This window comes from Alloalcanivorax sp. C16-2, from assembly GCF_046507615.1.
Lineage (GTDB): Bacteria > Pseudomonadota > Gammaproteobacteria > Pseudomonadales > Alcanivoracaceae > Alloalcanivorax > Alloalcanivorax marinus_A.
Genome location: NZ_JBKFTL010000001.1, coordinates 2,025,336 through 2,138,562 on the forward strand (window position 1 = coordinate 2,025,336; position 113,227 = coordinate 2,138,562).

Annotated in this window: 102 protein-coding genes and 3 tRNA genes (2 of these 105 only partly in view); 68 read left to right on the forward strand and 37 right to left on the reverse strand. The window is 65.7% G+C overall.

From position 1 onward, the window contains the following. The 8 genes from ACLD02_RS09330 to ACLD02_RS09365 form a co-directional block, all read right to left on the reverse strand. A protein-coding gene (locus tag ACLD02_RS09330; protein ID WP_410298541.1) for a TRAP transporter permease crosses the window boundary here: on the reverse strand, positions 1–1,832 show its 5' portion. It extends 136 nt beyond the left edge of the window; 1,832 of the gene's 1,968 nt are visible here — the first part of the coding sequence; its start codon is at positions 1,830–1,832; the stop codon falls past the left edge of the window. After that, positions 1,829–3,049, reverse strand: a complete 1,221-nt coding sequence (locus tag ACLD02_RS09335; RefSeq protein ID WP_203101069.1) for a benzoate/H(+) symporter BenE family transporter — start codon at positions 3,047–3,049, stop codon at positions 1,829–1,831. The genes ACLD02_RS09330 and ACLD02_RS09335 overlap by 4 nt, the downstream gene beginning before the upstream one ends. 72 nt (positions 3,050–3,121) lie before the next feature. Further along, on the reverse strand, positions 3,122–3,925 hold the full coding sequence (locus ACLD02_RS09340; RefSeq protein WP_203101070.1) for an enoyl-CoA hydratase/isomerase family protein: 804 nt from the start codon (positions 3,923–3,925) through the stop codon (positions 3,122–3,124). Positions 3,926–3,966: 41 nt separating this feature from the next. Then, positions 3,967–5,502, reverse strand: a complete 1,536-nt coding sequence (locus ACLD02_RS09345) for an AMP-binding protein (protein WP_203101071.1) — start codon at positions 5,500–5,502, stop codon at positions 3,967–3,969. Beyond that, the gene (locus tag ACLD02_RS09350; protein WP_410298542.1) at positions 5,495–6,025 is read right to left on the reverse strand and encodes a (2Fe-2S)-binding protein; all 531 of its coding nucleotides are present in this window, start codon (positions 6,023–6,025) and stop codon (positions 5,495–5,497) included. Before ACLD02_RS09350 ends, ACLD02_RS09345 begins: the two co-directional genes overlap by 8 nt. Continuing rightward, on the reverse strand, positions 6,009–6,836 hold the full coding sequence (locus tag ACLD02_RS09355) for an FAD binding domain-containing protein (RefSeq protein ID WP_203101073.1): 828 nt from the start codon (positions 6,834–6,836) through the stop codon (positions 6,009–6,011). The genes ACLD02_RS09350 and ACLD02_RS09355 overlap by 17 nt, the downstream gene beginning before the upstream one ends. Beyond that, on the reverse strand, positions 6,833–9,820 hold the full coding sequence (locus ACLD02_RS09360) for a xanthine dehydrogenase family protein molybdopterin-binding subunit (protein ID WP_203101074.1): 2,988 nt from the start codon (positions 9,818–9,820) through the stop codon (positions 6,833–6,835). Before ACLD02_RS09360 ends, ACLD02_RS09355 begins: the two co-directional genes overlap by 4 nt. 156 nt (positions 9,821–9,976) lie before the next feature. After that, on the reverse strand, positions 9,977–10,462 hold the full coding sequence (locus ACLD02_RS09365) for a MarR family winged helix-turn-helix transcriptional regulator (protein WP_410298543.1): 486 nt from the start codon (positions 10,460–10,462) through the stop codon (positions 9,977–9,979). A 72-nt stretch (positions 10,463–10,534) separates the two neighbouring features. Between ACLD02_RS09365 and ACLD02_RS09370 the strand changes: the two genes are divergently transcribed. The 4 genes from ACLD02_RS09370 to ACLD02_RS09385 all read left to right on the forward strand — a co-directional run bounded on the left by ACLD02_RS09370 (position 10,535) and on the right by ACLD02_RS09385 (position 12,462). Beyond that, positions 10,535–11,011: a carboxymuconolactone decarboxylase family protein gene (locus ACLD02_RS09370; protein ID WP_410298544.1), complete on the forward strand. Its 477-nt coding sequence runs from the start codon at positions 10,535–10,537 to the stop codon at positions 11,009–11,011. Then, on the forward strand, positions 11,008–11,445 hold the full coding sequence (locus ACLD02_RS09375) for a GNAT family N-acetyltransferase (protein ID WP_410298545.1): 438 nt from the start codon (positions 11,008–11,010) through the stop codon (positions 11,443–11,445). The genes ACLD02_RS09370 and ACLD02_RS09375 overlap by 4 nt, the downstream gene beginning before the upstream one ends. 20 nt (positions 11,446–11,465) lie before the next feature. Next, a complete protein-coding gene (locus ACLD02_RS09380; protein WP_410298546.1) occupies positions 11,466–12,083 on the forward strand; it encodes an FMN-dependent NADH-azoreductase in 618 nt (205 codons plus the stop codon). Positions 12,084–12,162: 79 nt separating this feature from the next. Then, on the forward strand, positions 12,163–12,462 hold the full coding sequence (locus ACLD02_RS09385) for a hypothetical protein (protein ID WP_410298547.1): 300 nt from the start codon (positions 12,163–12,165) through the stop codon (positions 12,460–12,462). Here the strand turns inward: ACLD02_RS09385 and ACLD02_RS09390 are convergent. After that, a complete protein-coding gene (locus ACLD02_RS09390) occupies positions 12,443–12,745 on the reverse strand; it encodes an addiction module antidote protein (protein ID WP_203101077.1) in 303 nt (100 codons plus the stop codon). The two genes, ACLD02_RS09385 and ACLD02_RS09390, sit on opposite strands and share 20 nt — an antisense overlap. 198 nt (positions 12,746–12,943) lie before the next feature. Between ACLD02_RS09390 and ACLD02_RS09395 the strand changes: the two genes are divergently transcribed. From ACLD02_RS09395 to dksA, 3 genes are read left to right on the forward strand one after another with little or no spacing between them, the layout of a single operon-like run. After that, positions 12,944–13,504, forward strand: coding sequence for a carbonate dehydratase (locus tag ACLD02_RS09395; RefSeq protein ID WP_203101079.1), 561 nt, complete (start codon positions 12,944–12,946; stop codon positions 13,502–13,504). A 6-nt stretch (positions 13,505–13,510) separates the two neighbouring features. Then, positions 13,511–14,890, forward strand: coding sequence for a dihydroorotase (locus ACLD02_RS09400; RefSeq protein ID WP_410298548.1), 1,380 nt, complete (start codon positions 13,511–13,513; stop codon positions 14,888–14,890). A gap of 7 nt (positions 14,891–14,897) precedes the next feature. Further along, on the forward strand, positions 14,898–15,311 hold the full coding sequence (gene dksA, locus ACLD02_RS09405) for an RNA polymerase-binding protein DksA (RefSeq protein WP_203101083.1): 414 nt from the start codon (positions 14,898–14,900) through the stop codon (positions 15,309–15,311). Between the two features lie 86 nt (positions 15,312–15,397). On the opposite strand, the gene ACLD02_RS09410 is transcribed toward dksA, so the two are convergent. From ACLD02_RS09410 to ACLD02_RS09420, 3 genes are all read right to left on the reverse strand, one after another. Beyond that, positions 15,398–15,473 (reverse strand) — tRNA-Thr (locus ACLD02_RS09410). A 71-nt stretch (positions 15,474–15,544) separates the two neighbouring features. Next, positions 15,545–16,123, reverse strand: coding sequence for a TetR/AcrR family transcriptional regulator (locus ACLD02_RS09415; RefSeq protein WP_203101085.1), 579 nt, complete (start codon positions 16,121–16,123; stop codon positions 15,545–15,547). A 78-nt stretch (positions 16,124–16,201) separates the two neighbouring features. Then, positions 16,202–16,600, reverse strand: a complete 399-nt coding sequence (locus tag ACLD02_RS09420; protein WP_203101087.1) for a RidA family protein — start codon at positions 16,598–16,600, stop codon at positions 16,202–16,204. A gap of 351 nt (positions 16,601–16,951) precedes the next feature. On the opposite strand from ACLD02_RS09420, the gene ACLD02_RS09425 reads away from it, so the two are divergent. The 11 genes from ACLD02_RS09425 to ACLD02_RS09475 are packed head-to-tail and all read left to right on the forward strand — an operon-like array spanning position 16,952 to position 27,945. Beyond that, the gene (locus tag ACLD02_RS09425; protein WP_203101089.1) at positions 16,952–18,124 is read left to right on the forward strand and encodes an ABC transporter substrate-binding protein; all 1,173 of its coding nucleotides are present in this window, start codon (positions 16,952–16,954) and stop codon (positions 18,122–18,124) included. A 24-nt stretch (positions 18,125–18,148) separates the two neighbouring features. Further along, positions 18,149–19,024 carry a branched-chain amino acid ABC transporter permease gene (locus tag ACLD02_RS09430; RefSeq protein ID WP_203101091.1) on the forward strand — a complete coding sequence of 292 codons (876 nt, stop codon included), beginning with the start codon at positions 18,149–18,151 and terminating at the stop codon, positions 19,022–19,024. Beyond that, a complete protein-coding gene (locus ACLD02_RS09435; protein ID WP_410298549.1) occupies positions 19,017–20,882 on the forward strand; it encodes an ATP-binding cassette domain-containing protein in 1,866 nt (621 codons plus the stop codon). Before ACLD02_RS09430 ends, ACLD02_RS09435 begins: the two co-directional genes overlap by 8 nt. Next, positions 20,875–21,570, forward strand: a complete 696-nt coding sequence (locus ACLD02_RS09440; protein ID WP_203101096.1) for an ABC transporter ATP-binding protein — start codon at positions 20,875–20,877, stop codon at positions 21,568–21,570. Before ACLD02_RS09435 ends, ACLD02_RS09440 begins: the two co-directional genes overlap by 8 nt. 17 nt (positions 21,571–21,587) lie before the next feature. Continuing rightward, positions 21,588–22,946 carry a metal-dependent hydrolase family protein gene (locus ACLD02_RS09445; protein WP_203101098.1) on the forward strand — a complete coding sequence of 453 codons (1,359 nt, stop codon included), beginning with the start codon at positions 21,588–21,590 and terminating at the stop codon, positions 22,944–22,946. A gap of 16 nt (positions 22,947–22,962) precedes the next feature. Continuing rightward, entirely contained in the window at positions 22,963–23,772 is an 810-nt protein-coding gene (locus ACLD02_RS09450) for an alpha/beta fold hydrolase (protein WP_410298550.1), read from the forward strand. Positions 23,773–23,782: 10 nt separating this feature from the next. Then, complete coding sequence (locus tag ACLD02_RS09455; protein ID WP_203101107.1) at positions 23,783–25,096, forward strand: SRPBCC family protein; 1,314 nt, start codon at positions 23,783–23,785, stop codon at positions 25,094–25,096. After that, the gene (locus tag ACLD02_RS09460) at positions 25,089–25,571 is read left to right on the forward strand and encodes an aromatic-ring-hydroxylating dioxygenase subunit beta (RefSeq protein ID WP_203101109.1); all 483 of its coding nucleotides are present in this window, start codon (positions 25,089–25,091) and stop codon (positions 25,569–25,571) included. Before ACLD02_RS09455 ends, ACLD02_RS09460 begins: the two co-directional genes overlap by 8 nt. A 10-nt stretch (positions 25,572–25,581) precedes the next feature. Then, positions 25,582–25,893, forward strand: coding sequence for a non-heme iron oxygenase ferredoxin subunit (locus tag ACLD02_RS09465; protein WP_203101111.1), 312 nt, complete (start codon positions 25,582–25,584; stop codon positions 25,891–25,893). Beyond that, positions 25,890–27,131 (forward strand): NAD(P)/FAD-dependent oxidoreductase, encoded by a 1,242-nt coding sequence (locus ACLD02_RS09470; RefSeq protein WP_410298551.1) that lies wholly within the window; start codon positions 25,890–25,892, stop codon positions 27,129–27,131. Before ACLD02_RS09465 ends, ACLD02_RS09470 begins: the two co-directional genes overlap by 4 nt. Further along, complete coding sequence (locus ACLD02_RS09475; protein WP_410298552.1) at positions 27,121–27,945, forward strand: alpha/beta fold hydrolase; 825 nt, start codon at positions 27,121–27,123, stop codon at positions 27,943–27,945. The genes ACLD02_RS09470 and ACLD02_RS09475 overlap by 11 nt, the downstream gene beginning before the upstream one ends. 11 nt (positions 27,946–27,956) lie before the next feature. On the opposite strand, the gene msrB is transcribed toward ACLD02_RS09475, so the two are convergent. From msrB to ACLD02_RS09495, 4 genes are all read right to left on the reverse strand, one after another. Further along, entirely contained in the window at positions 27,957–28,379 is a 423-nt protein-coding gene (gene msrB, locus ACLD02_RS09480; RefSeq protein WP_203101119.1) for a peptide-methionine (R)-S-oxide reductase MsrB, read from the reverse strand. A gap of 11 nt (positions 28,380–28,390) precedes the next feature. Beyond that, positions 28,391–29,011: a peptide-methionine (S)-S-oxide reductase MsrA gene (msrA, locus tag ACLD02_RS09485; RefSeq protein WP_203101120.1), complete on the reverse strand. Its 621-nt coding sequence runs from the start codon at positions 29,009–29,011 to the stop codon at positions 28,391–28,393. A gap of 122 nt (positions 29,012–29,133) precedes the next feature. Then, positions 29,134–29,718, reverse strand: a complete 585-nt coding sequence (locus ACLD02_RS09490; RefSeq protein ID WP_203101121.1) for a hypothetical protein — start codon at positions 29,716–29,718, stop codon at positions 29,134–29,136. A gap of 65 nt (positions 29,719–29,783) precedes the next feature. Next, positions 29,784–31,802, reverse strand: coding sequence for a neutral/alkaline non-lysosomal ceramidase N-terminal domain-containing protein (locus ACLD02_RS09495; protein ID WP_203101124.1), 2,019 nt, complete (start codon positions 31,800–31,802; stop codon positions 29,784–29,786). A gap of 249 nt (positions 31,803–32,051) precedes the next feature. Here ACLD02_RS09495 and ACLD02_RS09500 point away from each other — a divergent pair, with 249 nt between their 5' ends. From ACLD02_RS09500 to ACLD02_RS09510, 3 genes are all read left to right on the forward strand, one after another. Then, positions 32,052–33,143 carry an OmpA family protein gene (locus ACLD02_RS09500; protein ID WP_238400821.1) on the forward strand — a complete coding sequence of 364 codons (1,092 nt, stop codon included), beginning with the start codon at positions 32,052–32,054 and terminating at the stop codon, positions 33,141–33,143. Positions 33,144–33,157: 14 nt separating this feature from the next. After that, positions 33,158–34,579 (forward strand): thrombospondin type 3 repeat-containing protein, encoded by a 1,422-nt coding sequence (locus tag ACLD02_RS09505; RefSeq protein WP_410298553.1) that lies wholly within the window; start codon positions 33,158–33,160, stop codon positions 34,577–34,579. 147 nt (positions 34,580–34,726) lie between these two features. Beyond that, the gene (locus ACLD02_RS09510) at positions 34,727–36,805 is read left to right on the forward strand and encodes a transporter substrate-binding domain-containing protein (RefSeq protein WP_410298554.1); all 2,079 of its coding nucleotides are present in this window, start codon (positions 34,727–34,729) and stop codon (positions 36,803–36,805) included. 85 nt (positions 36,806–36,890) lie between these two features. On the opposite strand, the gene ACLD02_RS09515 is transcribed toward ACLD02_RS09510, so the two are convergent. Continuing rightward, on the reverse strand, positions 36,891–37,805 hold the full coding sequence (locus tag ACLD02_RS09515) for an alpha/beta fold hydrolase (protein WP_203101130.1): 915 nt from the start codon (positions 37,803–37,805) through the stop codon (positions 36,891–36,893). Between the two features lie 74 nt (positions 37,806–37,879). On the opposite strand from ACLD02_RS09515, the gene ACLD02_RS09520 reads away from it, so the two are divergent. From ACLD02_RS09520 to ACLD02_RS09550, 7 genes are all read left to right on the forward strand, one after another. After that, entirely contained in the window at positions 37,880–39,703 is a 1,824-nt protein-coding gene (locus tag ACLD02_RS09520) for a M61 family metallopeptidase (protein WP_410298555.1), read from the forward strand. 5 nt (positions 39,704–39,708) lie between these two features. Next, positions 39,709–43,581, forward strand: coding sequence for an ATP-dependent RNA helicase HrpA (hrpA, locus tag ACLD02_RS09525; protein WP_410298556.1), 3,873 nt, complete (start codon positions 39,709–39,711; stop codon positions 43,579–43,581). Positions 43,582–43,775: 194 nt separating this feature from the next. After that, a complete protein-coding gene (locus ACLD02_RS09530; RefSeq protein WP_410298557.1) occupies positions 43,776–44,906 on the forward strand; it encodes a beta-ketoacyl-ACP synthase III in 1,131 nt (376 codons plus the stop codon). A gap of 137 nt (positions 44,907–45,043) precedes the next feature. Next, on the forward strand, positions 45,044–45,292 hold the full coding sequence (locus ACLD02_RS09535) for a hypothetical protein (protein ID WP_203101138.1): 249 nt from the start codon (positions 45,044–45,046) through the stop codon (positions 45,290–45,292). 12 nt (positions 45,293–45,304) lie between these two features. Then, positions 45,305–46,168: a DUF692 domain-containing protein gene (locus ACLD02_RS09540; protein ID WP_410298558.1), complete on the forward strand. Its 864-nt coding sequence runs from the start codon at positions 45,305–45,307 to the stop codon at positions 46,166–46,168. Further along, positions 46,168–46,938, forward strand: a complete 771-nt coding sequence (locus ACLD02_RS09545) for a DUF2063 domain-containing protein (RefSeq protein WP_410298559.1) — start codon at positions 46,168–46,170, stop codon at positions 46,936–46,938. The genes ACLD02_RS09540 and ACLD02_RS09545 overlap by 1 nt, the downstream gene beginning before the upstream one ends. Positions 46,939–47,017: 79 nt before the next feature. Next, positions 47,018–47,875, forward strand: a complete 858-nt coding sequence (locus tag ACLD02_RS09550) for a VacJ family lipoprotein (protein WP_338015165.1) — start codon at positions 47,018–47,020, stop codon at positions 47,873–47,875. A gap of 302 nt (positions 47,876–48,177) precedes the next feature. Here the strand turns inward: ACLD02_RS09550 and ACLD02_RS09555 are convergent, their stop codons facing one another. The 3 genes from ACLD02_RS09555 to dusA are packed head-to-tail and all read right to left on the reverse strand — an operon-like array spanning position 48,178 to position 50,641. Continuing rightward, complete coding sequence (locus tag ACLD02_RS09555) at positions 48,178–48,618, reverse strand: TerB family tellurite resistance protein (RefSeq protein ID WP_203101142.1); 441 nt, start codon at positions 48,616–48,618, stop codon at positions 48,178–48,180. Beyond that, entirely contained in the window at positions 48,615–49,571 is a 957-nt protein-coding gene (locus tag ACLD02_RS09560) for a transaldolase (RefSeq protein WP_203101144.1), read from the reverse strand. Before ACLD02_RS09560 ends, ACLD02_RS09555 begins: the two co-directional genes overlap by 4 nt. A 44-nt stretch (positions 49,572–49,615) precedes the next feature. Continuing rightward, positions 49,616–50,641: a tRNA dihydrouridine(20/20a) synthase DusA gene (dusA, locus tag ACLD02_RS09565; RefSeq protein ID WP_203101146.1), complete on the reverse strand. Its 1,026-nt coding sequence runs from the start codon at positions 50,639–50,641 to the stop codon at positions 49,616–49,618. A 147-nt stretch (positions 50,642–50,788) separates the two neighbouring features. Here dusA and ACLD02_RS09570 point away from each other — a divergent pair, with 147 nt between their 5' ends. From ACLD02_RS09570 to ACLD02_RS09585, 4 genes are all read left to right on the forward strand, one after another. Next, a complete protein-coding gene (locus ACLD02_RS09570) occupies positions 50,789–50,944 on the forward strand; it encodes a DUF1328 domain-containing protein (RefSeq protein ID WP_203101148.1) in 156 nt (51 codons plus the stop codon). A gap of 130 nt (positions 50,945–51,074) precedes the next feature. Next, on the forward strand, positions 51,075–52,565 hold the full coding sequence (gene gltX / locus ACLD02_RS09575) for a glutamate--tRNA ligase (protein WP_203101154.1): 1,491 nt from the start codon (positions 51,075–51,077) through the stop codon (positions 52,563–52,565). Between the two features lie 115 nt (positions 52,566–52,680). Further along, positions 52,681–52,756 (forward strand) — tRNA-Ala (locus tag ACLD02_RS09580). A 5-nt stretch (positions 52,757–52,761) separates the two neighbouring features. Further along, a tRNA-Glu gene (locus tag ACLD02_RS09585) sits at positions 52,762–52,837 on the forward strand. Positions 52,838–53,315: 478 nt separating this feature from the next. On the opposite strand, the gene ACLD02_RS09590 is transcribed toward ACLD02_RS09585, so the two are convergent. From ACLD02_RS09590 to ACLD02_RS09600, 3 genes are read right to left on the reverse strand one after another with little or no spacing between them, the layout of a single operon-like run. Beyond that, complete coding sequence (locus ACLD02_RS09590; protein ID WP_410298560.1) at positions 53,316–54,083, reverse strand: TIGR01458 family HAD-type hydrolase; 768 nt, start codon at positions 54,081–54,083, stop codon at positions 53,316–53,318. Positions 54,084–54,123: 40 nt separating this feature from the next. After that, positions 54,124–54,840 (reverse strand): RES family NAD+ phosphorylase, encoded by a 717-nt coding sequence (locus ACLD02_RS09595; RefSeq protein WP_410298561.1) that lies wholly within the window; start codon positions 54,838–54,840, stop codon positions 54,124–54,126. After that, complete coding sequence (locus ACLD02_RS09600) at positions 54,837–55,241, reverse strand: MbcA/ParS/Xre antitoxin family protein (RefSeq protein ID WP_203101157.1); 405 nt, start codon at positions 55,239–55,241, stop codon at positions 54,837–54,839. The genes ACLD02_RS09595 and ACLD02_RS09600 overlap by 4 nt, the downstream gene beginning before the upstream one ends. A gap of 179 nt (positions 55,242–55,420) precedes the next feature. On the opposite strand from ACLD02_RS09600, the gene ACLD02_RS09605 reads away from it, so the two are divergent. Beyond that, positions 55,421–56,440 carry an amidohydrolase family protein gene (locus tag ACLD02_RS09605; protein WP_410298562.1) on the forward strand — a complete coding sequence of 340 codons (1,020 nt, stop codon included), beginning with the start codon at positions 55,421–55,423 and terminating at the stop codon, positions 56,438–56,440. On the opposite strand, the gene ACLD02_RS09610 is transcribed toward ACLD02_RS09605, so the two are convergent. From ACLD02_RS09610 to gltA, 3 genes are all read right to left on the reverse strand, one after another. Next, positions 56,437–57,312 (reverse strand): NAD(P)-dependent oxidoreductase, encoded by an 876-nt coding sequence (locus ACLD02_RS09610; RefSeq protein ID WP_203101160.1) that lies wholly within the window; start codon positions 57,310–57,312, stop codon positions 56,437–56,439. The genes ACLD02_RS09605 and ACLD02_RS09610 overlap by 4 nt on opposite strands. Positions 57,313–57,316: 4 nt before the next feature. Further along, positions 57,317–58,393 carry an SMP-30/gluconolactonase/LRE family protein gene (locus ACLD02_RS09615; protein WP_410298563.1) on the reverse strand — a complete coding sequence of 359 codons (1,077 nt, stop codon included), beginning with the start codon at positions 58,391–58,393 and terminating at the stop codon, positions 57,317–57,319. 109 nt (positions 58,394–58,502) lie between these two features. After that, positions 58,503–59,789: a citrate synthase gene (gene gltA, locus ACLD02_RS09620; protein WP_203101162.1), complete on the reverse strand. Its 1,287-nt coding sequence runs from the start codon at positions 59,787–59,789 to the stop codon at positions 58,503–58,505. Between the two features lie 567 nt (positions 59,790–60,356). Between gltA and sdhC the strand changes: the two genes are divergently transcribed. The 9 genes from sdhC to sucD all read left to right on the forward strand — a co-directional run bounded on the left by sdhC (position 60,357) and on the right by sucD (position 71,817). After that, positions 60,357–60,731, forward strand: coding sequence for a succinate dehydrogenase, cytochrome b556 subunit (gene sdhC, locus ACLD02_RS09625; RefSeq protein WP_203101163.1), 375 nt, complete (start codon positions 60,357–60,359; stop codon positions 60,729–60,731). After that, on the forward strand, positions 60,725–61,096 hold the full coding sequence (sdhD, locus tag ACLD02_RS09630) for a succinate dehydrogenase, hydrophobic membrane anchor protein (protein ID WP_410298564.1): 372 nt from the start codon (positions 60,725–60,727) through the stop codon (positions 61,094–61,096). The genes sdhC and sdhD overlap by 7 nt, the downstream gene beginning before the upstream one ends. Positions 61,097–61,099: 3 nt before the next feature. Next, entirely contained in the window at positions 61,100–62,875 is a 1,776-nt protein-coding gene (gene sdhA / locus ACLD02_RS09635; RefSeq protein WP_410298565.1) for a succinate dehydrogenase flavoprotein subunit, read from the forward strand. Between the two features lie 15 nt (positions 62,876–62,890). Then, on the forward strand, positions 62,891–63,607 hold the full coding sequence (locus tag ACLD02_RS09640) for a succinate dehydrogenase iron-sulfur subunit (protein ID WP_410298566.1): 717 nt from the start codon (positions 62,891–62,893) through the stop codon (positions 63,605–63,607). 404 nt (positions 63,608–64,011) lie between these two features. Beyond that, a complete protein-coding gene (locus ACLD02_RS09645; protein ID WP_203101167.1) occupies positions 64,012–66,846 on the forward strand; it encodes a 2-oxoglutarate dehydrogenase E1 component in 2,835 nt (944 codons plus the stop codon). Between the two features lie 36 nt (positions 66,847–66,882). After that, complete coding sequence (gene odhB, locus ACLD02_RS09650; RefSeq protein ID WP_203101169.1) at positions 66,883–68,145, forward strand: 2-oxoglutarate dehydrogenase complex dihydrolipoyllysine-residue succinyltransferase; 1,263 nt, start codon at positions 66,883–66,885, stop codon at positions 68,143–68,145. 88 nt (positions 68,146–68,233) lie between these two features. Continuing rightward, entirely contained in the window at positions 68,234–69,676 is a 1,443-nt protein-coding gene (gene lpdA, locus ACLD02_RS09655) for a dihydrolipoyl dehydrogenase (protein ID WP_203101171.1), read from the forward strand. Positions 69,677–69,775: 99 nt separating this feature from the next. After that, a complete protein-coding gene (gene sucC, locus ACLD02_RS09660) occupies positions 69,776–70,945 on the forward strand; it encodes an ADP-forming succinate--CoA ligase subunit beta (RefSeq protein WP_203101173.1) in 1,170 nt (389 codons plus the stop codon). Continuing rightward, the gene (sucD, locus tag ACLD02_RS09665; RefSeq protein ID WP_203101175.1) at positions 70,942–71,817 is read left to right on the forward strand and encodes a succinate--CoA ligase subunit alpha; all 876 of its coding nucleotides are present in this window, start codon (positions 70,942–70,944) and stop codon (positions 71,815–71,817) included. Before sucC ends, sucD begins: the two co-directional genes overlap by 4 nt. A gap of 99 nt (positions 71,818–71,916) precedes the next feature. Here sucD and ACLD02_RS09670 read toward each other — a convergent pair whose 3' ends face one another. Next, positions 71,917–72,153: a PA3496 family putative envelope integrity protein gene (locus ACLD02_RS09670; protein ID WP_203101181.1), complete on the reverse strand. Its 237-nt coding sequence runs from the start codon at positions 72,151–72,153 to the stop codon at positions 71,917–71,919. Positions 72,154–72,512: 359 nt separating this feature from the next. On the opposite strand from ACLD02_RS09670, the gene ACLD02_RS09675 reads away from it, so the two are divergent. The 5 genes from ACLD02_RS09675 to sixA all read left to right on the forward strand — a co-directional run bounded on the left by ACLD02_RS09675 (position 72,513) and on the right by sixA (position 78,548). Next, positions 72,513–74,072 carry a hypothetical protein gene (locus tag ACLD02_RS09675; RefSeq protein ID WP_410298567.1) on the forward strand — a complete coding sequence of 520 codons (1,560 nt, stop codon included), beginning with the start codon at positions 72,513–72,515 and terminating at the stop codon, positions 74,070–74,072. Then, complete coding sequence (locus ACLD02_RS09680) at positions 74,069–74,968, forward strand: TIGR01777 family oxidoreductase (protein ID WP_410298568.1); 900 nt, start codon at positions 74,069–74,071, stop codon at positions 74,966–74,968. The genes ACLD02_RS09675 and ACLD02_RS09680 overlap by 4 nt, the downstream gene beginning before the upstream one ends. Positions 74,969–75,063: 95 nt before the next feature. Further along, a complete protein-coding gene (gene htpG, locus ACLD02_RS09685; protein WP_410298569.1) occupies positions 75,064–76,935 on the forward strand; it encodes a molecular chaperone HtpG in 1,872 nt (623 codons plus the stop codon). A gap of 123 nt (positions 76,936–77,058) precedes the next feature. Further along, positions 77,059–78,090 (forward strand): NAD(P)H-dependent glycerol-3-phosphate dehydrogenase, encoded by a 1,032-nt coding sequence (locus tag ACLD02_RS09690; RefSeq protein ID WP_410298570.1) that lies wholly within the window; start codon positions 77,059–77,061, stop codon positions 78,088–78,090. Next, complete coding sequence (gene sixA / locus ACLD02_RS09695; protein ID WP_410298571.1) at positions 78,087–78,548, forward strand: phosphohistidine phosphatase SixA; 462 nt, start codon at positions 78,087–78,089, stop codon at positions 78,546–78,548. The genes ACLD02_RS09690 and sixA overlap by 4 nt, the downstream gene beginning before the upstream one ends. Positions 78,549–78,553: 5 nt before the next feature. Here the strand turns inward: sixA and ACLD02_RS09700 are convergent, their stop codons facing one another. Further along, entirely contained in the window at positions 78,554–79,564 is a 1,011-nt protein-coding gene (locus ACLD02_RS09700; RefSeq protein WP_203101196.1) for an ion transporter, read from the reverse strand. Beyond that, entirely contained in the window at positions 79,561–80,385 is an 825-nt protein-coding gene (gene xthA / locus ACLD02_RS09705; RefSeq protein ID WP_410298572.1) for an exodeoxyribonuclease III, read from the reverse strand. Before xthA ends, ACLD02_RS09700 begins: the two co-directional genes overlap by 4 nt. A 146-nt stretch (positions 80,386–80,531) precedes the next feature. On the opposite strand from xthA, the gene ACLD02_RS09710 reads away from it, so the two are divergent. Both ACLD02_RS09710 and ACLD02_RS09715 read left to right on the forward strand, forming a co-directional pair. Next, positions 80,532–81,371 (forward strand): alpha/beta fold hydrolase, encoded by an 840-nt coding sequence (locus ACLD02_RS09710; RefSeq protein ID WP_410298573.1) that lies wholly within the window; start codon positions 80,532–80,534, stop codon positions 81,369–81,371. Continuing rightward, positions 81,361–82,215: an alpha/beta fold hydrolase gene (locus tag ACLD02_RS09715; protein WP_203101204.1), complete on the forward strand. Its 855-nt coding sequence runs from the start codon at positions 81,361–81,363 to the stop codon at positions 82,213–82,215. Before ACLD02_RS09710 ends, ACLD02_RS09715 begins: the two co-directional genes overlap by 11 nt. 9 nt (positions 82,216–82,224) lie before the next feature. On the opposite strand, the gene ACLD02_RS09720 is transcribed toward ACLD02_RS09715, so the two are convergent. Further along, a complete protein-coding gene (locus tag ACLD02_RS09720; protein WP_410298574.1) occupies positions 82,225–83,406 on the reverse strand; it encodes a saccharopine dehydrogenase family protein in 1,182 nt (393 codons plus the stop codon). A 109-nt stretch (positions 83,407–83,515) separates the two neighbouring features. Between ACLD02_RS09720 and ACLD02_RS09725 the strand changes: the two genes are divergently transcribed. Next, complete coding sequence (locus ACLD02_RS09725) at positions 83,516–84,025, forward strand: DUF2505 domain-containing protein (protein ID WP_410298575.1); 510 nt, start codon at positions 83,516–83,518, stop codon at positions 84,023–84,025. A 69-nt stretch (positions 84,026–84,094) separates the two neighbouring features. Here ACLD02_RS09725 and ACLD02_RS09730 read toward each other — a convergent pair whose 3' ends face one another. From ACLD02_RS09730 to ACLD02_RS09750, 5 genes are all read right to left on the reverse strand, one after another. Further along, entirely contained in the window at positions 84,095–84,901 is an 807-nt protein-coding gene (locus tag ACLD02_RS09730; protein ID WP_203101218.1) for an SDR family NAD(P)-dependent oxidoreductase, read from the reverse strand. 2 nt (positions 84,902–84,903) lie between these two features. Further along, positions 84,904–86,193 carry a dicarboxylate/amino acid:cation symporter gene (locus tag ACLD02_RS09735; protein WP_410298576.1) on the reverse strand — a complete coding sequence of 430 codons (1,290 nt, stop codon included), beginning with the start codon at positions 86,191–86,193 and terminating at the stop codon, positions 84,904–84,906. A gap of 71 nt (positions 86,194–86,264) precedes the next feature. Then, a complete protein-coding gene (locus ACLD02_RS09740) occupies positions 86,265–86,882 on the reverse strand; it encodes a hypothetical protein (RefSeq protein ID WP_203101220.1) in 618 nt (205 codons plus the stop codon). After that, on the reverse strand, positions 86,879–88,177 hold the full coding sequence (locus ACLD02_RS09745; protein ID WP_203101221.1) for an ammonium transporter: 1,299 nt from the start codon (positions 88,175–88,177) through the stop codon (positions 86,879–86,881). Before ACLD02_RS09745 ends, ACLD02_RS09740 begins: the two co-directional genes overlap by 4 nt. A gap of 181 nt (positions 88,178–88,358) precedes the next feature. After that, a complete protein-coding gene (locus tag ACLD02_RS09750; protein ID WP_410298577.1) occupies positions 88,359–88,859 on the reverse strand; it encodes an EVE domain-containing protein in 501 nt (166 codons plus the stop codon). Positions 88,860–89,016: 157 nt separating this feature from the next. Here ACLD02_RS09750 and prmB point away from each other — a divergent pair, with 157 nt between their 5' ends. From prmB to ACLD02_RS09790, 8 genes are all read left to right on the forward strand, one after another. Continuing rightward, on the forward strand, positions 89,017–89,943 hold the full coding sequence (gene prmB / locus ACLD02_RS09755) for a 50S ribosomal protein L3 N(5)-glutamine methyltransferase (protein ID WP_203101223.1): 927 nt from the start codon (positions 89,017–89,019) through the stop codon (positions 89,941–89,943). 21 nt (positions 89,944–89,964) lie between these two features. Next, complete coding sequence (gene aroC / locus ACLD02_RS09760; RefSeq protein ID WP_203101227.1) at positions 89,965–91,062, forward strand: chorismate synthase; 1,098 nt, start codon at positions 89,965–89,967, stop codon at positions 91,060–91,062. 9 nt (positions 91,063–91,071) lie between these two features. Next, positions 91,072–92,211, forward strand: coding sequence for an MFS transporter (locus ACLD02_RS09765; protein ID WP_410298578.1), 1,140 nt, complete (start codon positions 91,072–91,074; stop codon positions 92,209–92,211). 104 nt (positions 92,212–92,315) lie between these two features. Beyond that, positions 92,316–93,353, forward strand: a complete 1,038-nt coding sequence (gene gtdA / locus ACLD02_RS09770; RefSeq protein ID WP_238400825.1) for a gentisate 1,2-dioxygenase — start codon at positions 92,316–92,318, stop codon at positions 93,351–93,353. A gap of 17 nt (positions 93,354–93,370) precedes the next feature. Further along, entirely contained in the window at positions 93,371–94,228 is an 858-nt protein-coding gene (locus ACLD02_RS09775) for a fumarylacetoacetate hydrolase family protein (protein ID WP_410298579.1), read from the forward strand. Positions 94,229–94,254: 26 nt separating this feature from the next. Further along, positions 94,255–95,442, forward strand: a complete 1,188-nt coding sequence (locus ACLD02_RS09780; protein WP_410298580.1) for an FAD-dependent monooxygenase — start codon at positions 94,255–94,257, stop codon at positions 95,440–95,442. A 117-nt stretch (positions 95,443–95,559) separates the two neighbouring features. Further along, complete coding sequence (locus ACLD02_RS09785; protein ID WP_410298581.1) at positions 95,560–96,525, forward strand: TAXI family TRAP transporter solute-binding subunit; 966 nt, start codon at positions 95,560–95,562, stop codon at positions 96,523–96,525. An 18-nt stretch (positions 96,526–96,543) separates the two neighbouring features. Then, entirely contained in the window at positions 96,544–98,514 is a 1,971-nt protein-coding gene (locus ACLD02_RS09790) for a TRAP transporter permease (RefSeq protein ID WP_410298582.1), read from the forward strand. A gap of 149 nt (positions 98,515–98,663) precedes the next feature. Here ACLD02_RS09790 and ACLD02_RS09795 read toward each other — a convergent pair whose 3' ends face one another. Then, positions 98,664–99,875: a DcaP family trimeric outer membrane transporter gene (locus ACLD02_RS09795; protein ID WP_410298583.1), complete on the reverse strand. Its 1,212-nt coding sequence runs from the start codon at positions 99,873–99,875 to the stop codon at positions 98,664–98,666. Positions 99,876–100,111: 236 nt separating this feature from the next. On the opposite strand from ACLD02_RS09795, the gene pcaQ reads away from it, so the two are divergent. Beyond that, on the forward strand, positions 100,112–101,041 hold the full coding sequence (gene pcaQ / locus ACLD02_RS09800) for a pca operon transcription factor PcaQ (RefSeq protein ID WP_203101236.1): 930 nt from the start codon (positions 100,112–100,114) through the stop codon (positions 101,039–101,041). 73 nt (positions 101,042–101,114) lie between these two features. On the opposite strand, the gene ACLD02_RS09805 is transcribed toward pcaQ, so the two are convergent. Beyond that, positions 101,115–102,002 carry a LysR family transcriptional regulator gene (locus ACLD02_RS09805; protein ID WP_410298584.1) on the reverse strand — a complete coding sequence of 296 codons (888 nt, stop codon included), beginning with the start codon at positions 102,000–102,002 and terminating at the stop codon, positions 101,115–101,117. Between the two features lie 137 nt (positions 102,003–102,139). On the opposite strand from ACLD02_RS09805, the gene leuC reads away from it, so the two are divergent. From leuC to trpB, 9 genes are all read left to right on the forward strand, one after another. Then, positions 102,140–103,555: a 3-isopropylmalate dehydratase large subunit gene (gene leuC / locus ACLD02_RS09810; protein WP_203101239.1), complete on the forward strand. Its 1,416-nt coding sequence runs from the start codon at positions 102,140–102,142 to the stop codon at positions 103,553–103,555. Between the two features lie 12 nt (positions 103,556–103,567). Further along, complete coding sequence (leuD, locus tag ACLD02_RS09815) at positions 103,568–104,206, forward strand: 3-isopropylmalate dehydratase small subunit (protein ID WP_203101241.1); 639 nt, start codon at positions 103,568–103,570, stop codon at positions 104,204–104,206. Between the two features lie 22 nt (positions 104,207–104,228). Then, positions 104,229–105,305 (forward strand): 3-isopropylmalate dehydrogenase, encoded by a 1,077-nt coding sequence (gene leuB / locus ACLD02_RS09820; protein ID WP_410298585.1) that lies wholly within the window; start codon positions 104,229–104,231, stop codon positions 105,303–105,305. A 72-nt stretch (positions 105,306–105,377) separates the two neighbouring features. Continuing rightward, the gene (asd, locus tag ACLD02_RS09825; RefSeq protein WP_203101245.1) at positions 105,378–106,490 is read left to right on the forward strand and encodes an aspartate-semialdehyde dehydrogenase; all 1,113 of its coding nucleotides are present in this window, start codon (positions 105,378–105,380) and stop codon (positions 106,488–106,490) included. Further along, the gene (locus ACLD02_RS09830) at positions 106,490–107,506 is read left to right on the forward strand and encodes an aspartate-semialdehyde dehydrogenase (RefSeq protein WP_203101255.1); all 1,017 of its coding nucleotides are present in this window, start codon (positions 106,490–106,492) and stop codon (positions 107,504–107,506) included. Before asd ends, ACLD02_RS09830 begins: the two co-directional genes overlap by 1 nt. Before the next feature lie 156 nt (positions 107,507–107,662). Beyond that, a complete protein-coding gene (locus ACLD02_RS09835; RefSeq protein WP_410298586.1) occupies positions 107,663–110,677 on the forward strand; it encodes a FimV/HubP family polar landmark protein in 3,015 nt (1,004 codons plus the stop codon). Positions 110,678–110,777: 100 nt separating this feature from the next. Next, positions 110,778–111,587 carry a tRNA pseudouridine(38-40) synthase TruA gene (gene truA, locus ACLD02_RS09840; RefSeq protein ID WP_203101259.1) on the forward strand — a complete coding sequence of 270 codons (810 nt, stop codon included), beginning with the start codon at positions 110,778–110,780 and terminating at the stop codon, positions 111,585–111,587. A 37-nt stretch (positions 111,588–111,624) separates the two neighbouring features. Then, the gene (locus ACLD02_RS09845; RefSeq protein WP_410298587.1) at positions 111,625–112,302 is read left to right on the forward strand and encodes a phosphoribosylanthranilate isomerase; all 678 of its coding nucleotides are present in this window, start codon (positions 111,625–111,627) and stop codon (positions 112,300–112,302) included. After that, positions 112,286–113,227 carry the 5' portion of a tryptophan synthase subunit beta gene (gene trpB / locus ACLD02_RS09850; RefSeq protein WP_203101263.1) on the forward strand. It continues 270 nt past the right edge of the window, so only the first 942 of its 1,212 coding nucleotides appear in the window; the start codon lies at positions 112,286–112,288; its stop codon lies beyond the right edge, outside the window. Before ACLD02_RS09845 ends, trpB begins: the two co-directional genes overlap by 17 nt.

A 113,227-nucleotide genomic window follows, 5' to 3' on the forward strand; every position in this document is an offset into this window, starting at 1 on the left:
GCGGCCAGCAGCAGCACCGATTCAAGCCTGGCATTGCGGGTGCGCAGGAAGCCCGCCACGCAACCGGCCAGGGCGTAGCAGCCGATGGCGGCGGTGATCGTGGCGGTGGCGATCTTGGTCCATTCGCCTTGCAGCAGCAGCGCCGGGCTGAAGGCGAACGCGAACGCCACCAGGAAGCCGGCCAGGCTGTAGCGGAACGCGGCCCAGCCGGTTTTCCAGACGTCCGCCTTGGCGATGCCGCCGGCCACGAAGGCGGCCAGCGCCACCGGCGGCGTCACCATGGACAGGGCGGCGAAGTACAGCACGAAAAAGTGTGAGGACAGCTGCGGCACGCCCAGTTTATCCAGCGCCGGAATGGCGAGAATGGCGCCCATGATGTACGCGGCGGTGGTGGGCATGCCCATGCCCATGACGATTACCATGATCATCACCAGCAGCAGGGCCGGGATCATCATGCCGCCGGACAGGGTGGTCACGAAGGTGCCGAAGGTCAGGCCCAGATTGGTACTGGAGGCGATGCCCACCACGATGCCGGCGCCGGCGCAAGGAATGGCCACGGCGATGGCGCTGCGCGCGCCGGAGTCCAGCGCCTGTACAGAGTCGCTGACCACCGAGCGGACGGCGCCGACCAGACCGGCGGGGCCGTGCTCGCGCACGCCGTCCCAGCAGCGGGTGAACAGTCCCAGGAACACGGTCAGCCAGACCGCTTCCAGGGTGGCGGAACTGAGCGCGCGGCCGGCCATGATCTGGTAAACCAGCACGCACACCGGAATCAGCAGATAGAGCCGCTTGAGCACGCTGCCCCAGTCCGTTTCCAGCTCCGCCTTGGTCAGGCCGCTCAGATTGTTGCGGCGGGCCAGCAGATCGACCACGAAGTACAGCGCCAGATAGAACAGCAGCGCCGGAATGATCGCCGCCAGCGCCACCTCGGCATAGGGAATGCCCATGAACTGGGCGATCAGGAAGGCGGCGGCGCCCATCACCGGCGGCATCAGTTGCCCACCGGTGGAGGAGGTGGCCTCCACCGCGGCGGCCTGCTCGGCGCTCATCCCGGAGCGCTTCATGGCGGGAATGGTGAACATGCCCATCACCGCCGCGTTGGCGGTGGCGCTGCCGCTGACCGCGCCGAACAGGGTGGAGGAGACGATGGACACCTTGGCCATGCCGCCGCGCAGGCGGCCCACCAGCAGCATGGACAGATCCATGAACAGCTGGCCGCCGCCGAACAGCTGCAGGAAAGCGCCGAACAGCAGGAAATAGAACACCTGGCCGTAGGAGACGATGCTGGGAATCCCGAACACACCCTCGTTCTGCATGGTCTGCAGATCGATGAAGGTCTCGAAGAACGTCCGGCTGAGCTGGCCGTCGTGGCCGATGATGCGCAACAGCGGCACCTCGCGCAGCAGCGGGCCGCAGAATTGATAGACCAGGAACACCAGGATCACGGTGGTCAGGCCCATGCCCAGGGAGCGGCGCACCGCCTCCACCACCAGGGCGATGGTGACCACGCCCACCAGCAGATCGGTGGTGGTGGGCAGATCCACCATGGCGATGCGGGTGATCAGGGTTTCGCCGTTCAGGTAGTAATGCACGGCGATGGCGGCGGCCACCGCCACCAGCAGGTAATCACTGGCGCGGCTCACGCCAAACCGCCGCGGCCCGGTTTCCGGCGGCGCGATCAGCGGATGGGTGATGAAGGTGAGCATGACGCCGAACATCACGTGGATCGGCACCGCCACGATCAACTCCAGCGGCGAACCGTAGACCATCCAGATCTGGAACAGGGCCCACAGCAGCGCCACCACGCTGGCCGGGTTGGCGTACTTCTTCATGCCTGGGCCTCCGCGCGCCGGGCGGCGCCGATCTCACCGAGCAGAGCGGATACCGCCACGCCCAGCAGCAGCGCCCAGAACGGCGAGCTGATGCCGAGCAGGGAGAACTTGCTCATCGCCACGGTCAGCGCCACGAAAGCGCCCACCTGGCAGGGGCCGTTCTTGCGGAAGGCTTGCTGGAAGGCACCGAGCAGCACGCCGATCATGGCGAGCCCGGCGATCACCATGATCAACGCCTTGGGCAGGGCCAGGATAAACGGCACCGCCAGGCCGGCGAACAGGCCGAACAGCATGAACAGGATGCCGTTGACCAGGGAGGCGCCGTAGCGCAGGCGCGGGTCCTCGCCGGCCTGCTCGGAGGAGCAGATGGCGGTCATCGGCCCGGCGATGTTGGCGTTGTGGCCGCCCAGCAGGCCGGCGAGAATGCCGCCCACGCCGCTGGCGATGGTCATGCGGTTGACCGGCGGTTCATAGCCTTCGGCCATCAGCACGCCAATGGCCTGGGCGTTCTCGGCGCCAATCACCAGGGCGGTGAGCGGTACCGCGATGGCGAAGAACGCTTGCCAGGAAAACGCCGGCGCGGTGAAGCCGGGCATCACGAACTCCAGGCTCACCTCGGCGGGTTTCAACTGGCCCAGCCACAGGGCCATCACCAGGCCGACTACGCCGGCCACCAGCACCGGCGGCACCGAGCGCAGCAGCCGGCCGGTGAGGAAGAACGCCAGGGCGGCGATACCGGCCACCCAGGGTGCCGCCACCACCGAGTCCACGGCGCCGGTGGCGAACCGGAACAGGGCGCCGGCGATCATCGCCATGACGATGGGCACCGGCAGCCAGTGGGCGAGACGGCCGATCAGGCCGCTGGCGCCCAGAAGCAGCACCATCACGCCGCTGGCGATAAAGGCACCCACCGCCTCGTTGAAGGGAATCATCTGCAAGGAGGCGGCCAGAATGGCGGCGCCGGGAATGGTGTAGGCGCCGCTGATCGGCAGCCGGTAGCGCAACGAGAAGATCACGCTGATCAGACCGCCCAGGACATAGATGGCGAACAACCAGGCCACGGTCTGGGCATTGCTGAGGCTGCCGGCCTCGGCGGCGTTCATGACGATCACCGCCGGGCCGGTACAACCGAACAGGGCGGCCACCACACCGGTACTGATGGTGCGGGTATTGAGGGCGGCGCGCAGCGGGGCCGCCTCGGACATTTCCTTGGGCATGGTGCTGCCTCCGTTTTTGTTATAGGTCGGGCAGGCCGGGGCAGGGCCCCGGCGGTCGGTGTCGCGACGCGGTTATTCGCCTTTGAATACCGCCGGACGTTTGGCGTGGAATGCCTCCACGCCTTCCTTGAAGTCCGCTGAGCTGCGCAGGCGGCTGTAGCAATGGCCTTCCATCTCGATGGCCACCTTGAGCGGCGAATCCTCGTTGTCGTTGATCAGCTTCTTGGCGGTGCGCTGGGCCAGCGGCGAGAAGCGGCGCAGTTCCTCCACCAGCGCATCGGTGGCTTTTTCCAGCTCGGCGTCGGGCACGCATTCGGTGACGAAGCCCCAGGCCAGGGCCTGCTCACCGGATACCCGCTTGGCGCGCATCACCATGTGCTTGGTGCGGGTGATGCCGATCATCTTCTGCAGCCGCGCGGAGCCGCCGGAACCGGGGATCTGACCCAGGTTCTGTTCCGGCAGGGCGTAGCGGGCGGTGTCCGAGGCGATGCGGAAATCGCAGGCCAGCGACAGCTCGAAGCCGACGCCGAAGGTGTAACCCCGGTTGGCGGCGATCACCGGCTTGCTGCAGCGCTCGGCGGCGGCCACGTTCCAGGCCAGTTTGGAAACGTGCTCCGGGGAGGCTTCCAGGAAGCCGCGGATGTCGCCGCCGCTGGAGAAGTGCTGGCCCTCGGCGCGCAGTACGATGACGCGCACGCCCGGGTGGGCATCCAGGGCTTCGAACACCTGACGCAGGTATTCGCGCTGGCTCATGGCGATCACGTTATAGGGCGGGCGGCCGAGGATAATGTCGCCGCGCTCCTGGTCGGTGCGCAACTCCACCTTGAAACCGTCGAAGTCGGTGCTGAGAAATTGTTCAATGTCGGACACGTTCATTGTGTGTTTTCCTTTTTTGGATCAATCGGGTTCTGGATCAATCAGGGCTGTTCGGCGGGTTGCGGGTCGCTGTAATCCGCCACCAGAACGCGGCGCAGGATCTTGCCCACCGGGGATTTGGGAATCTGGTCGATGAATTCGTAACGGCGCGGGCGCTTGAAGCGTGCCAGGCCGGATGCCACGCAATGGGCGTCCAGGTCTTCCTCGCTGACCGGGTGGCGGGTCTTGATGAAGGCGGCCACCAGCTTGCCCCACTGCTCGTCGGGCAGACCCACCACCGCCACTTCCTCCACCGCCGGGTGCAGGGACAGGGCGTTCTCGATCTCCGCCGGGCTCACGTTCTCGCCGCCGGTGATGATCAGGTCGTCCACGCGGCCGGTGACGAACAGGTCCCCCTCCTCGTCGAAGAAGCCGGTGTCGCCGGTGAAGTACCAGCCGTCACGGATCGATTTGGCGTCCGCGTCCGGGCGCCGCCAGTAGCCTTCGAAGGCTTCGTCGCTGGCCAGGTCGGCGATGATCTGGCCTTCCTCGCCGGCGGCCACCTGGTCCGCCGGAGTGTCGGCGTTCAGGCGCACCACGCGGATGCGCTGGTTGAGCGCGCCGCGACCGGAGGAGCCCGGCTTGCGGCTGGCCGCCTGATCAATGGTGAAGGTGTAGATCTCGGAGCTGCCGTAGTGGTTGACGAACAGTTCCGGCTGGAAGGCTTTTTCCACCCGTTGCATCAGGCCGTCGCTCATCGGCGCGCCGGCGAAACCGATCTTGCGCACGCTGGCCACCCGTTCGGGGCTGAACGCCGGGTGCTCGATGAGCATGTGATAGAGGGTCGGCACCAGGTAGAGGTTGCTGATGCGTTCCCGTTCGATGGCGTCCAGGGTGGCTTCCACGTCGAAGCGCGGGATGCACACGAAGTGGCCGTCCAGCAGTGTCATGGCCAGCAGCGAGCGCACGCCCATGGTGTGATACAGCGGCATCACCCCCAGGGTGCATTCACCGTGGCCGTACAGGTTCTGGGCCACATGGGCGAGGGCGGCGGCGCGCTCGGCGCGGTGGCGGCGCGGCACGCCCTTGGGCCGGCTGGTGGTGCCGGAGGTGTACAGCATCAGGGAGCCGTCGTCCGGGCCGGCGCGCAGAATGGTGTCCGCCGGGGCTCGCGCGCACAGGTCGTCGAAGTCCAGGGCGCCGTCGAAGGGCTTGTCGCCGACGCTGATACAGGGGATCGCCGGCTTGCCCATGGCCGCCACGGCGTCACGCACCGCCTCGTCATGGACCAGGGCGCGGGCGTCCGCGTCGTGCAGGCTCCATTGCAGATCGTCGGCGGTGCAACGCCAGTTCAGCGGCGTCATCACGATACCGGCGAACTGGCAGGCCCAGTGCAGGGTGGCCATCTGCCAGCGGTTCTGCATCGCGGCGACCAGGCGGTCGCCCTTGTTCAGGCCCAGATCCTGCAGTCCCAGGGCGGCCCGTTGGATGGTGTCGAACCAGGCTTCGTAGCTCAGGCGTTGCGGGCCGTCGCTGATCGCCGTCGCCTGGGGGCGGCGTTCCACCGCCGCCAGGAAGCTGCGTCCAAGATCAAACATCGTTGCGGTTCTCCAAGGCTTGTTGTTGTGATTCGCCCGCGCGGCGCTGCCCGGCCACTTCCAGTACCGCGCGCACGATGCCGGTGTAACCGGTGCAGCGGCACAAATGGCCGGACAGCATGTCGCGCACGCCGGCTTCGTCCGGCTCGGGCACGCGTTCCAGGTACTCCACGCAGGACATCAGGATGCCGCTGGTGCAGAAGCCGCATTGCAGGGCGTGATGGCGGCTGAAAGCCTGCTGCAGATCGTTCATCACGTCGTCGCGGGCGAGGGATTCCACGGTGTCCACGCGGCGGCCATCGGCCTGCACCGCGAGCATCAGGCACGAGCGCGAGGCGACACCGTCCACCAGCACCGTGCAGGCGCCGCACACGCCGTGCTCGCAGCCCACGTGCACGCCGGTGGCGCCCAGGTCGTGGCGCAGGAAGTCGCACAGCTGGGTGCGTGGCTCGGCGCTGCCGTGGCGGGTTTCCCCGTTGAGTTCCAGTTCAATGGCATGACGCTGCTCAGCGGGTGCGCGCATGGGAAGGCTCCTCGATCAGTCGGCGACCCAGCTCGCGCACCAGTTGGCGCCGGTAGGCCGCGGAGGCATGAACGTCGTCCTGGGCGCCCAGCGACCAGGCCAGGGTGTTGAGGGCGTCGGGCAGTTCGTCGCCCAGGGGCAGCGTTTGCGCCACCGGCCGGTCGGCGACGCCGCCCACGCCCAGGTGGGCGCCGTCGGCGCGCAGGCACAGCGCCAGTGCCACCAGGGCGAAGTCGCCGTGGCGCATGGCGATTTCCTGGAAGTGGTAGTCGGCGCCGTCCTCGGCGAGGGGAAAACGCACCTCGCTGATCAGTTCCCTGGGCTGGCGATCGGTGGTCAGCAGGCCCTGGAAGAAGTCCACCGCCTTCACTTCCCGGCGCTTGCCCTTGAGTGATTCCAGCACCACGGTGCCGCCCAGGGTCACCAGGCACAGCGGAATCTCCGCGCTCGGGTCGGCATGGGCCACGGAGCCGCACACGGTGCCCCGGTTGCGGGTCTGGAAGTGGCCGATCCAAGGCAGCGCCTTGGCCAGCAGCGGCACTTCCCGGGCCAGCTCGGCGCGGTCGGTGAGCTGCACCTGGCGCACCGCCGCGCCCACCGCCAGGTGGCCGCGTTCGTTGCGGATGCGGTTGAGTTCCTCCACCCGGTTGATGTCGATCACCAGCTTGGGTTGGGTGAGGCGCATGTTGAGGGTGGCCATCAGCGACTGGCCGCCGGCCAGCACGCGGGCGTCCTCGCCGTGTTCATGCAGCAGTTGCAGTACTTCGCGCTTGCTCTCGGCGCGCACATAGTCGAACGATGCCGCCTTCATGACGCGCCTCCTTTTCCGAACAGCCGCGCCAGCAAGGCGCGCAGGCGTTGCCAGAGCCCGCCGGCGGGCTTGCCGGTGAGACGCTGGGCGAGCCGGTTGAATACCTGGCCGATGATGATTTTCGAGGCGCTTTGCAGCATGCGCCCGCCCACCGCCGCGATCTTGCCGCCGACGTCCACCTCGTAGACGTAGTCCAGCCGGGTGTGGCCGTTATCCAGCTCCACCAGGGTCACGTGGGCGCTGCCGGAGGCGGAGCCCATGGCGCTGTCGCCGGAGCCGGACAGGCGCAGGGAACGGGGTGGGTCCAGGTCGCTGAGTTGCACCCGGGCGGCGAAGCGCGCCTTGATCATGCCCACCCCCACGGTGACGTCGGCGCGGTACCGGTTTTCGCCTTCCAGCTCCAGGGCGTGGCAGCCGGGGATAATGGCGCGCAGGGTTTCCGGGTCGAGCACGGTGTCGTAGACGGTTTGCGGCGACGCCGGTACTTCCACGGAATCCCGCGCCTGCAGCGCCGGCCCGCCGGCCTTGGGCGCCGCCAACGGCTCCAGGCCCTCCGGCGCCGGCGGCTCATCGATGCCGATCAGGCCGCGCACCCGGGATGGGGTCAGTGGCAACCGGATGTCGTCGCGGCCCAGGGCGTCGGCCACCGCGTTGGCGATGCACACCGGCGTGCTCATGTTGTTGCCTTCGCCGACGCCCTTGGCGCCCAGGGGCGTGAAGGGGGAGGGCGTTTCGGTATGCAGGATCACCGGCTCCACCGCTTCCGGGGCGGTGGGCAGCAGGTAGTCGGCCAGGGTGCCGGACAGGAAGCTGCCGTCCTCGCCGTAGGCGAACTCCTCCATCAGCGCCACGCCCAGGGCCTGGGTGAAGCCGCCGCGGATCTGGCCGTCCACCAGCATCGGGTTGAGCAGGCGGCCGGCGTCATGGCAGGTCACGTAGCGGTCGATATGAATCTCGCCAGTGACCCGGTCGATCTCGATGCCGCAGTAGTCGAAGATGAAGCCATGGCACAGGGAGCTGTTGATGTGGTCGTCGTCGTCCGGCGCCTCCAACTGCGGCGGCGTCCAGAAGGCGGTCTCGCGCAGGCCGCCGGTTTCGTTCTCCGGCAGCAGGGCGGGGGACCAGTGGGCGGTGCCGGCGACCCGGTGGAAGCCCAGGCTGGGGCCGTCCTCGATGAACACCTTGCCGCCCTCGAAGCGCACCCGCTCGGCGTCGGCCTCCCACATGGTCGCGGCGATGTTGGCCAACCGCGCGCGCACCTTGAGCGCCGCTTTGTGCACGGCGCCGGCCACGGCCCCGGCGAAGCGGCTGGAGTAGTTGCCCGAGGCGATCGACCAGGGGTCCTTGCCGGTATCCAGCTCCACGTTGACCAGAATGCCGGCCGGGTCCACGCCCAGCACCTCGGCCACCACCTGGGCGGCCACGGTCTGGTGACCCTGGCCCTGGGGCGTGGAGGAGACATGCACGGTGATGCCGCCGAGCGGGTCGATGCTGATGGTGGCGGTGCTCACCGCGCCGTTCTTGGGGCCGGCCTTGGCCCGTTGTTCCGGGGTCAGGGCGGTGGTGATGTAGCCCATATTGGAGATCGACGGCTCCACCGCCGCGCACAGGCCCACGCCGTACAGTTTGCCTTCGGCCCGGGCCTGGTCACGGCGCCGGATCAGCTCGTCGTAGCCGCCGTCGCGCAGGGCCAGCTCCACGGTATTGGCGTAGTCGCCGGAATCCAGCAGGGCGCCGGAGGCGGTGCGGTAAGGGAAGGCGTCCGTGGGCACCAGGTTGCGGCGCATCACCTCCAACGGGTCCAGATTCAGCCGCCGCGCCACCTGATGCATCAGGCGCTCCAGGGCGAAGTACATCTGGCCGCCGCCAAAACCCCGGTTCAGACCGCTGGGCATCTTGTTGGTGAGTACCACCCGGTTGCGTACCGTCAGGTTGCGGATGCCGTAGGCGCCGGTGAGATTGCCGTGCATGCGGTAGAAGGTGGCCGGCTCCGGCGCGCGCAAATAGCCGCCGCAGTCGTCGATCTGGTCGTAGCGCAGGGCGGTGACGCGGCCGTCGGCGGTCACCGCCGCCTCCATGTCCGCCACCCGGTTGGTGGCGCTGGAGGAGGCCTGCAGATGCTCCAGTCGGTCCTCCACCCATTTCACCGGGGCGCCGGCCTTGCGTGATGCCAGGCCCATCAGTACCACATAGGTGAGCACGCCCTGCTTGATGCCGAAGCTGCCACCGGAATCCGGCGGTGTGCGCAGGCGCAGCCGGTTGCTGGTCACGTTCAGGGCCCGCGCCATCACCGAATGCAGCGCGTAGGGGCCCTGGAAGTTGGAAAGAATGTCGTACACGCCGGTGGCCGGCTGGTAATGACCCAGCACCACGTAGCACTCGATGGGGGTGCAGGAGTTGCGCGGGAAACGTACCTTGATGGACACCCGGTGATCGGCTTCCTCGAAGGCTTTCTCCGGATCGCCATAGCGGAAGTGGCGCTCGTTGACCACATTGCCGCCCACCGCCTCGTGCAGCACCGGGGCGTCCTCGGTGGCGGCTTTTTCCGGATCGATCACCGGTTTGAGCGGCTCGTACTCCACCCGCACCGCGTCCAGGGCGTCCTCCGCCCGGTAGCGGTCCTCGGCGATCACCACACACACCGGCTCGCCCACGTAGCGGACTTTGTCCACCGCCAGACACCAGTGCTCCATGGGCGCGCCGCGCACGCCCACCGGGAAGGGGTGGGCCCAGCGTTTCACGTCCTCGCCGGTAAGCACCGCGCGCACGCCCTTGATGGCGAGCGCCTCGGAGGCGTCCACGGACAGCACCCGGGCATGGGCATGGGGGGAGCGCACGATGGCGGCGTGCAGGGTGCCCGGCGGCGTCGCCAGGTCGTCCGCGTAACGGCCCAGGCCGCGCAGCAGGGCGGCGTCCTCGACCCGTGTCAGGGAGCGGCCAAGCGGGCCCGCGCCGGCCGGCCCCTCGGAAGCTGGATGATTCATTCAGGCTCTCTTGTTTTCTTATCCGAGAGCCCTAGTGTCGGCGCCGGCGCGCCGCGATGCCTTGCCCGGGAAAATGGAAATCTGTCCCCGGGTTCGGGAATTTACCACTGAGTCTGATCGGCGGCGCCCCGGACTCCCTTGGCGGGCCCGGTGGTGCTAGCCGGCTTGGTCCGCATCGCCCTTGGCCACCGTGACCAGCCAGCGCCGTATCACGCGCTCCTGTTCCTCGGGCAGACCCGCCAGCAGGGCCTCGTCCGCCGATTGCGCGGCGGCCTTGCCCTTTTCCAACAGGGCTTTCCCCGCCTCGGTGAGGGTGATCACGCGAATACGGCCGTGTTCGGCGTGGGCATGGCGGACCACCAGCCCGGCCTTTTCCAGGTTGCCGACGATCACGCTCATGGTTTGCGGGGTGAGCAGCGAAAGCCTGGCCAGATCCGCCCCGGACGCGCCCGGGTAGGCCGCCAGCATGGTCAGGACGGAAAACTGCGGCAGGGTCATGCCGGATTCGGCCAGCACCTTTTCCATGCGGATGCGATGGGCGGCATGGGCCTGACGCAGCAGATAGCCGATATGGCCGGCTTCACCCCGCTTGCCTTCGCCAATCGCCGGGATCTCGGGACGGTTTTGCCTGGTCTTGCGCATAATGTAAGAGTTCTGATATTTTTCGGAATGTTCGAATTCTTATACTATCCGCCGCCACGGAGGAACGAAACCATGACGCCCGCGGAACCCGTGCATTTTGATTACACCAGCTATGAAAAGACCGCGCCCGCCGTGGTGGACGCACTGCGTGCCATGGGCAAGGCGGTGGATGACTCGGGCCTGGAAAAGCCACTTACGGAATTGCTGAAGATCCGGGTCGCGCAGCTCAATGGCTGCGCTTTTTGCCTGCAACTGCACCTGAACGTCGCCCGCAAGTGTGGCCTGGCGCCCGCCAAGGTGGACCTGGTCGCCACCTGGCGCGACGTGGACCTTTTCTCACCCCGGGAGCGGGCGGCCCTGGCCTGGGCGGATGCGCTCACGATGATGGCGCGGCAAGCGATTCCGGAAGCTTGCCTTGGCGAGCTGCAAGCGCACTTCTCCAGAGAGGAAATCGCCTTCCTGACGGCGGCCATCAGCAACATCAATGCCTGGAACCGCATCGCCGGCGCCCTGCGTTTCCCGGTGCCGGCCCGGGAGAAGAGCGCATGAACCACGCCCCCAGTGATATTCGCGCGGTGGAAAGTGACGATGGCATTCGAGGTCTGTTCCCGCTGATGCGGCAGCTGCGGCCCAATCTGACCTCGGCGGATGAGTTCCTCGGCCGCTGCCGGCGCCAGGCGACCGAGGGCTATCGTCTGCTCGCGTTGTTCGAGGCCGGGCAGCCCCGCGCGCTGGCCGGGTACCGGCTCCAGGAAAACCTGATACACGGGCGTTTTCTCTACCTGGATGATCTGGTCACCGAAACGTCGGCGAGAAGCTGTGGGTACGGCGAGACCCTGATCGCCCATCTGCGGGACCGGGTGCGGGAGGCCGACTGTGCCAGGCTGGTACTGGATACCCCGCTGAGCAACGCCCTGGGCCATCGCTTCTATTTTCGCTGCGGAATGCTGGCCACCTCCCTGCGGTTCGCCGTCGAAGCCTAGCGCGGCCAGGGAACGGCACCATGGCCAGATTACTCCACATCGCGGCGAGCCCCAGTGGCCGCGACTCCCACAGTCGCGCGGCCGCCGAGCGCGCGATTCAATACTGGCGGCGGCGGTGGCCCGGTCTGTCCACGATCGGGCGGGACCTGGCGGCGTCGCCGCCGCCGCACCCCGATGCGGAATTCGTGGCCGCCAGTCTGTGCCCGGCGCCAATGCGGACCCCGGCTCAGCAGGCCCGGTTGAGGCTTTCCGAAACACTGATCGGGGAGCTTTCCTCGGCGGCCGCCATCCTGATCTCCACGCCCATGCACAATTTCAGCCTGCCGTCGCCATTGAAGGCCTGGGTCGACCATGTGGTCCGGCCCGGGCGGACCTTTCAGACCACACCGGACGGTAAGCGGGGCCTTCTCACGGACCGACCGGTGCGGGTGATCATGGCCTGTGGAGGCGTTGTCGGCCCGCCCGGCCAGCGGGACTGGGTGACGCCCTATCTGAGCGACCTGTTCGCGGTGATCGGACTGCGCGATTTTCAGGCATTCACTCTTGAACGGTGCCGGCCCGGCGACGTCGGGCCCGGGTTATCGCCACGGCAACTGGAAGCCGGCTTCCAGAGCCCGCCCTTACACCCGGCCGGGTAGCGGCGGGGCCGCCCTTGACCTGGATCAGGACCGCGCCCGCCGGATCGCGCCAGACTGCCGTTGCGAACGGGAGAACGTCATGGCTATGCATGAATGGAACCTGGGAACGCGGTCTGCTTGCCAGGAACAGGTCTTTCTCGGTTACGTGGTGTACTCACCCGGCGGCAAGCGTTACCTCCTTCATCGTCAACGGACCGTTACCGAAAAAGCGGGTGCGGACTGTTGTCACCCGGCCTGGGCCCACCGTTACCAGAGCCTCGGGGACGCGCTGCGCGATGCCATGGCCTGGCGGGAGCAGGCCGAGGTATTGATCCTGGCCGACCAGGACGGTGAGTACCGCCTGCACCGACCGTCGTCGCTCAGCCCCCGGCCCGGGTAAGATCCTGGAAACGCACGCCGGTGGCGCGCATCACCGCCGCCATGGTCCGCAATGTCGGATTACCCTTTGGAGAAAGCGCGCGATAGAGGCTTTCCCGGGACAGCCGTGCCCGCTCCGCCACCGTGGCCATGCCGCCGCGTGCCTCCACCACATGCCGCAGCGCCAGCAGGAACGCCGGCTCGCCGCCGGGTTCATCCAGTTCATCCAGTGCCGTGCGCAGGTAATCCGTCGCCATGGCGGGATTCTCCCGCAACATGGCCACCACCGCCTCTCCTTTCGACATCCGTGTGCCGATACCGTGCCATGAACCCGGATAGGGCTCTGTCAGCCTGAGCCGGACGTCGCGCCAGCCGCGTGGCGGGTTGAATCGCGCATCGTTACCTCCTCCTTGTATATGTTATAATATAACATATCCCTCACGGCCCTTTGGCAACCCGAGGGCCGTGCCCTGGCTGGCCCCTTCATCGCAAGGATTATTGTCATGATTCGCCCCAACCCCAACGGTGACCGCCCACGGGTGCATCCCGGCGCCTTCGTTGATCCCACCGCCATTCTGTGCGGGTCGGTGATCGTTCAGGAGAACGTTTTCATCGGTCCCTACGCAGTGATCCGCGCCGACGAACTGAACGACACCGGCGGCATGGAGCCGATCGTGATCGGCGCCCATTCGAACATCCAGGACGGAGTGGTGATTCACTCCAAATCCGGTGCCGCCGTCACCATCGGCGAGCGCACTTCCATCGCCCACCGGGCCATCGTCCACGGTCCTTGCCGGGTCGGAGACGGCGTCTTCATCGGCTTTAACAGTGTGCTGTTCAACTGCGTCATCGGCGAACGGGCGGTGGTGCGTCACAACGCAGTGGTCGATGGCGTTGAACTGCCGGCGGGCTTTTACGTGCCCTCCACCGAGCGCATCGGCGCGGCCACCGATCTGGAGGCTCTGGCACGGGTGTCGGTGCAGGACTCCGCCTTTTCCGAGGACGTGGCGCGCACCAACAACAGCTTGGTGGAAGGCTATAAACGCATTCAAAACGAGTTCTGAGATTCCATGACCATGCAACGGAGCAAACCGAATGATCCCTGGGCTCTGGCCGGGCGCCAGCGGGCCGATCTGTTGATCACCGCGGGCACCGTGCACACCCCCAACGGCGAGGAACGGCTGGACATTGCCTGCGCCGGCGGACGCATCGTGGCCCTCGGCGACCTCGGTGGGTGGCACGCCGATACGCGCCTGGACGCCACCGGGCTGCAGGTGCTCCCTGGGGTCATGGACACCCAGGTGCACTTCCGGGAACCGGGCCTGACCCACAAGGAGACCCTGGAAGCGGGCACCCGGGGCGCGGTGCTCGGCGGTGTCACCGCCGTCTTCGAAATGCCCAACACCGATCCGCTGACCCTGTGGCGTGACGATCTGCGGGCCAAGCTGGAGCGGGCGGAAGGCCGCGCATGGTGTGATTATGCGTTCTACCTGGGCGGCGCGGCGGTTAACGCCGATGAGCTCGCCGGGCTGGAGCAACTGCCCGGCTGCGCCGGCGTGAAGGTGTTCATGGGCAGCTCCTTTGGCGACCTGCTGGTGGACGATGACACCGCCCTGCGCCGTATCCTGGCCGGCGGTCACCGTCGCATGGCGGTGCACGCCGAGGATGAAGCACGGCTACGCGCGCGCCGGCCTCTGGTGGAGGGGAGCGGTGACGTCACCCGGCACCCCCATTGGCGGGACGTGGACAGTGCCCTGATCGCCACCCGCCGGATCGTCGCCCTGGCCGAAGACACTGGCCGGCGCCTGCACATCCTGCATGTCTCCACCGCCGAGGAAATCGCCTGGCTGGCCCGCCATAAGGAACGGGTCACCGTGGAAGTGACGCCCCATCACCTGACCCTGAGCGCGCCGGACTGCTACCGGCGGCTGGGCAGCCTGGCGCAGATGAATCCGCCGGTGCGCGAGCGTCGTCACCGGGACGCGCTTTGGCGGGCAATCCGTGACGGCGTGGTGGATGTGATCGGCAGTGACCATGCGCCGCACACCCTGGAAGAAAAGGCCCGTCCCTATCCCGATTCTCCCAGCGGCATGACCGGCGTGCAGACACTGCTGCCGATCATGCTCGACCATGTGAACCAGGGGCGCCTCACCCTGCGGCGCCTGGTTGATCTGACCAGCGCCGGCCCGGCCCGGGTGTTCGGCATCCAGGGCAAAGGGCGCATCGCGGTGGGCTACGACGCCGATTTCTCCATCGTCGACACCGCCGCCCGCCGCACCCTCGACAATAGCTGGATCGCCAGCGTCGCGGGTTGGACGCCCTACCATGGTGAAACGGTCACCGGCTGGCCGATTCATACCGTGGTGCGCGGCAACATCGTGGTCCGTGACGAAGCCCTGGCCCCGGCGGCGCCCGGCGGGCAACCGGTGACCTTTCTGGAAACGCCTTGAGACGCCTATGAGACCCCTCACCGAATCGCAGCTCCGGCGCATGGCGAAACGCTCCTACATGAACGAACGCCAGCGGGAATTCTTCCATCGCCTGTTGCTCACCCTCCGGCAGGACACCCGGCGCACTATGGATGAGTTGCAAGCCAGCCTGCGCGCCACCGTGCGCGAACCCGACGAAGCCGATCAGGCCGCCCAGGAAGAGGAGCAGCGTTTGGTGCTGCGCGCCCTCGATCGGGACAGCCAGCTGCTCGACAAGATCGATGCCGCCCTGCGCCGTCTGGCCACCGGTGAATACGGCTACTGCCGGGAAACCGGCGAGCCCATCGGTATCGAGCGGCTGCTCGCCCGGCCCACGGCGGAATATGCCATCGACGCCAAAACCCGCCGCGAAAGCGTGGAAAGGCACTATCGGGATGGCTGACTTTCAGCCTGGATAATGAGCGTACGCGCGGACGACGCCGCCATAGCGGGCGGAGGGTTTTTAGCGGGTGGAGGCGGAAGGGAAGATGGTGCCGGAAAGAGGAATCGAACCTCCGACCTACTGATTACGAATCAGTTGCTCTACCGACTGAGCTATTCCGGCACGACCGGCCCTGCTGGGCTGGCGGGCGCTAGTTTAGCAGGAAGCCATGTGGACACAAGCCCGCCGGGCGTTCAGGGCTCGCCAAGCAGGAAGCGGCAGAGCTGCTCGGAAGTGGCTTCGTCGAAGCCCTTGTCCTGGGACAGCCGCCAGTAACTGATGTAGCCGTCCAGCGCCATGACGAAGAAGTGGTAGAGGCCGTCGGTGTCCACCGCGGCGCGACGTTCCGGGGGCAGGGTGGAGAGAATCATATCGCGCAGCCGGGCGGTCATCCAGTTGATCAGCGTGGGCTGGTAATGGTCCTCCGGCGTGGCGGTGGAGAGCGCCTGCATGATGTTGTTGGCGAAGCCGTTCTGCCGTTCGGGGATTTCCTTGAACACCACCCGGAACAGGTGCCGGAGCCGTTCTCTTGGTTCCTCGATATTGAGCAGTTCCTGCTCCAACTCGAGAAACTGGCGGCGCAGCCAGGGCTCGAACACGGTGTACAGGATTTCGAATTTGGATTCGAAATAGACGTACACATTGGGCGGCGAGGTGCCGGCCGCCTTGGCGATCTGCGGCAGCGAGGTGTTGGCGTAGCCTCGGGTGGAGAAAAGGTCGAAGGCGGATCTCAGGATCGCGTCCCGTACCTGGCTTTTTTTGACCTGGGCCATGGTGTTGGTGTCGTCCCTGGCGTGGTGGTTTAGGGGAGGGCGAAACGGCGGCCATTATATAGGTCGCCGGACGGCGGGTCAGGCCGGCTTGAACGCCAGTGCTTCCACCTCGATGCGCCAGCCCGGGTGGGCCAGGGCATGGACCACCAGCAGGGTGGAGGCGGGGCGGGCATCGCCCAGGTAGCCCATCCGCACTTCATTCATGGCGGCCAGGTCCTGGTCCGGGACCACGTAGGTGGTGGTCTTCACCAGGTTGGCGGCGCTCATGCCCGCCGCTTCCAGTACCCGGGTCACGTTGGCCCAGGTAAGCGCCACCTGTTGCTGGAAATCATCCGGATGCCTGCCATCGGCGTCCACGCCCACTTGTCCCGCGATGTGCAGCCACTGGCCTGGTTCCCGGCTCAGGGCGCCCTGACTGTAGGGGCCGCTCGGGGTGGCCATGCCAGTGGGGTTGAAGGTATGCAGAGCGTTGGTCATGGGGGCTCCTGTATCGGGTCGGTCTGGTATCGAGCGCCGGTCGGCGCTCGTCGGGAGTATGGCATGTCGTCGTCTCAATACCAAATGGTGTTCGGTAATGGGGCGGTGCAGCGCTACTTTTGCATGCTGAATGTGCACTCATGCCCCCATTGGAGGCAGGGTCTTGTTGCATGGGGCGTTCTGTCTTGAGCGCTGGCGTGATCCGATCAGGAAAAACAAATTGATGTAAATCAAGGCTTTGTAATTATTTTGTTGACAGAGGGAGAGTGGGCGAAGCTGGACGGGCGGCCACTGGCACAATGATTGCTGTTAACGAATTGCATTCGGTTTTGAGAATCAAGGAGCCATGTCGTGAAGCTATATCGCTTGATCCAGGTAGTACTTCTGCTTTCCCTGCTGGGGGCGGGGAGCGCTTCGGCGCAACAGGGTGTCACCGAGGACACCATTCTGATTGGTGCCCTGGGGCCGCTGACCGGTGGCACCGCCTTTATCGGGGCGCCGGGCCGTGACGGCATGCAACTGGCGGTGGATGCCCTGAATGAACAGGGTGGCATCAATGGCCGCAAGCTGGAACTGCGCTTCGAGGCGGCGCTGACGCCGGCGGAAAGCGTGGCGGCGGCGAAGAAGCTGGTGGAGCAGGACAAGGTGTTCGTGCTGGTGCTGGCGTCCGGTTCCACCGGCGCGGCGGCGGCGGCGGATTATGTGCGCTCGGTGGGTGTGCCCACCTACAACATTTTCGGTGCCACGCCGGTGATTCGCGAGCCGTTCGCCGACAACGTCTTCCACGGTGCCATCACGGACCCGCGAACCAGCGCGGCGGCGTTGATTGAGCGTTTGACCCGTGACGGCGATCCGGAGCGCATCGGCTTGCTGGCCGGTTCCTATGCCTTTCCCCAGGCCAATCTGTCGGTGATTCGCCCGATGCTGGAGGAACGCGGCTTTGACGTCACCGTGGAGACCTTCGATCAGAACGCCAAGGATTTCACCGCGCAGTTGGTGTCGTTCCTGCGCGCGGACGTGGACGCGGTGCTGGTGCTGGGCAGCTTCGCGGAGGCCGGGTTCGCCATCAAACAGGCCGGCCAGGTGGGGCTGGGCGGTGTGCACTGGGTCGTGGACGGCTCCGCAGTGAACAACGCCATCGTGCCGATCATCGGCAACGCGGACGGCATTCTCGGTTACTACAACGCACCTTTCTATCCGGGCCAGGACGCCGAGCCCATGGAGCGCTATCTGGCGCTGTGGCGCGCCGCGTACGGCGAACCGCCCCAGGGGCGACCGAACATCTATGACCTCACCGGCTATGGCTCGGTGTATGTGCTCGCCCATGCCATCGACAAGGCCGACGACGATCTCACCTGGGAAAACCTGATCGCAAGCTGGGAGCGGGTGGAGGGGGCGTTGCCTTCGGACTTCGGCGGTTACGACGTGGTGTTTCCGGAGAGCTTCTCGGCCACCGATCACCAGGGCAACGACCATCTGGGCACGGCGGTCATCCAGGATGGCGTCTGGACCGTGCTGCCCTGATTCGCGCGTCAAACGGAGACAGCCATGACGGAGCTCGCATTGGTGTTGCTGGGCGGCCTCAACTTCGGCGCCATCTATGCCCTGGCCGCCCTCGGCATCGTACTGATCCATAAAGCCACCAAGACGGTGAATTTCGCCCACGGCGCCTTCGTGCTGATCGGGGCGTTAGGCGCCTACATCGTGCAGGTGCAGCTCAGTTGGTCGGCCTGGCTGGCGTACCTGCTGGTGCCGCCGGCGGTAGGCGCGTTGGCGGCGTTGATCGAGCTGGTGCTGCTGCGGCCGCTGCGCCGCGCGGACGCCTTCTCGGTGGTCATCGCCACCGTATTCCTGGGCATCGCGCTCTCCGAGGGGGTGCGGTTGATCTACAACGCGGAGCTGCTGACCGTGCCGTCGCCGTTCCAGGGCGCGCCTTTTCTGATCGGCCCGGTGATCCTGACCCGGGAGGTGCTGTGGACGGTGGCCGGCTCGCTGTTGATCGGCATCGGCACCACCCTGGCGTTCCGCCGTGCCCGCGTGGCCCGGGGCATGCGCGCCATGGCCGCCAACCATCGCGGCGCCCAGCTATGCGGTTACTCCGTGGATCGCACCTATGCGCTGGCCTGGTTCCTGGGCGGAGCCCTGGCCGGCGTGGCCGGGGTGTTCGCGGCGCCGGCCAAGGGCATTTCGCCGGATCTTCCCATCGCGGTGATCGCGGCCGCCTTCGTGGCGGCGGTGGTCGGTGGCTTCGACAGCCTCAAGGGGGCGGTGGCCGGCGGCTTGTTGCTGGGTGTCGTCGAGACCCTGGCGGCCGCCTATGGCGACAGCGCGTTGAAGAACGCGATCAGTTTCATGCTGCTGTTCGTGGTCATGCTTTACCGGCCCGAGGGCTTGTTCCCGGAGGTGAAAACCCGACATGTTTAGCTTTAAACGTAAATCCACCCAGCGTGGCAGCCTGGCGCTGCCCTTGACGCGCGAGCGCCGCGTCGATGCCAGGGGATTTTCCCGGTGGGCCTGGTTGGCGCCGTCCATGGTGGTGCTGGCGGTTCTGCTGGTGACGGCGCGATTGGGAAGCTACCCCCAATACGTGGCGTCGCTGGTGATCAGCGCCATGCTTACCGGCACCGGCCTGACCCTGCTGGTGGGCTACGCCCGCTGCATCTCCCTGGCCACTGGCGCGGTGCTGGCCCTGGGTGCCTACGGTTCGGTGCTGTTGATCACCGCCGCCGGTGTGCCGTTGCTTCCGGCGATGCTCGGCGGCGCCTTGCTGGCCGGCCTGGGCGGTTTCGTTCTTGGTGTGCCGGCGGTTCGGTTTCGCGGCCACAACCTGGCGATGATTACCCTGGTGTTCCAGTCCGTGGTGATTATTCTGATCCGTGAGTCCACCGGACTCACCGGTGGCGCCGGCGGGTTGACGGTGCCGGCGCCCTCCATCGCTGGCATTTCGCTGTCCGGTGATCTGGCCTATCTGGTGTTCACCGCCGTGGTGGTGGCGTTGGTGCTGGTGTTGCCCATGGCGCTGTTGCTCGGCCGTTTCGGCCGCAACCTGCGCGCTGTGTCCGGCAACGAAGTGGCGGCCCAGGCGTTTGGCATTTCCGTGCCTCATCATCTGGTGGCCGCTTTTGTGTGCAGCTCCTTGATCATCGGCTTATCCGGTGCTCTTCAGGCGCCGGTGTTCCGGGTTATCGACCCGGACACCTTCGGCATCAATACCTCCATTTCCACTCTTGCCTATCCGATTGTCGGTGGCATGGGCAGTGCCTGGGGCGGTCTGGCCGGGGGCGCGGTCATGCGGGCGCTGCCAGAGGTGCTTCGCGGGCTGGCCGATTATCTGGAGCTGTTCTTCGCTTCCCTGGTTCTGGTCACCGTGCTGTTCTTCCCCGGTGGCATCGCCGGCCAACTGTTCAGGCTTCGCCATCGGCATGGCGATCAAGTGACGCGCGAATCGGTGCCGTCGGCGGCCTCCCCGGTGGCGCGGCCGGCGGCCGGCAAGGAGCTGCCCGACACCGCCGGTATCGCCTTGTCCATCGACGGCGTGGGCAAGCAGTACGGCGCGCTCAAGGCGGTGGATGACGTCAGCTTCCAGGTCCGCGAAGGAGAGATTCGCGGCTTGATGGGCCCCAATGGCGCCGGCAAGACCACCCTGTTCAATATCGTCTCGGGCTTCGTGGAGGGGGACCGCGGCGCCATTCGCCTGCACGGCGAGACCCTGCCTTCGGGCAGCCCGGTGACGCGCATGAGTCACGGACTCACGCGCACCTTTCAGCATGTGGCGGTGTTCGGCGAAATCAGCGTTTACGACAACGTCGCCATCGGCCTGGGTGGTAACGGTATCGCGCCGGTGCTGCTCGGCAGTTTGCTTGATCCTTTCCCGGGCGGCGACGCCCGGCGCGAGCGGGCACGCATCATGGCCGCGCTCGACAGTGTCGGGCTGGCTCACCTGGCCCGCGCCAAGGCCCGTCAGCTTTCCCTGGGCGATCAGCGCCGTTTGGAAATCGCCCGCGCCATCGTGTCGCGGCCGCGCCTGCTGCTGCTCGATGAGCCGGTGTCCGGCGTCAGCGAGGAAGAGACCGGGCAACTGGGGCTGCTGTTGCGCCGCATCAATCGGGAGCAGGGCATCACCATGCTTCTGGTGGAACACAACATCGGCTTCCTGGCCGGCATGAGCGATCACATCACGGTGATGGCCGCCGGCCGGGTGGTGTGCGAGGGCGAGCCCGCTTCGGTGATCGACGATCCGGCGGTTCAGGAAGTGTATTTCGGGAAGGCAGGCGATGCTTGAAGTCAATGATCTGACGGTGAAGTACGGCGCCCTCACCGCCGTGCACGGATTATCCCTGACGGTGGGAGAAGGCGAGGCGGTGGCGTTGCTGGGCGCCAATGGCGCGGGCAAGACCACGGCGGTGGAAGCGATCGCCGGCCTGCATGATCAGCGTGATGGCGAAGTGCGTTTCCAGGGCCGGGAAATCAGCCGCTGGCGTGCCTCGCGCATCGCCCGTGCCGGCATGGCCCTGGTACCGCAATGGCGGGAGCTGTTCGGCAACTTCACGGTAATGGAAACCCTGGAGATCGGTGGCCATGCCCGCAATGGGCGGGCAGCGCCGGACTATCGGGAAATTTTTGAACTGTTCCCGCGCCTGGAAGAACGGCGCGACCAGATTGCTTCGTCGTTGTCCGGCGGCGAGCAGCAGATGCTCACCATCGCCCGCGCCCTGATGAGCGCCCCCACCATGATGATCCTGGATGAACCCTCCGCCGGCCTGGCGGTGGGCGTGGTTCAGGACGTGGTGCGGGCCATTCAGGCGGTGCGGGCCCGTGGCGTGGCTATTCTTCTGGTCGAACAGAACTTTGAAATCGCCGGAAGCCTGGCGTCGAGAGCGCTGGTGCTCTCCACCGGCCGGGTGGTCTGGCAAGGCGATATGGAGGACGTCCGGGATTCCGAGGAAGCCCGTCAGGCGTTTTTCCTTTAAACGGAGAGGTTGGCAACATGAGCAAAACATTGATTCGCTGCGGGCGGCTTTTCTCCGGCCACGGCAACCAGGCGCTTGAGAACCAGACCCTGGTGATCAGCGGTGACAGCATTGAATGGATGGGGCCCACCGGCGAGGCGCCAGCGGCGGGGCAGGGGGATCGGGTCCTGGACCATGGCGGGCATTTCGTGATGCCGGGGCTGGTGGATTGCCACACGCACATTTCCTACGGCAATGCGCAGGCCCAGGAAGACATCGATCTGCATGCCCCCATGGAGTTCCGCACCCTGCGCGCGCTGCACGCCGCCCAGGCGGTGTTGCGCGCCGGTGTCACCTCGATCTTCGACCCGGCCTGTTCCGGCTATATCTCGCCCTCGGTGCGCGAGGCGGTGGCCACCGGCATGTTCGAGGGACCGCGCATTACCTGTGCCGGGCGCTCCCTGACGTCCCAACAGGGGCTGTACGACTGGTACCCCAGCTGGATCGGCTTTCCCTCCAGCTCCACCGGAGAGCGTGCCTACACGGTGGCGGAGGCGGTGCAGGTGATTCGCGACCAGGCCAAGAACGGCGTGGATGCGATCAAGCTCACCATGGACGGCATCTCCCGCCGCGAGGGCGACGGCCTGATCGCCGCCTACACCCAGGACGAGACCCTCGCCATGGTGGAGGAGATCCACCGCCTCGGCCTCAAGGCGGTGGTGCATGCCCGTGGCCGGGAAGGGGCGCTGTACGCCGCCCGCGCCGGTGTCGACATCATTCACCATGCCTCCTGCATCGACGATGACGGCATTCAGGCGGCCTTGGATAACGGTTGTTACCTTTGTCCTTCCCTGACGTTGCTGGTCAACAACATCGAGTTCAACAGCCCCACGGACCCGTCCGCCGCCTGGTGGCCGGACATCCAGAAGCAGGAGCTGATGGATGCCTCGACCAACCTGAAGAAAGCGCGCGCCGCCGGCGTGAAGTTCATCTCCGGCTCGGAGACCGGCTTCGCCGTCACGCCCTACGGCGAGTGGAATGCCAAGGAGCTTGAGGCCCATGTGCGCTATCTGGGTTTCACCCCGGCGGAAGCCTTGCGCTGCGCCACCGTGGACAGCGCCAGGGTGCTGCGTGACGCCGATCGGCTGGGCGGCTTGGCACCGGGCAAGTGGGCGGACCTGCTCATCATCGAAGGCGATCCGCTGGCCGATATCACGGTGCTCCAGGACGCCGACCGTCTGCGCGCGGTATTCAAGGGCGGCCGTAAGGTGGACCTGACCCCGGCGGTGCCCCGTGAGCGCCGCGCGTTCGAATTTTCCATGGGCATGTGGAGCCGGCAGTACACCCGCGAAGCGGTGGCCGCGACCGGCGTCGAGCCCTTTCTTATTCCTTCCTGAAGTACAGGAGTCCGCAATGATTCAGTATCCCCTCAAGGTTCAGGGGGTGGGCACCCGCGTGCTGGATGCCGGCGACGGCGAGCGCGTGGTGGTGTTCATCCATGGTCTTTCCACCCGCGCCGATCGCTGGCGTGAAACGCTGCAACGGTTCGCCGGGCGCGGTTACCGCGCCATCGCGCTGGACCTGCCGGGCCATGGGCTGGCCGACAAGCCCGCCGACTTCGATTACACCTCGCCGGGCCTGGCCGATTACTGCCTGGCGGCGCTCGCCGAGCTGGGCGTGGAGCGCTTCGACCTGGTCGGTACTTCCCTGGGCGGGCACCTGGCCGCGCTGATGACGCTGCGCGCGCCGCGACGGGTACGCTCGCTGCATCTGGTCGGGGCGCTCGGCATCGCGCCGATCAGCGATGCCGTGGGCGAGGCGATCCGCGCCAGCGTGCGCAAGGTCAGCCCGGAAGGCATCCGCGCCAAGCTGCAGGGTGTGTTTCATGATCAGGCATTCGTCACCGAGCAACTGGTCCGCGAGGAGACCCTCGTCAACGGTGCCGATGACACCCTGGCGGCGCTGTGCCGGCTGGCCGACTACGTGGCCACCCGCCTCAACCAGGACCTGGTGGCCGAGCCGCTGCTCAAACTGCAAGACCCGCCGCCGCTTCATTTGCTGTGGACCGACCTGGACCGGGTGGTGCCGTTGGAGGTGGGCGAGCGTGCCTCGCAACTGCTTGATCAGCCGCTGCATGTGATGCGCGGCGTGGGCCACGCTCCCTATGTGGAGCGCCCGGAGGAATTCGTCACGACCATCATCGGTTTCATGGACGCGGCCTGAGGAGCGAAACATGCAAGACAGCGACTATATTTTCCGTGAGCACGATCTCGACCGCTTTCGCTGGCCGGACGCGGACTACGCGCACACCCCGTATCGGGTGTTCAAGGACAGCGCCATTTATGAGCGCGAAATGGAAAAGGTCTTCCGCGGGCCAACCTGGGGTTACCTGGCCCTGGAGGCGGAATTGCCGGAAGCCGGCAGCTTCAAAAGCGTGATGCTGGGTAACACGCCGGTGGTGGTAAGCCGTGAGGAAGACGGCTCCTTCTCCGCGTTCGTCAACCGTTGCGCCCATCGCGGCGCCACCGTGGTGCGCGAGGAGTTCGGCAAGGCCGATACCCATGCCTGCATCTATCACCAGTGGTGCTACAGCAGCGCCGGTGACCTGGTGGGCGTGCCGTACCGGCGTGGCGTGTCCGGCAAGGGCGGCTATCCGAAGGATTTCAAACCGGCTCAACACGGTCTGCGCAAGCTGCACGTGGAAAGCTACAAGGGCCTGATCTTCGGCTCGCTGCAAAACGAGCCCGGTACCTTGATGGCCTATCTCGGGCCGCACATCAAGGAGCACCTGGATCGCATTCTGGTCAAGCCGCTCAAGGTGCTGGGCTACCACCGGCAACGTATCTCCGCCAACTGGAAGCTCTATTTCGAGAACATCAAGGACCCATACCACGCCGGCCTGTTGCATATGTTCGCGGCGACCTTCGGTACCTATCGCTCCACCCAGGAAGGGTACACCCTGGTCAGTGATGGTGGTGGCCACTCCATCGTCTATTCGGTGATGGGCACCGATGATCACGATAGCGTGTCCGAGCACTACAAGGATGTGAAGGACAAGTACCAAACCGATTTCCAGCTCAACGACGGCACCCTGCTGCAATGGACGCCGGATTTCGACGACGGCATCGGCAACCTGATCATTTCCGTGTTTCCCAATCTGGTGGTGCAGCAGATTCTCAATACGCTGGCGACCCGCCAGGTCCGCCCGCTGGGGCCGGACGGCATGGAACTGGTATGGACCTTCTTCGGCTTCGAGGACGACGACGACACACTCACCGATGACCGTTTGCGCCAGCTCAATCTGGTCGGTCCGGCCGGCTACATCTCCATGGAGGACGGAGAGGCGATCCGTCTGGTGCAGCAGGCGATCCAGGGTGAAACCGATGCCACCTCCTTCATTCAAATGGGCGGCCTGGGCCCGATTGTCGACGCCGATCATGTGGTGACCGAGGTCTGCACCCGGGGGTTCTGGAAGCAGTACGCGCAAACCATGGAGTTCGCGCCCCGCGAAGAGGGCGCCCCGGTACCGGAGAAAGCCCATGACTAGTCCTATCGACGGCGATCTCTATCAGCGCGTTCAGGATCTGTATCAGAACTACGGCCACGCCATCGACGTGGATGATCTGGAGGCCTGGCCGGAGTTCTTCACAGCGGACGCCCGCTACTGCGTGATTCCCCGCGAAAACCATGACCGGGGTTTGCCGGCGGCGCTGATCGACTGCCGTGGCCGGCCCATGTTGCTGGATCGGGTGGTGGCCTTGCGCACCGCCAATATCTACAACATCCACTTCGATCGTCACCTGGTGTCGCCGGCGGTGATCACCGGACGCGACGGCGATGTTCTCGAAAGCCGCGTCAATTTCACCGTCATGCAGACCGATCAGAGCGGTGTCACCCGGCTGTTCGCCGCCGGGGTCTCCTATGATCGTATTCGGGTGGAGGAGCAGCGGCTGCGTTTCCTGGACCGGCGCCTGGTTCTGGATACCTACGGGGTACCGGAACTGCTGGCGACCCCGTTGTAAGGAGGTTCACATGTCCAAGCAATGGCATTCGGTAATGAAAGCCGGTGAACTGGAAGACGGCGAGGTGGCGGCGGCCCGGATTGGCGACATGCCGCTGGCGGTGTTTCGCCTCGGCGAGCAGGTGTTCGCGTTGCATGACCTGTGTTCCCACGGCAACGCCCGGTTGTCGGAAGGGTTCGTGGAGGACGGGTGCATCGAGTGTCCCCTGCACCAGGGGCTGTTCGACATTCGCAACGGTTGCCCGATGTCGCCGCCGGTGAAGGAGCCGGTGGCGTCGTTTCCCGCCCGTATCGAGGGCGATGACATCCAGGTGTGCCTGTGAGCGCGGATCGCGGGCCGATGGTGATCGTCGGCGCCGGCCAAGCCGGCTTGTCGGTGGCGCTGGCGCTGCGGGCCGGTGGCTACCAGGGCACGGTGATCATGATCGGCGCGGAGCCGGAGCGACCCTATGAACGGCCGGCGCTGTCCAAGGCGGCTCTGGCGGGTCCGGCGGCGGAGAGCGACGACCCGGCGCCGGCGCTGGCCGAACCGGAGGAATGGCGGGCGTTGAATCTGGATGCCCGGCTGGGCCAGCGGGTGCGGGCCATCGACCGGAACCGGCGCCTGCTGCACTGTGACGACCAGACCACGGTGGCGTACGGAACCCTGTTCCTGGCCACCGGCGGTGAGGCACGCCGCCTGCCCGGCGTGGCCGGTGACCGGGTGCATTATCTGCGCACACTGGGGGACGCGCGCGAGTTGCGGCGTGGTCTGGCGAACGCCCGGCGCCTGCTGGTGGCCGGCGGCGGCTGGATCGGGCTGGAAGTAGCGGCGGCGGCCCGGCATCAGGGGCTCGAGGTGACGGTGCTGGAAGCGGGTACGCGCCTGTGCGAACGGTCGCTGCCGGAGGACGCCGCCGATTATCTGCTTCAACACCATCAGGAGCGGGGCGTGAGGTTCCGGTTCGGCGCCGTGGCCTCGCCCCGTGCCAGTGCCAACGGCGTGTGCTGCGAAGTGGACGGTACCCGCTTGCGGGCGGACCTGATGCTGGTGGGCATCGGCCTGGTGCCCAACGATCGGCTGGCGGTGGAGGCGGGGCTGGAGGTGGACGATGGCATCGTGGTGGACGGGCAGGCGCGAACCAGCGATCCATGCATCTTCGCGGTGGGGGACGTGGCCCGTTTTCCGTCTTCGTTCGCGGGCCGCCGGTTGCGTTTGGAGTCCTGGACCCACGCGCGACTGCAGGCGGAAGCCGCCGCCGCCGCCGCGCTGGGGGGCAGCGCCGGATACCGCGATCAACCCTGGTTCTGGTCGGATCAGCATGACCTTAACGTGCAGGTGCTGGGGCTGCCGCGCGGGCGGGGTATATGCCGCGATTACGGCACGGGCCGCCGCGGCCTGTTTTACTTCCACGAGGGCGCGCTGACCGGTGCGGTAGCGTTCAACGCGGGGCGCGATATCGGGTTCGCCAGGCGCTGGCTGAACGCCGGCCGCTCGCCCCGGGCCGAGGATCTGGCGGACACTGGTCTGGCTTTGTCCGCATTGCATCGCCATCTTCGCGAGGTCGCCGATGAAGCATGAGGACTGGTGTTTCGAGGGGCACCGGGTCCGGCTTTATCACCGGGGCCGGGGGCCGACTCTGATTCTGTTGCACGGTATCGGGCCCGGCACCTCGATCCCGGCCAACTTCGGCGCCGTTATCCCTTTGTTGGCGGAACGTTTCTCCCTGGTCGGCATGGACTGGATCGGGTTCGGTGGCTCGCAGGGCAAGGCGGCGCCCCCGTATTTCGATCCAGCGCTGTGGTTGCGTCAGGCACGGGCCCTGGTGCGGCGGCTGGGGCACCCGGAGACGCGGTTATGGGGCCAGTCCATCGGCGGCGCCCTGGCGCTCGCGGTGGCGGCGGACGAACCCTCGGTGGCGGCGCTGGTGACCACCGGCAGCGGAGGGGGGCGGCATCGGCTCAACGCCGATCTGGATCGCTTCTGGACCCTGCCGGACAGCGTCGATGCGATGAGGGCCGCCATGGCCAGCGGCAATCACGATCCGGCTCTGGCCACCGAGGCGCTGGCGAGGGAACGGCTGGCGACGCTGTCGAAGGGCGGCCTGGGCCGCTATTTTCATACCATGATGGCCACCGACCGGCAGGCACTGCTGGACGCGGTGAGGGTGCCCGACGAACGTTTGCGCGCGATCAGTGCCCGGGTGCTGATGATCCACGGTCGCGAGGATAAGCCGGTCCCGGCCGGGCAGAACACGCTTTATCTACAGGCGAGGGTGAAGCACTGCGATACGCTGTTGTTGAGTGCCTGCGGCCACAATCCCTGCTGGGAGCATCCGCGCCGGGTGGCGGTGGCGGCCACCCGTCATTTGCTGGGCGAGGACGAGCAGAGCTGAATGCCGACGGTTCAGTCCGGTTCAAAGACCAGGGAGGCGGAGTTCAGGCAGTAGCGCTGGCCGGTGGGCGGCGGGCCGTCCGGGAACACATGGCCCAGGTGGCCATCGCAGCGGGCGCAACGGATCTCGGTGCGTACCATACCGTGGCTGGTGTCCTGGAGCTCGCGCACGTGTTGCGGGTCGGCGGGGCGGAAGAAGCTGGGCCAGCCGGTGCCGGATTCGAACTTGTCGTCGGAGCGGAACAGCGGTAGCTGGCACAGCTTGCAGGCGTAGGTGCCGGCCTGTTTGTTGTCCAGCAGGCCGCCGCAGAACGGCGGCTCGGTGCCCTGGTTGAGCAGGATGCGGCGCTCCTCGGCGGTGAGGTGGGCGGCGCGTTGTTGTTTTTCAGCGTCGGTGAGCGGCGTCAGATCGTGGCCGCTGGCGGACGTGGTCATGGCATGGCCTCTTAGTCTTTCAGCAGGTCCGGGAAGGCGGCGTGCAACTTCTCCAGCTTGGGTTGCGCCACATGCTGGATGTAGGGCTGGCGGGGGTTACGCCGCGCGAAGTCCTGATGGTAGTCCTCCGCCGGGAAGAATTCGTGACCGCTTTCCACGGTGGTGACGATGGGCGCGGTGAAGGCGCCGGCGTTGCCGAGCTGTTCGATGTAGGCCCGCGCCACCCGTTCCTGGTCGGCGTTGAGGGGGAAGATCGCGGAGCGGTACTGGGGGCCCCGGTCGTTGCCCTGGCGATCCTTCTGAGTGGGATCGTGGGCGATGGCGAAGAACAGCTTGAGCAATTCTCCGAAGCGCACCTTGCGCGGATCGTAGCGCACCTCGACGGCTTCGGCGTGGCCGGTGTTGCCACCGCAGACCGCTTCGTAATGGGCGCTGTCGGCGCTGCCGCCAATGTAGCCGGAGACCACGCTTTCCACCCCGTTCAGGGCGGTATACACCGCCTCCACGCACCAGAAGCAGCCACCGGCCAGGATGGCGCGGCCGGGGTCCCGATCCGCGGGCAGGTCCTCGACGGGGTCGGGGAACCGGTCCGGATGCACGGCCAGTGACGTGCCAGGAATGACGGCGCTCATGACAATCTCCTTGTTGCTGATCCTTGTTGCTGATCCGACGATGGTGAAGCTACTCCCGGGCAGATGGGGGCGGCCGGCGCCGGAGTCAATGGTCCCCGGCGACGAGCGCCCCGGGGGCCGGATCAGAGCACGCCGTGCTGGCGCAGGGCGTCGCGCAGGGCGCGGCACTGGCTCTGGGCGATGGCGGCCTGGTCGTTGGCTTCGTGGGTGCGCGCTTCACCGTACCACAGGGACTTGCCGGCGCCGTCGGTGAGATAGGCGGGGAAACGCTGCTCGGTGTCGGCGGGGCGCTCCCGGTCGATGCGTTCGCCGTCCAGGCCCAGGCGCCAGGTGGGTTGCACCTCGGTGTCCTGGCCGAGCGGGTTGAGGTCCCGGCCGGCGGGCAGGTTGGGGGCGGACATCATCAGCCGGGTCAGGTCCACCAGCAGAACGCGGTCCACGCCGTGCTGGCCGGCCCAGCGGGTCAGGGCGTCACGGTCGCGCCACAGAGGGGTTTCCTGATGGGCCAGGTGGACGGTGAGACCGGCGCGGGCGAACACCGGCCGGCAGGTCAGTTCCCAGGTTTCGCGAACCTCGCCCTCCGGGCTCTGGGCGGCCAGCAGGATCGCCTCGCCGGTGGCCGGCGGCGTATCGGTGACGGTGCGCGTGGTGATTTGGGTGGTGCTGGCACAGCCGGTCAGCACGAGCGTGAGCAACAGGGCCCTCATGGCACTACCTCCTGTATTCGAAGGCGTAGTGTAGCAGGGCCCGCCGGTGGAAAAACCGACCCGTGTCAGGGAAATACCGGTGAGGTGAGCGACGGCGCCCGCTCGCTGGCCTGTATTTCCAGTTCCAGGCTGCCCGGTGGCGCCGGCGGTGGCCGGTACCAACGCACTTCATAGAGCGCGCCCTGATCGTCCTGCTTGATCAGCCGCAGTGCCAGATCGCCGCCCTGATCATCGGCGACCAGGGTTCGGTCGCCGCTGTCGCGCACACTGAGCAGCGGGGCGCTCGGCTCCAGCGCGCCGGGCGGCTCCCCCTGGAACCGCCAGGACCAGTAGGCTTCCTTCTCGCCTTCGCCGGCATGGAAACGGGCGCTCTGGCGCCAGCGCCGGGCCCAGGTGCCGTCGCCGTCCGCCTCGGGCCAGTAGCGGTGTCGAAGCAGGCTGAAGTGGGCGGCGGCGGGCACGTCGTCCACCTCGCCGAGCCGCCACAGGTCGCCGGCCAGGGCGGCGCTTTGCTCGGCCAGGAAATCGACGGTATGGGGGCCATACAGGGTGTGCCCACCCTCGTAATACTGGACGTCATATTCTTCCGGGGTCACCGCGTAGCCCAGGAAGCCGTTGGCCAGGCTGGAGATTTCCACCCGCCAGTCGTGGCCGGCGGGCAGGGTGTCGAGGACCGCGCCGCGAATGCGGTTGCCGCTTTCCAGGGTGACTTCCCAGGGCAGCGGCACCATCACCAGGTCGTTCACCCGAATCACCTGAAACAACGCCCGGTGGGGGAAGGCCTGCGGCGACAGCAGCAGCTGCGCCTTGGACAGCATCCATTGTTTGACGCCCTGGCAGCCATCGGTGAACCAGCGCCTTGGCCAGCCCTCCTGGAGATAGGGCAGGTAGGACACCGGGAACACCTCATCGCCGTTGGCGGCGCCGGCGGTGGCGGCGCCCACCACGGCCCGTTCGCACAGGCCGTGGCGCTCGCTGGCGGGCAGATCCAGCAGGTCCAGTTGGCGGCTGGCGGTGGCGGTCACCAGCCGTGGCGCCAGCGTACCCTCCAGGGATTGGAACAGGTCCGCCGCCTGGGTGCCCAGGGCGGTACCAATGCGCCGTGCTTCCCGGTCACCCCGGTGATCCGGGTGCCAGGCCGGATTGTTGTCGGCGTGGGTGGCCTGTGCAGCGCCATGCACGAATGGCCAGGGCAACGATCGCCCGATGGTTTCGCCGGGGCCGCGCGCCAGCCAGTGCCAGACGTCGGCGTGGTAGGGGCCGGTGAAGGCGGGGATGGCGGTGCCGTGGATGGAGAACAGCGTCAGGGCGCCGGCCGGGTAGTAACGGCCGTCGTCGGCCTGCAGGTCGAGGCGCAGCATGGTCATGCGCGGGTTCACCGCGCGCTTGGCCAGGTTGCCGTCAATGCGGTCCTCGGCGATGCCGTGGTTGCGCGCCCAGGCCTGGGGCGAGCGGTTGCGGGTCAGACCCCAGACGTCCCGTTCACCCACCGCCAACCGTGCCGGGCGCCGCGCCCGGTAGGCCTCGGTGACCGCCGTGCTGATGCGCGTGGCGAGAAAGTCGAACAGCGCCGGGTCAAAACCGGGCCGGTTGCCGCCAAACACATTATAGAAGTCGCTGCCCAGGTACTGGCCGGGGCCGGAGTGCGTGTGCGTGACCAGCAGGCTCAGGCCATGGGCGGGCACGTCGGTGGTGGCGGCGATGCGCTCGGCCACCGCGTAATGCAGTGGCAGGGAACCGGCGCCCAGGTCCAGTTGCACCAGAGCCAGGGGCGTGCCGCCCGGCCCGTGCAGATAAAAGGCGCGCGCCTTGAGTCGGGTACGGAAACCGTCGCCATCGGCGGCCCAGGCGGAGTAGCCGAACTTGGGCAGGCCAATGGCCGGGGTAATGTCCACCTCCGCCACGCCGGCCATGGGTTGGGTCAGGGGTTCCGGCGGGCGCGGTCGGGGGACCTGGAAGTCGAGGGCGGCTCGGGGATAGGTCAGAAACGGCCAGGCGGTATGCAGCAGGGCGCCGCCGATGATCACCAGCAGCACCAGCGCCGCCCACAACCCATGGCGCCGGAATCGTCGTCGGGAGGGCATGAAGTCCGGGGTCCTTTTATTTTTGTACGGTCGTACTATTTTTCTCACATGAAACCTTAAATCACGGGCTGGCGCCAGGGCCGAATACAGAGGGGATACAAAACGATACCGCTTGTACAAGTTGTGCAAAAGCGTGGAGAAGTTCTCAACACTATTCCTACCCGACGTCACCGGAAGCCTGTTTTTTTCCGGCCCCCCGGCTATTCCAATGATTGCACTGTAATCCGTTGATACCCGAGGGGGGTACAGATGAACGCAAGCCTGAAAGTTTCTTCGCTTGTAATGGCCGTCGGGCTGGTGATCCAGCCGGCTCTGGCGGACGAGAAGTACGAGGAAACCCTCAACACCCGCCAGTACGTTGGTGGTTTCGGTTCCTACCTGGATCTGGACGACGAGCGCGGCTTCGATGACAGCGGCGCTGGCTACAGCGTGTTCTACGGTCGCCAGTTGTCCGATCGCTGGTGGTGGGAAACCGAAGGCGGTTTCTATGAGATGGACCCGAACCTGCCCAACACCCAGGACTTCTATCAATACCACCTTACCACCGGCCTTGCCTACGCCTTTGGCGACCGCACCGGTTTCACCCCGTACTTCGTGGTGGCCGCAGGCATCATCGATCAGGAAGTGCTGCCCGATGAGGACGAGGAGAACAGCTTCACCGCCAACGCCGGTCTCGGCGCGGTGACCGGCCCGATCTTCAACAATGGCCTGAAGCTGCGCGGCGAGGCCCGCTACGTCTACGACGACTTCGACGGCTCCGGCGCCGCGCGCGGCAACGGCGGGTTCGGCGACGTGCGCCTGTCACTGGGTGTGGAGATTCCGCTCGGTTACACCAAGGTGATCACCAAGGAGAAAGTGGTGGTCGAGACCCGCGAAGTGCAGGCCCCGCCCAAGCCGATGATCGATTCCGACGGCGACGGCGTGCCGGACGATCGCGACCAGTGCCCGAACACCCTGGAAGGTGGTCAGGTGGACGCCAAGGGCTGCCTGATCGCCAATCAGACGGTGACCCTGAGCAACATCAACTTCGAGTTCGATTCCGCCCGTCTCGCCCGTTCCTCGGAATCGACCCTGGACCGCATCGCGGAATCCCTGAAATCACAGACCGATTTCCGCGTGGAAGTGGCCGGCCATACCGACAGCGTCGGCAACGCCGACTACAACGAAGAACTTTCCCGTCAACGCGCCGAGTCCGTGCGCCAGTACCTGCTGGACCGTGGCGTCGCCGCCGATCGCGTGACCGCGCGCGGCTACGGCGAGCTGGACCCCATTGCCAGCAACGAAACCGAGTCCGGTCGGGCCATGAACCGGCGCGTTGAGTTCCGGGTTACCGAGAAGTGAGGAGAACGACGATGATGAGTATGAAGAACGTAATGATGCTGGTCCTGCTCGCCGTTCTCGGCGCCGGGATCTACGGCTGCGAAGCGAGTAGCAGCGACGGCGGCGGTGGCGATCCCACCCCCAACGAGCCCAACCCGAACACGCCGGACGACCAGGACAACGACGGCATTCCGGACGACGAGGACAATTGCCCGGCGTTCGCCAATAACGACCAGGCGGACCAGGACAACGACGGCATCGGCGACGCCTGCGACGAAGACATCGATGACGATGGCGTCGACAACGACGATGACAACTGTCCGCGCGTGTCCAACCCGGACCAGACCGATACCGACGGTGACGGCATCGGCGATGCCTGCGACAACAACACCGACCAGGACGGTGACGGCATCGAGGACAACAAGGACAACTGTCCGATGGTGGCCAACCCGGACCAGTCCGACATCGATAACGACGGCGTGGGCGATGTCTGCGACAACGACCGCGACGGCGACGGCGTGCAGAACGTCAACGATAACTGCCCCTACGTGGCCAATGCCGACCAGCTCGACACCGACCAGGATGGCGTGGGCGATGCCTGCGAATCCGACACCGACGGCGACGGCGTACCGGACGAGGACGATAACTGCCTGTTCATCCCCAACCCGGATCAGGCCGACCTGGACGGCGACAACGTGGGCGACATCTGCGACAACGACGACGACGGCGATGGCACCAACGACCAGGACGATCAGTGCCCGACCGAAGCGGGCCCGCCGGAAAACGACGGCTGCCCGGTGGATGACGACACCGACACCGATGGCGACGGCGTGCCGGACGACCTGGATAACTGCCCGAACACCGCCAACGCCGACCAGGCGGACGCGGACGGTGACGGCGTCGGCGACGTGTGCGACACCGACGGCTTCACCTGCAACGCCGGCACCACCTACCAGCCGCTGCTGAGCCCGGACTACGAAGCCAGTGGTAACTCCCTGGCGGTGTCCATCGCCACCGTGGAGAACCCGGAGAACATGCTCGACGGTATCGATGCCAGCTACGCCGAGATCAACGTTTCCCTGGCTCTGCTTTACGGCGGCGCCGAAATCCGCGCCTCCGCGGTGGATCAGTCCAACGACTTCACCGGTATCAACCGCATTGGCTTCGTGATCTCCGATCCGGCCTCGGCGCTGCTCAACCTGAGTCTGCTGGGTGATTTCCTGACCGTGCGCTTCTTCAACGACGGCGAGGAAGTGGACAGCGCCGTGGTAGGCGGCCAGGGCCTGGATCTGGAGCTGCTGGGCCTGGGTATCAACAGCGATCAACGCTTCCTGGTCACCGAGGTCGATACCAACGACCTGACCTTCGACGAAGTGCAACTCGACTACGCCGGCTTCCTGAACGCCAACGACACCCTGCGTATTCACCGTGTCTGCACGGGGAACATCGCACCCTGATACAACAACGATTAGGCAATCCCTCAAGGGGCGCTTCGGCGCCCCTTTTTTTTGCTTCCGAGCCGCGCTGTCGGCCACCGTTTTTCATGGGGGTTCGCCGTCGGTCAGTCTTTTCGGTTAGATTGAGAGGCAGGAGGGATCGACGTTATGACACGACACCGAGTGCTGGCGGCTCTGCTGGCTGGCCTGACGTTGCTGCTGGGGGCCTGTGGGCCGCAATCCAAGGACTACATCGAGACCGGTGACCTGGACGCTCTGCGCGAACGGGGCGAGTTGCGCCTGGTGGCGCCACGCTTTGATGAGGAGCAGGCCCTGGTGCGCGAGGGCGTGCCGCTGCAGGAGTTCCGCGAGCAGGCGGAGGCGGCGGCCCTATCCCTGGGCCTGGAGCCGCGCTGGGTGTACGCCGATGGTACCGGCGGCCTGGACGACATGATCAACGACGGTCGCGCGGACATGATCGTCAGCAATTATTCGGTCACCGACGATCGCCGCGAGCGGGTGGCGTTCTGTACGCCGGTGGCGGTGATCGACGAGTATCTGGTGGTGGCCAAGGACCGTGAGGGGGGCAGCCTGGCGGAGCTGGGCGAGATCACCGTGGCGGTGCCGGAAGACACCGCCTACGCGGAAACCGCCGCTGAACTGGCGGAGCGCCACGACAACCTGACCGTGGAAACGCTGCCCCCGGGCACCTCTGATTCCGGTCTGCTGGATGCGGTGGCGGCGGGCAGCTATGACGCCGCCATTGTCGACGGCAACATGCTCGACAGCCTGCTGATGGACTACGACGGCCTGCGCAAGGGCCCGGTGGTCACCGAGCGCCGCCGTATCGCCTGGGCGGTGCGACCGGACAACACCGCGCTGCGCGCGGCGATCAACGAATTCATCGTCAGCCATCATGTGAGCGCCTCGGTGCGGGCCCGGGCCCAACGGGACTGGGCGGCGATCAAGAAGGAAGGCGTGCTGCGGGTGATCACCTCCAACAATCCGGCCAGCTATTTCCTCTGGCGGGGGGAGTTGATGGGGTTTGATTACGACCTCACGCGCCACTTCGCCAAGCAGCACGGACTGCGCGTGCGCATGGTGGTGCGCGACAGCGCCTCGGCCATGTTCCAGGCCCTGCAGGACGGGGCCGGCGACGTCATCGCCGCTTCCATGACCGACACCGAGGAACGCCGGCGGGCCGGCTGGCGGTTCAGTAAGCGCTACCTCGAGGTGCACGAGCAGATTATCGGTCGCGCCGACGAGGAGCCGTTTGAATCGGTTCAGGCGCTGGCCGGGCGCACCGTGGCGGTGGCGCCGGACAGCGCCTTCGTGGATAGCCTGGAGGCATTGCGTGAGCAGGGCATCGCCGTGGAAACTCGTCTGGTGCCGGACGCCACCTCGGAGATGCTGATCCAGCAGGTGGCCGATGGTGACGCCGACCTGACCCTGGTGGACAGCCATCTGGCGGCGCTGGAAAGCACCTACCGTGACGACATCCAGCCGCTGTGGACCCTGGAAGGCAGCCGTGATATCGCCTGGGGCCTGCGCGAGAATCAGCCAGGCCTCAAGAAGCAGCTTGATGCCTACATTACCCGCAACTACAAGGGGCTGTTCTACAACGTCACCTTCAACCGCTATTTCAAGGAAACCAAGACCATCCGCATTCACGAGCAATACCGGGTGGAGGCGGGCAAGGAAATCTCTCCCTACGACGACCTGGCCAAGGAATACGCGCTTGAATACGGCTTCGACTGGCGGCTGGTGATCTCGCAGATGTACCAGGAAAGTCAGTTCGACCCGGATGCGCGCTCGTTCGCTGGCGCCCGGGGGTTGATGCAGGTGATGCCGCGCACCGGCCGCCAGTTCGGTTTCACCGATCTGCATGATCCGGAGCAGGGCATCGCCGCCGGGCTGGCCTACCTGGAATGGCTCGAGGACCGTTTCCCGCAGCGCCTGGAGCTGGCGCAGAAGCTCTATTTCGGGCTCGCCGCCTACAACGCCGGCGCCGGTCACGTGGAAGATGCCCGGGTACTGGCCCAGCGGTTGGGCAAGGACCCGGATCAGTGGTTTGGCAACGTGGAAACCGCCATGTTGCTGTTGTCGCGGCCGCAATACGCGCGCCAGGCACGCTTCGGATACGTGCGTGGTTCCGAGCCGGTGAAGTACGTGCGCGAAATCCGTAACCGCTACCTGGGTTACGTGGATTTCACCGAGGAGAACAACATCTCCGCCGAGCCGGATTAAAGTCCGGCGCAATCGCGGCTGAAGCCGCTCCTACGGGGCTTTAGAATGCGGTAGGAGCGGCTTCAGCCGCGATCCGGCGCTGGCGTCACAAACGCCGGTTCAGCCACTCCAACAGTGTCTGGCGGACCTCCGGGGCGCAGTAATCATTGAGGATTTCATGGCGGCCCTTGGGGCAATCCAGACGCTGCAGCGGCAGCCCGCGGCGGCGCAGTGCCTTTTCCAGACGATCCATGCCCTTGCCGCCGCCGCTCATGGGGTCCTCGCGACCGCCCAGCAACAGCACTGGCAAGTTCGCCGGCAGCGCCGCTAGGCCCTTGCCGGACTGAATGCGCGCCAGCGCCGACACCAGCGCCACCCAGGTGGCGTTGGTGCACTGAAAACCGCACTTCGGGTCCTCGATATAGGCGGCCACCTGGGCCGGGTCGGCGCTCAACCAGTCGAAGTCGGTGCGCGCGTCGGGCACGCTGCGCGCCCAGGCACGGAAGGTGAGGGTGTCGATCAGGTTGCTCTGGCCGCGCGCGCCCTGGCGCCGTTGCTGCCAGCGCAGCACCGGCAGCAGGGTGCGATAGTAGGCGCTGGCGTGGTAGTCGCTGCCGCACAGTACCAGGCCGTCCAGCCGGTCGCCGAATCGCTCGGCCCCGGCCAGGGCCAGAAACGAACCCATGCTGTGGCCGCCCAGCACCAACGGGCCGGGGTGGCGCTCGGCCACGGTATCGATGACGCGCTCGATATCGCTCATCACCTTTTGCCAGCCGTCGTCGTCGGCGAAATGGCCGGGCGGGTCGGCGCCGTCCATGCTGATGCCATGGCCGCGATGGTCCGGGCAATACAGGTTCCAGCCGTGCTCGGCGAGAATTTCGCCCAGGGCCTGATAGCGGGCGCCGTGCTCGGCCATGCCATGCAGCCAGATCAAGGTGCCCAGCGATTCGCTGGCACGCCATTCATGCACGCCGATGGTGTGGCCGTCGACGGCGCCAATAACGAAGCAGTCCGAAGTCATGGTAGAGGGGTTCCCCAGAAACAGTGCTGAACATGTATCATGACGGGCCCCTCGTCGCCAGTTAAGGAGTCGGTGTGATTCATTACCGGATTCGTCCGCTCAGACCGGAAGCCCATCTGTTCCAGATCACCCTGACCGTGGCCGCGCCCACCCCGGAAGGCCAGGGGCTGACGCTGCCGGCCTGGATTCCGGGCAGCTACATGATCCGCGATTTCGCCCGCCATATCGTCAGCCTGGAAGCCCGCGCCGGCGACCAGGTGCTGGACGTGGCCAAGATCGACAAGCAAACCTGGCAGCTGCCGCCGGTGGACGGGCCGGTGACCGTGGATTACCAGGTCTACGCCTGGGATTTGTCGGTACGCGGTGCCCATCTGGATACCACCCACGGCTATTTCAACGGTCCCTGCGTGTTCCTCGCCGCCATGGGGTTCGAGGACCAGCCCTGCGAAGTGGACATCGAGGCCCCGGACGGCGCCGCCTACGGCACCTGGAAACTGGCCACCGGCCTGGAGCGGGTAAGCGGGCCGGAGCTGGGCTTCGGTCGCTTCCGCGCCGACGACTACGACGCGCTGCTTGATCATCCGGTGGAGATGGGTGATTTCGACCACGCCGAATTCGAGGCTTGTGGCGTTCCCCACCAGGTGGTGCTCAGCGGTCGCCACCGGGCGGACATGGCGCGGCTGTGTCGGGACCTGCGACCGATCTGCGAGCATCATATCAAGCTGTTCGGCGAGCCGGCGCCGATGAAGCGCTATGTGTTCATGACCCTGGTCACCAACGGCTACGGCGGCCTGGAGCACCGCAACTCCACCAGTCTGATGAGCCCGCGCACCGATCTGCCCCTGCGCACCGACGCCCCGGACCAGGTCCGCGACGGCTATCGCAGCTACCTGGGCCTGTGCAGCCACGAATATTTCCACACCTGGAACGTCAAACGCATCAAGCCGGAGGCGTTCACTCCCTTCGACCTGCGCGGCGAGGTGTACACTGAATTGCTGTGGGCCTTCGAGGGCATTACCAGCTATTACGACGATCTGTCCCTGGCGCGCACCGGGCTGATCAGCCCACGGAGCTATCTGGAGCTGCTCGGCCAGACCATTACCCGGGTGTATCGCGGCCAGGGCCGCTTTAAGCAGACCGTCACCGAATCCAGCTTCGACGCCTGGACGCGTTTTTATCAGCAGGATGAGAACGCGCCCAACGCCATCGTCAGCTATTACGCCAAGGGGGCGCTGATCGCTCTGGCTCTGGATCTGACCCTGCGTCGCGCCACCAACGACGAGAAAAGCCTGGATGATCTCATGCGGCTGCTGTGGCAACGCCACGGCCAGACCGGGCAGGGCGTGCCGGAGCAGGGTATCCGGCCGCTGGCGGAGGAAGTGGCCGGTACCGATCTGGGCGATTTCTTCGACCTGGCCCTGTACCGCACCGAGGACCTGCCGCTGGAGGAACTGCTTGCCGAGCGCGGCGTTACCTTGAACTGGCGGGCCGCCGAAGGGCACGGCGACAATGGTGGTAAACCGAGTGGCAAGCCGGGCGACAAACCGGGCGAAAAATCCGACCGCTCGCCGGTGCACCTGGGGGTGCGCGTGGCGGCGGACCCGGGCGGCGCCCGGGTGCAGGTGGCTTACGAGCAGGGCGCGGCAATGGCCGCCGGCCTGTCCGCCGGCGATGTGATCATCGCCGTGGACGGCATCAAGGTGGACGCGGGCTCGCTGGACACCGTCCTGGCCGGCTACAGCGAAGGTGAACGGGTGGAGGTGCACGCCTTCCGCCGCGACGAGCTGATGCGGTTCACCGTGGCGCTGGCACCGTCGGAGCCGACCACCGCCTGGCTGAGCATGGACGGCGACGAGCTCAACGATAAGGGCCGGGCCTGGTTGTTCAATCGCCGCTAAAGTACATGACCGAAACTTCATTACAGGATCTTTATCAACGTCTGCGGCAGGCCCGGGCCGGGGACCGGCCGCGCCTGAAAAAACGCCTGGACGGTCTGGCCCGGCGTTTCAGCGCCGGCGGTCGCGACCAGGTGGCCGCCGCCATCGAGCGCTCCGTGGCCGCCCGGGAACGCCGTCGTGGGTTACTGGCGGCGCCGCTGGAATGGCCGGACCTGCCGGTGGTACGCCATCGCGAGGAGCTGGCGGCGGCGATCCGCGATCACCAGGTGGTGGTGGTGGCCGGCGAAACCGGCTCCGGCAAGACCACCCAGCTGCCCAAGATCTGCCTGGAGCTGGGACGTGGCGTGGATGGCTACATCGGTCACACCCAGCCGCGTCGGCTGGCGGCCCGTTCGGTGGCGGCGCGGCTGGCCGAGGAGTTGCACACCCGGGTTGGCGAGAAGGTCGGCTACAAGGTGCGCTTCAGTGAGCAGGTCGGCGAGGACAGCCTGATCAAGCTGATGACCGATGGCATGCTGCTCAGCGAGATTCAGAACGACCGCTTCCTCCATCAGTACGACACTCTGATCATCGACGAGGCCCATGAACGCAGCCTCAATATCGACTTCCTGCTCGGTTACCTGAAACAACTGTTGCCGCGCCGTCCGGACCTGAAGGTAATCATTACCTCGGCGACCATCGATCATGAGCGCTTCGCCGAGCACTTCCACGGCGCGCCGGTGTTCGAGGTATCCGGGCGCACCTATCCGGTGGAGATCCGCTACCGCCCGCCGGAGGGCGATCGCGACCTGGGCCCCCAGGTGGAGGATGTGCTGCGTGAGATTCAGCGCGAGGAGCGCCGCGACGGCCCGCCAACAGCCCGGGACGTGCTGGTGTTTCTGAGCGGCGAGCGCGACATCCGCGACGTGCACCACCACCTCAAGCGCTGTGAGTTCCGCGACACGGAGCTGCTGCCGCTGTACGCGCGCTTGAGCGGCGCTGAACAGCAGCGGGTGTTCTCCGGCCACCGGGGGCGGCGGGTGGTGCTCAGTACCAATGTGGCGGAAACCTCCCTCACGGTGCCCGGCATTCGTTATGTGATCGACGCCGGCACCGCCCGCATCAGCCGCTACAGCGTGCATTCCAAGGTGCAGCGGTTGCCGGTGGAACCGGTGGCCCAGGCCAGCGCCAATCAGCGCGCCGGGCGCAGTGGCCGGCTGATGCCGGGTATCTGCTTCCGCCTCTACGACGAGGACGATTTCCTGCAGCGGCCGGAATTCACCGATCCGGAAATCCAGCGCACCAATCTGGCGGCGGTGATCCTGCAAATGTCGGACCTGCGCCTGGGCGCGGTGGAGGACTTCCCGTTCATGGAACCGCCGGATGGCCGGCTGATTCGTGACGGTTACCGGCTGCTGGAGGAGTTGGGCGCCCTGGACGGCAAACGCAAGCCCACGCCCCTGGGGCGGCAACTGGCGCGCTTCCCCCTGGACCCGACCCTGGCGCGCATGGTGGTGGGTGGCGCCGACAAGAAGGCCCTGCGCGAGGTGCTGGTGATCGTCGCCGCCCTGGCGGTGCAGGACCCCCGCGAGCGGCCCCGGGACAAGCAGCAGCAGGCGGACCAGGCCCACCAGCCGTTCGAGGACAAGGACAGCGATTTCCTATGGTTCCTGAACCTCTGGCAATGGACGGAGGAGCAGCGCGAGGCGCAGTCACGCAATCAGTTTGAAAAGACCCTGAAGAAAACCTTCCTGGCGCCGTCGCGCATGCGGGAGTGGCGCGATACCCATCGCCAGTTGTTGCTGCTGGCCCGGGAACAGGGCTGGACCCTGAACGCCGAGCCGGCGGAGTACGAGGCTATTCACCGGGCCCTGCTCACCGGCCTGCTGGGCAATGTGATGCAGCGCGGCGAGGAGGGCGAATGGCTCTCCACCCGCAACCGCAAACCGCTGATCTGGCCGGGTTCCACCCTGAGCAAACGGGCGGGCAAGAAGAACGGCGCCCGCTGGCTGATGGCCGCCGAACAGGTTGAAACCAGCCGCTTGTTCGCCCGCTGCGTGGCGCGCATCGAGCCGCAATGGGTGGAACAGGAAGCGGCGCACCTGATCAAGCGCCAGTATTTCGAGCCGCACTGGTCGAAGAAACGCGGCTGCGTGATGGCCAAGGAACAGGTCAATCTGTTCGGCCTGATCCTGGCGTCCGGCCGGCGTGTTAACTACGGTCCCCTGGACCCGCCCCTGGCCCGGGAACTGATGATTCGCGAAGGTCTGGTGGACGGCCAGCTGACCCGCGAGCCGCCATTCGTGAAGGCCAACCGGGAGCGCCTGGAACGGCTTGAGGACATGGAGCACAAGCTGCGCCGCCGCGACATCCTGGTGGACGAGGAAGCGCGGGTGGCGTTCTATGACCAGCGTTTGCCGGACGGGTTGTACACGCTTACCCACCTGGAAACCTGGTATCGCAAGGAAGCCAGCGAAGCGCAACGCCGGGCTCTGCTGATGGACGATGACTTCCTGCTCTCGCGCAGCCCGGACCTGCGTCAGGACGCCTTCCCCGACCAGCTCGACCTGGATGGCCTGACGCTGCCGCTGGAATACAGCTTCGAACCCACCGGCGACACCGACGGCGTGACCCTGGTGGTGCCGGTGGCGGCCCTGGATCAGGTGCCGGAGGAGCGCTTGGACTGGCTGGTGCCCGGCTTGCTGCGCGAGAAGCTGGAGGCGCTGATCCGCGGCCTGCCCAAGGCGCGCCGCCGGCATTTCGTGCCGGTGCCGGATTACGTGGAGGCGTTGATGGAATCCCTGGCGCCGGATCGGCCGCTGCTGCCGGCCATGACCCGGGAACTGCAGCGCATGACCGGCGTGCGGGTGGAGCAGGAAGAATGGCCGGTGGAACGGATTCCCGACTACCTGCGCATGAACCTGCGGCTGGTGGACGGCGACGGCGCCACTCTGCGTGAGGGCCGTGATCTGACGGCGCTGCGGCGCGCCTTCGCCGATCAGGTGCAGGCCGCCGCCGAGACCGCCGGCCAGCGCGAGCCGGACCCGGAAGGCCGGGACTGGTGTTTCGGCGAGCTGCCGGACAGCGAGGAGGTGGCGCAGGGCGGGGTGCGGTTGCGTTACTTCCCGGGGCTGGAGGATGGCGGCGAGACCGTGGCCCGGCGCCGCTGGTCCGATGCCGATGACGCCGCCTGGCACCACGGCTATGGGTGCGCCCGCCTGGCGCTGCTGGCCCTGGGCGATCAGGTGCGTGCCCTGAAACGCTTCGCCGGCCAGCAGCCGGGCTTCCAGAAGCTCAAGGCGGACAAGTCGGAACTGGGCCGGCGGGGCCTGGAGCGGGTACTGCTGCGCATCGCCGCCGACCATTTCCGTTTCCATTCCGAGCCGGTGCGTGCCGAGGCGGACTGGCGCGCCCGTTTCGATACCGGGCGCGGGGACTTCGTGGCCGCCGCCGAGAACGCCCTGGGCGAATACGGTCGGCTGTTCGCGGCTTACCGGGGCGTGATGGGCCGTCTGGAGAAGAACTTTCCGCTCGCCTGGGCCCATGCCCACCGGGACCTGAAAACCCAGCTCGCCGACCTGTTCGGCGATGATTTTCCGCTGGCGGTGGAGGCGGACTGGCTGAGCGAATACCCCCGCTACCTGGCGGCGCTGGAACAGCGCCTGGAAAAACTCAGCGGCCAGGCCGGCCGCGACCGGGCCCTGGTGGCGGAACTGGAGGATTTTCAGGAACGCTACCGGCGCCGCGCCGGTGATACGCCGGCCTGGCGGCAACCGCCCCCGTTGCGGCTGTTCCGCTGGATGATCGAGGAATACCGGGTGAGTCTGTTCGCCCAGCCCCTGGGTACCAGGGTGACGGTGTCCGCCAAGCGGCTCAACAAGCAGTGGGAAGCCTGTTGAGTGAGGCTGGATTCGCGGCTGAAGCCGCTCCTAAGGCACATTCAACGCGCCAGGAGCGACCAACGCTGTAGGCGCGACTTCAGTCGCGATCCGGTTTATGGCCTTTGCGCCGGACCTGTCATATCCGGATAATTGACCTATTTACTGTCGCGGCGCTCTACTTTTCGGAGCGCCCTTTGCGCGAGGACAGGCTTGTGACCCATTCCGTAGTAATCAGCGGTACCGGACTCTGGACGCCGGAGCAATCGATCACCAACGACGAGCTGGTGGCGTCGTTCAATGAGTACGTGGACCGCTACAACCGCCGCCACGCGGCGGCCATCGAAGCCGGGGAGATGGACGCCCTGACGCACTCCAACAGCGCTTTCATCGAAAAGGCCTCGGGGATCAAGCAACGCTTCGTGCTCGATAAGGAAGGCATCCTCGACCCGGATCGCCTGTGTCCCACCATCCCCGAGCGTGGCGACGACGAGATTTCCGTGCAGGCGGAAATCGCCGTCAAGGCCGCGCGTCAGGCCCTCGACAATGCCGGCCTCACCGCCGACGACCTGGACGCGGTGCTGGTGGCCTGCTCCAACATGCAGCGCGCCTACCCGGCCATGGCGGTGGAAGTGCAGGCCGCCCTGGGCATGAATCACGGCTGGGGCTATGACATGAACGTGGCCTGCTCCAGCGCCACCTTCGGCATTCAGACCGGGGTCGACGCGATTCGCAACGGCTCCGCCCGCCGCGTGCTGATGGTCAACCCGGAAATCTGCTCCGGCCACCTGGCCTGGGAAGACCGCGACTGCCACTTCATCTTCGGCGACGTGAGTACCGCGGTGATTCTGGAGCGCGCCGAGGACGCCACCAGCGTCAATCAATGGGAAGTACTGGGCACACGGCTACAGACCAAATTTTCCAACAACATCCGCAACAACTTCGGTTTCCTCAACCGCGCCGCGCCGGATGGCGTTGGCGCCCGCGACAAGCTGTTCCGCCAGGAAGGCCGCCGGGTGTTCAAGGAGGTTTGCCCGATGGTGGCCGAGCAGATCACCTCCCACCTTGGTGATCTGGAGGTGCCGGTGGAACAGGTCAAGCGCATGTGGCTCCACCAGGCCAACCTGAACATGAATGAGTTCATCGCCCGCCGGGTGTTGGGTCGCGAGGCCAGTCGCGAGGAAGCGCCGGTGATTCTGGACGACTACGCCAACACCAGCTCCGCCGGTTCCATCATCGCTTTCCACAAGCACAACGCCGACCTGCCGGCGGGTACCAAGGGCGTGATCTGCTCCTTCGGCGCCGGCTATTCGATCGGCAGCGTGGTGGTCGACCGGGTGAAATAAAGCGCCGTTTTCGTGGATCTCCACGTAACCTTTACCCGGTCCGTGCATCCATGGGTGGCGTGGCGCTGAAAAACGGCGCCACGCGACACAATAATGTTCATACATCCGGAAGCACTACCGTTTTCAGGAGATCCATCATGGCTAAGCAAAGCAAACTGAATCCTTTCGCCGTCACCCTGGGCGCCGCCGTGGTCGCCTCGGCCATGTCCGTGCCGGCCGTGCAGGCCGCCGAGAACCCGTTCGGCGCCACCGACCTGGCCAGTGGCTATCAGCTCGCCGATAACCACGGCAAGGACGCCGAGGGCAAATGCGGTGACGATAAATCCACCGAGGGCAGCTGCGGCGGCGACAAGTCCTCCGAAGGCAGCTGCGGCGGCCAGGGCTGATCCCGGAGCCGAATGATGACGGCTTTCCCCGTGACCGGCACCGGTCTGGGGTTGCGGCGGGCCCTGATGGGCCCGCTGTCCAATACCCCGGCTCCGCCGCTGGATTTTCTGGAAGTGGCGCCGGAGAACTGGATTCCCATGGGCTGGCGGTTGGGCCGTGATTTCCGTGCCCTTACCGAACGCTTTCCGTTCGTCACCCATGGCTTGAGCCTGTCCCTGGGCGGCCCCGAGCCACTGGACTTCGAACTGCTCGGCCATATCAAGGCGTTTCTCGCCGAGCACCGCATCCGCGCCTACACCGAGCATCTCAGTTACTGCGGCGACCACGGTCATCTCTATGATCTGATGCCGATCCCGTTCACCGAGGAAGCGGTGCGCTATGTGGCGGAGCGCATCCGCCGGACGCAGGATTTTCTCGGCCAGCGCATCGCCGTCGAGCACGTCAGTTACTACGCCGCGCCGCCGGTGCGCGAAAGCGCCGCTCTCGGCGAGCTGGAGTTCGTGCGCGCGGTGCTCGAGGAGGCTGACTGCGGCTTGCTGCTGGACGTGAACAACGCCTACGTGAATGGCGTCAACCATGGCTACGACGCCGCCGATTTTATTCGCGGCCTGCCCGGTGAGCGGATTTTCTACGTGCACGTGGCCGGCCATTTCGATGAAGCCGAGGACCTCAAGGTGGACACCCATGGCGCGCCGGTGATCGATCCGGTGTGGCGCCTGCTGGAGGTGGCCTATGAACACTTCGGCGTGCTGCCAACCCTGCTGGAGCGGGATTTCAATTTCCCGCCCTTCGATACCCTGTGCGACGAGCTGCGCCGCATCGGAGATATCCAGGGGCGTCACGGCGGCGCCGCCACGGCGATCCGGAGCGCCTGATGGAACCGGAATTCCAGCGCATCCAGAGACGCTTCGCCGCCCATCTGCGTGATCCCGAGCGCCACCCGGCGCCGGAGGGCATCGAGGAGCGCCGCCTGGCGATCTACCGCACTCTGTTTTTCAACAACATCAACGGCTTTCTGGAGAAGGGCTTCCCGGTGCTGCGCGCCCTGTACGCCGATCACGACTGGCGCCGGCTGGTGCGTGCCTTTTTCGACGGTCACCGCAGCGCTTCACCCTACTTTCTCGCTATCCCGGGGGAGTTCGTGCGTTTCCTCGACGAGGAATACAGCGCCCTCGCCAGTGATCCGCCGTTCCTGGTGGAGCTGGCCCACTACGAGTGGATGGAAGTGGTGATCGATACTCGCCAGGATACCCGGCCCACCGGCAACCTGCGCCCGGAGGGCGACCTGCTGCGTGGCGTGCCCTGCCTGTCACCGCTGCACGCGGTGCTCCAGTACCGCTGGCCGGTGCATCGCATCGGCCCGGATTACCGGCCCGGGACGCCGCCGGAGCAGCCGGTGTGGTTGCTGGTCTACCGCGACCAGGAGGAGCGGGTGGCGTTCATGGAGATCAACGCGGTGACCGCCCGCCTGCTGGCCCTGATCGAGGCCCATCCGTCGTTGAGCGGCGCCGGGGTGCTGGCGTTGCTGGCGGAGGAAATGGCGCACCCTGATCCGCGAGCGGTGCGTGATTTTGGCGCCGAGCTGTTGGCGGGCCTGCGCCAGCGCGGCCTGATTCTGGGGACATGGCTCACGGAACCCGCATGAGTGGCGGTGGGGCGGTTGCTCTCCGTGCCGCCGGGGCCGCTATAATGCGCCGACCCTGACGTTTAAGAAGGACACCGCCGTGCGTGTATGGATATTCGCCCTTTTGTGGGCCTCCCTGGCTGGCTGCGCCCATTCCCCGGCCGAGATGGACCCGGCGCCGGGCGAAAACCGCGAGCGGCCAGTGGCGGACGACGCCATGACCGGCCAGGCGGCGGTGGCCGCCGAGGACGACGACTGGGGCGAGGATTCCACGCCGTTTTCCCGGGGCAATGCCGGGCAGTTCGAGGAACGCGACCCCTGGGAAGGCTTCAACCGCAAGATCTTCGGCTTCAACGACTTCGTCGATCGCTATGCCATCAAGCCCGCCGCCAAGGGCTACCGCTGGATCACTCCGCAATGGCTGGACGACACCGTGACCCGCTTCTTCAGCAACCTGGGTGACATCGGAGACAGCGTCAATTACGTGCTGCAGTGGCGCTGGGGCGAAGCCGGCAACAACCTGGGCCGGTTCACCGTCAACACCACCCTGGGCATCGCCGGCCTGTTCGATGTGGCCAGCAGAATGGACCTGAACAACTCGGACACCAACCTGGACGTGACCCTGGGGCGTTGGGGCGTGCCCTCCGGGCCCTACCTGGTGCTGCCGATCCTGGGGCCTTCCACGGTGCGTGATACCGGCACGCTGTACCCAAGCGCTTACCTGTGGCCGCCCACCTATATCGAGGATGACCTGACCCGCTACGGCGTGGCCGCCCTGTACGGCGTCGATCTGCGCGCCGACTTGCTGGATCTGGAGCGCAACATCGTCGGCGACCGCTATACCTTTATTCGCAACGCCTATTTGCAGCGCCGCCTGGTGCAGGTCGAAGGCGAGGACGCGGCGACCCCGGCGCTGCCGGACGAGGACCCGGAGCTGGAAAGCAACGACGGCTGGTGATTGCCGCCCGATCTTCGGGCGTCCTGCATCGGTAGGAGCGGCTGGGCGGTATTTCGTTTCAGCCGCGATCATGGGTGGTGCCGTCTTCATCGCGACTGAAGTCGCTCCTACCGCCGCGCGGGACGTTACCTCGAAGCGTCTCGTCGTGGTCCCCCTTCCGGGACCCTGTCAAACAGGATGTTTGACCGGGAGTCTCCAGGGATGGATTCACGACGTTCCCGGAAGGGGGACCACGACGAGACGCGGCCCGGACGGGGGCACCTGCCTGCCGGCCGCTCCCGTCCCGGAAAGCCGGGTGAGCCTTATTGCTCGCTCAGGGCGGCGAGCTTGCCGCGAATGAAGTCTCCGTGGGAGACGTACAACAACTCGGAGACGCGGCGGATCAAGTGCTCCTCGTGCTGGTCCGCCTTGCCGTCGGCGGCGGCGATGGCCCACATGTCGTAAACCAGCCGCACCCGGGTTTCCGGGTCCCAGCGCTCGCGCAGAGGCCGGGTGAACTCGAACAGATCGGTGGCTTCGTCCAGGCGGGTTCGCAGCTCCGAGAGGATGTCCCGCATTTCATCCTCGTCCAGCCGCCAGTGGCGGCGTACCGCCTCCAGCAACAGTTGTTCCTCGCTCTCATCCACCTCGCCGTCGGCGCGCGCCACCTCCATGAGCAGGGCGGCGGCGGCACGGTGCAGGTCCAGGGTTGTGGTTTCGGTGGCCGTCTCCGTGGACGGGAACAGGCGGGCCAGCCATTTCACGCGGCGATCTCCTCCTCGGTGAGCAGTTGCTCCAGGGCCCGCTGGTCGGCGGCGAAGCGGCGGATGCCGTCACTGAGCAGATCGCAGGCCATGGGGTTCTCATTCAATGACCAACGGAACGCGGCTTCGTTCACTGGCTGCCAGTCGCCGTCCGGCTCCACCTCGGAGGCGTCCAGGCGCCGCTCCAGCTCACCCGGGTCCTGGCCCAGTTCGTCGAGCAGCGCCGGGCTGATGGTAAGCCGGTCGCAACCGGCCAGTGCCTCGATTTCAGCCGCGTTGCGGAAGCTGGCGCCCATCACGATGGTCTCCAGACCGCGTGCCTTGAGAAGCTGGAAGATGCGGCGTACCGATTGCACGCCCGGGTCCTGGTCGATGTGGTTGATCTCCAGACCCTGCTTCACGTGCCAGTCCCGGATGCGCCCAACGAACGGTGAAATCAGGGTGGCGCCGGCCTCGGCCGCGGCCAGGGCCTGCTCCACGGAGAACACCAGAGTCAGGTTGCAATGGATGCCTTCCTCCTCCAGTACCCGGGCGGCCTGAATGCCTTCCCAGGTGGCGGCGGCCTTGATCAGCACCCGGTCGCCGCTCACGCCCAGCTCCCGATACAGCGCCATCAGCCGGCGCGCTTTCTCCACCGTGGCGACACTGTCGAACGACAGGCGCGCGTCCACCTCCGTGGAGATCAGGCCAGGGATGTGCTCCAGCACCGCCTGGCCGGCGACGCAGGCGAAGGCGTCGCAACACCAGGCCAGATCATCGCCGTGGCCCATTTCCCGCGCCAGTTCCCGGGCTTCGTCGAGCAGGTGGCGGTAACGTTCATCGCGGGCGGCGGCCAGCAGCAGCGAAGGGTTGGTGGTGGCGTCGTGGGGCCGCAGTTCGGCGATGCGGTCCAGATCGCCGGTGTCCGCCACTACCGTGGTCCATTGTTCCAGTTGTTCGCGTTTGCTTGTCATACAGCACCTTCCGATTTGGTTTGCCCGCGTCAATTCAGGGATGTTCAGGATGCAGCATAGCCAAGGGCGCGCTCGCCCAAAAGAGCCAGGGCTTCCTCGTAAACCCGGGGAGTGGCGTCCGGCTTGTGGGCGTTCTCGCTGAGATGGCGCCGGTAGGCACGGGCGCCGGGTATCGCCTGGAACAGGTTGAGCGCGTGGCGCAGCACATGCTTGGGGTGCACCCCGGCGGCGTAACGCCGCTCCAGATAGGGCAGGAACGCCTCCGCCACCGCCATGCGGTCCGGCGCCGGGCCGTTGTCGCCAAACACGCGCATGTCCACGTCGGCCAGGAACCAGGGGTTCATATAGGCTTCCCGGCCCACCATCAAACCATCCACCTGATCCAGGTGGCCGAGCATGCCGTCGATGTCCTTGAGCCCGCCGTTGAGAATGATCTCCAGGTGCGGGAAGTCCCGCTTGATGGCGTAGGCGCGCTCGTGGATCAGCGGCGGGATGTCCCGGTTCTCCTTCGGCGAAAGCCCGTCGAGAATCGCCTTGCGGGCATGGATGGTGAGGCTGCGGCAGCCGGCGGCGTCCATGTGGGCCACGAAACGATGCAGAAAAGCGTAGTCGTCCTGATCGTCGATGCCGATGCGCGTCTTCACCGTCACCGGCACGTCGGTGACGGCGGCCATGGCTTCCACGCAGCGGGCCACCTGCTCCGGCTCGGCCATCAGCACGGCGCCGATCTTGCCCTGCTGCACGCGGTCCGACGGGCAGCCCACGTTGAGGTTGATTTCGTCGTAGCCGAAATCCGCGCACACCCGCGCCGCCTCGGCGAGCTGGCCGGGGTCGCTGCCGCCTAACTGCACCGCCAGGGGGTGTTCGGCGGCGTCGAAGCCGAGCAGTTTTTCCCGGTCGCCGTGGATCACCGCCGGCGCCACCACCATCTCCGTGTAGAGCAGAGTGCGGCGGGTGATCAGGCGGGCCAGATAACGAAAATCACGGGTCGTGTACGCCATCATCGGGGCGATGGACAGACGCCGGGACAGGGTCGCCGGGGCGGGTGTGAGAGCAGGGGAGTTGGACATGGCGGCATTATCGCACGGCGGCGGCGATCCCGGAAAACCGCCAACGTAAAATACCTCAACAAGAGTATATTCGTGTAAAACCGCCTTGCCGCGATGCCGCGCTTTGTCTTTCATGGAATCACCAAACACGAAGCAGGGAGAATAACCATGTTGGGATGGAGTCTGATTTTTCTGGTTGTCGCGATCATTGCCGGGGTACTGGGTTTCGGTGGTATCGCGGGTACGGCGGCGGGCATCGCCAAAATTCTGTTCGTGGTGTTCCTGGTGATCTGGATCGTCAGCCTGGTGGTTGGCCGCCGCTGACGGGTCGGCATCGCCCGGCGGCGTGTCCGCCCGTCGGGCTTGTGCTGATAGCGCCGGCGGCTTGTGCTGATAAGAAGGCGCGTATCTTCTACAATACGCGCCTTTCTTATATTCCGGCCACGGAGTCAGCATGACCGTTCGTACCCGGGTGGCGCCTTCGCCCACCGGTGACCCCCATGTGGGCACCGCCTATATCGCCTTGTTCAACCTCTGCTATGCCCGCCAGCACGGCGGTCAGTTCATTCTGCGCATCGAGGACACCGATCAGAGCCGGTCCACGGACGCTTCGGAGCAGGCGATCCTGGATTCGCTGCGCTGGCTGGGCCTGAACTGGGACGAGGGCCCGGACGTGGGCGGCCCCCACGGCCCTTACCGGCAAAGCGAGCGCGCCGCCATCTACCGGGAGCACGCCGAGCGGTTGCTGGCCGACGGCCACGCCTTCAAGTGCTTCCGCACCGCCGAGGAGCTGGACGAACTGCGCGCCGCCCTCAAGGAAGCCGGCGAGAACCGTGCCCTCAAGCCCGAGGACCTGGAGCTGGCCGCCGACGAACAGGCGCGTCGGGAGGAGCAGGGCGCGCCCTACGTGATCCGCATGCGCGTGCCCCGGGATGGTCGTTGCCAGGTGGAGGATCAGTTGCGCGGCACCGTGGAGCTGGACTGGGCCCTGGTGGACGCGCAAATCCTGCTGAAATCCGATGGCATGCCCACCTACCACCTGGCCAACGTGGTGGACGATCATCTGATGGGCATTACCCATGTGATCCGTGGTGAGGAATGGCTTAACTCGGCGCCCAAGCACAAGCTGCTGTACCAGTACTTCGGCTGGGAGATGCCGGTGTTGTGCCACATGCCGCTGCTGCGTAACCCGGACAAGTCCAAGCTCAGCAAGCGCAAGAACCCCACCAGCATCAACTTCTACCGGCGCATGGGTTATATGCCCGAGGCGGTGGTGAACTACCTGGGCCGCATGGGCTGGTCGATGCCCGATGAGCGCGAGCGCTTCACCCTGGATGAGATGCAGGCGGCGTTCGACATTCAAAGGGTGTCCCTGGGCGGGCCGGTGTTCGACGTGGAGAAGCTGAGCTGGCTCAACGGCCAGTGGCTGCGTGATCTGTCCGACGAGGAGTTTCTGCAACAGTTGGTGGGTTGGGCCTTCAATCGCGACTACGCGATGAAGGTGCTGCCCCATATCAAGCAGCGGGTGGAAACCTTCGGTGAGGTGGTGGACAAAGCCGGCTTCTGTTTCGCCGGGCAGGTCAGTATCGACGAGTCGGACTTCGAGCATCCCAAATACGACATCGACACCCAGAAGCGCTGGCTTCAGTTCTTCCTGTGGGCCTGCGAAGCACAGCGCGACTGGACCCGGGACCGGCTGTTCGCCGACGCCAAGGCTCTGGCCGACGCGGTGGAGGTGAAGATCAAGGATTTCCTGTTCCCGGTGTTCGTGGCGGTGGCCGGCACCAGCGCCAGTTTCTCGGTGGTGGACAGCATGGAGCTGCTCGGCTCGGACATCAGCCGCGCCCGTCTGCGTCACGCCATCGAGGTGCTGGGCGGGGTGTCCAAGAAGCAGACCAAGAAGCTGGAAAAGGAATTTGGTTCACTTTTTCAGCAAACCGGTTAAGGGATGAACAGACGGACACATCGGCGTCAAAAACCGCTGGAGAGTGCTTGACAGGTAAGGGTCGCTGCGTAAAATACGCGGCTCCACACAGGGCATGACCCGGTGGGACAAGTTTGGGGCCATAGCTCAGCTGGGAGAGCGCAACACTGGCAGTGTTGAGGTCGGCGGTTCGATCCCGCCTGGCTCCACCAAAAACGTCCCCTTCGTCTAGTGGCCTAGGACACCGCCCTTTCACGGCGGTAACAGGGGTTCGACTCCCCTAGGGGACGCCAAATAAAAAGGCCCCGGCTCGACAGAGCCGGGGCCTTTTTATTTGGCGTTTCACCTCTGGGGGAGGCGCCACTCCCCTAGGGGGTGAGCCGCGACCGAAGCACGGCTTCGCAGCGCGGCGAACGCCCGGCCAGGGATGGCCGGGCAGGGCGTTCTGGAGGGCACGGCGTCTCGCCAGGGACGGCCGCTCCGACGTTTCGGTTGGCACCGCTTCGCGCCGGCGAACGCCGGAAATCTGTGATTTCCGGCCGGGCCGCCCCCGGATACTTGTCGTTGCCCCTCGACGAAGCCGGATTCCAAGGCTGGCACGCTCGACAGAGCCGGGGCCTTTTTATTTGGCGTTTCACCTCTTGGGGGTGAGCCGCGACCGAAGCACCGCTTCGCAGCGCGGCGAACGCCCGGCCAGGGATGGCCGGGCAGGGCGTTCTGGAGGGCATGACGCTTCGCCAGGGACGGCCGCTCCGGTTTCTCCATGGCGCGTCAATCGCCCAGCACCCGCGCCACGGCGGTGCCTATGTCCGCTTCCAGCCAGAAATCCCCCGTTATCCCGTCTTCATCGCCGGGCCGGTATTTCCCGGTCTTCACCAGACAGCCTTGCAGCCCGGCGTCCAGGGCCCCCTGAACGTCGCTGGCGGCGTCGTCGCCGATCATCATCACCCGGTCCGCGGGCAGGCCCAGGCTGTCCACGGCCTGGTCGAAGAAGGCCCCGGCGGGTTTGCCGGTGACCGTGGCGGTGCGCTCCGCGGCGTACTCCAGGGCCCGCACGAAGGGGCCGGCGTCCAGGTGCAGGCCGTCGTCCAGTTGGAAGTGCCGGTTCACGCCCATGGCCACCAGTTCGGCGCCGTCGTGCAGCAAGCGGAACGCCCGGTCCAGGTTGGCGTAGGTGAAGTCGTCCGCAGCGTCGCCGATCAGCACCGCGTCTGGGTCTTCGCCGGACAGGTCACTGAAATCGTCGCGCAGATCCGGGTGGATCAGGCACCAGGGGCGGAAACCGCGCGCCTTGAGCCAGTCGTGGGCGGCCCGGGGCGCGGTGAACAACTGGTCCGGATCGATCAAGAAGCCCCGCTGGCGCAGGTCATCAAGCAGTTGGGCGTGGCTCCGGCGAGAGGTGTTGGTGACGAAACGCACCGGCAGGCCGGCGCGGCGCAGCCGTTGCAGGGCCTCAAGGGCGCCGGGCAGGGCGCGCGGGCCCTGGTAAAGCACGCCGGACAGGTCCAGCAGCAGAGCATCGGGCAGGGTATCGGACATGGTGACGGCGACCCCGGGTCGCTGAAACAGTGCTTTCAGCCTAGGCGTCCGTGGCGCCGCCGGCAAGGCGCCGGATGGTCAGTACATGGGCGATCCGCTCGCCGTCCCAGACGTATTCATAGTGGGTCGCGGGGGTGACCGCCTCGATCAAATGGGGGGAGAGCAGGGCGAAGCAGAGGGCGCGCTGGTGGCGCACCGAGCCATAGGCCAGGCCATGCTCATCGGCGGCGCGCAGGGCGCGGCCCAGCTGGCGCGCGACGCCATAGTCGTCCGGGTCGTGCCAACCATGGTCGTCCCGGTACGGGGTGTGGATGTCCCGCAGGCGGGCGCTGAACCGTACCCGCAGCCCGCGCATCACGATGCGGTCGTACTTGAGGCCGGGTACGTTGCGGAAATAGCGTTCCTGGTGGTAGCGGGTTTCGGCGATGGCGGTGGCCATGCGCTCGGCGCAGTAGAACACGCCGTACTCGCCGTCGGAGAAACGGGAGCCCCGGGGGCTCAGATGAACGAACGGGCCGAGGGCATAGTTACAGCCGGGAATGCCCCAGGGACGGCGGGCTTCCGGCACCAGATGAAGCTCGCCCACCTGCATTTGCAGGCGGGGATTGGTTAGCGCCTGGACCGCGTAGAGCGCCTCGAAATCGTCCTGGTCGGCAACGTCGTCAAAGATATGGATGGGCGGGTACTTGCCGTTGACCAGCCGGTAGGCGTCCTGGTGCCGGCAGTCGCGCAGGGGCAGGGCCGACCACTCGCTCACCACTGGCCTCCGCGCAGACTGTCCAGTTGACGGTGCACCTCGTAAAGGCTGGCCACCCGACCGTTGCTCATCACGTCCATGGGGCTGGCGCCGTTGAAGAACGGGTTGTGGTTGGGCAGCCGCACGAAGCCGTAGACGTTCTCCCGGTTGCCGAACAGGGTGCGCAACGCCTGGTGGATATTGAGCAGATAGCTCAGGCGTTCCAGCAGATCGTTGCCGATGCGGGCGCTGTCCGGGCGGCTCTGGTATTTGTGCAGGGTGGAGCGGCCGACGCCGAGCAGCGCCATCTTTTCCTTCTCGCTGCACTGCCAGTGGTCGAGAAGGCGCAGCACGGCGCGTAGCGCGGCGTGGCGGGCGCGGTCGTCGAGGGGCTGTTCGATGGGGGCGATGGCCGGTTGCATGGCGGTAGCTCCTGGATGTTTTGTCCATAATAGGATGAAAGACATTTAAAAGTCCACAAATGGACATGAAGACTGTGAAAAACTGTTCAACACCGTGGAATGGCGAAACCCGCCGCGCCGGGCCGGGTCCTTGTTAGCGATACGAGGCGTTACCGAGACCAGAACAAGGGAGAAGGGAAGTGCGAGCATTGTTGTGGCTGGCGTTGTTGGGGCTGGTATTGCCGGCCAGCGGTCCGCTTTGGGCCAGGGATTACACCTGGGTGGATGCCCATCTGCATTACGTGGACTTCATGCAGGAAAGCGACGGCGCGGACGCCATGTTCCAGGCCATGGACGAGGCGGGTGTGGATCAGGCCTGGCTGTTTGGCCTGCCGGTGGTCAAGAAGTGGGAGCAGAACGCGCCGCGCCGGCCCCGTTATTATCTGGGCGACGAGGCACCTCTGTACTATTACAGCGCCACCGACGACATCGTCGCCCGGGCGATCCTCGAACTGCCGGAGGAGCGCCGCCGGCGGCTGGTGCCGTTCATCAGTGGCTTCAACCCCACCGACCTGAACGCCGCCCGACAGGTGGAGCGGCTGATCGAGCGTTACCCGGGGCTGTGGCGGGGCATCGGCGAGGTGATCACCCGCCACGACGATCTGACCGCCCTCACCAATGGGGAAACACCGCGCGCCAACCACCCGGCTCTGATGAAGATTTACAAGGTGGCCGGCCGTCATGACCTTCCGGTGTTGCTGCACAGCAATTTGACCTCCCTGCGGGAGGAAACGCCGATCTATCTGGAAGAATTGGAAGCGGCGCTCAAGGCCCACCCGGACACCCGTTTCGTGCTCGCCCACGCCGGCACCAGTGGCGGCGTGGAGAAACGCCAGGCGCCTCTGGATACGCTGCCGGCGATCATCCGGGCGCTGCTGGACCGCTACGACAATCTGTACGTGGATCTGTCCTGGAGTGTGCGCGAGCACTATCTGCTGGATGACGACCAGCCGAGCCGGGTTTGGTTGTCATTGATCAAGGATCACCCCGACCGTTTCACGCTGGGCACGGATCTGGTGGGGCATTTCGACAGTATGAAGAAGATTCTGGACGCCTACCGGCCGTTGTTGGATGCCCTGCCGGAGGACACCGCCCAGGCGTTGGCCCGGGACAATGCCCGGGCGCTGGTGCCGGAGCAGGGCGCCCTGCCGGAGGGTTAGTCGCGGTCCCGGCGCAGGCGGCGCAGCAGGCTGGAGGTGTCCCAGCGGCCGCCGCCCATGGCCTGAACCTCCTTGTAGAACTCGTTGATCAGGGCGGTGGCGGGCAGGCTGCTGCCCTGGCGGGTGGCTTCCGCCAGGCAGATATCCAGGTCCTTGCGCATCCAGTCCACCGCGAAGCCATGGTCGTACTCATCGGCCAGCATGGTCCGATGGCGGTTGATCAGTTGCCAGGAACCGCCAGCGCCGGCGCCGATCACCTGCATGGCTTTTTCCACGTCCAGGCCGGCGTCGCGGGCAAACGATATTGCCTCCGCCACCCCCTCGATCACGCTGGCCACGCAGATCTGGTTGGCCATTTTGGTGAGCTGGCCCTGGCCCGCCGGTCCCATGTGCACCACGCTTTTGCCGTAATGGTCGAGGATCGGCGCCAGCCGCTCGAAGGTGGCGTCGTCGGCGCCGCACATGATCGATAACTGGCCGTTCTCCGCTCCTTGCTGGCCGCCGGAGACCGGCGCGTCCATGAAGCGCGCGCCTTTTTCCCGGCAGGCGGCGTCCAGGGTCCGGGCCATGGCGGCGCTGGCGGTGGTGTGATCCACCAGCACGGCCCCTTTGGCAAGGCCGTGCACGCAGCCGTTGTCCTCCAGGGTAACCTGACGCAGGTCATTGTCGTTACCCACGCACACGAACACCAGATCGGCGCCGTGGGCGGCCAGGGCCGGGGTGCGGGCCTGCTGGCCTCCGTATTCCCGTGCCCAGCGCAGCGCCTTGTCCTCGCTGCGGTTGTAGACGGTGACGTCGAGCCCGGCCCGGGCCAGGTGCCCGGCCATGGGGTAGCCCATGTTGCCCAGGCCGATAAAGGCGGCGGTGGTCATAACGTTACTCCTGAGTCTCGGTGAGAGGCAGCACGGCGAAGCTGTCACGGGTGAGGCTGCCCAGATAAAGCCGCTGGCCGTGCTGCTCCACGCTGGTGATGGGCGCGAAGGCGTCCTCGGCGCGGTGTTGCAGGTTGTGGGTTACCTGGCCGTTCTCGTCCAGGCCCAGCACGAAGGCGTGGCGGGCCGGCTGCGGCTGCATGAAGGCGGGCAGGCGGAACACCACTTTGCGCAGCAGCGGCTTGTCGGCCATGGCATCCAGGGCGCCGTTGCGGGGCGCGAACAGGGCTACCCAGAAGGTACCGTCGCCATTGCTGGAAACACCGTCCGGGATGCCGGGCAGGTTGTCGAAGAAGACATCGTGCTCGCCGGCGTGCTCACCGCGCAGCCAGTAGCGGATCACGTTGTAGCTGCCGGTCTGGGTGACGACCACGAAATCCTCGTCGCCGGACAGGGCCACGCCGTTGGCGAACTGCAGGTCGTCGATCAGCACCGTGGTGGCGCCGGAGGCCGGGTCGAATTTGAGAAAGCGGCCATGGCCGCCATGCTCGATGATGTCGTCGCGGGCATGCATGGCGGGGCCGAACTTGCTGGAGGCATCGGTGAAATAAATGGTGCCGTCGGAGGCCACGTCCACGTCGTCGGTGAAGCGGAAGGGCACGCCGTCGGCGCCGTCGGTAAGCACCTCGATGCGACCGGAACCCGGCGTCACCCGCAGCAGGCCGCGATAACCGTCGGCCACCACCAGGCTGCCATCCGGGGCGAAGTCCAGGCCCAGGGGACGGCCCTCGGTGTTGGCGATCAGGTCCGGGTGCTCGCCACGCGGATCGAAGCGCACCAGGCGACCGTCCTGGTAACCCACATAAAGGTTGCCGTCGGCGTCGATGGCCACGTCCTCGGGGCCGGTGCCCTGGCCACGGGCCAGTCGCCGCGCCGCCGCCAGCCGTTCGTTGACCGCGTAGTCGCCTTCCAGCGCCGGGGCCTCGGGAGCGTCCCAGGCCACCGGTTCGATCGGCACGGGCCAGAACAGCAGGTAAGCGGCCAGGGCGGCGACGATCAGCAGCGCGATGATTTTTTTCATTGTGATTTCCTATGGGCCTGATCCAAAAAAACAAGCCAGAAGTGTAGGTATTCGCCGGGCATAAAAAAAGGCCGCCCGGAGGCGGCCTTTCTGATCGGACGACGGGCGCTTATTTGCGCTCGTTGAGCGGCACCAGGGTGCGCTCGGTCTCGCCGGTGTAGAGCTGGCGGGGACGGCCGATCTTGTAGGGATTGGAAATCATCTCGTTCCAGTGCGCCACCCAGCCCACGGTGCGGGACAGGGCGAAGATCACGGTGAACATGGAGGTCGGGATGCCGATCGCCTTGAGAATGATCCCGGAGTAGAAGTCCACGTTCGGGAACAGCTTCTTCTCTTTGAAGTACGGGTCGCTCAGGGCGATTTCCTCGAGCTTCATGGCAAGCTCGAGCTTGGGATCGTTGACGCCCAGCTCGTTGAGCACCTCATGACAGGATTCGCGCATCACGGTGGCGCGCGGGTCGTAGTTCTTGTAAACCCGGTGGCCGAAGCCCATCAGCTTGAACGGATCGTTCTTATCCTTCGCCTTGGCGACGTACTTCTCGATCTGGCTGACGTCGCCGATCTCGTCGAGCATGTTCAGCACCGCTTCGTTGGCACCGCCGTGGGCGGGGCCCCACAGGGCGGAAATGCCGGCGGCGATGCAGGCGAACGGGTTGGCGCCGGAGGAGCCCGCCAGACGCACCGTGGAGGTGGAGGCGTTCTGCTCGTGGTCGGCGTGCAGGATGAAGATCTTGTCCATAGCCCGCGCCAGGGTGGGGCTGACCTGGGTTTCCTCGCACGGATTGCCGAACATCATGTGCAGGAAGTTTTCCGCGTAGCCGAGGTCGTTACGGGGGTACATCAGCGGTTGGCCGAGGCCGTATTTGTAGCACATGGCCGCGATGGTGGGCATCTTCGCGATCAGCCGGAAGGCGGTTACCTCACGGTGTTCGGGATTGGTGATGTCCAGCGAGTCGTGGTAGAAGGCGGACAGCGCGCCGACCACGCCGCACATGATCGCCATGGGATGGGCGTCACGGCGGAAGCCGTTGAAGAAATTGCGAATCTGCTCGTGCACCATGGTGTGGTTCTTCACGGTGCCGACGAATGCCTCTTTCTGCTCGGCATTGGGCAGTTCGCCGTTGAGCAGGAGGTAGCACACCTCAAGGTAATCGGACTTGGCGGCCAGTTCCTCGATGGAGTAGCCCCGGTGCAGGAGCTTGCCGACTTCACCGTCGATGTAGGTGATCTTGGATTCGCAGGAGGCGGTGGACGTAAAGCCCGGGTCGAAGGTAAACAGGCCGTTGGCGGTCAGGGAGGAAACGTCGATCTCTTCGCGGCCCAGGGTGGGCGTCAGGATCGGCAATTCCAGATCGTCGCGGCCCTCTACCTTGAGAATGGCTTTCTTCTCGGTCATGGGAATTTCTCCTCGGTGAATAGAGGTACGCCTCCGGGATGCCGGCCAATGCAGGGTCTTGGTCGCGTTTCCCGGTGGGAAGGTCCTCCAGAGCGCGGGGGACGTTAAAGTTTTGATGGGTCTTTGTCAACGAGAAGCCGGCCCGGCGCGGCTGGCACTTTTTCAGGGTAAACAGTGTATTAGCGCGCACCTTCGCGGGGCATTGGCGTACCCGGTACCGGTGTCGGCGGGCAAAGAGCTTTGCAAAACAAGCGATTAAGCGGGCCGCGCTAAAATGGGTCCCGGCCCTTCACGGGGCGGCCACCCCGGTGGCGGCTAATATAAAAGTCGCAGTTTGGCGTTTGTTTTGCCGCAGGCGCGGCGATATACTGCCGCCCGCGACGAAGCCTCCACCCGACGCTCCGGACCCGCCGGCCCGGCGTGGCACGGTTCAGGCTTCAGTGGGCTCCAACCCCGGCCCGGGCAGCATCGGCCTCTCCACCCAGGTGTTTCGACGCCGCCGGTGATGCCAAGTTCCCGACAACCGCTCCGGCGTGCCGCCGGAGCCCGGCAAAAGTGTAGGCTACCGTGAACGATAAGAGACCCGTTAACCTCGATCTGACGACGATCAAGTTCCCGGTCACCGCCATTGCGTCCATCACCCACCGTATCACCGGCGTGGCCATTTTCGTGGCCCTGCCCGTGTTGCTGTGGATGATGGATCGTTCCCTGGCGTCTCCGGAGAGCTTTGCGGACCTGAAACAGCTGATGACCTCGCCCCTGGCCAAACTGGTGCTGTGGGCGATTCTCGCCTTTATCTCCTACCACCTGGTGGCCGGCATCCGCCATCTGATCATGGATGCGGGCGTGGGCGAGACCCTGGAAGGCGGTCGTCGTGGCGCCACCGCCACGTTCATCGTCACCGCGGTACTGATTGTATTGGCAGGAGCCTGGGTATGGTAACGAGCGTAACAAGCCTGGGCCGTAACGGCCTTTATGACTGGCTGATTCAACGTGTGTCCGCCGTGGTGATCGCCGTGTACGTGATCGGCATGGTGGGCTTTCTGGTCTGCAGCGGCGATCTGGACTACCGCGCCTGGAGTGCTTTCATGGGTTCCGCGCCGATGCGGATCGCCAATACCCTGATGGTGTTCTCCGTGGCCGCCCATACCTGGATCGGCCTGTGGAGTGTCACCACCGACTACCTGACCGGCATGACCTTCGGCAAGGCGGCCACCAGCGTGCGTCTGATCGCGCAAGTGGTGATTGCTCTGCTGCTGCTGGTTTACATCCTTTGGGGTCTGCTGATGATCTGGGGAGGCGCATAATCCATGTCCATTCGTACCATCACCTTTGACGCGATCGTCGTTGGCGGCGGGGGCGCGGGCATGCGTGCTTCCCTGCAAATGGCGCAGTCCGGTTTCAAGACCGCGCTGATTTCCAAAGTATTCCCGACCCGTTCGCACACCGTGTCCGCCCAGGGCGGCATCACCTGCGCGATCGCCTCCGCCGATCCCAATGATGATTGGCGCTGGCACATGTATGACACCGTCAAGGGCTCCGATTACATCGGTGACCAGGACGCCATCGAGTACATGTGCCAGGTGGGCCCGGAAGCGGTGTTCGAGCTGGACCACATGGGGCTGCCGTTCTCCCGTACCGAGGAAGGCCGCATTTACCAGCGCCCCTTCGGTGGCCAGTCCAAGAACTTCGGTGAAGGCGGTCAGGCCGCCCGCACCTGTGCCGCCGCCGACCGTACCGGTCACGCGCTGCTGCACACGCTGTACCAGCAGAACCTGAAGAACGGCACCCAGTTCTATAATGAATGGTACGCCGCGGAGCTGGTCAAGGACGCCGACGAGAATGTCTGCGGCGTGATCGCGATCAGCATCGAAACCGGCGAGACGGTGTTCTTCAAGGCCAAGGCCACGGTGTTCGCCACCGGCGGTTCCGGTCGTATCTACGCCTCCACCACCAACGCCCTGATCAACACCGGCGACGGCGTGGGCATGGCCCTGCGCGCCGGTTTGCCGGTCCAGGACATTGAGATGTGGCAGTTCCACCCCACCGGCATCGCCGGCGCGGGCGTCCTGGTGACCGAGGGCTGCCGGGGCGAGGGCGGCTACCTGATCAACAAGGACGGCGAGCGCTTCATGGAGCGCTACGCGCCCAACGCGAAGGACCTGGCGTCCCGCGACGTGGTGGCCCGCTCCATGATGATGGAGATCCTGGACGGCCGCGGCGACGGTCCGGATGGCAGCTACGTGTACTTGAAGCTCGACCATCTCGGCGAGGAGGTGCTGCACAGCCGCCTGCCGGGCATCTGTGAGCTGGCCATCACCTTCGCCCAGACCGACCCGGTCAAGGAGCCGATCCCGGTAGTGCCCACCTGCCACTATATGATGGGCGGCATTCCCACCAACGTTCACGGCCAGGCGCTGAAGATGAGCGGCGGCCACGAAGGCGACGCCCAGCCGGTGAACGGTCTGTTCGCGGTGGGCGAGGTGGCCTGCGTGTCGGTGCACGGCGCCAACCGTCTGGGCGGCAACTCGCTGCTTGACCTGGTGGTGTTCGGTCGCGCCGCCGGCCTCTATATCGAGGACGCGCTGCGCCAGGGCATGACCCAGTACGAGCCCAGCAACGATGACATCGACGCGGCCCTGGCCCGGGTCAACCGCTGGAATGAGTCCAAGGGCGGCGAATCCGTGCCGGCTCTGCGCAAGGAACTGCAGAGCACCATGCAGAATCACTTCGGTGTATTCCGCAAAGGCGACCTGATGGAAGAGGGCGTGGAGAAGCTGGCCAAGCTGCGCGAGCGCATCGCCAACGCCCACCTGGAGGACAAGAGCCAGTCCTTCAACACCGCCCGCGTGGAAGCCCTGGAGCTGGACAACCTGCTGGAAGTGGCGGAAGCCACCGCGATCGCGGCCTACAACCGCACCGAGAGCCGCGGCGCCCACTCCCGCTATGACTACCCGGACCGGGACGACGAGAACTGGCTGTGCCATTCCATCTTCGACCCGCGCTCCAAGCAACTGGGCAAGCGTGAAGTGAACTTCAAGCCGAAGACCGTGGACACCTTCCAGCCCAAGGTCCGGACCTACTAACGGAGACGTGTAGCCATGAAAGTCAGTATTTACCGCTACAATCCGGATACCGACCGCGAACCGACCATGAAGGAGTACGAGGTCGACACTCAGGGCAAGGACCTGATGGTGCTCGATATTCTCGCTCTGGTGAAGGAACAGGACGAAAGCCTGGCCTACCGGCGCTCCTGCCGCGAGGGCGTGTGCGGTTCCGACGGCATGAACATCAACGGCAAGAACGGCCTGGCCTGCATTACCCCGCTGTCGGCGGTGGCGCCGGGTGTCAAGGAAGGCAAGAAGCCGCTGGTGCTGCGGCCGTTGCCGGGCCTGCCGGTGATCCGCGACCTGGTCGTGGACATGGGCGTGTTCTACCAGCAGTACGAGAAAGTGCAGCCGTACCTGCAGAATGAGTCGCCGGCGCCGGCCATCGAGCGCCTGCAGACGCCGGAGGATCGGGCCAAGCTGGACGGTCTTTACGAGTGCATTCTGTGCGCGTGCTGCTCCACCAGCTGCCCCAGCTTCTGGTGGAATCCGGACAAGTTCCTGGGCCCGGCGGCCCTGTTGCAGAGCTACCGCTTCCTGGCGGATAGCCGTGACGAGGCCACCGAGGAGCGGCTGTCCCGGCTGGACGACCCGTTCAGTCTGTTCCGCTGCCACGGCATCATGAACTGCGTGAGCGTCTGTCCGAAGGGGCTTAACCCCACCCGGGCGATCGGGCACATCCGGTCCATGCTCCTGGAACGGGGCGTGTAAGACGCAAAGAGGCGGCCCGCGGGCCGCCTTTTTTTGGACGTCGAAAAATGCTCCCGGCGTTTTTTTGTTTCCGAATGCGACGGGGTGGGGCCGGGAGACGCGGCTTTCGCTAAGCTTGAGCCGGTTTATGGATGGTTCGTGGCGATGTGCCGGGGTGAACCCGTCATATCGAGGCAAATTAGGCCCTACCATGGTCTTGTAGTGCCTAACAATGGCCCCATAAACGTATTACAATACCGGGCGATTCCGGCAACCCCGGAATCGCGACAGCAGGGTGGGGACGGTGCTTAAAAGGCGCCGTTTCCGTAAACAGCGATAAGCACGGGTAACAGGGTCGCGGCCCTGTGGACAGAAGCATGCATGCCCACAGGCGTGACGTTCGCCCGGCTAAGGAACGAGCGACGATGCAAGACAGTTCCATGTACCGCCAATGGCAGTCTTCCCATATCGGGGGCGCCAACGCGGCCTATGTTGATGAACTGTACGAATCCTACCTGACCGATCCCAACTCCGTGCCGGAAGACTGGCGCGCCTATTTCGAGAAACTCCCCAGCGTCAACGGCGCGGTGGAATCCGATGTGCCCCATTCGGCGGTACGCGAGCACTTCCTCCTCGAAGCCAAGAACCGTTCCCGGGTCCAGAAGATGGGCGCCAGCGCGGTCAGCTCCGAACATGAACGCCGCCAGGTGCGGGTGCTGCATCTGATCGCCGCCTACCGCAACCGGGGCCACCAGGTGGCCAAGCTCGATCCCCTGGGCATCATGGAGCGCGAGGCGGTACAGGATCTCGAACTGGCCCACCACGGCCTGAGCAAATCCGACCTGGACACCGTGTTCCAGACCGGCAATCTGTTCCTGGGCAAACCGGAAGCCACGCTCCGTGAGATCATGGACTGCCTGCAGGGCACCTATTGTTCCACGGTAGGCGCGGAGTACATGCACATCGTCAACACCGCCGAGAAGCGGTGGCTCCAGCAACGGCTGGAGGGCGTGCGCAGCCATCCGCAGTACGGTGCCGACATCAAACAGCACATTCTCGAGCGTCTGACCGCCGCCGAGGGCCTGGAAAAGTACCTGGGCAGCCGCTACCCCGGTACCAAGCGCTTCGGCCTGGAGGGCGGTGAGTCCCTGATCCCGCTGATGGACGAGATGATCCAGCGGGTGGGCAGCTACGGCGCCAAGGAAATGGTCATCGGCATGGCCCACCGTGGCCGCCTCAACGTGCTGGTGAACACCCTCGGCAAGAGCCCCCGGGACCTGTTCGGCGAGTTCGAGGGCAAGAGTTTCAACGAGAACGGCTCCGGTGACGTGAAATATCACCAGGGCTTCTCTTCCAACGTGCAGACCTCCGGCGGTGAGGTTCATCTGGCGATGGCCTTCAACCCCTCGCACCTGGAGATCGTTTCTCCGGTGGTGGAAGGTTCGGTGCGCGCCCGCCAGGACCGCCGCGACGACAGCGGTGGCGACCAGGTGGTGCCGATTCTGATCCACGGTGACGCCGCCTTCGCCGGCCAGGGCGTGGTGATGGAAACCTTCCAGATGTCCCAGACCCGGGGCTACCACACCGGCGGCACCCTGCACGTGATCGTCAACAACCAGGTGGGCTTCACCACCAGCCGTCGCGACGACGCACGCTCCACGGAGTACTGCACCGACGTGGCGAAGATGGTTCAGGCGCCGATTTTCCACGTCAACGCGGACGACCCGGAAGCGGTCTACTTCGTCACGCAGCTGGCGGTGGACTACCGCATGCAGTTCAAGAAGGACGTGGTCATCGACCTGATCTGCTACCGCCGCGCCGGGCACAACGAGGCCGACGAACCGTCCTCCACCCAGCCGTTGATGTACAAGCAGATCAAGTCGCACCCGTCCAGCCGCAGCCTGTACGCGGAGCGTCTGATCAACGAGCAGGTGTTGTCCGAGCAGGACGCCCAGAAGATGGTGGACGACTACCGGGACGCCCTGGACGAGGGCAACCACGTGGTCAAGTCCCTGGTGCGCGAGCCCAACAAGGCGCTGTTCGTGGACTGGTCCCCCTACATCGGCCACGACGTGGAGGATGACTGGGATACCGGCTACCCGCTCGCCAAGCTGCAGGATCTGGCCAACCGGCTGGAGACCGTGCCCGAAGGGCTGGTGTTGCAGCGTCAGGTGAAGAAGATCGTCGAGGACCGCCGCAAGATGACCGCCGGCGCCATGTCGATCAACTGGGGCTACGGCGAAACCCTGGCCTACGCCACCCTGCTGGACCAGGGCGTGATGGTGCGCCTGACCGGTCAGGACTGTGGCCGTGGCACCTTCTCTCACCGTCATGCGGTTCTGCACAACCAGAAGAACGGCGAGGACTACGTGCCGCTGCAGCACCTCCACGAGGGCCAGCCGCGTTACGACATCTACGACTCGCTGCTCTCCGAGGAAGCGGTGCTGGGCTTCGAATACGGCTACGCCACCACCACGCCCGGGGCACTGATTCTGTGGGAAGCCCAGTTCGGTGACTTCGCCAACGGTGCCCAGGTGGTGATCGACCAGTTCATCTCTTCCGGCGAGGCCAAGTGGGGCCGTCTCTGCGGTCTCGGCCTGCTGCTGCCACATGGCTATGAAGGGCAGGGGCCGGAGCACTCCTCCGCGCGCCTGGAGCGTTTCCTGCAATTGTGCGCCGAGCACAACATGCAGGTGTGCGTGCCCACCACCCCGGCGCAGATTTTCCATCTGCTGCGTCGTCAGGCGGTGCGCCCGCTGCGCAAGCCGTTGGTGGTGATGACGCCGAAGAGCCTGCTGCGCCACAAGCGCGCCACTTCCTCCCTGGAGGATCTGGCGGAAGGCCGCTTCCAGACCGTGATCGACGAGCACGCCGACCTGGACGTCAAGAGCGTCAAGCGCGTGGTGATGTGCTCCGGCAAGGTGTACTACGACCTGCTGGAAAAACGGGAAAGCGATGATCTGAACGACACCGCCATCGTGCGCATCGAACAGCTCTATCCGTTCCCGGAGCAGCGTCTCACCGAGACCCTGAAGCGCTACCCGAACCTGGAAACCCTGGTGTGGTGTCAGGAAGAGCCCATGAATCAGGGCGCCTGGTTCAGCACCCAGCACCATTTCCTGCGGGTGGCGAAGGCGGTCGGCAAGGACACGGTGCACTATGCGGGCCGCGACATGGCGGCGGCGCCGGCGGTGGGCTCCATGTCCCTGCACGTGGAACAGCAGCAGCGTCTGGTCGAAGACGCATTCCAGATCAAATGAGCGAAAGCGAACCGAAAAGGGTTTAAAGGAATCAGCATGGCGACAGATATCAAGGCCCCACAGTTTCCGGAATCCGTGGCGGACGGCACCGTGGCCACCTGGCACAAGAAAGAAGGCGAGGCGGTCAAGCGTGACGAACTGCTGGTGGACATCGAGACCGACAAGGTGGTGCTCGAGGTAGTGGCCCCCAGTGACGGCGTGATGGGCAAGATCCTCAAGGACGAAGGCGAGACCGTTGAGAGCCAGGAAATCCTGGGTCAGTTGGAAGCCGGTAGCGGCGCCAGCGGCGGCGCCAAACAGGAACAAAGCAGCGACGAGGGCAAGGCCGAGGCCAAGGACGACGGCAAGCAGGAAGCCGCCGCCGAGAGCGCGCCCCAGGCCGACGACAAGGGCGGTGACGACGATGCCCAGGCCGGCCCCGCCGCGCGCAAGATGATGAGTGAGCATGGCCTGTCCGCCGGTGACGTGAAAGGCACTGGCCGCGACGGTCGCATCACCAAGGAAGACGTGGAGAAGGCCCTGGCCAACCGCCAGGAGAAGCCGGCTTCCTCCTCCGCCGAATCGAAGGCGGCTCCGATCCCCGAAGCGGAGCCCGGCGAGCGCGAAGAGCGCCGCGTGCCCATGACCCGCTTGCGCAAGCGCATCGCCGAACGGCTGGTGTCCGCGCAGCAGAACGCGGCCATGCTGACCACCTTCAACGAGGTCAACATGAAGCCGATCATGGAGATGCGCAAGAACTACAAGGAAGCATTCGAGAAGGCCCACGGCGTGCGCCTGGGCTTCATGGGCTTCTTTACCCGCGCCTGCGTGGAAGCGCTCAAGCGCTACCCGGAAGTGAACGCTTCCATCGACGGTGACGACGTGGTCTACCACGGCTACTACGACGTCGGCGTGGCGGTGTCCACCGAGCGTGGTCTTGTGGTGCCGGTGATTCGCGACGCCGACCAGAAAGGCCTGGCGGAAGTGGAATCCCAGATCATCGACTACGGCCAGAAAGCGCAGAAGGGCAAACTGTCCATCGACGAGATGACCGGCGGCACCTTCACCATTTCCAACGGCGGCGTGTTCGGCTCGCTGATGTCGATGCCGATTCTCAACCCGCCGCAGACCGCCATCCTGGGCATGCACAAGATCCAGGAGCGGCCCATGGCCGTGGATGGCAAGGTGGAAATCCTGCCGATGATGTATCTGGCGCTGTCCTACGACCATCGCCTGATCGACGGCAAGCAAGCGGTGCAGTTCCTGGTCACCGTTAAGAACTTCATCGAGGATCCGGCCCGGCTGCTGCTGGACATATAGTGAACGCCGGCACGCCCCACGCCTGCACGCTGACACGCAATGGGCGGCGTGCCAGCGTGAAGCGTGATAGTGAACCAAGGGATTTATTATGAGTGACAAATACGACGTCATCGTCATCGGCGGTGGACCGGGCGGCTACGTGGCCGCGATCCGCGCCGCGCAGTTGGGTTACAAAACCGCCTGCATCGAGAAACGCATCAACAAACAGGGCAAACCGGCCCTCGGTGGCACCTGCCTCAACGTGGGCTGCATTCCCTCCAAGGCACTGCTGGATTCCTCCTGGAAATACCACGAGGCCGAGGAAGCCTTCGCCGACCACGGCATCAAGGTGGGCAAGCTGGATCTGGACGTGAAGGCCATGCAGGAGCGCAAGGACAAAGTGGTCCTGCAGCTCACCGGCGGCGTGGCGTCCCTGTTCCAGGCCAACAAGGTGACCTGGTTGCAGGGCACCGGCCAGCTCAAAGCCAACAAACAGGTGGTTTTCACCCCCAACGAGGGCGGTGACGAGCAGACCCTGGAAGCGGACAACGTGATCCTGGCCGCCGGCTCGGTGCCGGTGGAGATCCCGCCCGCCGAGGTGGATCAGAAGATCATCGTCGATTCCACCGGTGCCCTGGAGTTCGATTCCGTGCCCAAGAAACTGGGTGTGATCGGCGCCGGCGTGATCGGTCTGGAGCTGGGTAGTGTGTGGTCGCGCCTGGGCAGCCAGGTCACCGTGCTGGAAGCGGTGGATACCTTCCTGCCCGCGGTGGACAAGCAGATCGCCAAGGAATCCCAGAAGCTTTTCACCAAGCAGGGACTCGACATCAAACTCGGTGCCCGGGTCACTGCTACCAAGAAAAACAAAAATTCCGTGCGTGTCACCTATACGGACAAAGACGGAGAGCACGAGGAAACCTTCGATCGTTTGATCGTGGCGGTGGGCCGCCGTCCCTACACCGAGGGCCTGCTTAGTCAGGACGCCGGTGTCACCCTGGATGAGCGTAATTTCATTTACGTGGACAACCAGTGCCGTACCGATGTGCCCGGCGTTTATGCCATTGGCGATCTGGTGCGCGGTCCCGCCCTGGCTCATAAAGCCATCGAAGAGGGCGTGATGGTGGCGGAGGTGATCGCCGGGGAACATACCCAGGTGAATTACGATGCCGTGCCCGGCGTCATTTATACCCATCCGGAAGTGGCCTGGGTGGGTAAAACCGAGGAAGAGGTGAAGGAATCCGGCGAACCGTACAAGGTTGGCGCCGTTCCCTTCGCCGCTAATGGCCGTGCACTGGCCGCCGGCGAAGCCGCCGGGCTGGTGAAATTCGTGGTCGACGAGAAGACCGACCGGGTGCTGGGCATGCATGTGCTTGGCCCGCAGGCCTCCGAGCTGATTCAGCAAGGTGTTGTAGCCATGGAATTTGGCGCCAGCATCGAAGACCTGCAGCTGATGGTGTTCGGCCACCCGAGCCTGTCCGAGACCGTCCACGAAGCCGCTCTGGCCACGGACTACAAAGCCATTCACGTGGCGCAACGCCGTCGTAAGAAGTAGGGCCCGCGAAAGAAACGGGCCCCACGCGGAGCGGGGGCCCGAACGGCCCCGACTCTGCGCGGGAGCGCTATTCACAGACATTTTGATGGAAGTTAAGGCATGAATCTCCACGAGTATCAGTCTAAACAGCTGTTTGCTGATTACGGCCTGCCGGTTTCCACGGGATTCGCCTGCGACACCCCTGAAGAGGTGGCCGCCAAGGCGAAGGAAATCGGTGGCGATAAATGGGTCGTCAAGGCCCAGGTACACGCCGGTGGCCGCGGCAAGGCCGGCGGTGTGAAACTGGTCGACAGCCCCGAGGAAGCGGCGGAATTCGCCAAGAAGTGGCTGGGCCAGCGCCTGGTTACCTTCCAGACCGACGAGCATGGTCAGCCGGTGTCCAAGATTCTGGTGGAAACCTGCACCGACATCGCCCGGGAACTGTACCTGAGCGCGGTACTCGATCGCGCCACCCGCCGGGTGGTGTTCATGGCGTCCACCGAGGGCGGCGTGGAAATCGAGAAGGTCGCCGAGGAAACGCCGGAAAAAATTCTCAAGGCGGAAGTGGACCCGCTGGTCGGCGCGCAGCCCTACCAGGCCCGTCAGATCGCGTTCCAGCTGGGTCTGGAAGGCAAGCAGGTCGGTCAGTTCGCCAAGATCTTCACCGGTCTGGCCAAACTGTTCGACGACAAGGACCTGGCGCTGATCGAGGTTAACCCGCTGGTGATCACCGAGCAGGGCGATCTGCACTGCCTGGACGCCAAGATCAACGTGGATGGCAGCGCGCTGTTCCGCCACCCGGACATCAAGGCCCTGGAAGATCCCTCCCAGGAAGACGAGCGTGAGCGTCGCGCCGCCGAGTGGGAACTGAACTACGTGGCCCTGGAAGGCAACATCGGCTGCATGGTCAACGGCGCCGGCCTGGCCATGGGCACCATGGACCTGGTCAAGCTGAAGGGCGGCCAGCCCGCCAACTTCCTGGACGTGGGCGGTGGCGCCACCAAGGAGCGCGTCACCGAAGCGTTCAAGATCATCCTCTCCGACGACCAGGTGCAAGCGGTTCTGGTCAACATCTTCGGCGGTATCGTCCGTTGTGACCTGATCGCCGAAGGCATCATCGGCGCCGTGGAAGAAGTGGGCGTCGAAGTGCCGGTGGTGGTGCGTCTGGAAGGCAACAATGCCGAACTGGGCGCCCAGAAGCTGGCCGACAGCGGCATGAACATCATCGCCGCCAAGAGTTTTGACGACGCCGCCGAGCAGGTGGTGAAAGCCGCGGGAGGTGCCAAATGAGCGTATTGATCGACAAGAACACCAAGGTGATCTGCCAGGGTTTCACCGGCAGCCAGGGCACCTTCCACTCCGAGCAGGCCATTGAGTACGGTACGCAAATGGTCGGCGGCGTGACCCCGGGCAAGGGCGGCCAGACCCATCTGGGCCTGCCCGTGTTCAACACCGTGGCCGACGCGGTCAAGGAAACCGGCGCCACCGCCTCCGTGATCTACGTACCGGCGGCGTTCTGCAAGGACTCCATCATCGAGGCCGCCGATGCGGGCATCGAGCTGATCGTCTGCATCACCGAGGGCATCCCCGCCCTGGACATGCTGTACGTGAAGGAATACATCGTCCGCAAGGGCAATGTGCGCCTGATCGGCCCGAACTGCCCCGGTGTGATCACCCCCGGTGAGTGCAAGATCGGCATCATGCCCGGTCACATTCACAAGCCGGGCAAGGTGGGCATCGTGTCCCGTTCCGGCACCCTGACCTACGAGGCGGTCAACCAGACCACCAAACTGGGTTACGGTCAGTCCACCTGCATCGGCATCGGCGGCGACCCGATCCCGGGCACCACCTTCATCGACGCCCTGGAAATGTTCCAGAACGATCCGCAGACCGAAGCGATCGTGATGGTCGGTGAAATCGGCGGTACCGCCGAGGACGAAGCCGCTGCCTACATCAAGGAGCACGTGACCAAGCCGGTGGTCAGCTACATCGCCGGTGTCACCGCGCCTCCGGGCAAACGCATGGGCCACGCCGGCGCGATCATCGCCGGTGGCAAGGGCACCGCGGACGAGAAGTTCGCCGCCCTGGAAGCGGCCGGTGTGGTCACCGTTCGCAACCCCGCCGAAATCGGCGAGGGCGTGAAGAAGGCCACCGGCTGGTAAGCCGGACCTTCGTCACCATGAAAAGCCCGCCATCCGGCGGGCTTTTTTTGTTCGCGGCTTCAGCCGCGATTTTCCAAATCAGGAATCCCTTCCATATGGCTAATGAAGGACGTCGTCGTCCTCCAATCCAAAGAACTCGTAGTCGTTCAGCTCGCGCTTGAGACGACGTTCCTCCAGCCGATCCTCGATACGATGGCGCATGTCCATATTGAAGCCGCGGGCGCGGGCCGCCTTTTCCTCCTGGACATCCTCTTCCAGATCGTCATCCACTTCATAGTCATCATTCATCAGTAGTTCATCCGACTCATAGTCTGTCTCAGCGCGTCGGTTACTCATGGTCGCCTCCTTCAGGAAATGGGGAACGGCCTTAAACAACCGGGTGCCAAGGAGCCGAACCGGGCGGCGCGGTGCTGAGTGCCTTCGTCGCCGGTCGTTTTCCTGATCACCTCAGCGCCTATATAACGTCTGATTTTCGTCCAGACAAGCATTTTTTGATGAAATCCGATGACCGGAAAAGCGCTTGTGGTCACGGCCATCCGGGCTGCCTGTCCGGTGCGGGTGTGACCACCGTCAAACCCCGGCCAGCCGGTGCCCATCGCGCCGCTCAAACGGTGGATTGCGCCGGGCCCCCTTTGTAAGCTGAGTGCTTGATGGCGGCGTGGTTGGCCGTCGCGCGGTGGGGAGACGACAACAACATGGCGGAATGGCTTGTGGTGGCCGGGGGCAGCATGTTGATCATGGCCACGGTGGGGTTGGTCAGGCAGGCGGTGTTCCGTGGCCACAGTGCGTTGCTGTTCATGATGCCGCTGGCCGGCTGGCGGCAGGTTCAGGAGCATTGGGATGCCTACGGGGCGCTGGCGTTGCTGCGGGTGCTGGGCGTGGTTTGCCTGGCCACCGGGTTGGGGCTGTTCTATGTGCAGCATCAGGTGCTGGTGCCTTCGGTGCCGGGGCCGGTGCTGAGCGGTGCCAAGGGCTCCGCCGCCCCCTCTTTCGCGCGCTCACCGGAGGCGTCGCTGTTGATGGTGCGGGGGGAGGGCCGGCCGCTCGCCGGCCGTCTGCACGGCGAACGTCTGGACGGCCCCCGGGTCACCCTGATCAATGGCGTGCTCAGTGTTCAGCAGGGTGAGGGTTTCCTGCCTGATCTGTCGGTGAGCGTGTTGCTTGACTGGGACGCGGACCGCATCGAGGAACGCCGCACCCTGCTCATCGACCCGGCGGACAGCGGGGCGCCGCCGGTGCATCTGTCCTGGACGCCGGATGGTGGCAGTTACCCGGAAACCCGCATTTTCCACGATGGCTATCGCCTGGAGCTGGCTCTGGCGCCGCTCGGCGAGGGGCAGTTCAGTGGTGCCCTGCAACTGGTGCTGCCGGATCGGGACCGCAGTTATCTGGTGGGTGACTTCACCGCCCACGCTGATCATCTGCGTTACCGTGACGGCAAGGTGGATCTGACCTTCGATCATCCGGACACCCTGGCCTACGTGGCCCGTCAGCAGCTTCTTACCCAGTATCCGGACGGCGCCGTGCAGCGCATCGTGGTGGAGAACGTGAACCTGCGCCGTGCCGCCAGCGAAGGCCAGGTGCAGGCCCGGGTGGTGCTCCGTGATGGTACCGTGGAACGGCGTCGCATGACCCTGGAGGAGGGGGGCGTGGGCTGGGCGGTGGTGCCGGGCAGCATGGAATCCCGGCTTCTCAGCGAGGCTGGAGAGGACCGTCCGGCGTCCGGTTCGGTCACCGAGGCGCCCTCACCGGCGCGGGAACCGGAGCGGCGGTTGCCGGCTTTCACGGCACTGGCCGGTTACACCGGGCAGAGTGTCACGGTGATCGCCTCGGACGGCGAGGCCACTCGCGGTCTGCTGTCCCGGGTCGGGGAGGACCGTCTCTGGCTGCGCTTGACCCTGGGGGCCGGTGAGGCGGAAATTACTCTTCGTAAGGAACGCCTGCGGGCGGTTCGCCTGGCCGACGGGACCCGGCTGTCCTGGCCCCGGGCCGGGGAGGACGACCCGTCGCCGGCGTCCCCACGGGCGGCGAGCGGGCCGGCCACGCCGGTCAACGACCCGGCGACACCGGATGGCGATTACGCCGGCCTGGTGGGCCGCCGGGTGACGGTGACCCTGGCCGATGGTGATCGCCGCACCGGCTTGCTGCGGGCCGCCGACGACCGTCGCGTGACCCTGGCGGTGCCCATGGGGAGCGGCAGCATGGAGTATTTTTTCCCGCTCACCGAGATCGATACGATCGAGGAGGTGCAATGAAGGTGCTGATCACCGGTGGCAGCGGTTTCATCGGTCGCGCTCTGTGTGCTCGTCTGGCCGCCGGCGGCCACCGTCTGATCGTGCTCAGCCGGCGGCCGGAGAAGGCCCGGCCGTTGCTGCCGGCGGATACCCGGCTGGTGGCCTCGCTGGACGAAATCGACGATGAGGAAGTCATCGACGGCATCGTCAACCTGGCCGGGGAAAACCTGTTCGCGGGCCGTTGGACGGCGCCCCGCAAGGATCGTCTGATGGCCTCCCGGGTGGAAACCACGGCGGCGGTGATCGCCCTGGCCCGGCGGCTGCGGCATACGCCGGAGGTGCTGGTGAACGGCTCGGCGGTGGGCTTCTACGGCGATGCCGGCGACGCCGAGCTCACCGAGCACAGTTCGGCGCGCCGCAAGGACTTCGGCTACCGCCTGTGCGACGCCTGGGAGCAGCGCGCCCGCGACGCCGTTGCCCTGGGCATGCGGCTGTGCGTGATCCGTACCGGTATCGTGCTGGGCCGCGACGGTGGCATGCTGGCCCGGCTTTGGCCGGTATACCGGCTCGGGCTGGGGGCGCGCCTGGGCAAGGGCAGCCAGTGGCTGAGCTGGATTCACATCGAGGACATGGTCACCATCCTGGAGCGGGCGCTGGAAACTCCGGGCGTGGAAGGGGTGTTCAACGCCACCGCCCCGCATCCGGTGACCCAGCGGGATTTCCACCGCGCCCTGGCCGCCGCCGCCCATCGCCCGGCGCCCTGGGTGGCGCCGGCGCCCTTGCTCAGGTTCACCCTTGGCGAGCTGGCCGGTCTGTTGCTCGGTGGTCAGCGGGTTTATCCGCGCCGTCTGGAAGACCAGGGCTTCGCGTTCCGCTACCCCTACCTGCCGGACGCGCTGGCCGATCTGGCCGGCTGAACCGGACCGCCCGACCGGCGGCCCCTCTTGAAATCCGCGTGCGCGGGCCTATCTTTGCCCCAGCCGAACCATGAATTCCGCTGGAGACAACAACGATGAGTCATGACCGCGAAACCCGTGGTTTTCAGGCGGAGGTATCCCGCCTGCTGCACCTGATGGTGCATTCCCTCTACAGCAACCGGGAAATCTTTCTGCGCGAATTGATTTCCAACGCCTCCGACGCCTGCGACAAGCTGCGTTTCCAGGCCCTGGACGATGACAGCCTGATGGAAGGGCAGGGCGATCCCTGGATTCGCCTGTCCGTGGACCCGGACGGCGGCACCTTGACCATCGCCGACAACGGCATCGGCATGAACCGCGAGGAAGTGGTGGAGAACCTGGGCACCATCGCCCGCTCCGGCACCGAAAAATTCCTCGCCAGCCTCACCGGCGACCGCCAGAAGGACGCTCAGCTGATCGGTCAGTTCGGCGTCGGTTTCTATTCCGCTTTCATCGTCGCCGACCGGGTCGAGGTGTTCAGTCGGCGCGCCGGCGAGGCCGCTGACCAGGGCGTGCACTGGGAGAGTGACGGCAAGGGCGAGTTCACCGTGGAAACCCTGGAGCGCGAGCAGCGTGGTACCGCCGTGGTGCTGCACCTGCGTGACGACGCCAGGGAATTCGCCGACGAGCACAGGGTGCGCGCCATCGTGCGCCAGTACTCCGATCACGTGGCCTTCCCGATCCGCATGGCCAAGAACGCCGAGGCCGGTGACGGCGAGGAGGGGGAATGGGAAACCCTGAACTCCGCCACCGCCCTGTGGCAGCGTTCCCGTCAGGACATCAGCGACGAGGAATACCAGAATTTCTACCGCCACCTGAGCCATGATTTCCAGGACGCCCTGACCTGGAGCCACAACCAGGTGGAAGGCAACCTGGAATACACCAGCCTGTTGTACGTGCCCGCCCGGGCGCCGTTCGATCTCTACCACCGGGAAGCCAGCCGGGGCCTTAAGCTGTACGTGCAGCGTGTGTTTATCATGGACGATGCGGAGCAGTTCCTGCCGCTGTATCTGCGTTTCATCAAGGGCGTGATCGACGCGCCCAACCTGCCGCTCAACGTGAGCCGCGAGCTGCTGCAGGACCATGGTCCGGTGCGCAAGATTCGCGCCGCGCTCACCAAGCGGGTGTTGCAGATGCTCAAGAAACTGGCCGGTGACGACGACAAGTACGCTACCTTCTGGAGCCAGTTCGGCGAGGTGCTCAAGGAAGGTATTGGCGAGGACCCGGACAACCGCGAGGCGATCGCCGCGTTGCTGCGTTTCCCGTCCACCGAGAACACCGCCCCCGGCGCCGTGTCCCTGGATCAGTACCTGGAGCGGGCCGCCGAGGGGCAGGACAAGATCTACTACCTGCTCGCCGACAACCTGGAGGCCGCCCGCCACAGCCCGCACCTGGAAGTTTTCCGCAAGAAAGGCATCGAGGTGCTGTTGCTCACCGGTCGGGTCGACGAGTGGATGGTCAACTATCTGGACGAGTACCAGGGCAAGAAGCTGGTCAACGCCGCCCGGGGGCAGTTGGACATGGACGACCGCGCGGAAGAGGCCAAGGCCGAGCAGCAGGATAACCCGCTGATCGGTCGTCTTACCGAGACCCTGGGCGAACGCGTGGCCGAGGTGCGTCCCACCGGGCGGCTGGTGGAATCGCCGGCCTGTCTGGTGCTCGGCGAGGACGAACTGGGCCCGCAAATGCGCATGATGCTGGAAGCCGCCGGCCAGCCGGTGCCGGAGAGCAAGCCGGCCCTGGAGGTTAATCTGTCGCACCCGTTGCTGGAGCGCCTGCAGAACATCCAGGACCCGGAGGACTTCGCGGAAATGGCGGAATCCCTGCTCGATCAGGCGCTGCTTGCCGAGGGGCAACTGCCCAAGGACCCGGCGGCCACCGCCCGTCGACTCAACCGCCTGCTTCAGGAGCACGCCGAACGCACCTGAGGCGCCGGCCGCGCTCCGGCGCGGCCATCGCATTTTGCGCCAACAGGTCCTATGATGCCCAAAATTTTCCGCGCGCCGCGTCCGCCATCGCCGGCGGCGCGGGCACCGATTGGGGGCCCGCCCATGGAGCAGAACAAACACACCGCCGCGATCCTCGGCGGCGGCAGTTTCGGCACCGCCATGGCCAGTATCCTGGCCGAGAACGGCCACCACACCCGGCTCTGGGTGCGTGATCCGGAAACCGCCGCCGCCATCAACGAGGACCGTGAGAACCCGCGCTATTTGCCCGGTCAGTCGTTGCCCGAGGGCGTGCAGGCCACCGAGCAGCTCGAAGCGGTGCTGGAAGGGGCGGATCTGGTGTTCGTGGCGGTGCCCTCCAGCGCCTTCGTTGAGGTGTTGCGTCAGGCGCGGCCGATGGTCGCGGAAGGGACCCTGGTGGTGAGTTGCACCAAGGGCATCCACGAGGATGGCTTTCTGCTCATGAGCCAGGTGCTCAAGCGTGAGTGGGACCACACCCGCATCGGCGTGCTCAGCGGCCCCAACCTGGCTCGCGAGATCGTGGAACGGAAGTTCACCGGCACCGTCATCGCCAGCCCCGATGAAGCGCTTTGCCAGACCGTGCAGAAAGCGCTCAGCTGCGATTACTTCCGGGTTTACGACAACCCGGATATCTATGGCGTGGAACTGGGGGGCGCCCTCAAGAACATCTATGCGGTGGCCTCGGGCATGGCCGCCGCCATCGGCATTGGCGAAAACAGCCGCAGCTTCATGCTCACCCGGGCACTGGCGGAAATGAGCCGCTTCGCCGTGGAACTGGGCGCCAATCCGCTGACCTTCCTGGGGCTGTCCGGGGTCGGCGATCTGATCGCTACCTGCTCTTCGTCACTGTCGCGCAACTACCGCATGGGGCATGCCCTGGGCAGCGGTCGTGATCTCAACGAAGCCCTGCAGGAACTGGGGCAGACCGCCGAGGGCCTTAACACCATCCGTCTGGTGGCCACCCGCGCCCGGGAACTGAACGTCTACATGCCCCTGGCCACCGCTCTTTACGAGATCATCCACGAAGACAAGCCGCTGAACACCATGATTGCCCGCCTGATGAGTGGCGAGCACAAGCATGACGTGGAATTCAGCTTTCACGGAGGCACGGCTTGAGAGTCTATCTGTGCCGCCACGGCGAAGCCGTGGCCCAGGCACCCACCGACGCGGAACGCCCGCTCACCGAGCGGGGTCGTCTGGAAGTGATGTCCCTGTGGCAGGATCTGCGCGAGGAAGGCGTACGCATGGAACGGCTGATCGCCAGCCCTTACCGGCGAGCCCAGCAGACCGCCCTGTGCATCGCCCGGGCGTTCGGCGGCATGGACCAGCAAGCCTGTGGCTATCTGGTGCCGGAGGCCCGTCCCGAGCAATTCCTGGACTGGCTGATCCATCAACCGGAGCAGGACAACACCGTGCTGGTCAGCCACATGCCGCTGGTGTCGCTGCTTACCGCTGCCTGGATCGGCGACCCTGGCGCCCGACCGGCGTTCCGGGTCGGCAGCGTGGCCGCCCTGGACGTGGAGGTAGCGGCGCCCGGTGGCGCGCGGCTGCTGTGGACGCGCTCGCCCGGTTAAGCGGCTCAGTCCCGTTCTTCTTCCTTCCAGTGCTGCACCGCTACCTGATCCTTCACGTGATCGAGGATTTCCAGCAGCGTCTGCTTGACCATTTCGTTGAGCTGTTCGGTGCCGCCGTGGCTGGCGCTGAGCAGGTCATCAATGAGCGCGTCCAGGCGCGGCCGGTTGGCCGGTGAACCGATATCCTCCACCAACTGATCCACCAGGGCGGTACCGGCGTCGCGCACGGTATCGCCGAGCAGGTCGATGGCGCGCGGGCCGGCCACTGGAATCGCCGCCAGGCGGCGCCCGGCGGCGGTGCGGTGCACCGCCTCGTCGGTGAGATAGACCAGGTAGTCGGAGAGCCGGTCGCGGTACTGGTCATGGCTGCGCCGGGTGGCGTCGGCGATGCGCCCGGCCAGGTAATCCACCAGTTGCTCGCGGCGTGGCGCCAGCACATCGCGCTCGATGCGATGCATCATCGGGCCGCCGGTGCGGATTTCCCGCTGCGCCCCCTCCAGGACGTTGATCACCACCCGGTCGGAGATTTCCTCCACCAGAATGCCGTAGTACTTGATCACCGAGCGGCCGATGTAGGTGTCGCGGAAGTCCACCACGCCCAGTTTCTGCAGGCGGAACATCAGGCTTACCACGCGCAGTACCCGCAGCCAGCGGAAACTGCCCACCGGGATGCAGCCAAGCAGGTCGTACCAGTGCACGAACGGGTAAAAGAACCAGCGGTGATAGGTGTGCCGGCCGATGGCCACCGCCCAGCGGATCACGAACTCGGTGAGGTAGACGGTGACGAACGCCAGATCAATCTCGAAGAAGTTGGCGTGCACCTGCTCCTTGTAGACGCTGAAAAAGCCGGGCACCCAGGCGCGCAGCAGTTCCTGCACGCTGTCCACCCGAAACACCCAGTCGAACAGAATCAACGACAGATTGACGACCACCAGCAGGATCATCAGGACGTCGATCAGGAAACCCAGGGAATCCAGGCCGGGGCGCAGCTTTTTCAGGTGGACATGAACGCTCATGAGGGCAGGTTATCGAACCGGCTCCACACCGGACAGTGGTCCGACGGTTTTTCCATGGCGCGGATGTCGTAGTCGATGCCGGTATCGCTGAGCTGTTCCAGCAACGCCGGCGTGGCCAGCACGGTGTCGATGCGCAGGCCGCGGCGCGGGTCGCGCTCGAACCCCCGGGAGCGGTAATCGAACCAGGAGAACACGTCGTCGGTGTCCGGATAGCGGTGGCGAAAGGTGTCCACCAGGCCCCAGTCGGTGAGCCGTTGCCACCAGTCGCGTTCCTCGGGAAGGAAGCTGGTCTTTCCCTCGCGCAGCCAGCGCTTGCGGTTCTGTTCGCCGATGCCGATGTCGCGGTCGGTGGAGGAAATATTGAAATCCCCCATGACGGCGAGTTGTTCGGCGGGGTCGTGCTCGGTCTCCAGGTAGCGCTGCAGGTCCTCGTAGAACTTGCGCTTGGCCGGGAACTTGACCGGATGCTCGCGGTTCTCGCCCTGGGGAAAGTAGCCGTTGAGCACCGTCAGCGGCGCGCCTCCGGCGTCCTTGAGGCGGCCGATGATCATGCGCCGCTGGGCGTCCTCGTCGTCACCGGGAAAGCCGTAGCGCACCGCCTCCAGCGGCTCGCGGGTGAGCAGGGCGACGCCGTAATGGCCTTTCTGGCCGAAATAGTAGGGGTGGTACCCCATGTCGCGCACCGCCTGTTCCGGGAACTCGCTGTCCTGGACCTTGGTTTCCTGCAGGCCCACCAGGGTGGGGCGGTACTTGTCGAGCAGTGTCTCCAATTGATGGAGACGGGCGCGAATGCCATTGATGTTGAATGAAACCAGCGTCATATCACCTCCGTTTGCGGCGCATTGTACACCACCGGACCGGCCGCTGAGCGAATCGGTAAATGAGTTTGACCGACGGGAAAGGTATCATCGGCGTTTTCGTGGCGACGCCGCCGTTTTCGCGTCGCCCGGTTTCGAGGAGAGAGGCAATGAACGACGCGGCCCCTTTGGCCGACGCCAAGCCGGTGCTGGCTTTCGCCCACGCCAATGGTATCCCCGGCCACAGCTACGACACCTTTCTGGACCCGCTGCGCGAACACTATGACGTGCGTGTGGTGGAATGCCTGGGTCAGGACCCCCGCTATCCGGTGGACGGCAACTGGGAGAGCCTGAGCCTGGAACTGGAAGCCTTCCTGGAGCCGTTGCCCAAACCCATCATCGGCCTCGGCCATTCCATGGGTTCGGTGCTGATGTTCTGGGTGGCGCACCGTCATCCGGACTGGTTCCGGGCCCTGGTGATGCTCGATCCGCCGGTGGCCAACGGCCCCCAGGGGCTGGTCTACCGGCTGGCCAAGGCCACCGGCTTGGGTGACCGTTTCTCGCCGGCGAAAAAGAGCAAGGGCCGGCTGGACTACTGGGCCACCTGGGACGACGTGGAGAGCTACTTCAACTCCCGGGGCCTGTTCAAGGCGTTCGATCCGCGCTCGCTGAAGCATTACCTGGAGCACGGCCTGGAACGTCACGGTGACGGCTGGCGCCTGCGCTTCCGCCCGGAGGTGGAGGTGGCGGTGTTCCGCGAGACGCCCACCGGCGTCACCTCGCTGCCGCGTCTCAAGGTGCCCGGCGCCCTGGTCACCGGCGAGCAATCCCCCAAACTGTTCCATCAGGGTGGCGCCCGCCATGCCCGCCGTCACCGCATGAAGCGGCTGTTCGCCCCGGGCAGCCACATGTACCCGCTGGAACGCCCGGAGCAGACCGCCGCCCAGGTACTGGGCATTCTCGACGATCTGCTCGGTGCCCGGCATCGGGAGACCGCCGATGAGCGCTGAAACTCCCCGCGAACGACGCTTCACCGCCTTCGGGCAAACCCTGGCCGGCCTGCAGTGGGACGGCGACGATGGCGACGCGCTGCCGGTGCTGGCCCTGCACGGCTGGCTCGACAACGCGGCCTCGTTTCAGCCCCTGGCGGGCTACCTGGGCCGGCCCCTGGTGGCGCTGGACTTCGCCGGCCACGGCCACTCCGATCATCGCCCGCCCAACCAGGCCACCCACTACGTGGACCACGTGCGCGACGTACTGGCGGTGGCCGACGAGCTGGGCTGGGAGCGCTTCATCCTGATGGGACATTCCATGGGGGCCGGGGTCGCCTGCCTGTTCGCGGGCACCTTCCCGGAGCGGGTCGAGAGGCTGGTGCTGATCGAGGGGCTGGGGCCGCCGGCCACTGCCGCCAAGGACGCGCCGGAGACCCTGCGCAAGGCGATCAACCAGATGCTCACCCTGGGGGAGAAACGCAAGCCGGTCTACCAGGACCCGGAACAGGCGGTCGCCGCGCGCCTGCCCGCCCTGGGCGGGCTCGCCGAAAGCTCCGCCCGGCTGCTCTGCGAGCGCGGCCTGGAACGGGTGGCGAAGGGCTGGACCTGGCGCACCGATGCACGCCTGCGTCTGACCTCGTCGCTGCGCCTCACCGAGGAGCAGGTGGAAGGCTTCGTGCGCGCCATCGTGGCGCCCACGCTGCTGCTGATGGGCGAGCAGGGGCTTGGCGGCGATGGCCGTTTCGATCATCGCATCGACTGGCTGGAGGATGTCACCGTGGGCCGCCTGCCCGGGCGCCATCATTTGCACATGGACGACCCGGCGCCGGTGGCCGCCGAGGTGCGGAAGTTTCTGGGCTGACGTCCAGCGTCATTCCCGCTCAAACACCATGCCCGCCGCTTGCAGGCGCTTGATCAGGCGATCGCCCAAAGCCATCACCGGCGTTACCACGCCGGTGTGATCCGGTGGCGTGGTGTCCAGCGCCAGCCCCATCACCGTTTCCGAGAGCATCTTGGCGGTCTCGTCATAACCGGGGTCGCCGCCGGCCACCCGGCAACGCACCTCGGTGTCGCCGCAACGGCCCCGCAACCGTACCTGGAACCAGGACCGGGCCCGGGTGGCCGGGTCCGGTCCGACTCCGGCGGGGCGGCTTTTCAGCAGGCGGCGGCGTAGCGGGCCGATCTGCGCGGCGAGCACCAGGCCGCCCACGCCGGCGGCCCCGCCGACCAGCTTGGGCAGGCTGGATGTAACCAGATAGTGGCCGTAACGGAACGACGGCCCGTAGTCCTCGATGGCCCGCGCCGAACGCATCACCACCAGCGGGTCGATGGTCGGCATGGGCGCCAGCCAGCCACCCAGCTCGTCGTCCTTGCGCGGCCGCATTGACAGGGCCCCCACCGGGCGCGGGTACCACCGTTGCAGCCGGCTTTGGGCATCGCGCAGCCGGTCGCGGTTGGCCCGGGGCCGGGCGAAGGCCTCCAGGGCGGAGTGCCAGGTGCCGCCGGAGAAGGAGCCCGAGAACGACACCGCTCCTTCCAGCGTCACCGGAGCGTTCAGGCGCCCGCCGTGGGCCTTTTCCAGCTCCCGCACGGTGAACAGGGCCCCGGCGTCGTAGGGAATGGAATCAAATCCGCAGCAATTGACGATGGCGCAGCCGGCTTTTTGCGCCGCCTCGTGATAGCGCGGGATCAGGGTATTCACGAATTCCGGTTCGCCGGTAAGATCGCAGTAGTGGGTGCCATGCTCCACGCAGGCACGCACCAGCGGCTCGCCATAACGTACATAGGGGCCGACGGTGGTCGCCACGGCGCGGGTTTGGGCGGCCAGTTCCGCCAGGCTCAACGGGTCGCCGCTGTCCGCTTGCAGCAGGGCAGGGGCGTCGGCGGCGCCCTCCAGGCCGGCGGCCACCTGTTCCAGACGGGCGCGGTCGCGACCGGCCAGGGCCCAGGGGGTGCCGGAGGGCAGATGGCGGGATAAATAGTGGGCGGTGAGTCCACCGGTGAAGCCGGTGGCGCCGAACAGGACCACCGCGTAGGGGCGGGATGCGGCCATGGAGCCTCCTTGAAGGGGGGAAGTGGCATTGGCAGTGACGGCAGTGTAGCGTTGCCGGCCCGGGCTGGCCCATGACCGTACCGCCCGGGTTTTGCATTCGGGAGAGAATATGGAAGAGAAAGTCGAACGCCGCTATCCGGTGAACGTGGAAGAGCTGTACGCGATTCTCACCAGCAAGGCGTTTTTCGAACAGCGCTATGCCTGGGGAAGGGTGGAGCATTACCGTTTCGAGGCCTTCGAACCCCAAGGCGACGGCTTCCTGATCCGCATCGTGCAGCCCATGGCGATCCGCCTGGACAAGGTGCCGGGCTTCGCCCGCAAGTTTCTGCCCGAGCAGGCGGAACTGACCACCGAATTCCGTTGGCACCCGGCCAGCGGTGGCTACCAGGCGGAGTACCGCTTCGTGCTCGGCCATGTGCCGGTGAAGGTGGGCGGCACCATGACCCTGCGCCAGGATGGTGACCAGGCGTTGCAGAGCACCCGGGTGGCGGTGAAATCCTCGGTGCCGCTGGTGGGCCGCAAGCTGGAGAGTTTGATCGCGGAACGCTTCGAGCAGGCCCTGGAGGGGGACTACCGCCACACCATCCGTTACATCGAGGAGCACCACGACGCCGGTTAAGGAGCCTCTGAATAACGCCTTGCGCACTTCAGGCCACGCTGAGCACGTAAGGCGTTATTCAGAGGCGCCTTAGGAATGGCGGCGCAGCCGCCGGGCCTGCTCCATCATCTTTTTCACGAACCAGCGCGGGCGCCAGCGCTTGCGGCGCCAGGCCCGTTTCGCTTCCGGCTGTGGAAAAATATGCAGCGGCCGCCCGGGCAGCGCCTGGAGAATGCGTTCGGCGACCGCGCCGGCGGATTCCGGCGCCCGCTCCAGGGCCCGCTGCAGCCGCGCCCGGCTGAGGGCATCGGCGGCCGGCATGCGGCGGCCCAATTCGCTGGGGAACAGGTCCGGGCATACCACCGAGACGTGAATATTCAGCGGCGACAGCTCCGCCGCCAGGGCCTCGCTGAGACGGATCAGGGCGGCGTTGCAGGCCACGTAGCCGGCCATGCCCGGTGGCGCGGTGATGCCGGCCAGGGCCGCCACGTTGACCAGATGGCCGTGGCCCTGGCGCTTCATCAGGGTCAGCGCGGCCTGGCAGCCATGCACCGCGCCCATGACATTGACCCGCCAGAGTTGATCCCAGCCGCTCTCGTCCAGGGCCTCGAAGGGCCCGGCGGCGGCCAGCCCGGCGTTATTGATCACCACGTCCAGGCGCTCCCAGCGCCGCTGGATGCGTTCCACCGCCTGGCGCAGGTCCCGCTCCCGGCTTACATCCGCGGCCAGGAACAGCACCTCGCCGCCGGCCTGACGCAGTTGCTCGGTCAGCGCCTGGCCGGCGGCTTCCTCCCGGTCCAGCAGGGCGACCCGGTAATCGCCCACGGCGCGCTCGGCCAGAGCCCGGCCCAGGCCGTGGGCGGCGCCGGTGATCAGCATCACGGGATGGCCCTTCATTTTCAGAGTGGGTCCGCGTCCAGCTCGCGCATCGGCGAGCGCAGCACGTCTTCCTCGCCCTCGCTGCGCGCCAGCAGCACCGCGCCGACGCTGTCGCCCCACACGTTCACGGCGGTGCGGCACATGTCCAGCAGCCGGTCGGTGACCAGAATCAGACCGATCGCCTCCGCCGGCAGGCCAATCACGCCCAGGATCACGGTGATCGCCACCAGACTGGCGGCGGGGATGCTGGCCACCCCGATGGAGGTGAGCAGGGCGGTCAGCACGATCACGAACTGGGTGGTCAGGCTCAGATCCAGACCGTAGGCCTGGGCGATGAAAATCGCCGCCACGCATTCATACAGAGCGGTGCCGTCCATGTTGACGGTGGCGCCCAGCGGCAGTACGAAGCTGGCGGTGCGGTTGGACACTCCGGAGCGTTTCTCCACGCATTCCATGCTCAGCGGCAGGGTGGCCGCCGAACTGGCGGAAGAGAAGGCGGTGAGCAGCGCCGGAGTCATGGCCTGCAGGTGGCGCCACGGTGAACGCTTGGCGAGAAAACGGATCAACAGCGGCATCACCACGAACATGTGCAGCCCCAGGGCCAGCAGTACGGTGATGAAGAACAGGGCCAGCGGCTCCACCGCGTCCAGCCCGGTGCGGGTCACGGTGGCGGCGATCAGCCCGAACACGCCCAGCGGCGCGAAGCGGATGATCACCATGGTGATGCGCAGCACCACCTGGTAGATGCCTTCCACGGTCTGGCGCAGGTGCTCGCCGGGGGCGCCGCCCAGGGTGCGCAGGAAGTAACCGAAGAACAGGGAGAACACGATCAGCCCCAGCATCTGGGTCTCGGCGGCGGCCTGGAACAGATTCGGTGGCAGCAGCTGGCGCAGGATCTCCGTGAAGTCCGCCGCGCCACGGCCCTCGATGCTTTGCAGCGCCTGGTCGGTTTCCTTGGCCAGGCCGAGCAGATCCTTGGCCGGTTGCCCGTCGATGACGCCGGGCACGATCAGGTTGACCACCACCAGCCCGACCAGGATGGCGATCAGGCTGGTGGCGAGATAGAACACCACGGTCTTGGCGCCCAGACGACCCAGGTTGTCGTCGTCGCCGACATTGATCATGCCGCTTATGATCGCCGTGGTGATCAGAGGCACCACCACCATCTTCAAGGCGTTGATGAACAACTCGCCGACCAGGTCGTAGGCGGGCAGCAACGGCAGGCCCAGCAGCCGGGTGCCTTCGGAGGTGACCGCGCCGGCCAGACCGCCCAGCACCATGGCCAGAAAAATCTGGTGATGTAATTTCATTCAGCGGCCCTTCACGCCGGTAGGAACCGGCAAGCTTAAAGACCCGGTGGAACCCTTGGCAACCCGCCCGGCTAGAGCAGGGTACCGAGAGCGCCGCCCAGCTCCGGCCGGTCCCGGCGTACCTGGTCGGCGGCGGCCTTGAGCAGACGGTCCGCGCGCACCGGGCCGAAACGCTCGCACAGCAGCACGTAGCCACGGTTGACCAGCGCCGCCAGGGTGCCCCGGTCCAGGGGGATCAGATCGGCGCGGGGGTGATTGAACCAGTATTCCACCCCCTGGCGGTGATCGTCGGGCAACCCGGCACGGCGCAGGTCGGTGAGCTGGTCGAGCCGTAGCTGGCTGGCCTCGGCTTCGTTGAGTTGCGCCCAGAGCGCGCTCATCAATGCCTGGAACGCCGCCGTGCAGGGATGTCCGGCGGCGTTGGCCCGCTCCGGGTGGGCCAGCGGATCGGCGGCCAGGCGGCGTTCCGGCAACGACATGGCCTGCACCAGGTTGAGATGCAGGTCGTGGCGTCGCCCGGCCAGGTCGAAGCGCTTGCACAGGTCGCTCACATAGCCCTGTAGGGAAAAGCGTGGCCGGTCGGCGTATTCGCGCTGCCACAGGGCCACCGCCTCGACCACGTCCCGGGCGTCCAGGTAGGGCGCCAAACCGGTGGCCAGGGCCCGGCGGCGGCGCTCCTCCGGGCTCATGGCCGGGTCTCCAGGCCGTCGGCCACCTCCGCGTCATAGAGATGGGGCTGGGCGAATTCCGGGTAGCCCAGTTCCGCGTGCTCGCTGACGTCCAGGCCCCGTTGTTCATGTAAGGGCGGCGCCCGCAGGCCGGCGGTGAGCGATACCACCATGTACAGAATCAGCGCCACGAAGAAGGCCCAGGCGAAGGCCACCACGATGCCCAACAGTTGCACCGTGATGCGCTGGGGGTCGAACAGGTCGCCGCTGTAGAACAGGCCCGCCGCCAGGGTGCCCCAGGCGCCGGCGAAGGCGTGCACCGGCACCGCCGAGACCACGTCGTCGAGTTTCAGCGACAGCAGCATACGACTGCCCGGGCCCACCAGCAGCCCGGCGATCAGCCCGGTGAGCACGGCGAAGCCCGGTACCATGGTGGCGCACCCGGCGGTGATGCCCACCAGGCCCGCCAGGCTGCCGTTGACGGTCTCGGTGAGTAACACCGGCCGCCGGGTCAGTAAGCGGTACAGGGCCGCCCCCAGCGCGCCGGCGGCGGCGGCCAGCTGGGTGTTCAGGTTGATCAGCGCGATGTCCACGCTGGCGCCCACCGTGGAGCCGCCGTTGAAGCCGAACCAGCCGAACCACAGCAGAAAGCCCCCCAGGGCCACGAAGGACAGGTTGTGGCCGCGGATTTCCCGGGCCTGGCCCTGGTTGTCGAAGCGGCCCAGGCGCGGCCCCACCACCAGGATGCCGGCCAGGGCACACCAGCCGCCGACGCTGTGGACCACGGTGGAACCGGCGAAGTCCACGAAGCCCAGGCGGGCCAGCCAGCCGTTGCCGTTCCAGGCCCAGTTGCCGAACAACGGATAGATCACGCCGGTGATCACCACCGCTCCGGTCAGGTAACCCAGGTAGCGGGTGCGTTCGGCCATGGCGCCGGAGGCGATGGTGGCGGCGGTGGCCGCGAACATGAGCTGGAACAGCAGCAGGGTCCACAGGTCGCTGTCGCCCTGACTGGGCGCGAACAGGCTCTGGCCCACCCAGCCGCTGGGATTGGCGCCGAACATCAGGCCAAAGCCCAGGGCCCAGAACGCCAGGGTGCCCACGCACAGGTCCATATAGTTCTTCATGACCACGTTGATGGCGTTCTTGGCGCGGCTCAGGCCGCTTTCCAGCAGCGCGAAGCCGGCCTGCATGAGGAATACCAGCGCCGCGGCGATGGCCACCCAGACCACGTCGGCGCCGGAATATTCCAGGGTGTCGGCCAGGCCCGGCACGGGCACAACCAGAAGGGCGAAGAAGATGGCGCGTCGTTCCATGAGACCCCCTCGATCGTATTGTCGAGGGGAGCGCTGCAACGGCTATGCCAAGGTGTGCAAGGCCGGTTCAGGCCGTCCGGCGCCGGGGGGGGGCATGGCGGCTTGCGCGAAGATGGGGCGCCGCCGGCGGCTGGCGGCGTCAGTGCTTCAGGACAGGGCAGGGCCAGGACCGGGCGGGGACTCAGGAGAGAGCGGGGGGCCAGGCGCCGGCCATTGCCAGTTCCGGCTCGCACAGGGCGAGAATCTGCTGGTACTGGCGGTCGGTGATGTGCTGAATGGACAGACGCGGGCGAATCACCAGTTCCATATCGGCGAATTCCGCGCGCTGGCGCATCTCCGAGAGCGGCAGTGGCTGCTTATAGGTGGTCACGTAGCGCACATCCACCTGGTACCAGCGCGGCATGTCCTCGCTGCTGCGCGGATCGAAGCCGGCATGGTCCGGGTTGAACTGGGTCGGGTCCGGGTAGGGCGCGGAGGTCACCCGGGCCTCGCCGACGATGGACGGATTCTTGCCCCGTGAGTGGTAGATCAGCACCCGGTCGCCGTCCTGGATTTCATCGCGCAGGCGGTTGCGCGCCTGGTAGTTGCGGACCCCGTCCCAGCCGGTGGTCTGGTCCGGCGCGGCCCGCAGATCCTGCAGGCTGAAATCCTTCGGCTCGGTCTTGAATAACCAGGTGCGCATAGCGTTCCTCCAGGTATGGATCGGCAATGTAACACGTATGGCAGCAAAGTCATTGTTATTTAATCAATGGCATTTCAATGGATTCAAGGGGCCCGGAAGGCGGAACAGAAAGGCCGGAAATATGGTACTCTTGCGCGCTTATTTCGGAGGCGTAGTCGTGATCGAACCCCGCGAACAGCAACAGGCCCAGGCCACACTTCAAACCCCGCGCGATTGCCTGCGCTGGGGGGAATCCGTGCTGCGCCGGGCCGGTGTTTTTCTCGGCCATGGCACCGACGATCACGGCGATGAATGTCTGGCGCTGCTGCTGCACGTTCTGGCGTTGCCCTCGGACAGCGATTCTCGCCTGCTGGACGCGCGCCTGCTGCCCGATGAGATCGAGGCATTCGTGGGGCTTATGAAGCGGCGCGTCAACGAGCGGGTGCCGGCGCCGTACCTCACCGGCGAGGCCTGGTTCTGCGGCCTGCCGTTCCAGGTCGACGAGCGGGTGCTGATTCCCCGTTCGCCGCTGGCGGAGTTGATCGAGGCCCGCTTCCAGCCGTGGCTGGACCCGGACCGGGTCGAGCGGGTGCTGGATCTGTGCACCGGCAGCGGCTGCATCGCCATTGCCTGCGCCCACGCCCTGGAGACCGCCACCGTGGACGCCAGCGACCTGTCCGAGGACGCCCTGGCGGTGTGCCGGGCCAATATCGAGGCCCACGGGCTGACCGACCGGGTGCGGGCGATCCAGGCGGACGGGCTGGATGGCCTGGACGAGCGCTACGATCTGATCATCTCCAATCCGCCCTATGTGGATGCCGAGGATCTGGCGGCGATGCCCGAGGAGTATCGCCACGAGCCGGAACTGGCTCTGGCCTCCGGCGACGATGGTCTGGATTTCACCCGCCGGTTGTTGATCGACGCGCCGGACCATCTCGCCGAGGACGGCGTGCTGATCGTCGAGGTGGGCAACAGCGACCGCCACGTGATGGCGGCCTGGCCGGAGGTGCCGTTCCTTTGGTTTGAATTCGAGCGCGGCGGGCACGGGGTATTCATGCTCGAGCGCCGTCAACTGGTAGAATACCGCGATCACTTCACGGGCTGAGCCGCCCTAACGAGGAAGAATATGGCCGGGAACAGTTTTGGTGAGCGCTTTCGCGTCACCACCTTCGGTGAAAGCCACGGCGCCGCTCTCGGCGCCATCGTGGAGGGCTGCCCGCCGGGGCTGGCGCTTAGCGAGGCGGACCTGCAGCATGAGCTGGACCGACGCAAGCCCGGCACCAGCCGCTACACCACCCAGCGCAAGGAGCCGGACCAGGTGCGCATCCTGTCCGGCGTGTTCGAAGGCAGGACCACCGGCACCTCCATCGGCCTGCTGATCGAAAACACCGATCAGAAATCCAAGGATTACGGCAACATCGCCGCCACCTTCCGGCCCGGCCACGCGGACTACACCTACACCCAGAAATACGGCTTTCGCGACTATCGCGGCGGCGGTCGCTCCTCGGCCCGGGAAACCGCCATGCGCGTGGCCGCCGGCGCCATCGCCCGCAAGTTCCTGGGCGAGCACCTGGGCGTGCGGCTGTACGGCGGGGTGGAGCAGATCGGCCCGATCCGCGCCGAGAAATTCGACTGGGACGTGGTCAACACCAACCCCTTCTTCTTCCCGGACGCGGACAAGATTCCCGCCCTGGAGCAACTGATCAACGACCTGCGCAAGGAAGGGTCATCCATTGGCGCCCGGGTCAGCGTGTACGCGGACAACGTGCCGCCGGGCTGGGGCGAGCCGGTGTTCGATCGCCTGGACGCGGATCTCGCCAAGGCGCTGATGTCGATCAACGCGGTCAAGGGCGTGGAAATCGGTGACGGTTTCGAAGTGGTCAACCAGCGCGGCGAACAGCACCGTGATGAAATCACCCCGCAGGGTTTTCTCAGCAACCACGCCGGCGGCGTGCTCGGTGGCATCAGTTCCGGGCAGGTGATCCGCGCCAGCCTGGCGCTCAAGCCCACCTCCAGCATCACCATCCCGGGGCGCTCCATCACCCTGGACGGCGAGCCCACCGAGGTGGTCACCAAGGGCCGCCACGACCCCTGCGTGGGCGTGCGCGCCACCCCCATCGCCGAGGCCATGCTGGCCCTGGTGCTGATGGACCACTACCTGCGCCACCGCGCGCAGAACGGAGACGTGACGCCGCCGCTGGCGCCGATCCCCGGCCAGGCCTGAGGGATCGGCATGCCGTATTACTGGCGCCTCTCCGCCTTTTATTTCCTCTACTTCGGCCTGTTGGGCACCCTGGTGCCCTACTGGTCGCTGTACCTCAAGGACCTGGGATTCTCCGCCACCACCATCGGCCTGCTGATGGCGGTGCCGCACCTCACCAAGGTGGTGGCCCCCAACCTGTGGGGCTGGCTCGCCGACCGCAGCGGCGCCCGTTTGCGCATTATCCGTCTCGGCAACCTGGCGGCGGCGCTCGCCTTCCTGCCGGTGTTCTGGGCCGACCAGATCTGGTCCATGGCGATCCTGCTGGCGGTGTTCAGCTTCTTCTGGAACGCAGTGCTGGCCCAGTTCGAGGTGGTCACCCTGCATACCCTGGGCGACCAGGCCCACCGCTACAGCCAGGTACGGGTGTGGGGCTCGCTGGGCTTCATCGCCTGTGTGTTCCTGGTGGGCATGGCTCTGGATCACCTGCCCATGAGTCTGCTGCCGTGGGTCATGTCCGCGCTGCTCTGGCTGCTGTGGCTGGCCACCTTGACGCTGCCGGGGGAGCGGGGCGAGGCGCGTCGCAACGCCGACGGCGGCCTGATCCGCCTGCTCAAACGCCGTGATATCCGGATCTTCATGCTGGTGGCCTTTCTGATGCAGGCCTCCCACGGGCCCTACTACACCTTCTACAGCATTCATCTGGAAGAGATGGGCTTCCGCAAGGTGTCGGTGGGCGCGCTATGGGCCGTGGCGGTGGTGGCGGAGGTGGTCGCCTTCCTGATCATGCATCGGCTGATGACCCGCTTCGCTCTCAACCGCATCCTGCTCACCTGCCTGCTGCTGGCCACCGTGCGTTGGCTGGTGGTGTCTCTGTGCGGCGACAGTGTCCCCTGGCTGGCCGGCGCCCAGTTGCTGCATGCCGCCAGCTACGCCAGCTTTCACGCCGGCGGCATCGCCTGGGTACAGCGGGCCTCCGGTCGCGCCTTCGCCGGCCAGGGCCAGGCGCTGTACTCCAGCCTCGGCTACGGCGCCGGCTGGGGCCTGGGCTCCGGCCTCAGCGGTCTGGCCTGGCCCCATCTGGGCGTGTACTGCTTCCTGATCGCCGGCGTGCTCACCCTGGCCGCCGCCGCCTTGATCACGCGCCTGCCCGAGGCGTCGGAGAATGGTTAACCAAAAGTTAATTAGAATGGAGAATCTTTCAATTTAATTAAGAAAATGCCTTTCCTATAGTCACCAGCGACAACATAACAACAACGTCGCAATGAGGTATGGCTATGGCAGGCAGCTCGCTCTCCCCGCATCGCCGGGATTTTTATGACCGGCTCGCGGCGTTCGATACCGCGCCGCTGTGGGAAGTCCTCGGGACCATCGTGCCCCGTGAACCGACCTCCCGGTACCACGCCCACCACTGGCGTTACGCCCAGCTCCGGCCGCTGTTGCTGGAGGCCGGTGATCTGCTCACCGCCGAGGAGGCGGAGCGCCGTGTACTGGTGCTGGAGAACCCGGCTTGCCCGGGCCAGTCTCGCGCCACTCCCAGTCTCTACGCCGGCCTGCAGTTGATCCTGCCCGGCGAAACCGCCCCCGCCCATCGACACACCCCGTCGGCATTGCGCTTTCTGATCGAAGGCGAGCAGGGCTACACCTCCGTGGGCGGAGAGCGCACCACCATGCGCGAAGGGGACTTCGTGATCACCCCGGCCTGGGCCTGGCATGACCATGGCAATGACGGCGACCAGCCGGTGATCTGGATGGACGGACTGGATATTCCGGTACTCAGTTACTTCGAATCGGTGTTCTCCGATCCTCATGAGGAAAGCCGGCAAGCGCTCAGCCGACCGGAGGGGGATTCCCTGGCCCGTTACGGCAACAATCTTGTGCCAATCCAGGCGCGAAGCCCCTACGGGCCGACCACGCCTATCTTCAACTACCCCTACGAGCGGACCCGCGATGCGCTGTTGAAAGCCGCGCTGGGGGCATCGCCGGATGAGCATTGGGGCACCACCCTGCGTTATGCCAACCCGCTGGACGGGGGCTGGGCCATGCCCACTCTGGCGACCTGGATGACCCACCTGCGCAAAGGTGAACGGACCCTGCCGATGCGTTCCACCGACAGCCTGGTCATGCACGTGGTGGAGGGCAGGGGGGAGGTCACCATCGAGGGCCGGCCGTTGGCGTTCGAGCCCAAGGACGTGGTGGCGATCCCCGGCTGGCAATGGCGCCACCTGTCCGCCAGCGAAGACTGCTTCCTGTTCTTTTTTTCCGATCGCGCCATCCACGAAAAGCTCGGCTTCTTTCGTGAGCAGCGCCAATAGAGCCCAGAGGTAATTCAATGCGTATTTGTAGATTCGACGACAATCGCGTCGGTGTGGTGATCGGCGAGAAAGTGGCCGATGTGACCGATGTGGTCACCGAGGCGCTGCCGCCGCAGCGCTGGCCGTTGCAACGGGGTGATGCCTTCATCGCCGCCTTGCCGGCGTTGCGCGAGCGCCTGGAGGAGGCGGCCTCGCGGGCGCCACTCACGCCGCTTGACCAGGTCCGCCTGCTCAGCCCGGTGGCGAATCCGGGCAAGATCATCGCCGCGCCGGTGAACTACATGAAGCACGTGGAAGAGTCCCGCGAGGACGCGGGCATCAACTTCGGCACCGAGATTTCGCTGATCGACCGCTATGCTCTTTTCCTGAAGGCCAACAGCTCCCTGGTCGGCGCCGGGGAAGGCGTGGAGATTCACCACGATGATGGTCGCCGCACCGACCATGAGGTGGAGCTGGCGCTGGTCATTGGCAAAAAAGCCCGCAAGGTGTCCGAGCAGGAAGCGTTGGAGTGCATCGCCGGTTACTTCATCGGCCTGGATATCACCATCCGTGGCACCGAGGACCGCAGTTACCGCAAATCCCTGGATACCTTCACCGTGCTCGGTCCCTGGCTGGTCACCGCCGATGAGTTTGGTTCGCCGGAGTCCGTGGAACTGGACATCAAGGTCAACGATGAGCCCCGCCAACACGCCAATACCCGGGACCTGATCTGGTCGGTGGCCAGGATCATCTCGTTCGCTTCGCATTCCTACACCCTGGAACCCGGCGACGTGATTCTCACCGGCACGCCGGAAGGGGTTGCCCCCATCAAACGCGGAGACCGCATGGATGCCTGGATCGAGGGCATCGGTGCCATGCGCGTACAGGTCCGTTGAGACGCCACCATAAGCGGAGTGAGCAGATGACAGAAAAAAATGTCCTGATTGCCGGTGGCGGCATTGGCGGACTGACCGCCGCCGCCTGCCTGCTGCAGCGGGGGATCGACGTGGACGTCTACGAACAGGCGGATGAGCTTGGCGAGGTAGGCGCCGGCATCCAGGTGAGCGCCAATGCAAGCCGTGTTTACCAGCACATTGGCATTCTTGATGACCTGGTGGAAGCGGGCTCCTGCCCCGAGGCCTATCGGTTTCGCCTGTTTGACAGTGGTGAAGTATTGCAGACCATCCCGCTGGGCAGTGCTTATGTGCGTCGTCATGGGGTGCCCTATGTGTCCGTGCATCGCGCTGACCTGCACCGGCTGCTGGTCGAGCGGGTCACCGCCCTCAAACCGGATGCGATTCACCTGGGCGTCGAGGTGACCGGTTTCGAGGAGTTGCAGCAGGGCGGCGTGACACTGCGGTTCGCCGATGGTGGTTGTGTCACCGGTCGGGCCCTGTTGGGCGCCGATGGCATCAAGTCGGCGGTGCGACGGCAGATCGTCGGCGCCGCGCCGGTGACCTACACCGGAGACGCGTCCTGGCGAGTGGTGGTCGAAAGCGAGAACGTGGCCGAGGAACATCGGCAACGCACCGTGGACATCTGGGTCGGGCCCGGCAAGCACGCGGTGACCTACCCGATGCGAGGTGATCGTCTGATCAACCTGGTCGGTTGCGTGGAGCATGACGAGTGGGATGAAGAGTCCTGGGTGGCGAGTCGGCCATGGCATGAACTCAAGGAGGACTTCCAAGGCTGGCATCCGTCCATTGGCGCGCTGATCGACGCCGCCGACCGTGATCACTGTTATCGCTGGGCGATGAATAACCGCCCGCCGGTGGAAAACTGGACGAGCGGGCACGCCACTCTGCTTGGCGACGCGGCGCACCCCACCTTGCCATACATGGCACAGGGCGCCGCCATGGCGGTGGAGGACGCCGCGGTGCTGGCTCGTGCCCTGGAGGCCGAGCCCCGCACCGACGAGGCTTTGCGGCTCTATCAGCGCAACCGCATCGAGCGCACCACCCGCATCGTCAACGAGTCGTCTTCCAACCGGCGCCTGTTCCATCTCAATTCCACTGCTGAATTGCGCGAAGAATTCGCCAAGCGCGATATCAGCTCGGAACGGTCGGCCTGGCTGTTCTCATACGACCCGGTACGGGTGGACATGCTCTGAAACGATTGACTTTACGCAGCGGGGAACGCGCGGCGCTAGGATGATGGTTTTTTTCGCATTCCCACCCGCGCTCCCCAATACAGTCCGGTAACCGTGACGGTTAAGGAGAAAAAAGAAATGATAATGACAACGACCCGCAAGCTGCTTATTACTCTGTCCGCGATGATGGCGATGTCCGGCGCCGTCCAGGCGCAATCCTTCGGGATTGGAACCGCCGGCGGCGGATCTTCCACTTACAGCATTGGCGCCGCCATCGCCAATGTCATCTCCAAGGCCACCGGCGATCAGTATCTGGTTCAGCCCTATGGCGGCACCGGTCGGGTCATGCCGCTGGTGAACAGCGGTCGCACCGACTTCGGCCTGGCCAATATCCTCGAGGTCAGCAATGCCTTCCACGGCAAGGGCGACTTCGCCGGACATTCCCACGAGAACCTGCGAGTGGTGGCGGTGTTGTATCCGTTCGACGTCGGTTTGTTCGTTCGTGATGACGCGCCGTTTCAATCGATCAACGATATTAAAGGCGCACGCATTTCGTCCGGTTACAGCGGCCAGCGTATCATCGGTGAGCTGATCGACGCGGCGCTGGCCAACGCGGATTTGAGCATGGATGACATGGACGCGGTGCCGACCACCAATTTGTTGTCCAACGCGGACGACTTCACCGCCGGCCGCACCGACATCGGCTTTTTTGCTCTTGGTTCCGGCAAGCTCAATGAAGTCGACGCATCCGTGGGCGGTATCCGCTTTATTCCGTTCAATATTGACGCTCAGGCCCAGGTGCGCATGCAGGAGCTCATGCCGCAGACCTATGTGCGCGTGGTGCGGCCCGGTGACAATCTCACCGGGCTGGATCAGCCGATGCCGATGATGGCCTACGACTACATTCTTTACGCCGGTAAACATGTCTCGGACGAAGCAGTGCGACGACTGGTCCACGGGATCGTGGAGAACCGTCAGGCGCTGGCGGAAAATTACGCCAACCTGGGCCGGCTGGACCCGAAAAAAATGGCGAAGAATCTTGGCATTCCCTATCACCCGGGGGCCATTCGCTACTACAAGGAAAACGGGCTCTGGTCCCGCTAGGCCATCGGGTAGCGAATCATGACGACATTGACCGACGCCGAGCATAATCGGATCGGCCCGCCAGGGGGCGTCCGCTGGGCGCCCTTCACTCGGGCCTCGATCGCGATTCTTATCACCGGCCTGAGTCTGGGCTGGACCGCCGAATTACCCCGCTTGCTTTGGGGGCGGGTTTATCTGGTGCAGGAATTTTCCCTTATCATTCTCGGCCTGTGCCTGGCGCTGATTTATCTGAGCCGTGATCCTCGTGGGCGCGCCTGGCCGGGGCCGCCGTCCCTTGTCAGCACGGCGGCCGCGCTCATCGCACTGAGCGCCTGCTGGTACGCGGCCTACCGCTACAAGGTGCTTTCCGCGCAGATGTTCTACTTCCCGGTGGAGACCTTCATTATCGGTGCCATCGTGGTGCCGGCGGTGGTGGAAGGGCTGCGCCGCATGGTCGGCTGGGCGCTGGTGATCATCGTCCTGCTGTTCATCGCCTACGGATTGTGGGGCAACGCCATGCCCGCGCCGTTCACCGCGCGGCCCTGGAGCGTGGCCGACCTGGCGCCGCATCTGGTGCTGGATACTACCGCCATGGTTGGCTTGCCGATCACCATCGGTGTCACCGTGGTGATTCCCTTTATCTTCTTCGGGGTGCTGCTGAACAAGGCCGGCGGCGGTGATTTCTTCTCCGATCTGGCGGTCGCGGCGGTGGGCCGTTTCCGTGGCGGCAGCGGCAAGATCGCCATCGTCGCGTCGGCGCTGTTTGGCACCATCTCCGGCAGCGCCGTCTCCAATGTGGTTTCCACCGGGGTGATTTCCATCCCATTGATGAAACGATCCGGTTTCAGCGGTCGGGTCGCCGCCGCCACGGAGTCGGTGGCCTCGACAGGTGGGCAGTTCATGCCGCCGGTGATGGGCGCGGCGGCCTTCCTCATGGCCGAGCTTTCCCAAACGCCTTACGAGACCATCGTGCTGGCGGCGGTATTGCCCGCCCTGTTTTTCTTCTTCGCCGTTTTCATGCAATCCGACGCCGACGCGATTTGCCAGGATGTGGCGCCGGTGCCTCGGGAGGATCGAAAACCCTTTTCCCGGGTGATGCTGGAAGGCGGACATTTTGTCCTGCCGTTCGTATTGCTGATCGTGTTGCTGTTCAATTTCAATCAGTCTCCGGAGCTGTCGGCGTTGGCGGCGGCTGGGCTGGTGGCGGTGCTGGGCCTGGTTCGTGGCTACGGCGGCGACCGCATCGGCCTGGCGGATCTGATCGACTCCTTCAAGAAAACCGGCACGGCATCCATGGAGATTCTCGCCATCGTCGCCGCCGCCGGCTTCGTGATCGGCATCCTCAATGCCACCGGGGTGGTGTTCGCGCTAACCTCCATCATGGTCGATCTGTCCGGTGGTAACGTGGTGCTGCTGCTGGCGCTCACGGCGGTGATCAGCATTATTCTTGGTATGGGAATGCCAACCGTCGCCGTTTATGTGTTGCTGGCCTCTCTGGTGGTGCCCGCTCTGGTTTCCGCCGGGGTGCCTAAATTGTCGGCGCATATGTTCGTGCTGTATTACGGCATGATGTCGATGATCACGCCGCCAATCGCCATTGCCGCCTATGCCGCCTCGAGCATCGCCGAGGAAAAGCCACTGGCGGTATCGGTAACCGCCATGCGCTACGCCTGGCTGGCCTATCTGGTGCCTTTCATCTTCGTGTTTCGTCCCGAGATGCTGCTGAGCAAGTCGCACCTGGAGATCCCGGGGCTGGTGGAGGTGGTGCTGGTGACCACGCTGCTGATTCTGATCCTTAACGGCGCGCTGTCCGGCTATTTCAAGGGGCGGCTGAGCGTCGCGCTACGGGTGTTACTGGCGGCCACCGGCGTGGCCGTGTTTCTGGCCTTGCTGAGCGGTGTCCAGGCGCCGCTGGTATACACCGGCGCGGTTCTCATCATGCTGGCCTGCGCGGGGCGCCGAGCCTGGCGCCGGCGGGTATGGAGCCCAAGCGCCGGGCAGCGCTCCTGAGCGCGGCGACTTTCTCGCTCGACCCTTGGCGCCCCCGGAGCTACCTCCGTGGGGCTTTTTTTTGTTTATCGCGGTGTGGCAGGGAAGTGATGGGCGGGTACTGTATCAGGGGAATCGCATGGGGCGCCCGGCCGGGCGCCCGTTGAGCTTCAGAATTGATAGAGCAGGCTGGTTTGCAGGCGGTTGGCGGTTTCCGATTCGCCGTTGACCTGTTCCAGGTCCACGCGTTGCAGCTCCATGCCCACCATCATGCGGTCGGTGACATCCCAGATAACATTGGCGAAGCCATAGTCCAGCGTCTCGAAGTGCTCGCCATACAGATTCTCGGGAAGATCCTGGCGCAGTCGTGAGTAGCCCACGGACGCGAACCAGGAGCGGTTGAAGGTCTGGTTGAGCGATGCGCCGAACGCGCTCAGATCCACGGTTTCCAGATGCCCGTTGCGCACATAAACGTCCGGTGCGCGGCGATGTCCGGTATTGCCTGGGTTACCCATGTAGTTGCCGATCCCGGTGCCGCCAATGACATTGCCCTTGAAGGTCAGGCCGTTGAACAACGGCAGGCTGATTTGCGCCAGTGCCCCGTAGCCGGTGGCGGAGTCATCCACGCTGCCTTGCTCACCATTGGTTGACAGTTCGCGGGCCAGCAGCGACAGGGTGAACATGCGCCGGTACTCGTAGCGCACGGTAAGGTCGGGAAGCCCGTTTTCGCCGCTGGCGGCGCTGTTCGGGTCGGGCTGCGCGTCGGCCCGGGCGATCACGGTGTCCGGGTCTTCCAGCGCCACCGCCAGGGTGCTGGAGCCTAGTTTTCGGGTGTAGCGCAGCTGCGCCTTGCGATCAAACGCATAGCCCTTGGGGCTGCCCAGCGCCAGGGTTCGAGGCGTGGCCACGAAGCTCATGAAATTGGTCCAGGTCTGGCCGGCCAGCAGCCCGTTCATCTCGCCATAGGCGTGGCGCAGATTGAATTTTTCATCGGGCATGAAGTGCCCTTCGAAGTAGGAGGTCAACACGCCCATGCCGGTACGCGTGTGGGTACGGAAGTTAAGCCGGGACTCCGCCGCGGTGAAGCTGGTGCGGCCATCGGTCCGGTTGCCGTCATCGAGGACGTTGAAAGGGGTGGTCGAGGTGCCCAGGTCGTAGTCGAAGTCATAGAACATATCCAGCTTCGCATAGCCGCCGAATGCCACGTCGGTGTCGGTGCCCGGGATGTTGAAGGTGCTGCGATGGTTCCAGGGAGGGCCTACCCGGCTGGGATCACCGGTGACCACCGGCTGTCCGGCCTCGACGACGTCGAAAGCCCGGGCCTGTGGCGTCGCGAGACAGCACGAGGCAAGCATAAGCGGAACAAGAGGGTGCGCTTTCATTGGCTTTTCCTTTTCTCTTCTGGGTGTTGTTATTCGCTTTTCTCGGCACGAACGAACCCACCCGCCGTGGTTCGGCGGGTTGCCTTGGGAGGTAATGAAAGGCCGGGCGATGCCGGTGAACCCGACTATAGGAAAGGGTTTTTATTAATTAAATTGAAAAAAGCGGACTTACAATTAACGTAAGGTTAACTAGAATGGCGCCTTGAGCCGTCCCACCAATAACAACGGAGAACGCCGTGGACCGCCGCTTGAAACTGCGTCACTTTCAGTGCTTCCTGGCCGCCGCCCGCTCCCACTATCTGCGCGAAGCCGCCGAGTCCCTCAATATCACCCAGGCAGCGGTGACCAAGACACTGAATGAACTGGAGCAGATCGCCGGGCATCGCCTGATCGTGCGTGATCGCTCAGGAGTGAAGCTCACCCACCAGGGGGAATTGTTTTTCCACTACGCGGCGGCGGGCATGGCGGCTCTGGAGCAGGGCTACGACGGTCTGCAGGCGGACCCGGCGGCACCTCGTATCGAAGTTCGCCTGGGTGTATTGCCGACGGTGGCGGCGCGCTTCTTGCCCCAGGCCACCACCCGCTTTCTTGAGGAAACCCGCCGTTCGGTCAACTTTTCATTGCTCACCGGCCATAACCAGCACCTGCTGGAGTTGTTGCATCAGGGCAAGGTGGATTTGGTGGTGGCGCGCATCGGCTCACCGGACGACATGCAGCAGTTGGAGTTCAAGCATCTGTACGCGGAGCCCCTGGTGCTGGTGGCCCGCGCCGGCCACCCCCTTTGTCAGGCGGGAGGCGTGCGGCTCCGTGACGTAAGCCGCTATCCCTTTCTGCTGCCACCGGTGGGTACCCGTATCCGGCCTCTGGTGGAACAGGCACTGACCAACCTGGGGATTCCGATGCCGAGGACGGTGATCGAAACCGTCTCCAATACATTCGGACGATCCTTTCTGCGTACCTCGGAGGCGGTATGGATGATCTCCTACGGGGTGGTGGAAGATTACATCGAGGCCGGTTTGCTGAGCCTGCTCGCCGACCCGATCGAGAACACCAGCGACCCGGTGGGCGTGATCCGTCGCCAGGATCAGGAGCTGGACGCCGCCACACGGCAGATCACGCATATCCTGCTGTCACAGACCCGCCATCTGCGTCCGCTGGGGCGCTGACTCCAGGTGTTCAGAGCATGCATGGGCAGGAGCGTTTAATCGCGATAAGGCGGCTCATCGTGGCTAAAGGCGCTTACCGGGAGGCTTGTGACGCGCCGCTTTCCTCCAGGGTGGCCATGAACGCCCGCGCCGCGTTGGAGCGGGTGCGGCCCGGATGGGATACCACGCCGAGGCGTCGTATCGGCAGGGAGTCGGCTACGTTCAGGCGTACCACGGTGTCGTCGAGCATGGTTTCCGGCAGCACGCTCCAGCCCAGGCCGATGGACACCATCATATGGATGGTCTCCAGATAGTTGGTGGACATGGAGATGTTCAGATCCAGGCGGCGCTCCAGGAACAGGCTTTCCACGATGCGGCGGGTAAAGGTGACCGGGGAGGGCAGGATGGCGCTGTAGCCGGTAAGCGTGTCCAGCGGCACCCGTTCGAGCCGGGCCAGGGGGTGCTCGGGGGCGGCCATGAACACCAGCGGGTCGTTCCACACCACCTGGGTGTGCAGGCGTCCGTCAGGTTGTGGCGGCAGGGTCACCACGCCCAGTTCCAGATCGCCGTGGCGCACCGCTTCCCAGGCTTCCTCGGAATCGATGAAATGGATATCCAGCTTTACCTCCGGGTAGGCCCGCGAGTAGCGGCGCAGCACCGGCGGCAGGCGGTGCAGGCCGATGTGGTGGCTGGTGCCGATGCGCAGGGTACCCGAGACGCCGCCGGTCAGGTCGCTGATGGCCCGGCTCATGTCCTCCAGATCCAGCAGTACCCGGCGGGCGCGGGGGCGCAGGGCTTCACCGGCCTCGGTGAGGCGGATACGCCGGCCGACCCGGTCGAACAGCCGCGTGCCCAGCTGTTGTTCGAGCTGGGCGATGCGCTTGCTGACCGCCGGCTGGGTCAGGAACAGTCGCTCCGCGGCGGCGGAAAAGGAGCCGGTGTCGGCCACCGCCATGAAGACGGTGAGGGAGTGTGTGTCCATGGAATTCCAGCCCGCTTATTGATAACCATCTGGAATCCTAAACATAAAAAATATGAATTGGAATTATCGAATGCCCCTGCGTATGGTGTGCCTACCCTGAAGATTCCCCTATTGAACCAGGACCAGGACGAAGACCTATGGCTGGCAAAACGCTTTACGACAAATTGTGGGACGCCCACCTGGTCGCCGAACGCGAGGACGGCTCGGCGTTGATTTACATCGACCGGCAGATCATCCACGAGGTGACCTCGCCGCAGGCGTTCGAGGGCCTGCGTCTGGCGGGCCGCCAGCCGTGGCGGGCCGGCGCGTCGGTGGCCACCATCGACCACAATGTGCCCACCACTCCGTTCAACAGCGCCGCGGATATCGAGGACGAGACCTCGCGCATCCAGGTGACCACCCTGCAGGACAACACCCGTGAGTTCGGCATCACCGAGTACGGCATCGGCGACGTGCGCCAGGGTATCGTGCACGTGATGGCCCCGGAGCAGGGCGCGGTGCTGCCCGGCATGACGGTGGTGTGCGGCGACTCCCACACCTCCACCAACGGCGCGCTGGCCTGTCTGGCCCACGGCATCGGCACCAGCGAGGTGGAGCACGTGCTGGCCACCCAGACCCTGGTGGCCAGCAAGATGAAGAACATGCAGGTGCGGGTGGATGGCGACCTGGGGCCGGGCGTTACCGCCAAGGACGTGGTGCTGCACATCATTGGCGTGATCGGCACCGCCGGCGGTACCGGCCATGCCATCGAGTTCGCCGGCAGCGCGATCCGCTCGCTGAGCCTGGAAGGCCGTATGACGGTCTGCAATATGTCCATCGAAGCCGGCGCCCGCGCCGGTATGGTGGCGGTGGACGACACCACCATTGATTACGTGCGCGCCCGTCCGGCGGCTCCCAAGGGCGCCGACTGGGACAAGGCGGAAGCCTACTGGCGCACCCTGGTGTCCGATGACGACGCCGAGTTCGACACCGTGGTGCGGATCGACGCCGCCGATATCAAACCCCAGGTGTCCTGGGGCACGAGCCCGGAAATGGTGGTGGCGGTGGACGCGCCGTTGCCCGATCCCGCCGCCGAGCAGGACGAGGTGAAGCGCTCCGGCATGCAACGGGCTTATGAATACATGGGCCTGGAGCCGGGCATCAAGGTCAGCGATATCAAGGTGGACCGGGTGTTCATCGGCTCGTGCACCAACTCCCGCATCGAGGACCTGCGCGCCGCCGCCGAGGTGGTCAAGGGCCGCAAGAAGGCGGACTCCGTGAAGCAGGTGCTGGTGGTGCCCGGTTCCGGGGTGGTCAAGCAGCAGGCCGAACAGGAAGGCCTGGACAAGATCTTCCTGGAAGCCGGTTTTGAATGGCGCCAGCCCGGCTGTTCCATGTGTCTGGCCATGAACCCGGACCGTCTGCAGCCCGGCGAACACTGCGCCTCCACCTCGAACCGTAACTTCGAGGGACGCCAGGGCAATGGCGGTCGCACCCATCTGGTGAGCCCGGCCATGGCCGCCGCCGCCGCGGTGGCCGGCCACTTCGTCGACATTCGTGATTTGGACGCGTAAGGAGCGGTCGTCATGGAAAAATTCGTTAAACATACCGGCCTGGTGGCGCCGCTGGACCGCGCCAACGTGGACACTGATCAGATCATTCCCAAGCAGTTTCTGAAGTCCATCAAACGCACCGGCTTCGGCCCCAACCTGTTCGACGAGTGGCGCTATCTGGACGAGGGCCAGCCGGGCCAGGACAACGATGCGCGCCCGAAAAATCCGGACTTCGTGCTCAACAAGCCCGAGTACCAAGGCGCCAGCGTACTGCTCACCCGGCGCAACTTCGGCTGTGGCTCAAGCCGTGAGCACGCCCCGTGGGCGCTGATGGATTTCGGCTTCAAGGCGATCATCGCGCCCAGTTACGCCGATATTTTCTACAACAACTGCTTCAAGAACGGCCTGTTGCCGATCGTGCTGCCGGACGCTACCGTTGACGAGCTTTTCAAGGCCGAGGCCGCCAGTGACGACTTCCGGCTCACCATCGACCTGGAAAATCAGCAGGTGCTGACCCCGGAAGGACAGGCCCTGGCGTTCGAGATCGACGGCTTCCGCAAGCATTGCCTGCTCAATGGCCTGGACGAGATTGGCCTGTCCCTGCAGCAGGCGGATGTCATCCGCGCCTACGAGGCACGCCGCGCCCAGGCAGAGCCCTGGGTATTCGAATAGTGAACGAGGAAAAGAGAGCACAATGAGCAGTATTCTGGTGTTGCCCGGTGACGGGATCGGTCCGGAAATCGTGGATGAAGCCCTGCGGGTGCTGGAAGCCGCCAAGACGCGCTTTGGTCTGGATGTCGACCTGGAACACGGCCTGGTGGGCGGCGCCGCCTATGACGCCGAAGGCGACCCGTTGCCGGAGGGCACGCTGGCCAAGGCGCGCGCCGCCGACGCCATTCTGTTCGGCAGCATTGGCGGGCCCAAGTGGGACAATATCGAGCGCGACAAGCGTCCGGAGCGCGGCCTGTTGCGGTTGCGTTCCTCCCTGGGCCTGTTCGCCAATCTGCGCCCGGCGATCCTGTTTCCGCAACTGGCCGGCGCCTCCAGCCTCAAGCCGGAGGTGGTGTCCGGGCTCGACATCCTGATCGTGCGTGAGCTGACCGGCGGCATCTACTTCGGCCAGCCCCGTGGCATCAAGGAAGAGAACGGCGAGCGGGTCGGCTTCAACACCTACGTGTACTCCGAATCGGAGATGAAGCGCATCGCCCGGGTCGCCTTCGATCTGGCCATGCAGCGCGGCAAGCGCGTGTGCTCCGTGGACAAGGCCAATGTGCTGGAGGTCACCGAGCTGTGGAAGGAAGTGGTCACCGAGGAGGCCAAGGCCTACCCGGAGATCGAGCTGTCGCACATGTACGTGGACAACGCCGCCATGCAACTGGTGCGCGCGCCCAAGAATTTCGATGTCATCGTGACCGGCAACCTGTTCGGTGACATCCTTTCCGATGAAGCCGCCATGCTCACCGGCTCCATCGGCATGCTGCCCTCCGCGTCCCTGGACGAAAACCGCAAGGGCCTGTACGAACCCTGCCACGGCTCGGCGCCGGACATCGCCGGGCAGGGCATCGCCAACCCGCTGGCAACGATCATGTCGCTGGCCATGCTGATGCGTTACAGCCTGCAGCGCGGCGATGTGGCCGACGCCATCGAGGCGGCGGTGGAAAAGGTGCTGGATCAGGGACTGCGAACCGCGGATATTCACACCGAGGGCACCCGCAAGGTGAGCACCGGGGAGATGGGCACCGCTGTCGCCGAGGCACTGGCCAACGGCTGACCGCGGCATCGCCACCCCGTTCATCCATAGAAGACAGAGAAGGGCGGCATGCTCTTCGGGAGAACAGACTCAATGAAGAAAGTCGGTTTTGTAGGTTGGCGTGGCATGGTGGGCTCGGTGCTCATGGACCGCATGCGCGCGGAGAACGACTTCAAGGACATCGAGCCGGTATTTTTCTCCACTTCCCAGGTGGGTCAGCAGGGCCCGGACGTGGGCAAGGACATTGCGGTGCTCGGCGACGCCAAGAGCATCGATGAGCTCAAGCAACTGGATGTGATCGTCACCTGCCAGGGCGGCGACTACACCAACGAGGTGTACCCCAAGCTGCGTGAAGCCGGCTGGGACGGCTACTGGATCGACGCCGCCTCCGCCCTGCGCATGGCGGATAACAGCGTGATCGTGCTGGACCCGGTCAACCGGGGCGTCATCGATCAGGCCCTGGATAAGGGCGTCAAGGATTACGTGGGCGGCAACTGCACCGTGAGCCTGATGCTGATGGCCCTGGGCGGCCTGTTCAACGCCGGCCTGGTGGAATGGGCGAGCGCCCAGACCTACCAGGCGGCCTCCGGCGCCGGTGCCCAGAACATGCGCGAGCTGATCGCGCAGATGGGCGCCATCCATGGTGACGTGGCCGAGCAACTGGCCAATCCGTCCAGCGCCATTCTCGACATCGACCGCCAGGTGGCGGCCACCATGCGCGGCGACGGGCTGCCCCATGAGCACTTCGGTTTTCCGCTGGCCGGCTCCCTGCTGCCCTGGATCGACAAGGAAATGGACAACGGCCAGAGTAAGGAAGAGTGGAAAGCCCAGGCCGAAACCAACAAAATCCTGGGTCGTGGCGACCAGCCGATTCCGCTGGACGGCACCTGCGTGCGTATTGGCGCCATGCGCTGCCACGCCCAGGCGCTGACCGTGAAACTGACCCGCGACGTGCCGCTGGACGAGGTTCATGACCTGGTCGGCCAGGCCAACGACTGGGTCAAGGTGGTCCCCAACGAGAAAGAAGCCACCCTGCGCGACCTGACGCCCACCGCCGTAACCGGTACGCTGACGGTACCCGTGGGCCGGCTGCGCAAGCTTAACATGGGTGGTGAATATCTGAACGCCTTTACCGTGGGCGACCAGTTGCTGTGGGGCGCCGCCGAACCGCTGCGCCGCATGCTGCGTATTCTTCTGGAGCACTGATGACAAGCACCGTCGATCTGGCCGTGGTGGGAGCCACCGGCCTGGTGGGCGAGGCCTTTCTCGAACTGCTCGCCGACCGGAATCTTCCGGTCGGCGAGTTGTTCGTTCTGGCCTCCGACAACAGCCTCGGCAAGACCCTTCAAGTCGGCAAGCGCAACTTCAAGGTAGGCAAGGCCGAGGACTTCGATTTTTCCCGCGTGCAATTGGCGGTGTTCGCCGCCGGCGCGCGGGTGTCCCAGGAGCTGGTGCCGCGCGCCGCCGAGGCCGGCGCCCTGGCGCTGGATCTGTCGCCGGCGTTCCGCTACGAGCCGGATGTGCCGCTGGTGGCGGCCGGCGTTAACGAGGAACAGCTCGGCGCCGCTCGGGAACGCAATATCGTGGCCGCTCCGGACGCGGCCACCGTGCAATTGTTGCTGGCGCTCAAGCCACTGTTGGAGCTGGGTGACCTGTTGCGGGTGTCGGTGACCCAGTTGCAGGGCGCCTCCGCCGCCGGTCGCAACGGCGTGGAACGGCTGGCCCGGCAAAGCGCCCGGTTGCTTAATGGCCTGGACGCGGAGGAGGGCGGTGATCCACAACACGCCTTCAACCTGCTGCCGGTGGCCGGCAGCATGCAGGACAACGGTTACACCAGCGAGGAACTCAAGCTGATGCTGGAGACCCGCCGGGTGCTGGCCCAGCCGCAACTGGCGGTGGATGTGAGCTGCGTTCAGGTGCCGGTGTTCCATGGCATCGCCCAGACCGTGGTGGTGCAGGGCACCCTGCCGCTGGCCCTGGCCCAGGCGGAAGCCTGCTGGGATCAGGCGCCGGGTCTGCAGATGGACGAGGGCGGCGAGGCCGACAGCGCCTCTCCGGTGGCGCAGATCCGCGCCGACCTCGGCGTGCGTCTGGCCCGTGTTCGCGAGGACATCGACGGGCAAGGCGCGCTAAGCTTCTGGACGGTGGCGGACAACATCAAGACCGGCGCCGCCTACAACGCGGTGCTGCTGGTGGAAGCGTTGCTAAAAGACTATCTGTGATGAATACTTAGCGGGAATATGTGACGCAGTTTCTAGGTGTCATCGGTAATTTACTGCACAATCCCACCTTGCCGTTATGGGTACAAGGGAACGGCGTCGCGATTATTTTGCGGCCTGCACGAGCGGGGACGGGATAATAAGTAAAGGGTTCGATCAATGCTCCGAAGACTTGGGATAGGCTTTATCGCCCTGGCGGCCATGTCGCCCGGGCTGGCGGCTGCACTGGGGGTGGGGGAGTATGAGCTGAACTCCTATCTGAACCAGCCGCTCGACATGACCGTGCAGCTGCAGGATCTGGGAGATTTGTCCAAGGACCAGATACTGGTCGAGCTGGGTTCCCAGGAGCAGTTCGACAACGCCGGCGTTGAGCGCGCCTACTTCCTCAACAGTCTCGATTTCGAGGTGACGCTGGATGCCTCCGGCGACACCGGGCAACTGCGCATCACCTCCGATCAGCCGGTCCGGGAGCCTTACCTGGACTTCCTGGTGCAATTCCTCTGGCCCACCGGCCGGTTGATGCGTGAATACACCGTCCTGCTTGATCCGCCCAGCTACGCCGACGCCGACAGCGCCGTGACCCCGGCGCGCAGCGAAGCGCCGCCGCGTCCGGTCAGCCGTCCGGCTCCGTCCCAGCCGGAGCGTCCGCGCCCGGCGCCGGCCCGGGCGCCCGCGCCGGTCGGCACCGAAGCTCCGGTCGCCGATACCGCTTCCACCGATACCGCCGAACAGCGGACCTATCGGGTCGGTGCCTCCGATACCATGTGGCGCATCGCCGAGCGCACCCGCCCCAACGCCGGCGTGTCCGTGCAGCAGATGATGCTGGCGATTCAGGAGCGCAATCCGGACGCCTTCATCAACAACAACGTGAACCTGGTCCGTGAAGGCGCGGTGCTGCGTCTGCCGTCGGAAAGCCAGGTGCGCGATCTCTCCAGCCGCGAGGCGCTGTCCCGGGTGGCGGCGCAGAACCGCGAATGGCAGCGCCTGCGTGATCAGCGCGCGCCCGCCCCGTCCCGGGCACCGGTGGACGCCACCGGTCGCCAGCAGGCGGACCGTGATGGCGCCGGCGCCGATGGCGACGGCCGGGTCACTCTGGTCACTCCGGACAGTGCCGAAGGCGTGGGCGACGGGGACGGTACCGGCAGTGCTGGCGGCGGCCAGGCCAACACCGCCGCCCTGCAGAACGAACTGGCGATCCGCGATGAGAACCTGGACCGCCTGCAACGGGAAAATGACGAACTGCGCAGCCGCATCGGCGACCTGGATGGCCAGGTGGAAGTGAGCCAGCGGCTGCTGGAGCTGCGCAACGAAAAAATCGCCGCGCTTCAGGAAGAACTGCGCCGCCTGAGCGAACAGCAGGGCACCGAGGTCGATCCGCAATTGCTGGAAGAGCCCGCCACGCCGATGCCGGTGGAGCCGGACGACGGTATCGGTGATGGCGCGGTCGGCCCGAACGGCGAGACCGCCGAAGGCGCCGACCCGGACCAGGGTACCGCGCCGCGCGATGCCAGCGGAGGTGAAAGTGGTGACGTCGCCGGCGGCAAGGCGCCGGCCACCGATCAGGCCGCGCCGCCGGGTGGCCAGTCGGGCGACACCCGGGATAACAAGGCGGCGAACCCGCCGCCCAAGCCGAAACCGGCCACCCCCGCCAGCGACGCCGGCGGGGGTATCGTCGATCTGATCATGGGCAACCTGATCTACATCGGCGCCGCCCTGGCGGTGCTGTTGTTGTTGATTCTGCTGGCCGTGCGCCGCCGTCAGGGCGGCGACAACGGTGGCGATGACGAGGCCGGTTTCGGTGACGATGACGGTGGTTTCGACGCCGCGCCGGTGATGGGCACCGAGGGCGACGACGAAGATTCGCGGGACGCCGGCGTGCCCCAGGAAGACCTGGACGACGAGCACATGGACCCCATGGAGCGCGCCGACGTCTATGTGGCCTACGGTCAGTACCCCCAGGCGGTGGACTACCTGCGCAATGAGATCAATCAGGCGCCGGAGCGCGGCGATCTCAAGATCCGCCTGCTGGAACTGCTGCGCGAGATGAACGACGACAACGGCTTCCATCAGCAGGCGGCCATGTTCGCCGGCACCAGCGTCGCGGTCGACGCCGCCATCAAACGCCTGGGCGGCGAGCCTGGTGACGCCGACGAGTACGCGGCCATCGCCGACGATCCGGAAGAGGACGGTCCCCAGGAGGAGGAAGAGCTGTCCCTGGACGACCTGGAGCTGGATCTGGCCTCGGACCTGTCCGACGGCGGTTTCGACGATGGCGCGATGGTCTCCTCCGATCAGAGCGAGGGCGATGATCAGGGCGGCCTGGAACTGGACGACTTTGATTTCAAGCTGGACGACGATGACCAGCCCGCGACCGCCGGTCTGGAGGCCGGGGATACGGACAGCGCCGACGGCGATGAGCAGACCCTGGAATTCGACGAGCTGGTGCTGGATGAGCCGGATGCCGCCGGTGAACCCATGGCCGCCGAAGGCGACGACGACGGGGCCTTTGAGTTCTCCCTGGATGACGATGGCGAAGAAGGCACGACCTTCACCGAGGATGAGCTGGCGGCTCTTGATCAGGCCGATCAGCGAGCCCGTGAAGGCAGCGACGCCACCGCCTCCGACCTGGGCGATCTGGAACTGGATGATCTGGAGCTGGACGATCTGGACGTGGAGCTGAACGACGGCCCGGCGCAGGACTCTCCGGCCGCCGATGCCGAGATCGCCGACAGCGTGGAGGAGCCGCGTGCCGACGTGGACGATCTGGATTTGTCCCTGGACGATTTGGATCTCAGTGACGATGACGCTCCGGAAGATCGGGTTGGTGACGCGCCGCTGAGCGAGGCCGCCGAAGCCGATGAGCCGGATACCCTGGCGTCGGCGTCTCGGGAGTTGGACGACCTGGAGCTGGAATTCGGTGACGATGAGGCCGAGCCCGCTCCGGCGGTCGCTGGCGCGGCGGGCCCGGACAAGGGAGACGACATGCTCGGTGATGACGACGATTTCGACTTCCTGGGCGAGACCGACGAGAACGCCACCAAGCTGGATCTGGCTCGCGCCTACATCGACATGGGCGACGCGGAAGGTGCCCGGGACATTCTCAACGAGGTGCTTTCCGAAGGCAGTGAGGAACAGCAGGGCGAAGCCAAGGAACTGCTTGCCCGGGTAAGCTGATCCGCTTCAGCCGCGATTCCCGACAAAGTACGCTAAACTACACCAGGGGCGATGCCATGAAGGCATCGCCCCTTTCCTTTTTGCTGTGTGTGGACCAACGATGACCCGAATCGCCCTGGCGGTGGAATATGACGGCAGCGCCTTCCATGGCTGGCAGACCCAGCAGCCCGGCGTGCGCACGGTCCAGGAAGAGGTGGAAAAAGGGCTGTCGCGGGTGGCGGACCATCCGGTGACGCTGGTCTGCGCCGGGCGCACCGACGCCGGGGTACATGCCACCGGTCAGGTCTGTCATTTCGATTCCGACGCGGATCGGGACATGAAGGCCTGGGTGATGGGCGGTAACCGTTTCATTCCCGACGACGTGGCGATCCGCTGGGCGGTGCCGGTGGATGAGGACTTCCACGCCCGTTTCAGCGCCCACCGGCGCTGCTACCGCTACGTGATTTACAATCACCCCCGGCCGCCGGCGCTGTTCCGCCGCCAGGTGACCTGGAACCATCGCCCGCTGGACGTGGACGCCATGGCGTTGGCCAGCCAGCATCTGGTTGGCACCCACGATTTCACCTCCTATCGCAGCGTGCATTGTCAGGCGAAGTCGCCGGTGAAGACCCTGACCCGCTTTCAGATTCACCGCCGCGGGCCGTTGATCGTGCTCGAAGTGGAGGCCAATGCCTTCCTGATGCACATGGTGCGCAACATGGCCGGCGTGCTGATGACCATCGGCGCCGGCTACCGGGACCCGGACTGGGCCCGCCAGGTGCTGGAGGCCCGCGACCGTACCCGGGGCGGCGTCACGGCGCCGCCTTATGGGCTCTATCTGGTGGAGATCGGCTACCCGGACGCTTTCCCGCTGCCCAAGCAGCCGCGCGGCCCGCTGTGGCTCGCGGACCTGGACGGCGGCCATAATTGACGCCGTACTCGCTTCGGTCTGCTATGATGGATTTCGCATGAACGCACCCCGGGTTAAAATCTGTGGCATCACCCGCGCCGAGGACGGCCTGCACGCCGCCCGCGCCGGGGCCGACGCCATTGGCCTGGTGTTCCACCCGGCCAGCCCCCGTTACGTGACACCCCGGCAAGCCGCCGATATCGTCGCCGCTCTGCCGCCCCTGGTGACCACCGTGGGGCTGTTCGTGGACGCGGCGCCGGAAACCGTGGCTTCCGTGCTCAATGAAGTGCCCCTGGATCTGCTGCAGTTCCACGGCGATGAATCCCCGGCTTACGGTGCCGCTTTCCGGCGACCCTGGATCAAGGCGCTACGCATGCGCGACGGCGCCGACCCGGCCGCCGAGGCGGAACGTTATGCCGCCGCCGGCGCCCGGGGCTTGCTGGTGGACAGCTATGTACCCGGGGTGCCCGGTGGCACCGGCGAACGCTTCGACTGGTCGCGGCTGCCCGGCGAGCTGGCTCTGCCGTTGATTCTCGCCGGTGGGCTGGACCCGCATAATGTCGCCGCCGCGGTGCGTGCCACCCGCCCCTGGGCCGTGGATGTGAGCGGCGGGGTGGAGTGCCGGGGCGACGACGGTCGCCGCCTCGGCGGCATCAAGGATTCCGGCGCGGTGACCGCCTTCATTCGCGCCGCTCAGTTCCATGACGAAGGAGTAACAGGTGACTCAACGTCCTGACTATAAGGCTTTCCCCGATCAGCGGGGCCATTTTGGACGGTTCGGTGGACGCTTCGTCTCCGAGACCCTGATGGCCGCCCTCGATGAGCTGGAGACCATGTACCGCCGGCTCAAGGACGACCCCGAATTCCAGGCCGATTTCGATCGCGACCTGGCGCACTACGTGGGCCGTCCCTCACCGCTGTACCTGGCCGAACGATGGACCGAGCAACTGGGTGGCGCCCGTATCTGGCTCAAGCGCGAGGATCTCAACCACACCGGCGCCCACAAGGTGAACAACACCATCGGCCAGGCCCTGCTCGCCAAGCACATGGGCAAGCAGCGGGTGATCGCCGAAACCGGCGCCGGCCAGCACGGCGTGGCTTCCGCCACGGTGGCGGCGCGTCTGGGGCTGGAGTGCCATGTGTTCATGGGCGAGGAGGACATCCGCCGCCAGAAGCTCAATGTCTACCGCATGAAGCTGCTGGGCGCCGACGTGATTCCGGTGACCTCCGGTTCGCGCACCCTCAAGGACGCCATGAACGAGGCCATGCGTGACTGGGTCACCAACGTGGACGACACCTTCTACATCATCGGCACCGTGGCCGGCCCGCACCCGTACCCGATGCTGGTGCGTGACTTCCAGTCGGTGATCGGCCGCGAGGCCCGCGAGCAGAGCCTGGCCCAGGCCGGCAAACTGCCCGACGCCCTGGTCGCCTGCGTGGGGGGCGGCTCCAACGCCATCGGCCTGTTCCACCCGTTCCTGGAAGACGACGGCGTCGCCATGTACGGCGTTGAAGCGGCCGGTGACGGCGTCGAGACCGGCCGCCACGCGGCGCCGCTGTCCGCCGGCCGGCCCGGAGTGCTGCATGGCAACCGCACCTACCTGATGGAAGACGACAACGGCCAGATCATCGAAACCCACTCGGTGTCCGCCGGGCTGGAT

Excerpts from the sequence above, each read along its gene's own strand:
- ACLD02_RS09775 (WP_410298579.1), top strand. The coding sequence starts at position 93,371 with ATGCGTATTTGTAGATTCGACGACAATCGCGTCGGTGTGGTGATCGGC.
- ACLD02_RS09725 (WP_410298575.1), top strand. The coding sequence starts at position 83,516 with ATGGAAGAGAAAGTCGAACGCCGCTATCCGGTGAACGTGGAAGAGCTG.
- ACLD02_RS09375 (WP_410298545.1), top strand. The coding sequence starts at position 11,008 with ATGAACCACGCCCCCAGTGATATTCGCGCGGTGGAAAGTGACGATGGC.
- ACLD02_RS09540 (WP_410298558.1), top strand. The coding sequence starts at position 45,305 with ATGATGACGGCTTTCCCCGTGACCGGCACCGGTCTGGGGTTGCGGCGG.
- ACLD02_RS09340 (WP_203101070.1), bottom strand. The coding sequence starts at position 3,925 with ATGAACGTGTCCGACATTGAACAATTTCTCAGCACCGACTTCGACGGT.
- ACLD02_RS09785 (WP_410298581.1), top strand. The coding sequence starts at position 95,560 with ATGATAATGACAACGACCCGCAAGCTGCTTATTACTCTGTCCGCGATG.
- ACLD02_RS09475 (WP_410298552.1), top strand. The coding sequence starts at position 27,121 with ATGAAGCATGAGGACTGGTGTTTCGAGGGGCACCGGGTCCGGCTTTAT.
- ACLD02_RS09360 (WP_203101074.1), bottom strand. The coding sequence starts at position 9,820 with ATGAATCATCCAGCTTCCGAGGGGCCGGCCGGCGCGGGCCCGCTTGGC.
- ACLD02_RS09535 (WP_203101138.1), top strand. The coding sequence starts at position 45,044 with ATGGCTAAGCAAAGCAAACTGAATCCTTTCGCCGTCACCCTGGGCGCC.
- ACLD02_RS09680 (WP_410298568.1), top strand. The coding sequence starts at position 74,069 with ATGAAGGTGCTGATCACCGGTGGCAGCGGTTTCATCGGTCGCGCTCTG.
- ACLD02_RS09455 (WP_203101107.1), top strand. The coding sequence starts at position 23,783 with ATGCAAGACAGCGACTATATTTTCCGTGAGCACGATCTCGACCGCTTT.
- ACLD02_RS09395 (WP_203101079.1), top strand. The coding sequence starts at position 12,944 with ATGATTCGCCCCAACCCCAACGGTGACCGCCCACGGGTGCATCCCGGC.
- asd (WP_203101245.1), top strand. The coding sequence starts at position 105,378 with ATGAAGAAAGTCGGTTTTGTAGGTTGGCGTGGCATGGTGGGCTCGGTG.
- ACLD02_RS09355 (WP_203101073.1), bottom strand. The coding sequence starts at position 6,836 with ATGAAGGCGGCATCGTTCGACTATGTGCGCGCCGAGAGCAAGCGCGAA.
- ACLD02_RS09610 (WP_203101160.1), bottom strand. The coding sequence starts at position 57,312 with ATGACCACCGCCGCCTTTATCGGCCTGGGCAACATGGGCTACCCCATG.
- ACLD02_RS09710 (WP_410298573.1), top strand. The coding sequence starts at position 80,532 with ATGAACGACGCGGCCCCTTTGGCCGACGCCAAGCCGGTGCTGGCTTTC.
- ACLD02_RS09385 (WP_410298547.1), top strand. The coding sequence starts at position 12,163 with ATGGCTATGCATGAATGGAACCTGGGAACGCGGTCTGCTTGCCAGGAA.
- ACLD02_RS09790 (WP_410298582.1), top strand. The coding sequence starts at position 96,544 with ATGACGACATTGACCGACGCCGAGCATAATCGGATCGGCCCGCCAGGG.
- ACLD02_RS09735 (WP_410298576.1), bottom strand. The coding sequence starts at position 86,193 with ATGAAATTACATCACCAGATTTTTCTGGCCATGGTGCTGGGCGGTCTG.
- gltX (WP_203101154.1), top strand. The coding sequence starts at position 51,075 with ATGACCGTTCGTACCCGGGTGGCGCCTTCGCCCACCGGTGACCCCCAT.
- ACLD02_RS09495 (WP_203101124.1), bottom strand. The coding sequence starts at position 31,802 with ATGCCCTCCCGACGACGATTCCGGCGCCATGGGTTGTGGGCGGCGCTG.
- dusA (WP_203101146.1), bottom strand. The coding sequence starts at position 50,641 with ATGTCCAACTCCCCTGCTCTCACACCCGCCCCGGCGACCCTGTCCCGG.
- ACLD02_RS09370 (WP_410298544.1), top strand. The coding sequence starts at position 10,535 with ATGACGCCCGCGGAACCCGTGCATTTTGATTACACCAGCTATGAAAAG.
- leuC (WP_203101239.1), top strand. The coding sequence starts at position 102,140 with ATGGCTGGCAAAACGCTTTACGACAAATTGTGGGACGCCCACCTGGTC.
- ACLD02_RS09365 (WP_410298543.1), bottom strand. The coding sequence starts at position 10,462 with ATGCGCAAGACCAGGCAAAACCGTCCCGAGATCCCGGCGATTGGCGAA.
- ACLD02_RS09510 (WP_410298554.1), top strand. The coding sequence starts at position 34,727 with ATGACACGACACCGAGTGCTGGCGGCTCTGCTGGCTGGCCTGACGTTG.
- ACLD02_RS09560 (WP_203101144.1), bottom strand. The coding sequence starts at position 49,571 with ATGACAAGCAAACGCGAACAACTGGAACAATGGACCACGGTAGTGGCG.
- ACLD02_RS09715 (WP_203101204.1), top strand. The coding sequence starts at position 81,361 with ATGAGCGCTGAAACTCCCCGCGAACGACGCTTCACCGCCTTCGGGCAA.
- ACLD02_RS09445 (WP_203101098.1), top strand. The coding sequence starts at position 21,588 with ATGAGCAAAACATTGATTCGCTGCGGGCGGCTTTTCTCCGGCCACGGC.
- ACLD02_RS09765 (WP_410298578.1), top strand. The coding sequence starts at position 91,072 with ATGCCGTATTACTGGCGCCTCTCCGCCTTTTATTTCCTCTACTTCGGC.
- ACLD02_RS09460 (WP_203101109.1), top strand. The coding sequence starts at position 25,089 with ATGACTAGTCCTATCGACGGCGATCTCTATCAGCGCGTTCAGGATCTG.
- xthA (WP_410298572.1), bottom strand. The coding sequence starts at position 80,385 with ATGACGCTGGTTTCATTCAACATCAATGGCATTCGCGCCCGTCTCCAT.
- truA (WP_203101259.1), top strand. The coding sequence starts at position 110,778 with ATGACCCGAATCGCCCTGGCGGTGGAATATGACGGCAGCGCCTTCCAT.
- msrA (WP_203101120.1), bottom strand. The coding sequence starts at position 29,011 with ATGAGCGCCGTCATTCCTGGCACGTCACTGGCCGTGCATCCGGACCGG.
- ACLD02_RS09690 (WP_410298570.1), top strand. The coding sequence starts at position 77,059 with ATGGAGCAGAACAAACACACCGCCGCGATCCTCGGCGGCGGCAGTTTC.
- ACLD02_RS09390 (WP_203101077.1), bottom strand. The coding sequence starts at position 12,745 with ATGTCGAAAGGAGAGGCGGTGGTGGCCATGTTGCGGGAGAATCCCGCC.
- ACLD02_RS09745 (WP_203101221.1), bottom strand. The coding sequence starts at position 88,177 with ATGGAACGACGCGCCATCTTCTTCGCCCTTCTGGTTGTGCCCGTGCCG.
- dksA (WP_203101083.1), top strand. The coding sequence starts at position 14,898 with ATGAGACCCCTCACCGAATCGCAGCTCCGGCGCATGGCGAAACGCTCC.
- ACLD02_RS09450 (WP_410298550.1), top strand. The coding sequence starts at position 22,963 with ATGATTCAGTATCCCCTCAAGGTTCAGGGGGTGGGCACCCGCGTGCTG.
- sdhA (WP_410298565.1), top strand. The coding sequence starts at position 61,100 with ATGTCCATTCGTACCATCACCTTTGACGCGATCGTCGTTGGCGGCGGG.
- ACLD02_RS09730 (WP_203101218.1), bottom strand. The coding sequence starts at position 84,901 with ATGAAGGGCCATCCCGTGATGCTGATCACCGGCGCCGCCCACGGCCTG.
- ACLD02_RS09805 (WP_410298584.1), bottom strand. The coding sequence starts at position 102,002 with ATGGACACACACTCCCTCACCGTCTTCATGGCGGTGGCCGACACCGGC.
- ACLD02_RS09500 (WP_238400821.1), top strand. The coding sequence starts at position 32,052 with ATGAACGCAAGCCTGAAAGTTTCTTCGCTTGTAATGGCCGTCGGGCTG.
- gtdA (WP_238400825.1), top strand. The coding sequence starts at position 92,316 with ATGGCAGGCAGCTCGCTCTCCCCGCATCGCCGGGATTTTTATGACCGG.
- lpdA (WP_203101171.1), top strand. The coding sequence starts at position 68,234 with ATGAGTGACAAATACGACGTCATCGTCATCGGCGGTGGACCGGGCGGC.
- gltA (WP_203101162.1), bottom strand. The coding sequence starts at position 59,789 with ATGACCGAGAAGAAAGCCATTCTCAAGGTAGAGGGCCGCGACGATCTG.
- leuD (WP_203101241.1), top strand. The coding sequence starts at position 103,568 with ATGGAAAAATTCGTTAAACATACCGGCCTGGTGGCGCCGCTGGACCGC.
- sdhD (WP_410298564.1), top strand. The coding sequence starts at position 60,725 with ATGGTAACGAGCGTAACAAGCCTGGGCCGTAACGGCCTTTATGACTGG.
- ACLD02_RS09740 (WP_203101220.1), bottom strand. The coding sequence starts at position 86,882 with ATGAGCCCGGAGGAGCGCCGCCGCCGGGCCCTGGCCACCGGTTTGGCG.
- ACLD02_RS09545 (WP_410298559.1), top strand. The coding sequence starts at position 46,168 with ATGGAACCGGAATTCCAGCGCATCCAGAGACGCTTCGCCGCCCATCTG.
- ACLD02_RS09435 (WP_410298549.1), top strand. The coding sequence starts at position 19,017 with ATGTTTAGCTTTAAACGTAAATCCACCCAGCGTGGCAGCCTGGCGCTG.
- ACLD02_RS09515 (WP_203101130.1), bottom strand. The coding sequence starts at position 37,805 with ATGACTTCGGACTGCTTCGTTATTGGCGCCGTCGACGGCCACACCATC.
- ACLD02_RS09720 (WP_410298574.1), bottom strand. The coding sequence starts at position 83,406 with ATGGCCGCATCCCGCCCCTACGCGGTGGTCCTGTTCGGCGCCACCGGC.
- ACLD02_RS09465 (WP_203101111.1), top strand. The coding sequence starts at position 25,582 with ATGTCCAAGCAATGGCATTCGGTAATGAAAGCCGGTGAACTGGAAGAC.
- ACLD02_RS09590 (WP_410298560.1), bottom strand. The coding sequence starts at position 54,083 with ATGTCCGATACCCTGCCCGATGCTCTGCTGCTGGACCTGTCCGGCGTG.
- ACLD02_RS09750 (WP_410298577.1), bottom strand. The coding sequence starts at position 88,859 with ATGCGCACCTGGTTATTCAAGACCGAGCCGAAGGATTTCAGCCTGCAG.
- msrB (WP_203101119.1), bottom strand. The coding sequence starts at position 28,379 with ATGACCACGTCCGCCAGCGGCCACGATCTGACGCCGCTCACCGACGCT.
- ACLD02_RS09335 (WP_203101069.1), bottom strand. The coding sequence starts at position 3,049 with ATGCCCAAGGAAATGTCCGAGGCGGCCCCGCTGCGCGCCGCCCTCAAT.
- ACLD02_RS09780 (WP_410298580.1), top strand. The coding sequence starts at position 94,255 with ATGACAGAAAAAAATGTCCTGATTGCCGGTGGCGGCATTGGCGGACTG.
- hrpA (WP_410298556.1), top strand. The coding sequence starts at position 39,709 with ATGACCGAAACTTCATTACAGGATCTTTATCAACGTCTGCGGCAGGCC.
- ACLD02_RS09615 (WP_410298563.1), bottom strand. The coding sequence starts at position 58,393 with ATGAAAAAAATCATCGCGCTGCTGATCGTCGCCGCCCTGGCCGCTTAC.
- ACLD02_RS09845 (WP_410298587.1), top strand. The coding sequence starts at position 111,625 with ATGAACGCACCCCGGGTTAAAATCTGTGGCATCACCCGCGCCGAGGAC.
- ACLD02_RS09415 (WP_203101085.1), bottom strand. The coding sequence starts at position 16,123 with ATGGCCCAGGTCAAAAAAAGCCAGGTACGGGACGCGATCCTGAGATCC.
- ACLD02_RS09430 (WP_203101091.1), top strand. The coding sequence starts at position 18,149 with ATGACGGAGCTCGCATTGGTGTTGCTGGGCGGCCTCAACTTCGGCGCC.
- ACLD02_RS09670 (WP_203101181.1), bottom strand. The coding sequence starts at position 72,153 with ATGAGTAACCGACGCGCTGAGACAGACTATGAGTCGGATGAACTACTG.
- ACLD02_RS09505 (WP_410298553.1), top strand. The coding sequence starts at position 33,158 with ATGAGTATGAAGAACGTAATGATGCTGGTCCTGCTCGCCGTTCTCGGC.
- ACLD02_RS09350 (WP_410298542.1), bottom strand. The coding sequence starts at position 6,025 with ATGCGCGCACCCGCTGAGCAGCGTCATGCCATTGAACTGGAACTCAAC.
- ACLD02_RS09440 (WP_203101096.1), top strand. The coding sequence starts at position 20,875 with ATGCTTGAAGTCAATGATCTGACGGTGAAGTACGGCGCCCTCACCGCC.
- ACLD02_RS09570 (WP_203101148.1), top strand. The coding sequence starts at position 50,789 with ATGTTGGGATGGAGTCTGATTTTTCTGGTTGTCGCGATCATTGCCGGG.
- ACLD02_RS09640 (WP_410298566.1), top strand. The coding sequence starts at position 62,891 with ATGAAAGTCAGTATTTACCGCTACAATCCGGATACCGACCGCGAACCG.
- sucC (WP_203101173.1), top strand. The coding sequence starts at position 69,776 with ATGAATCTCCACGAGTATCAGTCTAAACAGCTGTTTGCTGATTACGGC.
- ACLD02_RS09490 (WP_203101121.1), bottom strand. The coding sequence starts at position 29,718 with ATGAGGGCCCTGTTGCTCACGCTCGTGCTGACCGGCTGTGCCAGCACC.
- ACLD02_RS09795 (WP_410298583.1), bottom strand. The coding sequence starts at position 99,875 with ATGAAAGCGCACCCTCTTGTTCCGCTTATGCTTGCCTCGTGCTGTCTC.
- ACLD02_RS09830 (WP_203101255.1), top strand. The coding sequence starts at position 106,490 with ATGACAAGCACCGTCGATCTGGCCGTGGTGGGAGCCACCGGCCTGGTG.
- ACLD02_RS09345 (WP_203101071.1), bottom strand. The coding sequence starts at position 5,502 with ATGTTTGATCTTGGACGCAGCTTCCTGGCGGCGGTGGAACGCCGCCCC.
- ACLD02_RS09600 (WP_203101157.1), bottom strand. The coding sequence starts at position 55,241 with ATGCAACCGGCCATCGCCCCCATCGAACAGCCCCTCGACGACCGCGCC.
- ACLD02_RS09700 (WP_203101196.1), bottom strand. The coding sequence starts at position 79,564 with ATGAGCGTTCATGTCCACCTGAAAAAGCTGCGCCCCGGCCTGGATTCC.
- htpG (WP_410298569.1), top strand. The coding sequence starts at position 75,064 with ATGAGTCATGACCGCGAAACCCGTGGTTTTCAGGCGGAGGTATCCCGC.
- ACLD02_RS09645 (WP_203101167.1), top strand. The coding sequence starts at position 64,012 with ATGCAAGACAGTTCCATGTACCGCCAATGGCAGTCTTCCCATATCGGG.
- aroC (WP_203101227.1), top strand. The coding sequence starts at position 89,965 with ATGGCCGGGAACAGTTTTGGTGAGCGCTTTCGCGTCACCACCTTCGGT.
- ACLD02_RS09400 (WP_410298548.1), top strand. The coding sequence starts at position 13,511 with ATGACCATGCAACGGAGCAAACCGAATGATCCCTGGGCTCTGGCCGGG.
- sucD (WP_203101175.1), top strand. The coding sequence starts at position 70,942 with ATGAGCGTATTGATCGACAAGAACACCAAGGTGATCTGCCAGGGTTTC.
- ACLD02_RS09420 (WP_203101087.1), bottom strand. The coding sequence starts at position 16,600 with ATGACCAACGCTCTGCATACCTTCAACCCCACTGGCATGGCCACCCCG.
- odhB (WP_203101169.1), top strand. The coding sequence starts at position 66,883 with ATGGCGACAGATATCAAGGCCCCACAGTTTCCGGAATCCGTGGCGGAC.
- ACLD02_RS09835 (WP_410298586.1), top strand. The coding sequence starts at position 107,663 with ATGCTCCGAAGACTTGGGATAGGCTTTATCGCCCTGGCGGCCATGTCG.
- ACLD02_RS09380 (WP_410298546.1), top strand. The coding sequence starts at position 11,466 with ATGGCCAGATTACTCCACATCGCGGCGAGCCCCAGTGGCCGCGACTCC.
- ACLD02_RS09675 (WP_410298567.1), top strand. The coding sequence starts at position 72,513 with ATGGCGGAATGGCTTGTGGTGGCCGGGGGCAGCATGTTGATCATGGCC.
- leuB (WP_410298585.1), top strand. The coding sequence starts at position 104,229 with ATGAGCAGTATTCTGGTGTTGCCCGGTGACGGGATCGGTCCGGAAATC.